General features: G+C 59.6%; 104 protein-coding genes and 1 riboswitch (2 of these 105 running past the window's edge). Of the genes, 40 read left to right on the forward strand and 64 right to left on the reverse strand.

The genetic code is table 11. The annotated features are described in order from the left end of the window. Together RTCIAT899_RS09620 and RTCIAT899_RS09625 are read right to left on the reverse strand one after the other, a co-directional pair. Positions 1-305 carry the 5' portion of an AAA family ATPase gene (locus RTCIAT899_RS09620; protein ID WP_015340030.1) on the reverse strand. 625 nt of this gene lie to the left of the window's left edge, so the window shows 305 of its 930 coding nt (coding positions 1-305); the start codon lies at positions 303-305; its stop codon lies beyond the left edge, outside the window. 19 nt (positions 306-324) lie between these two features. Beyond that, positions 325-819 (reverse strand): flavin reductase, encoded by a 495-nt coding sequence (locus RTCIAT899_RS09625; RefSeq protein WP_041677894.1) that lies wholly within the window; start codon positions 817-819, stop codon positions 325-327. A gap of 168 nt (positions 820-987) precedes the next feature. On the opposite strand from RTCIAT899_RS09625, the gene RTCIAT899_RS09630 reads away from it, so the two are divergent. The 4 genes from RTCIAT899_RS09630 (at position 988) to purB (ending at position 4,780) form a co-directional block, all read left to right on the forward strand. Then, entirely contained in the window at positions 988-2,067 is a 1,080-nt protein-coding gene (locus tag RTCIAT899_RS09630) for an ABC transporter substrate-binding protein (protein ID WP_015340032.1), read from the forward strand. 82 nt (positions 2,068-2,149) lie between these two features. Continuing rightward, entirely contained in the window at positions 2,150-2,836 is a 687-nt protein-coding gene (rpe, locus tag RTCIAT899_RS09635) for a ribulose-phosphate 3-epimerase (protein ID WP_015340033.1), read from the forward strand. Between the two features lie 94 nt (positions 2,837-2,930). After that, the gene (locus tag RTCIAT899_RS09640; RefSeq protein ID WP_312862796.1) at positions 2,931-3,344 is read left to right on the forward strand and encodes a hypothetical protein; all 414 of its coding nucleotides are present in this window, start codon (positions 2,931-2,933) and stop codon (positions 3,342-3,344) included. Between the two features lie 134 nt (positions 3,345-3,478). Continuing rightward, positions 3,479-4,780, forward strand: coding sequence for an adenylosuccinate lyase (gene purB, locus RTCIAT899_RS09645; protein ID WP_015340035.1), 1,302 nt, complete (start codon positions 3,479-3,481; stop codon positions 4,778-4,780). Here the strand turns inward: purB and RTCIAT899_RS09650 are convergent. Next, positions 4,761-5,276, reverse strand: a complete 516-nt coding sequence (locus tag RTCIAT899_RS09650; RefSeq protein WP_015340036.1) for a low affinity iron permease family protein — start codon at positions 5,274-5,276, stop codon at positions 4,761-4,763. The genes purB and RTCIAT899_RS09650 overlap by 20 nt on opposite strands. A 95-nt stretch (positions 5,277-5,371) precedes the next feature. Continuing rightward, positions 5,372-6,172: a DUF2189 domain-containing protein gene (locus tag RTCIAT899_RS09655; protein ID WP_015340037.1), complete on the reverse strand. Its 801-nt coding sequence runs from the start codon at positions 6,170-6,172 to the stop codon at positions 5,372-5,374. Between the two features lie 169 nt (positions 6,173-6,341). Here RTCIAT899_RS09655 and RTCIAT899_RS09660 point away from each other — a divergent pair, with 169 nt between their 5' ends. The 5 genes from RTCIAT899_RS09660 to RTCIAT899_RS09680 all read left to right on the forward strand — a co-directional run bounded on the left by RTCIAT899_RS09660 (position 6,342) and on the right by RTCIAT899_RS09680 (position 9,479). Next, positions 6,342-6,896 (forward strand): RBBP9/YdeN family alpha/beta hydrolase, encoded by a 555-nt coding sequence (locus RTCIAT899_RS09660; RefSeq protein WP_041677461.1) that lies wholly within the window; start codon positions 6,342-6,344, stop codon positions 6,894-6,896. Between the two features lie 266 nt (positions 6,897-7,162). Next, the gene (gene purC, locus RTCIAT899_RS09665; protein ID WP_015340039.1) at positions 7,163-7,927 is read left to right on the forward strand and encodes a phosphoribosylaminoimidazolesuccinocarboxamide synthase; all 765 of its coding nucleotides are present in this window, start codon (positions 7,163-7,165) and stop codon (positions 7,925-7,927) included. Positions 7,928-7,944: 17 nt separating this feature from the next. Next, positions 7,945-8,187 carry a phosphoribosylformylglycinamidine synthase subunit PurS gene (gene purS, locus RTCIAT899_RS09670; RefSeq protein ID WP_015340040.1) on the forward strand — a complete coding sequence of 81 codons (243 nt, stop codon included), beginning with the start codon at positions 7,945-7,947 and terminating at the stop codon, positions 8,185-8,187. A gap of 103 nt (positions 8,188-8,290) precedes the next feature. Next, complete coding sequence (purQ, locus tag RTCIAT899_RS09675) at positions 8,291-8,962, forward strand: phosphoribosylformylglycinamidine synthase subunit PurQ (protein WP_015340041.1); 672 nt, start codon at positions 8,291-8,293, stop codon at positions 8,960-8,962. Positions 8,963-9,071: 109 nt separating this feature from the next. Next, positions 9,072-9,479 (forward strand): hypothetical protein, encoded by a 408-nt coding sequence (locus tag RTCIAT899_RS09680; protein ID WP_015340042.1) that lies wholly within the window; start codon positions 9,072-9,074, stop codon positions 9,477-9,479. 65 nt (positions 9,480-9,544) lie between these two features. Here RTCIAT899_RS09680 and RTCIAT899_RS09685 read toward each other — a convergent pair whose 3' ends face one another. Both RTCIAT899_RS09685 and RTCIAT899_RS09690 read right to left on the reverse strand, forming a co-directional pair. Then, positions 9,545-10,504, reverse strand: a complete 960-nt coding sequence (locus tag RTCIAT899_RS09685) for a threonine ammonia-lyase (protein ID WP_015340043.1) — start codon at positions 10,502-10,504, stop codon at positions 9,545-9,547. Between the two features lie 21 nt (positions 10,505-10,525). Then, a riboswitch (ZMP/ZTP riboswitch) is annotated at positions 10,526-10,607 on the reverse strand. An 86-nt stretch (positions 10,608-10,693) separates the two neighbouring features. Next, the gene (locus RTCIAT899_RS09690) at positions 10,694-10,939 is read right to left on the reverse strand and encodes a DUF1127 domain-containing protein (RefSeq protein WP_081598400.1); all 246 of its coding nucleotides are present in this window, start codon (positions 10,937-10,939) and stop codon (positions 10,694-10,696) included. Between the two features lie 105 nt (positions 10,940-11,044). Between RTCIAT899_RS09690 and RTCIAT899_RS09695 the strand changes: the two genes are divergently transcribed. The 4 genes from RTCIAT899_RS09695 to RTCIAT899_RS09710 all read left to right on the forward strand — a co-directional run bounded on the left by RTCIAT899_RS09695 (position 11,045) and on the right by RTCIAT899_RS09710 (position 15,844). Continuing rightward, complete coding sequence (locus tag RTCIAT899_RS09695; protein ID WP_015340045.1) at positions 11,045-12,463, forward strand: aminotransferase-like domain-containing protein; 1,419 nt, start codon at positions 11,045-11,047, stop codon at positions 12,461-12,463. Positions 12,464-12,687: 224 nt separating this feature from the next. Continuing rightward, positions 12,688-13,194 carry an acyloxyacyl hydrolase gene (locus RTCIAT899_RS09700; RefSeq protein ID WP_015340046.1) on the forward strand — a complete coding sequence of 169 codons (507 nt, stop codon included), beginning with the start codon at positions 12,688-12,690 and terminating at the stop codon, positions 13,192-13,194. Between the two features lie 170 nt (positions 13,195-13,364). Next, the gene (purL, locus tag RTCIAT899_RS09705; protein ID WP_015340047.1) at positions 13,365-15,596 is read left to right on the forward strand and encodes a phosphoribosylformylglycinamidine synthase subunit PurL; all 2,232 of its coding nucleotides are present in this window, start codon (positions 13,365-13,367) and stop codon (positions 15,594-15,596) included. Between the two features lie 14 nt (positions 15,597-15,610). Continuing rightward, entirely contained in the window at positions 15,611-15,844 is a 234-nt protein-coding gene (locus RTCIAT899_RS09710; protein ID WP_004108912.1) for a BolA family protein, read from the forward strand. On the opposite strand, the gene RTCIAT899_RS09715 is transcribed toward RTCIAT899_RS09710, so the two are convergent. Both RTCIAT899_RS09715 and RTCIAT899_RS09720 read right to left on the reverse strand, forming a co-directional pair. After that, positions 15,830-17,029 carry a hypothetical protein gene (locus tag RTCIAT899_RS09715; protein WP_015340048.1) on the reverse strand — a complete coding sequence of 400 codons (1,200 nt, stop codon included), beginning with the start codon at positions 17,027-17,029 and terminating at the stop codon, positions 15,830-15,832. The two genes, RTCIAT899_RS09710 and RTCIAT899_RS09715, sit on opposite strands and share 15 nt — an antisense overlap. Before the next feature lie 213 nt (positions 17,030-17,242). Then, on the reverse strand, positions 17,243-17,545 hold the full coding sequence (locus RTCIAT899_RS09720) for a hypothetical protein (protein WP_015340049.1): 303 nt from the start codon (positions 17,543-17,545) through the stop codon (positions 17,243-17,245). Positions 17,546-17,925: 380 nt separating this feature from the next. On the opposite strand from RTCIAT899_RS09720, the gene grxD reads away from it, so the two are divergent. The 3 genes from grxD to RTCIAT899_RS09735 all read left to right on the forward strand — a co-directional run bounded on the left by grxD (position 17,926) and on the right by RTCIAT899_RS09735 (position 20,942). Further along, the gene (gene grxD / locus RTCIAT899_RS09725) at positions 17,926-18,261 is read left to right on the forward strand and encodes a Grx4 family monothiol glutaredoxin (RefSeq protein ID WP_015340050.1); all 336 of its coding nucleotides are present in this window, start codon (positions 17,926-17,928) and stop codon (positions 18,259-18,261) included. 139 nt (positions 18,262-18,400) lie between these two features. After that, on the forward strand, positions 18,401-19,633 hold the full coding sequence (locus tag RTCIAT899_RS09730) for a multidrug effflux MFS transporter (RefSeq protein WP_015340051.1): 1,233 nt from the start codon (positions 18,401-18,403) through the stop codon (positions 19,631-19,633). A gap of 13 nt (positions 19,634-19,646) precedes the next feature. Then, entirely contained in the window at positions 19,647-20,942 is a 1,296-nt protein-coding gene (locus tag RTCIAT899_RS09735; protein ID WP_051043212.1) for a multidrug effflux MFS transporter, read from the forward strand. Between the two features lie 13 nt (positions 20,943-20,955). Here the strand turns inward: RTCIAT899_RS09735 and RTCIAT899_RS09740 are convergent, their stop codons facing one another. From RTCIAT899_RS09740 to RTCIAT899_RS09805, 14 genes are all read right to left on the reverse strand, one after another. Next, entirely contained in the window at positions 20,956-21,888 is a 933-nt protein-coding gene (locus RTCIAT899_RS09740; RefSeq protein ID WP_015340053.1) for an adenylate/guanylate cyclase domain-containing protein, read from the reverse strand. A gap of 113 nt (positions 21,889-22,001) precedes the next feature. Beyond that, a complete protein-coding gene (locus tag RTCIAT899_RS09745; RefSeq protein ID WP_015340054.1) occupies positions 22,002-22,826 on the reverse strand; it encodes an inositol monophosphatase family protein in 825 nt (274 codons plus the stop codon). 16 nt (positions 22,827-22,842) lie between these two features. Next, positions 22,843-23,670, reverse strand: coding sequence for an inositol monophosphatase family protein (locus tag RTCIAT899_RS09750; RefSeq protein WP_015340055.1), 828 nt, complete (start codon positions 23,668-23,670; stop codon positions 22,843-22,845). A gap of 73 nt (positions 23,671-23,743) precedes the next feature. Further along, positions 23,744-24,631, reverse strand: coding sequence for a tRNA 2-thiocytidine(32) synthetase TtcA (gene ttcA, locus RTCIAT899_RS09755; protein WP_015340056.1), 888 nt, complete (start codon positions 24,629-24,631; stop codon positions 23,744-23,746). Between the two features lie 60 nt (positions 24,632-24,691). Next, positions 24,692-25,621, reverse strand: a complete 930-nt coding sequence (locus tag RTCIAT899_RS09760) for a glutaminase (RefSeq protein ID WP_015340057.1) — start codon at positions 25,619-25,621, stop codon at positions 24,692-24,694. 71 nt (positions 25,622-25,692) lie between these two features. After that, on the reverse strand, positions 25,693-26,310 hold the full coding sequence (gene rpsD / locus RTCIAT899_RS09765; RefSeq protein ID WP_015340058.1) for a 30S ribosomal protein S4: 618 nt from the start codon (positions 26,308-26,310) through the stop codon (positions 25,693-25,695). 224 nt (positions 26,311-26,534) lie between these two features. Next, the gene (locus RTCIAT899_RS09770) at positions 26,535-27,359 is read right to left on the reverse strand and encodes a nucleotidyl transferase AbiEii/AbiGii toxin family protein (RefSeq protein WP_041677462.1); all 825 of its coding nucleotides are present in this window, start codon (positions 27,357-27,359) and stop codon (positions 26,535-26,537) included. Between the two features lie 3 nt (positions 27,360-27,362). After that, the gene (locus RTCIAT899_RS09775) at positions 27,363-27,698 is read right to left on the reverse strand and encodes a hypothetical protein (RefSeq protein WP_041677896.1); all 336 of its coding nucleotides are present in this window, start codon (positions 27,696-27,698) and stop codon (positions 27,363-27,365) included. A gap of 68 nt (positions 27,699-27,766) precedes the next feature. Next, entirely contained in the window at positions 27,767-29,284 is a 1,518-nt protein-coding gene (locus RTCIAT899_RS09780; protein ID WP_015340060.1) for a helicase HerA domain-containing protein, read from the reverse strand. Between the two features lie 130 nt (positions 29,285-29,414). Next, positions 29,415-30,560, reverse strand: coding sequence for an alpha-hydroxy acid oxidase (locus RTCIAT899_RS09785; RefSeq protein ID WP_015340061.1), 1,146 nt, complete (start codon positions 30,558-30,560; stop codon positions 29,415-29,417). Between the two features lie 73 nt (positions 30,561-30,633). Beyond that, on the reverse strand, positions 30,634-31,098 hold the full coding sequence (locus RTCIAT899_RS09790; protein ID WP_015340062.1) for a GNAT family N-acetyltransferase: 465 nt from the start codon (positions 31,096-31,098) through the stop codon (positions 30,634-30,636). Positions 31,099-31,101: 3 nt separating this feature from the next. Continuing rightward, positions 31,102-31,902 (reverse strand): glutamate racemase, encoded by an 801-nt coding sequence (gene murI / locus RTCIAT899_RS09795; RefSeq protein ID WP_015340063.1) that lies wholly within the window; start codon positions 31,900-31,902, stop codon positions 31,102-31,104. Continuing rightward, positions 31,883-32,725 (reverse strand): RNA methyltransferase, encoded by an 843-nt coding sequence (locus tag RTCIAT899_RS09800; RefSeq protein WP_015340064.1) that lies wholly within the window; start codon positions 32,723-32,725, stop codon positions 31,883-31,885. The genes murI and RTCIAT899_RS09800 overlap by 20 nt, the downstream gene beginning before the upstream one ends. A 112-nt stretch (positions 32,726-32,837) precedes the next feature. Beyond that, the gene (locus RTCIAT899_RS09805) at positions 32,838-33,422 is read right to left on the reverse strand and encodes a hypothetical protein (protein ID WP_015340065.1); all 585 of its coding nucleotides are present in this window, start codon (positions 33,420-33,422) and stop codon (positions 32,838-32,840) included. 222 nt (positions 33,423-33,644) lie between these two features. Here RTCIAT899_RS09805 and RTCIAT899_RS09810 point away from each other — a divergent pair, with 222 nt between their 5' ends. After that, positions 33,645-34,859: an NADP-dependent isocitrate dehydrogenase gene (locus RTCIAT899_RS09810; protein ID WP_015340066.1), complete on the forward strand. Its 1,215-nt coding sequence runs from the start codon at positions 33,645-33,647 to the stop codon at positions 34,857-34,859. A gap of 119 nt (positions 34,860-34,978) precedes the next feature. Further along, on the forward strand, positions 34,979-35,605 hold the full coding sequence (locus RTCIAT899_RS09815; protein WP_015340067.1) for a glutathione S-transferase family protein: 627 nt from the start codon (positions 34,979-34,981) through the stop codon (positions 35,603-35,605). A 46-nt stretch (positions 35,606-35,651) separates the two neighbouring features. Here RTCIAT899_RS09815 and RTCIAT899_RS09820 read toward each other — a convergent pair whose 3' ends face one another. The 3 genes from RTCIAT899_RS09820 to recA form a co-directional block, all read right to left on the reverse strand. Beyond that, positions 35,652-36,503, reverse strand: a complete 852-nt coding sequence (locus tag RTCIAT899_RS09820) for an AraC family transcriptional regulator (protein ID WP_015340068.1) — start codon at positions 36,501-36,503, stop codon at positions 35,652-35,654. Positions 36,504-36,640: 137 nt separating this feature from the next. After that, complete coding sequence (alaS, locus tag RTCIAT899_RS09825) at positions 36,641-39,301, reverse strand: alanine--tRNA ligase (protein ID WP_015340069.1); 2,661 nt, start codon at positions 39,299-39,301, stop codon at positions 36,641-36,643. A 174-nt stretch (positions 39,302-39,475) separates the two neighbouring features. Beyond that, positions 39,476-40,561 (reverse strand): recombinase RecA, encoded by a 1,086-nt coding sequence (gene recA / locus RTCIAT899_RS09830; RefSeq protein WP_015340070.1) that lies wholly within the window; start codon positions 40,559-40,561, stop codon positions 39,476-39,478. 239 nt (positions 40,562-40,800) lie between these two features. On the opposite strand from recA, the gene RTCIAT899_RS09835 reads away from it, so the two are divergent. Together RTCIAT899_RS09835 and RTCIAT899_RS09840 are read left to right on the forward strand one after the other, a co-directional pair. Next, a complete protein-coding gene (locus tag RTCIAT899_RS09835) occupies positions 40,801-41,745 on the forward strand; it encodes a carbohydrate kinase family protein (protein WP_015340071.1) in 945 nt (314 codons plus the stop codon). A gap of 46 nt (positions 41,746-41,791) precedes the next feature. Then, positions 41,792-42,718 carry a pseudouridine-5'-phosphate glycosidase gene (locus tag RTCIAT899_RS09840; RefSeq protein ID WP_015340072.1) on the forward strand — a complete coding sequence of 309 codons (927 nt, stop codon included), beginning with the start codon at positions 41,792-41,794 and terminating at the stop codon, positions 42,716-42,718. A gap of 58 nt (positions 42,719-42,776) precedes the next feature. Here the strand turns inward: RTCIAT899_RS09840 and trpS are convergent, their stop codons facing one another. Both trpS and cckA read right to left on the reverse strand, forming a co-directional pair. Continuing rightward, positions 42,777-43,796, reverse strand: coding sequence for a tryptophan--tRNA ligase (gene trpS, locus RTCIAT899_RS09845; protein WP_015340073.1), 1,020 nt, complete (start codon positions 43,794-43,796; stop codon positions 42,777-42,779). A gap of 226 nt (positions 43,797-44,022) precedes the next feature. Further along, entirely contained in the window at positions 44,023-46,641 is a 2,619-nt protein-coding gene (gene cckA, locus RTCIAT899_RS09850; RefSeq protein WP_015340074.1) for a cell cycle histidine kinase CckA, read from the reverse strand. A 393-nt stretch (positions 46,642-47,034) separates the two neighbouring features. On the opposite strand from cckA, the gene RTCIAT899_RS09855 reads away from it, so the two are divergent. Continuing rightward, positions 47,035-47,958 (forward strand): flagellar biosynthetic protein FliO, encoded by a 924-nt coding sequence (locus RTCIAT899_RS09855; protein ID WP_015340075.1) that lies wholly within the window; start codon positions 47,035-47,037, stop codon positions 47,956-47,958. Between the two features lie 97 nt (positions 47,959-48,055). Here RTCIAT899_RS09855 and dksA read toward each other — a convergent pair whose 3' ends face one another. Continuing rightward, positions 48,056-48,475: an RNA polymerase-binding protein DksA gene (gene dksA, locus RTCIAT899_RS09860; RefSeq protein WP_015340076.1), complete on the reverse strand. Its 420-nt coding sequence runs from the start codon at positions 48,473-48,475 to the stop codon at positions 48,056-48,058. Positions 48,476-48,756: 281 nt separating this feature from the next. On the opposite strand from dksA, the gene RTCIAT899_RS09865 reads away from it, so the two are divergent. Beyond that, a complete protein-coding gene (locus RTCIAT899_RS09865) occupies positions 48,757-49,248 on the forward strand; it encodes a SixA phosphatase family protein (RefSeq protein WP_041677897.1) in 492 nt (163 codons plus the stop codon). Between the two features lie 116 nt (positions 49,249-49,364). Here RTCIAT899_RS09865 and RTCIAT899_RS09870 read toward each other — a convergent pair whose 3' ends face one another. Continuing rightward, a complete protein-coding gene (locus RTCIAT899_RS09870) occupies positions 49,365-50,279 on the reverse strand; it encodes an ABC transporter substrate-binding protein (protein WP_015340078.1) in 915 nt (304 codons plus the stop codon). Positions 50,280-50,623: 344 nt separating this feature from the next. On the opposite strand from RTCIAT899_RS09870, the gene RTCIAT899_RS09875 reads away from it, so the two are divergent. The 3 genes from RTCIAT899_RS09875 to RTCIAT899_RS09885 all read left to right on the forward strand — a co-directional run bounded on the left by RTCIAT899_RS09875 (position 50,624) and on the right by RTCIAT899_RS09885 (position 53,831). Further along, entirely contained in the window at positions 50,624-52,099 is a 1,476-nt protein-coding gene (locus RTCIAT899_RS09875) for a YcjX family GTP-binding protein (protein WP_015340079.1), read from the forward strand. Next, a complete protein-coding gene (locus tag RTCIAT899_RS09880) occupies positions 52,096-53,175 on the forward strand; it encodes a YcjF family protein (RefSeq protein WP_015340080.1) in 1,080 nt (359 codons plus the stop codon). The genes RTCIAT899_RS09875 and RTCIAT899_RS09880 overlap by 4 nt, the downstream gene beginning before the upstream one ends. Positions 53,176-53,279: 104 nt before the next feature. Next, the gene (locus RTCIAT899_RS09885) at positions 53,280-53,831 is read left to right on the forward strand and encodes a hypothetical protein (RefSeq protein WP_015340081.1); all 552 of its coding nucleotides are present in this window, start codon (positions 53,280-53,282) and stop codon (positions 53,829-53,831) included. A 74-nt stretch (positions 53,832-53,905) separates the two neighbouring features. Here RTCIAT899_RS09885 and folK read toward each other — a convergent pair whose 3' ends face one another. The 3 genes from folK to folP all read right to left on the reverse strand — a co-directional run bounded on the left by folK (position 53,906) and on the right by folP (position 55,707). Continuing rightward, positions 53,906-54,424 carry a 2-amino-4-hydroxy-6-hydroxymethyldihydropteridine diphosphokinase gene (gene folK / locus RTCIAT899_RS09890; protein WP_041677465.1) on the reverse strand — a complete coding sequence of 173 codons (519 nt, stop codon included), beginning with the start codon at positions 54,422-54,424 and terminating at the stop codon, positions 53,906-53,908. Next, positions 54,417-54,788 (reverse strand): dihydroneopterin aldolase, encoded by a 372-nt coding sequence (gene folB / locus RTCIAT899_RS09895; protein ID WP_015340083.1) that lies wholly within the window; start codon positions 54,786-54,788, stop codon positions 54,417-54,419. Before folB ends, folK begins: the two co-directional genes overlap by 8 nt. A gap of 61 nt (positions 54,789-54,849) precedes the next feature. After that, on the reverse strand, positions 54,850-55,707 hold the full coding sequence (gene folP, locus RTCIAT899_RS09900; RefSeq protein WP_015340084.1) for a dihydropteroate synthase: 858 nt from the start codon (positions 55,705-55,707) through the stop codon (positions 54,850-54,852). Positions 55,708-55,810: 103 nt separating this feature from the next. Here folP and RTCIAT899_RS09905 point away from each other — a divergent pair, with 103 nt between their 5' ends. Continuing rightward, positions 55,811-56,434: a DUF922 domain-containing Zn-dependent protease gene (locus RTCIAT899_RS09905; protein WP_041677467.1), complete on the forward strand. Its 624-nt coding sequence runs from the start codon at positions 55,811-55,813 to the stop codon at positions 56,432-56,434. 440 nt (positions 56,435-56,874) lie between these two features. On the opposite strand, the gene RTCIAT899_RS09910 is transcribed toward RTCIAT899_RS09905, so the two are convergent. Both RTCIAT899_RS09910 and RTCIAT899_RS09915 read right to left on the reverse strand, forming a co-directional pair. Next, positions 56,875-57,195, reverse strand: a complete 321-nt coding sequence (locus RTCIAT899_RS09910) for a 2Fe-2S iron-sulfur cluster-binding protein (protein WP_015340086.1) — start codon at positions 57,193-57,195, stop codon at positions 56,875-56,877. A 148-nt stretch (positions 57,196-57,343) separates the two neighbouring features. Continuing rightward, a complete protein-coding gene (locus RTCIAT899_RS09915) occupies positions 57,344-57,712 on the reverse strand; it encodes an Hpt domain-containing protein (RefSeq protein ID WP_015340087.1) in 369 nt (122 codons plus the stop codon). Positions 57,713-58,203: 491 nt separating this feature from the next. Here RTCIAT899_RS09915 and RTCIAT899_RS09920 point away from each other — a divergent pair, with 491 nt between their 5' ends. Beyond that, a complete protein-coding gene (locus RTCIAT899_RS09920; RefSeq protein WP_015340088.1) occupies positions 58,204-64,899 on the forward strand; it encodes an apolipoprotein A-IV repeat region-like domain-containing protein in 6,696 nt (2,231 codons plus the stop codon). Between the two features lie 139 nt (positions 64,900-65,038). Here RTCIAT899_RS09920 and RTCIAT899_RS09925 read toward each other — a convergent pair whose 3' ends face one another. The 10 genes from RTCIAT899_RS09925 to RTCIAT899_RS09970 form a co-directional block, all read right to left on the reverse strand. Beyond that, positions 65,039-65,365 carry an RcnB family protein gene (locus tag RTCIAT899_RS09925; RefSeq protein WP_015340089.1) on the reverse strand — a complete coding sequence of 109 codons (327 nt, stop codon included), beginning with the start codon at positions 65,363-65,365 and terminating at the stop codon, positions 65,039-65,041. A 139-nt stretch (positions 65,366-65,504) separates the two neighbouring features. Beyond that, positions 65,505-67,115, reverse strand: a complete 1,611-nt coding sequence (locus tag RTCIAT899_RS09930; RefSeq protein ID WP_015340090.1) for a glycoside hydrolase family 43 protein — start codon at positions 67,113-67,115, stop codon at positions 65,505-65,507. 91 nt (positions 67,116-67,206) lie between these two features. Further along, positions 67,207-68,238, reverse strand: coding sequence for an L-glyceraldehyde 3-phosphate reductase (gene mgrA, locus RTCIAT899_RS09935; RefSeq protein ID WP_015340091.1), 1,032 nt, complete (start codon positions 68,236-68,238; stop codon positions 67,207-67,209). A gap of 70 nt (positions 68,239-68,308) precedes the next feature. Then, complete coding sequence (locus tag RTCIAT899_RS09940; protein ID WP_015340092.1) at positions 68,309-69,442, reverse strand: Gfo/Idh/MocA family protein; 1,134 nt, start codon at positions 69,440-69,442, stop codon at positions 68,309-68,311. A gap of 11 nt (positions 69,443-69,453) precedes the next feature. Continuing rightward, entirely contained in the window at positions 69,454-70,215 is a 762-nt protein-coding gene (locus RTCIAT899_RS09945) for a sugar phosphate isomerase/epimerase family protein (RefSeq protein ID WP_015340093.1), read from the reverse strand. A 106-nt stretch (positions 70,216-70,321) separates the two neighbouring features. Then, positions 70,322-72,787 (reverse strand): beta-mannosidase, encoded by a 2,466-nt coding sequence (locus tag RTCIAT899_RS09950; RefSeq protein WP_015340094.1) that lies wholly within the window; start codon positions 72,785-72,787, stop codon positions 70,322-70,324. A gap of 58 nt (positions 72,788-72,845) precedes the next feature. Then, positions 72,846-73,937 carry an ABC transporter ATP-binding protein gene (locus RTCIAT899_RS09955; RefSeq protein ID WP_015340095.1) on the reverse strand — a complete coding sequence of 364 codons (1,092 nt, stop codon included), beginning with the start codon at positions 73,935-73,937 and terminating at the stop codon, positions 72,846-72,848. A gap of 3 nt (positions 73,938-73,940) precedes the next feature. Continuing rightward, positions 73,941-74,882: a carbohydrate ABC transporter permease gene (locus RTCIAT899_RS09960; protein WP_015340096.1), complete on the reverse strand. Its 942-nt coding sequence runs from the start codon at positions 74,880-74,882 to the stop codon at positions 73,941-73,943. Beyond that, positions 74,875-75,780, reverse strand: coding sequence for a carbohydrate ABC transporter permease (locus RTCIAT899_RS09965; protein WP_015340097.1), 906 nt, complete (start codon positions 75,778-75,780; stop codon positions 74,875-74,877). Before RTCIAT899_RS09965 ends, RTCIAT899_RS09960 begins: the two co-directional genes overlap by 8 nt. 220 nt (positions 75,781-76,000) lie before the next feature. Then, positions 76,001-77,236, reverse strand: coding sequence for an ABC transporter substrate-binding protein (locus tag RTCIAT899_RS09970; protein ID WP_015340098.1), 1,236 nt, complete (start codon positions 77,234-77,236; stop codon positions 76,001-76,003). A 446-nt stretch (positions 77,237-77,682) separates the two neighbouring features. Here RTCIAT899_RS09970 and RTCIAT899_RS09975 point away from each other — a divergent pair, with 446 nt between their 5' ends. Next, positions 77,683-78,717: a LacI family transcriptional regulator gene (locus RTCIAT899_RS09975; protein ID WP_041677470.1), complete on the forward strand. Its 1,035-nt coding sequence runs from the start codon at positions 77,683-77,685 to the stop codon at positions 78,715-78,717. A gap of 62 nt (positions 78,718-78,779) precedes the next feature. Here the strand turns inward: RTCIAT899_RS09975 and gndA are convergent, their stop codons facing one another. After that, positions 78,780-80,207 carry an NADP-dependent phosphogluconate dehydrogenase gene (gene gndA / locus RTCIAT899_RS09980; RefSeq protein WP_015340100.1) on the reverse strand — a complete coding sequence of 476 codons (1,428 nt, stop codon included), beginning with the start codon at positions 80,205-80,207 and terminating at the stop codon, positions 78,780-78,782. Positions 80,208-80,491: 284 nt separating this feature from the next. Between gndA and RTCIAT899_RS09985 the strand changes: the two genes are divergently transcribed. Then, positions 80,492-80,890, forward strand: a complete 399-nt coding sequence (locus RTCIAT899_RS09985) for an SRPBCC family protein (protein ID WP_015340101.1) — start codon at positions 80,492-80,494, stop codon at positions 80,888-80,890. Positions 80,891-80,896: 6 nt separating this feature from the next. On the opposite strand, the gene RTCIAT899_RS09990 is transcribed toward RTCIAT899_RS09985, so the two are convergent. The 6 genes from RTCIAT899_RS09990 to RTCIAT899_RS10015 all read right to left on the reverse strand — a co-directional run bounded on the left by RTCIAT899_RS09990 (position 80,897) and on the right by RTCIAT899_RS10015 (position 87,296). Beyond that, positions 80,897-81,511: an ABC-type transport auxiliary lipoprotein family protein gene (locus RTCIAT899_RS09990; protein WP_051043214.1), complete on the reverse strand. Its 615-nt coding sequence runs from the start codon at positions 81,509-81,511 to the stop codon at positions 80,897-80,899. Positions 81,512-81,549: 38 nt separating this feature from the next. Next, entirely contained in the window at positions 81,550-82,920 is a 1,371-nt protein-coding gene (locus RTCIAT899_RS09995; protein ID WP_015340103.1) for an MlaD family protein, read from the reverse strand. Positions 82,921-82,929: 9 nt separating this feature from the next. Then, a complete protein-coding gene (locus RTCIAT899_RS10000; RefSeq protein ID WP_041677900.1) occupies positions 82,930-83,793 on the reverse strand; it encodes an ABC transporter ATP-binding protein in 864 nt (287 codons plus the stop codon). 12 nt (positions 83,794-83,805) lie between these two features. After that, entirely contained in the window at positions 83,806-84,966 is a 1,161-nt protein-coding gene (locus RTCIAT899_RS10005) for an ABC transporter permease (RefSeq protein WP_015340105.1), read from the reverse strand. Between the two features lie 150 nt (positions 84,967-85,116). Continuing rightward, entirely contained in the window at positions 85,117-86,334 is a 1,218-nt protein-coding gene (locus tag RTCIAT899_RS10010; RefSeq protein ID WP_015340106.1) for an MFS transporter, read from the reverse strand. A 155-nt stretch (positions 86,335-86,489) separates the two neighbouring features. Beyond that, a complete protein-coding gene (locus tag RTCIAT899_RS10015; protein WP_015340107.1) occupies positions 86,490-87,296 on the reverse strand; it encodes a UDP-2,3-diacylglucosamine diphosphatase in 807 nt (268 codons plus the stop codon). A 282-nt stretch (positions 87,297-87,578) separates the two neighbouring features. On the opposite strand from RTCIAT899_RS10015, the gene RTCIAT899_RS10020 reads away from it, so the two are divergent. Together RTCIAT899_RS10020 and RTCIAT899_RS10025 are read left to right on the forward strand one after the other, a co-directional pair. Then, positions 87,579-89,891, forward strand: coding sequence for an NADP-dependent malic enzyme (locus tag RTCIAT899_RS10020; protein ID WP_015340108.1), 2,313 nt, complete (start codon positions 87,579-87,581; stop codon positions 89,889-89,891). A 195-nt stretch (positions 89,892-90,086) separates the two neighbouring features. Further along, complete coding sequence (locus RTCIAT899_RS10025; protein ID WP_015340109.1) at positions 90,087-90,839, forward strand: hypothetical protein; 753 nt, start codon at positions 90,087-90,089, stop codon at positions 90,837-90,839. Between the two features lie 38 nt (positions 90,840-90,877). Here RTCIAT899_RS10025 and RTCIAT899_RS10030 read toward each other — a convergent pair whose 3' ends face one another. The 3 genes from RTCIAT899_RS10030 to RTCIAT899_RS10040 all read right to left on the reverse strand — a co-directional run bounded on the left by RTCIAT899_RS10030 (position 90,878) and on the right by RTCIAT899_RS10040 (position 95,323). Then, complete coding sequence (locus tag RTCIAT899_RS10030; protein ID WP_015340110.1) at positions 90,878-92,623, reverse strand: ankyrin repeat domain-containing protein; 1,746 nt, start codon at positions 92,621-92,623, stop codon at positions 90,878-90,880. Positions 92,624-92,787: 164 nt separating this feature from the next. Continuing rightward, entirely contained in the window at positions 92,788-93,612 is an 825-nt protein-coding gene (locus RTCIAT899_RS10035; protein WP_015340111.1) for a TolB family protein, read from the reverse strand. A gap of 31 nt (positions 93,613-93,643) precedes the next feature. Continuing rightward, positions 93,644-95,323 (reverse strand): NAD+ synthase, encoded by a 1,680-nt coding sequence (locus RTCIAT899_RS10040; protein WP_041677901.1) that lies wholly within the window; start codon positions 95,321-95,323, stop codon positions 93,644-93,646. Positions 95,324-95,462: 139 nt separating this feature from the next. Between RTCIAT899_RS10040 and RTCIAT899_RS33690 the strand changes: the two genes are divergently transcribed. Beyond that, positions 95,463-95,618 carry a hypothetical protein gene (locus tag RTCIAT899_RS33690; protein ID WP_154660794.1) on the forward strand — a complete coding sequence of 52 codons (156 nt, stop codon included), beginning with the start codon at positions 95,463-95,465 and terminating at the stop codon, positions 95,616-95,618. 120 nt (positions 95,619-95,738) lie between these two features. Next, entirely contained in the window at positions 95,739-96,275 is a 537-nt protein-coding gene (locus RTCIAT899_RS10045; protein WP_015340114.1) for a DUF1003 domain-containing protein, read from the forward strand. A gap of 3 nt (positions 96,276-96,278) precedes the next feature. On the opposite strand, the gene RTCIAT899_RS10050 is transcribed toward RTCIAT899_RS10045, so the two are convergent. The 5 genes from RTCIAT899_RS10050 to rpiA all read right to left on the reverse strand — a co-directional run bounded on the left by RTCIAT899_RS10050 (position 96,279) and on the right by rpiA (position 101,226). Further along, positions 96,279-96,704 (reverse strand): GFA family protein, encoded by a 426-nt coding sequence (locus tag RTCIAT899_RS10050; RefSeq protein WP_041677902.1) that lies wholly within the window; start codon positions 96,702-96,704, stop codon positions 96,279-96,281. A gap of 157 nt (positions 96,705-96,861) precedes the next feature. Further along, on the reverse strand, positions 96,862-98,235 hold the full coding sequence (locus RTCIAT899_RS10055; RefSeq protein WP_015340116.1) for a class II 3-deoxy-7-phosphoheptulonate synthase: 1,374 nt from the start codon (positions 98,233-98,235) through the stop codon (positions 96,862-96,864). Positions 98,236-98,389: 154 nt separating this feature from the next. Continuing rightward, positions 98,390-99,775 carry a glutathione-disulfide reductase gene (gene gor, locus RTCIAT899_RS10060; RefSeq protein WP_015340117.1) on the reverse strand — a complete coding sequence of 462 codons (1,386 nt, stop codon included), beginning with the start codon at positions 99,773-99,775 and terminating at the stop codon, positions 98,390-98,392. Between the two features lie 181 nt (positions 99,776-99,956). Beyond that, entirely contained in the window at positions 99,957-100,511 is a 555-nt protein-coding gene (locus RTCIAT899_RS10065) for a DUF2059 domain-containing protein (RefSeq protein WP_015340118.1), read from the reverse strand. Between the two features lie 13 nt (positions 100,512-100,524). Beyond that, positions 100,525-101,226, reverse strand: a complete 702-nt coding sequence (rpiA, locus tag RTCIAT899_RS10070) for a ribose-5-phosphate isomerase RpiA (RefSeq protein WP_015340119.1) — start codon at positions 101,224-101,226, stop codon at positions 100,525-100,527. 195 nt (positions 101,227-101,421) lie between these two features. Here rpiA and RTCIAT899_RS10075 point away from each other — a divergent pair, with 195 nt between their 5' ends. After that, positions 101,422-102,096 carry an HAD family hydrolase gene (locus RTCIAT899_RS10075; RefSeq protein WP_015340120.1) on the forward strand — a complete coding sequence of 225 codons (675 nt, stop codon included), beginning with the start codon at positions 101,422-101,424 and terminating at the stop codon, positions 102,094-102,096. A 171-nt stretch (positions 102,097-102,267) separates the two neighbouring features. Next, positions 102,268-103,443, forward strand: a complete 1,176-nt coding sequence (locus RTCIAT899_RS10080; RefSeq protein ID WP_015340121.1) for a TIGR02281 family clan AA aspartic protease — start codon at positions 102,268-102,270, stop codon at positions 103,441-103,443. A 100-nt stretch (positions 103,444-103,543) separates the two neighbouring features. Here the strand turns inward: RTCIAT899_RS10080 and RTCIAT899_RS10085 are convergent, their stop codons facing one another. After that, positions 103,544-105,442: a L,D-transpeptidase family protein gene (locus RTCIAT899_RS10085; RefSeq protein WP_041677473.1), complete on the reverse strand. Its 1,899-nt coding sequence runs from the start codon at positions 105,440-105,442 to the stop codon at positions 103,544-103,546. A 402-nt stretch (positions 105,443-105,844) separates the two neighbouring features. Between RTCIAT899_RS10085 and fumC the strand changes: the two genes are divergently transcribed. The 3 genes from fumC to RTCIAT899_RS10100 all read left to right on the forward strand — a co-directional run bounded on the left by fumC (position 105,845) and on the right by RTCIAT899_RS10100 (position 110,460). Then, entirely contained in the window at positions 105,845-107,236 is a 1,392-nt protein-coding gene (gene fumC, locus RTCIAT899_RS10090; protein WP_041677475.1) for a class II fumarate hydratase, read from the forward strand. A 352-nt stretch (positions 107,237-107,588) separates the two neighbouring features. Next, positions 107,589-109,196 (forward strand): fumarate hydratase, encoded by a 1,608-nt coding sequence (locus tag RTCIAT899_RS10095; RefSeq protein ID WP_015340124.1) that lies wholly within the window; start codon positions 107,589-107,591, stop codon positions 109,194-109,196. A 196-nt stretch (positions 109,197-109,392) separates the two neighbouring features. Continuing rightward, positions 109,393-110,460 carry a GGDEF domain-containing protein gene (locus RTCIAT899_RS10100; RefSeq protein ID WP_015340125.1) on the forward strand — a complete coding sequence of 356 codons (1,068 nt, stop codon included), beginning with the start codon at positions 109,393-109,395 and terminating at the stop codon, positions 110,458-110,460. Positions 110,461-110,514: 54 nt separating this feature from the next. Here RTCIAT899_RS10100 and RTCIAT899_RS10105 read toward each other — a convergent pair whose 3' ends face one another. Together RTCIAT899_RS10105 and RTCIAT899_RS10110 are read right to left on the reverse strand one after the other, a co-directional pair. After that, positions 110,515-111,123 (reverse strand): pyridoxamine 5'-phosphate oxidase family protein, encoded by a 609-nt coding sequence (locus RTCIAT899_RS10105; RefSeq protein ID WP_015340126.1) that lies wholly within the window; start codon positions 111,121-111,123, stop codon positions 110,515-110,517. A gap of 56 nt (positions 111,124-111,179) precedes the next feature. Further along, positions 111,180-112,145 (reverse strand): alpha/beta hydrolase, encoded by a 966-nt coding sequence (locus tag RTCIAT899_RS10110; RefSeq protein WP_015340127.1) that lies wholly within the window; start codon positions 112,143-112,145, stop codon positions 111,180-111,182. Between the two features lie 45 nt (positions 112,146-112,190). Here RTCIAT899_RS10110 and RTCIAT899_RS10115 point away from each other — a divergent pair, with 45 nt between their 5' ends. After that, entirely contained in the window at positions 112,191-112,676 is a 486-nt protein-coding gene (locus RTCIAT899_RS10115) for a MarR family winged helix-turn-helix transcriptional regulator (protein WP_015340128.1), read from the forward strand. On the opposite strand, the gene RTCIAT899_RS10120 is transcribed toward RTCIAT899_RS10115, so the two are convergent. Both RTCIAT899_RS10120 and RTCIAT899_RS10125 read right to left on the reverse strand, forming a co-directional pair. Continuing rightward, complete coding sequence (locus tag RTCIAT899_RS10120; protein ID WP_015340129.1) at positions 112,670-113,869, reverse strand: low temperature requirement protein A; 1,200 nt, start codon at positions 113,867-113,869, stop codon at positions 112,670-112,672. The two genes, RTCIAT899_RS10115 and RTCIAT899_RS10120, sit on opposite strands and share 7 nt — an antisense overlap. A 31-nt stretch (positions 113,870-113,900) precedes the next feature. Further along, entirely contained in the window at positions 113,901-114,275 is a 375-nt protein-coding gene (locus RTCIAT899_RS10125; RefSeq protein ID WP_041677477.1) for a gamma-butyrobetaine hydroxylase family protein, read from the reverse strand. A gap of 133 nt (positions 114,276-114,408) precedes the next feature. Between RTCIAT899_RS10125 and moaA the strand changes: the two genes are divergently transcribed. After that, positions 114,409-115,343 carry the 5' portion of a GTP 3',8-cyclase MoaA gene (gene moaA / locus RTCIAT899_RS10130; protein WP_015340131.1) on the forward strand. 115 nt of this gene lie beyond the right edge of the window, so the window shows 935 of its 1,050 coding nt (coding positions 1-935); the start codon lies at positions 114,409-114,411; the stop codon falls past the right edge of the window.

Below are 115,343 nucleotides of genomic sequence, written 5' to 3' on the forward strand. Positions count from 1 at the left end.
GCTTCAGCGAGGCGGATTTCCAGCATTTGCGCCGGATAGTTCCATTCATAGACGGCCGAGGAAACATCCAGCCCCTCATAGCATTGCAGGCGGATGAGCGGCCGGTCGAGCGCCTTCGCCAGGACCTTGGCGATCTCGGTTTTGCCGACGCCGGCCTCGCCCTCCAGAAAGAGCGGCCGCTTCATCTTCAATGCAAGAAAAAGCACGGTGCCGAGCGCGCGTCCGGCCAGATAGTCATGAGCGCCGAGCAACGACATCGTCTCATCGATCGAACTCGGCAGCGAAGGTAATGTCTGATCCGCCATGATAACTCCCTTGCAGGGGTTATAGCGTGTGATAGCCCCGGTTCATATAGAGGAGTGCCGGCTTCGGTTCGCTGTAGCGTATGGCCATCACTTCGCCGAAGATGATGTTGTGCGTAGAGGCCTGCTTGATCTCGAGCACGCGGCAATCGAAGGCCGCGAGCGCATCGGCAAGCACCGGCGCACCCGTGGCCAGCGTCTCGAATCTGCCGGCAGCGAAACGTTCATCGACGGTCAGTTGTGTCTTCCCGGAAAAGGCGTCGGCCAGGGCTTGATGATCCGCGCCGAGCGTATTCATGGCGAAGATGCCGCTTTTGAAGAAGATCTCGTTCTTGGCATTGCTGTTGTTGAGACAGATCAGAACAGTGGCCGGGTTATCCGACACCGAACAGGCGGCGGTGATCGTGACACCACGTCGTTCCGAACCTAGCGCGGTCGTCACCAGCTGCACATGCCCCGCATAACGGCTCATGGCATCGCGATAAAGCGCCGGGTCCATACGTTGCCTGTCTAGCACCACCGTCTCCTTTGTTGAGTCGTGCTTGCCTGTCATTCAATATGACGGTCAGGTGTTAGCTTTTCTACAATAGCATTATTGAAAACAGAGCGATTTTGCTGCTTTTTCTTTGACGATGCCCTTGAGACGGATAAATAGGGCAGGAAAATTGTCCGGGATACTCCATCGATGAACGTTCTGCGTCGCCTTCCGCTCCTGTTTGCGCTGCTTTCGGCAGCCGGCAGCAGCTATGCCGCTGGAATCCACATCGGCGTCGTGGCACCGCAGGACGGTAATTTCGCGACGCTCGGGGCAGAGATAATAGCCGGCGCAAATTTCGAGATTCAGGCTCAAAAGGATATGGCCACCGTCGTCAACGAGCCTTGTACGGAGGATGGCGGCCGAGCCGCCGCTGAAGCGCTAGTGGCTGCCAAAGCGCAAGTCGCAATCGGCTTTCTCTGCACGGAGACCCTGGAGGGCGCGCTGCCGCGCCTCAAGGATGCCGGCATTCCTGTCATCACCGTTTCCGTTCGCTCGCGCATTCTCATGGAAGACGCGTTGAAAAATGGTTGGCCGCTCTTTCGTCTCGCGCCGGTTGATAGTGCCGAGGCGGCCGTGGCAATCGATACCATTTTGAAGAACTGGGCGGCAGAGCCGATGGCGCTGATCGATGACGGCACGATACACGGCCGCGAACTGGTTGGCGCGATCCGCAACGCGCTTGAGGAAAAAGGTCTGAAGCCTGTTTTCACCGATACCTATCGTCCCGGACAGGACCAACAGATCGCCCTCGTGCGACGACTGAAGAAGGCAGGCGCAACACGCGTCTTCGTCGGCGGCGACCGCAGCGATGTCGCCGTGATCGCCCGCGACGCGAAGAGCGAGAACGTCCCGCTGGTCCTGATGGGTGGCGATGCCATGCGTGCCGCAGATCAGCCCATTCCCTTGCTTGAGGGTGTGCAGGCAATCGCGCTGCCCGACTATGCCAGCCTGCCGGCAGCCCAGCCCACGGTTCAGGCGATGCGCGCAGGCGGCATCGAACCTGACGGATATACCCTACCGGCAGCAGCAGCGGCTCAGATTTCCAGCCAGGCAGCCGATGGCGCCAAGGCGGACAGTAAACCCATTGCCGAAAAGCTCGTGGGGACAGTTTTCCAGACGGTGATCGGCCAAATCTCATTCGGACAGAACCACGAATTGACCGAAAACCCCTATCGCCTGCTGGAATGGCGTGGCAACGCCTTCGTGCCGGTGACGCCATCGAACTGATGGCAAGCCGTTCTGGCGGTTGTTTGCCCGTTGCAGCGGTGCTAATCCAGGCGCGAAATAATCAGTTGGAGCTCAGCCACCCATGACCTTGCCGATCCGTATTGCCCCTTCCATTCTCGCCGCCGACTTCGCCAAGCTCGGGCAGGAAGTCAAGGATGTGACCGAAGCCGGCGCCGACTGGATCCATCTCGATGTCATGGACGGCCATTTCGTGCCGAACATCTCCTTCGGCGCCGATGTCATCAAGGCATTGCGTCCGTACACGACCGCTACCTTCGACTGCCATCTGATGATCTCGCCGGCCGATCCCTATCTGGAAGCCTTCGCCAAGGCTGGTTGCGACCGCATCACGGTCCATGCCGAAGCCGGCGTGCATCTGCACCGCTCGCTGCAGACGATCCGCCATCTCGGCAAAAAGGTCGGTGTCACCCTCAATCCGGCAACGCCGCTTTCCGTGCTGGAAAACGTCCTCGACGATATCGACCTGATCCTGATCATGTCGGTCAATCCGGGCTTCGGCGGCCAGAAGTTCATCCCTGCCATGGCTGATAAAATCCGCAGCGCCAAGTCCCTGATCGGTGATCGTCCGATCGAACTCGAAGTCGACGGCGGCGTCTCGGTTGAAACAGCCCCTCTGATCACCGCTTCCGGTGCCAACGTCCTTGTTGCTGGCTCGGCGATCTTCAAGGGCGAATCGGTCGAGGCTTACCGTCAGACGGTAGGCGATCTCAGGGCGGCCGCCGAACGAGGCCGCGTTGGATCAAACTAATCCAACCAACGTTCTAATAGCGACGGGCCGGGCACGGACCGTCGCCTCGCATTGCTTGGAAGTCTTCGCTGGCGCGATCGGCTGGGGCGCGGCCATGGCCGCCTCGGCACTTGTCACCCTCTATTTTCGCAATGGCCTTCTGACCAGCCACATCACCGCCCTCACACTCATCTACTTCTTTGGCGGTGCCCTCGCCTGGCCCATCCTTGTGCCGTTCACCCGGCGTTTTGCCCTTCAGCAGCCGACCAGCGCGCGTTTTGCCGCCTTCTTTCTGGCCCTCTCCATCGGCACCGCGGCGATGACGGCCTTCCTTTTCGCCATGGACTATCGCTGGTTCTATTCGCGCTGGCATGCACCATTCGGCTCGCTCATCTGGATCTTCCAGTTCCTGTTCACCGGCGCCAGCGCCGTCTACCAGTTCGCCGTCCTCGGCCTCGCCCTGTTTTTGCCGCTCGGCCTGCTATGCCTGATCGTTGTTTCGGCCTATCTTGCGCGGCAGAGAGATTGAGGCCCCGAAACATTGCGCCCATGAAACATTGCGCCCATGAAACATTGTGCCCATGAAACATTGTGATTGCCGCCCGTCTTTGTTATGGGGGCGCCGAGTTCTCCCTTTCCGTCAGCCAAGAAAGCTTTGAGCCTATGATCCCGCGCTACTCCCGACCGGAAATGGTCGCCATCTGGTCTCCCGAAACCAAATTCCGTATCTGGTTCGAGATCGAGGCCCATGCCTGCGACGCGCTGGCCGCTCTCGGCGTCATTCCGAAATCCGCAGCCGACACCATCTGGGAAAAGGGCGGCAAGGCGACCTTCGACGTCGCACGTATCGACGAGATCGAGGCCGTCACCAAGCACGACGTCATCGCCTTCCTGACGCATCTGGCCGAAATCGTCGGACCGGACGCCCGTTTCGTGCACCAGGGCATGACCTCCTCCGACGTTCTCGATACCTGCTTCAACGTCCAGCTCGTGCGCGCCAGCGACCTGCTGCTCGCCGATATCGACAAGCTGCTGGAAGCCCTGAAGCGTCGTGCCTTCGAGCATAAGGACACCGTCACCATCGGCCGCTCGCACGGCATTCATGCCGAACCCACGACCTTCGGCGTCAAGCTGGCGCTCGCCTATGCCGAATTCGAGCGCTGCAAGCAGCGCCTGATCGCCGCCCGCGAGGAAGTCGCGACCTGCGCGATCTCCGGTGCCGTCGGCACCTTCGCCAACATCGACCCGCGCGTCGAGGAGCATGTCGCCGCCGCACTCGGCCTGAAGCCGGAGCCGGTTTCGACCCAGGTCATTCCCCGCGACCGGCATGCGATGTTCTTCGCAACACTCGGCGTCGTCGCCTCTTCGATCGAGCGTCTCGCCACCGAAATCCGCCACCTGCAGCGCACCGAAGTTCTGGAAGCCGAAGAATATTTCTCGCCGGGCCAGAAGGGCTCGTCGGCCATGCCGCACAAGCGCAATCCGGTCCTGACGGAAAACCTGACGGGCCTCGCCCGCATGGTCCGCTCCTATTCGATCCCGGCGATGGAAAATGTCGCTCTCTGGCATGAGCGCGATATCTCGCACTCCTCCGTCGAACGCATGATCGGCCCTGACGCGACCGTCACGCTCGATTTCGCGCTCGCCCGGATGACAAGCGTCATCGACAAGCTTCTCGTCTACCCGGACAATATGATGAAGAATCTGAACAAGTTCCGCGGGCTTGTTCATTCGCAGCGCGTGCTGCTGGCGCTGACCCAGGCCGGCGTCTCCCGCGAGGATTCCTATCGGCTCGTCCAGCGCAACGCCATGAAGGTTTGGGAGGAAGGCAAGGACTTCCTCGAGGAATTGCTGGCCGACCAGGAAGTGCGTGCGGCTCTCTCGGAAGCAGATATCCGCGAAAAATTCGACCTTGGCTATCACACCAAGCATGTCGATACGATCTTCAAGCGGGTTTTCGGCTAGAGTTTTCCGTTTCCGATTTTGCTTTGCTTGAGGCGGTGCGGCTGACGCGCCGCCTTTCTCTGTTGTTGGCGGATGTGGCCGCGATAGCGCGATCATGCTCGATGCTCTCGCCAGCCTTGCCCTGATGTTGTTCGGGTTCGCGCTTTGCCGCCTTTTCGACCAGCCGGTCGAGGTGCTTCAGATCCTCTTCGTCAAGATTCTCGATCCCGACAAAGCGGTTCTCGGCCGCGCTCGTCAGGATAAGTTCGTTGAGCTTGGCCTGGATGGCCCGCGTATCGCGCGTCTGCGCATTCTGGAGCAGGAAAACCATCAGGAAGGTGACGATCGTCGTGCTGGTGTTGATGACCAGCTGCCATGTGTCGGAGTAACCGAAGATTGGCCCGGTGGCTCCCCAAAGAACCACCGAAGCCAGCGCCAGCACGAAAATGACCGGCTTGCCAGTCCATTCCGAAACCACGACTGCGAAACGGGTGAAAATATGGGTAAGTCGCGCCATGATCCGCATCTCCTTATGATGCGGATCAACGTAGGAAGCCGCGCCGCGGTTCCAACAATGGCGGCGCGTCGCCCGTGTGGGGTTGCACCTAGCACTTAGCCTTCAACCGCAACCAGCTTGCGATAGAGATGCCAGGACGCATGGCCAAGGACCGGCATGACGACGGCCAGCCCGGCAAAGATCGGGATAGTACCGATCACGAGCAGCGCCGTCACGATCAGGCCCCATACCGCAACAGGAACCGGATTGGTGAGCGTTGCCCGGATGCTGGCATCGATCGCGGCAACGACGCCGACATCACGGTCCAGCAGCAGCTGGAAGGTAATGACCGTTGTCGCCAGCGAAACGAGAGCGAAAATGAAGCCAATCAGATCGCCCCAGAACATCATCACCATGCCCTCGCGCGTCGTCAGCACGCTCGAGATGAAGGAGGACAGCGTCGGCGGAACACCATCGCCGAAGTAGATGTAGTAGATATTCTGTGCCACGACGAGCCAGACGATGAAGAGCCCGAACAGCATGAGGCCGGCGACAATGATCGACGGCAAGGCCGACGAGAAGCGCACGTCGAATGCATGGCTCCACGACGTATCCAGCCCCTTTTCCCGCCGCCTGCTGATCTCGTAGAGACCGATCGCGGCCAAGGGGCCGAGCAGGGCAAAACCGGACATCAGCGGAAACAGCAATGGCAGCAGATTTTGGTCGGTGCTCCATATCGCCAGGGCAATGCCGGCAATCGGATACATCAGGCATAAGAAGACATAATGCGATGGTTTTTCGCTGAAATCGTCCAGTCCCATTTTCAGGGCATCGACGAGATCGGCGATAGCGATCTTACGGATGGCGGGACGCTTAAAAGTGTGGTCTGCTCCAGCCATGACGTGAAAGGCCGTCATAATGCTCTCCTCCTCAACCGTGGCGCTCGGTTGGCGGTGCAAGATGGCGGCAAAACGGGTCACCGACATCGTCATTCGCTACCGGCAGCAGTAATCATAGCAAATTTTGCCGCAATTGTCGCCTTTTTCACTTGACAGTTGGGCTCCCCTTTTCCACATCGGCGAAATCATGAAAGCCTCCGACGCAAACATCCTCATCATCCCCGGCTATACGAATTCCGGCCCCGACCACTGGCAGACCCGCTGGGAGCAGAAGCTCTCGACCGCGCGGCGCGTGGAACAGGCGGAGTGGTCGAAGCCCGTGCGCGACGATTGGGTGGCCCGCATTGCGGAAGAAGTGAATGCCTCGGACAAGCCGGTCGTGCTGGTCGCGCATTCCCTCGGCGTTCCCTCGGTGATCCATGCGATCCCGCATTTCCGCAACAAGGTCGCAGGCGCCTTTTTTGTCGCGCCGCCGGATGTCGCCAATCCCGGCATCCGGCCAAAGCATCTGATGACCTTCGGTCCCTACCCGCGCGATCCCCTGCCGTTCCCATCGATCACCATCGCCAGCCGCAACGATCCATTCGGCACCTATGAGCATGCCGACGATATTGCCAACAGCTGGGGCTCGCTACTGATCGATGCAGGCGAATCCGGCCATATCAATACCGAATCCGGTCACGGCCCCTGGCCGGAGGGCACAATGGTCTTTTCGAAGTTTCTCAGCCAGCTGAAGCCGTAGTATTATCGCTGAATGACGATGAATAGAGGCATACCTCGCCTCACTAGCCTGTGAAGTACCCGGCACCTTCATTCCATCGTCAGATAAAAACCTGTAAAACAGGTCATGACTGGACCCCGAATCTGGCATTGGCACCCCACCGAGGCCGGAATTCCGAGGAAGGAGGCGCAGGCGGATTGTGAATTCGCTTCTTATCCGTTATGGGGACGCCCACATACGATCCACTTGCGCTGTCCCATGAGCGCCAAAGACAGAGAAGAATACCAATGAACCGTCGCCGCCGTATTTACGAGGGCAAGGCCAAGATCCTTTACGAGGGGCCTGAGCCGGGCACGCTGATCCAGTTCTTCAAGGACGACGCCACCGCCTTCAACAAGAAGAAGCACGAAGTCATCGATGGCAAGGGTGTTCTGAACAATCGCATCTGCGAGTATATTTTCAGCCATCTGAACAAGATCGGCATTCCCACCCACTTCATCCGCCGCCTCAACATGCGCGAGCAGCTGATCAAGGAAGTGGAGATGATTCCGCTCGAGATTGTCGTGCGCAACGTCGCCGCCGGCTCGCTCGCCAAGCGCCTCGGCATCGAGGAAGGCGTGGTCCTGCCGCGCTCGATCATCGAATTCTACTATAAGTCCGACGCGCTCGAAGATCCGATGGTCTCCGAAGAGCACATCACCGCCTTCGGCTGGGCCAATCCGGCCGAGCTCGATGATATCATGGCGCTCGCCATCCGCGTGAACGACTTCATGACCGGCCTTTTCCTCGGCGTCGGCATCCAGCTCGTCGATTTCAAGATCGAATGCGGCCGCCTGTTCGAAGGCGACATGATGCGCATCATCCTCGCCGACGAAATCTCGCCGGACTCTTGCCGTCTCTGGGACATCGAAACCCACGAGAAGATGGACAAGGACCGCTTCCGTCGCGACATGGGCGGCCTGCTCGAAGCCTATTCGGAAGTGGCTCGCCGCCTCGGCATCATCAATGAAAACGAACCCGTGCGCGGCACGGGCCCGGTTCTCGTCAAGTAAGTTCAGAAAGGACAATCGTGATCAAGGCTCGTGTAACCGTCACGCTGAAGAACGGCGTTCTCGATCCGCAGGGCAAGGCAATCGAAGGTGCGCTCGGCGCACTCGGCTTTGACGGCGTCCATCAGGTCCGCCAGGGCAAGGTCTTCGATCTCGAGCTTGAAGGCACCGACAAGAACAAGGCCGAAGCCGATCTGAAGGCCATGTGCGAGAGGCTTCTCGCCAATACGGTCATCGAGAACTTCAGCATTTCGATCGACTGATTGTCTTCTTTCGCGAGCCATCCTTCCTTTGTTTAAGACAATGAAGTATGGCTCACGAAGCACATTCCAGCGATTATTCGTCGCCTATTGCGGGAACAGCATCATGAAATCAGCAGTCGTCCAACTCCCCGGCCTCAATCGCGACCGCGACATGATCGCGGCACTGACCAAGATTTCCGGCCATGCGCCCGTGACGGTCTGGCAGACGGAGACCGAGATTCCGGATGTCGACCTGATCGTCATTCCCGGCGGCTTCTCCTACGGCGATTATCTTCGTTGCGGCGCGATCGCCGCCCGCATGCCGATCATGCAGGCAATCAAGGACAAGGCCGGCAAGGGCGTCAAGGTTTTGGGCGTCTGCAACGGTTTCCAGATCCTGCTCGAAGCCGGCATGCTTCCCGGCGCGCTGATGCGCAACGCCTCGCTGAAATTCGTCTGCCGCGAAGTGAAGCTGGAAGTCGTCAATGCCGAAACGGACTTCACGGCCGCCTATGCCAAGGGCCAGGTCATCCGCAGCCCGGTCGCACATCACGACGGCAACTATTTCGCCGATGCCGAAACGCTGAAGGCGATCGAGGATAATGGCCAGGTGGTCTTCCGCTATGCCGAAGGCACCAACCCGAACGGCTCGGTCAACGACATCGCCGGGGTCATGAACGCCAAGGGCAATGTGCTTGGCATGATGCCGCATCCGGAAAATCTGATCGAGGCGGCCCATGGCGGCAGCGACGGTCGCGGTCTGTTTGCGTCCGCGCTTGGCGTGATCGCGGCCTGATAGGCGAGCCCGCTATCAGAACCATAAAATCGGCGTTTTTGGATCGAACAGCAGGGCGCCGGAATGCGACCCGGCAGACCAGCTCCACCGCCTTATTGGAAAGAGATTGATGCGCCCTCGCCTCCTGACAGGACTTTACTCCGCCGCCGCTATCGCGATGCTTGGGCTGTTGGTCACCTCTTGCGGCCCGCGCCCGCCGAGCATCATTGCGACCGATCACAGCGCCCTGTCGACGATGGAACGCATCATGCTCAACGCCAATGCATGCTGGTTCAAGTCTTCGGACCCGGCGTTTGCCAGCTATCAGCTCGCTCCCGAGCTCAATTCCTTTACCGGTCGCCCGCGCATCCTCGTGGTCGACAAGAAGCATCCGACCGGCCGGCCTTCGCTCGTTGTGCAAGCGGAAGGCAATCCCGCACAGCTGCAGGCCTTCGGTCCGATGATGTCAGGCGCCTCCGGCGGCCGCATCACCGGCGACGTCAATCGCTGGGCTGGGGGATCGAAGGGCTGCCAATAAAGGTCTGCCACCGCCGCTATGTTGCCAGCGACGAGGCTGTTGCTCAGCTTGAAACAAGCTCACCTTTAGGATTTCCCAATCCACGCTTCGAACGCCTTGGGTTCGACGTTGCCGCCGCAGAGAACGGTTGCCACCGTCTTACCGGCGAAACGCTGTGGATTCTCAAGAATGGCGGCGACGCCAAGGGCGGCGGCGGGCTCCACGACAAGTCCCGAATGAAAGTATAGAAGTCGCATCCCCTCCTTGATGCTGTCCTCGCTGACCAAAAGGGCGTCATCAGCGACGACCAATAGATCATCGAGAATTTCCGGGATCACATAGCGTCCGGCCACACCATCGGCGATGGTGTTCGGGGCGCCCGCGTCCACGATCCGCTTCGCCTTGAAGGAAAGGGTCATAGCCGGTGCATTTCGGGGCTGGACCGTGATTATCTCCACATTCGGCCGCCGGCACTTCAGGGCATAGCCGATGCCCGTCGCCATTGCCCCGGCCCCCAGAGAAACCAAGACGGCATCCAGCGCTTGAGGAAGTTCGGAAAGCTCGAGCCCGATTGTCGCGGCGCCTTCACAAGTGTCGAGGTTCTTGCTGTCCTCCACGAGGAAGGCACCCGTTTCTTCGGCATGATCAGAGGCTGCCTGGAGCGCGGCTTCGATCTCCCCTTCGACCAACACGACATTTGCTCCAAGTAGCCGCATCTTTTCCACCTTGAAGGCATTTGCGGCGACGGACGCCGTTACCGTGACATCAAAGTTTCTCAGTCGACCGCCATAAGCGAGTGCCTGGCCCAGATTACCCGCACTGGCGCAGACGACCGACTTCTTGTCACCTTGTAACTGGAGCCTCGCCAAAACCATCTCGGTGCCACGCCCCTTGAAGCAGCGCGCAGGATTCATCGTTTCGACTTTGAGAACGACCCGGCAGCCCAGCGCCCGGCTCAAACTTTCACAGATGTATTGCGGTGTATGCCGAAAGACCTTGTGTATGGTCGTGGCAGCGGCTTCGATCCGATCGATATCCAAGCGCATATGAGCCTCCATTGCATTTCTCAGCGAGGCCCAGGCGGGTCGGCATATGAGGCTGCGTTCCACAATGGTTTTCCATTATAATCCGCCAGTCGCGCAGCCAGTACAAACTCGTTCACAGGCCACGGGATGTCAAGGATGTGAAATAGCCTGAATAGGAGGCGCGTTAGCTTGATATGCGGCGCAGCCCGCTCAACCCCAGAAAAACGACTTCTTTGCTTCCGTTGCCGCTTCGCGCCGGGTCAGGCCGACGTCGTTCAACTGGTCATCCGTTAGGCCTCGCAGAACCCAGCGGCTCTCACGCTTCTCCAGCCAATGCAGATAAACGGCCCAAAGCCGACGCATCGGGCGCAGCTTTGGTGCCGCCGCCCTGACCTTTGCGCTTGCCAAGGACGCAGTTTGCGCCTCAGCCGGGCAGATTGTATCTATTGCGCTCATCTTCATTCTCGCATGAGGGTAACAATTTTCGAGTATCGAGCAAGACGATACAAATTGACTCATACTCTTGACTCAATGACAGGGACAATCTAGGAAATTGTCATTATGACAAATTGGCTCCCTGACATTTCAAGCGGAACCGGCCCGGTCTACATCCGCGTCGCCGACGCCATCGAAAACGCGATCACGCATGGCGTGTTGCCGCCGGGCACGAAGCTGCCGCCGCAACGCAATCTCGCCTACGATATCGGCGTTACCATCGGCACGGTCAGCCGGGCCTATGCCCTTGTGCATGAACGCGGCCTCGTCGCTGGCGAAGTCGGCCGCGGCACCTATGTTCTCGAGCGTTCGAACGGCAAGCAGATCGAGCTTGTCGATCCGATCACCCAGGCGCTTGCCGGCACCCGCGGTCTGAATACGCCCGACGCCAAGATCCGCTTCGACACGACCGCCGCCCCCGACATCGGCCAGGGTGCGATCATCGGCAAGCTCTTCGCCGACATCAGCAGCGAGCACCAGACAGAGATCTCCTCCTATTCCAGGAACTTCCCGGCAAGTTGGTTTGAGGCCGGGCAGATCTGGCTTGCCCGCAACGGCTGGCAGCCGGCAATCGAGACGATCGTGCCGACGCTCGGCGCGCACGCAGCCGCCATAGCAGTCATTTCCGCCGTCACTTCGCCGGGCGACAAGATTGTCTTCGAGAACCTCACCTATACGCAGATCAGCCGCGCCGCGCGCCTGCTCGGAAGGCGCTCGATCCTCGTGGATTCGGACGAGCATGGGATGATCCCGGAGGATTTCGAACGTCTCTGCCAGCAGCAGCATCCGCGCCTCGCCTTCCTGATGCCGACGGCCCATAATCCCACGCTGGTGACAATGCCGGAGGCAAGACGCCGGGCGATTGCCGCCATTGCGCGCCGCCACAGCGTATGGCTGATCGAGGACGACCTCTATGGCGGCATGACCGGCGACCAGAACCCGCTGATGGCGGCCATTGCGCCCGAGCGGACTTTCGTCGTCAGCAGCTTGTCTAAATCGGTGACAGCCGGCGTGCGCGGCGGCTGGGTCGCTTGCCCGCCGCATTTCGCCCAGCGCATCAAGGTCACGCACAAGATGACGACAGGCGGCTTGCCTTTCATATTGGCCGAAACCTGCGCCCGGCTCGTACTCGGCGGTCATGCCCTGGAACTGCGCCGCAAATCCGTCGAAGAGATCAAGGCACGTGAGCAATTGGCACGTGAGGCATTATCGGGCTTCGAGTTCAACTCGCATCCGCATCTGCCATTCCTGTGGCTGAAGCTGCCGGAACCCTGGCTTTCGGGTACCTTCAAGAATGCAGCCCTCTCCGAAGGCGTGCTCATCGATGACGAGGATGAATTCAAGGCAGCCCGAATCGATAGAGTCTATCATCGCGTCCGTGTCGCCTTTTCGTCGCCGCCACAGCGAAAAGATGTTGCCGCCGGGTTCATGACATTACGCAGGTTGTTGGAAAACGGCTCATCCGGTTACGATAGTCACATTTAAGCAAGCCTTATCAATTTATCGACAGACATCTTGCTTAAATGCGCATTCGTCGCCTCGACACTTAGCACACTACCGTTCTATCAATAAAAGTGAGGATTCGCCCGCTATACCAGGGGGAGCGCATGGCTATTGCAAGCTTTTTCAGCAAGCGTTTAGTTTCTAGTTTTCTGGTAATCAGTTCGGTATTTGTTGCAGGTCAATCGGCCGCAACCGCTGCGGATACGGTGGCGGCTACTCCCGCCGCTCCAGTCAAGATCTTCGACGAACTGCGTTTCGGCGCAAGCGGCTCCATCCAGAGCGGCAACGAGCACGAAAGCGGCGTCTTCCCGGATGTCCAGGTCCTCTTCAATCCGTTCGGCTACAATCCGACCGCCGACTGGAAGGATCAGCTGACCCATCCTCGTATCCATGTAGGCACGTCGATCGGTACGTCGGGCTCCGCGACGCAGGTCTATGGCGGCCTTTCCTGGACGCTCACGAATAGCAACGGCATCTTCACCGAACTCGGCTTCGGCGGCACGGTGCACACCGGCAACCTGGACGACTGGCGAGAGCATGGTCCGATGCTCGGCTGCCGCCTGCTCTTCCACGAATATGCCGGCCTCGGCTACAATTTCGATAATCATTGGAACGTAATGGCGCAGATCGCGCACTCGTCGCATGCCGATCTTTGCGATGGGCCTAACGGCGGCATGACGCGTGCCGGCATCATGGTCGGCTACAAATTCTGACCCTGCGAAGCGACCGCCCATGGCCGCGCGCTCGATTTTCGCTACATCTATGCCGGCGTGTTGTGAACGCCGGTGATTTTCCTGTCGCACGACAGGGAGAGTTGCGCTAAAGAGACCCCGATCCCTGACCGGTCTTCCAATCCTTTACAGGCAAGGACACTCGAGCGCCCATGACCATTTCCAATTCGATCCAGATCACCCCCGAACTGATTGCCGCCCACGGCCTCAAGCCGGATGAATATCAGCGCATTCTGGATCTGATCGGCCGCGAGCCCACGTTCACCGAGCTCGGCATCTTTTCGGCCATGTGGAACGAGCACTGCTCGTACAAGTCTTCCAAGAAGTGGCTCCGCACCCTGCCGACCAAGGGACCGCGCGTCATTCAGGGGCCGGGCGAGAACGCTGGCGTTGTCGATATCGATGACGGCGACTGCGTCGTCTTCAAGATGGAAAGCCACAACCATCCGTCCTACATCGAGCCGTATCAGGGTGCTGCCACAGGCGTCGGCGGCATCCTGCGCGACGTATTCACCATGGGCGCTCGCCCGGTCGCCGCCATGAACGCCTTGCGCTTCGGCGAACCGGATCATCCGAAGACCCGCCACCTCGTCTCCGGCGTCGTTGCCGGCGTTGGCGGCTATGGCAATTCCTTCGGCGTTCCGACTGTTGGCGGCGAAGTCGAGTTCGATGCGCGCTACAATGGCAATATCCTGGTCAACGCCTTTGCGGCGGGCCTTGCGAAATCCAACGCCATCTTCCTGTCCGAAGCCAAGGGCGTCGGCCTGCCGGTCGTCTATCTTGGCGCCAAGACCGGCCGTGACGGCGTCGGCGGCGCGACCATGGCGTCTGCCGAATTCGACGAATCGATCGAGGAAAAGCGCCCGACCGTTCAAGTTGGCGACCCCTTCACCGAAAAGTGCCTGCTGGAAGCCTGCCTGGAACTGATGCAGACGGGCGCCGTCATCGCCATCCAGGACATGGGTGCGGCTGGCCTTACCTGCTCCGCCGTCGAAATGGGCGCCAAGGGCGACCTCGGCATCGAGCTCGATCTCGACAAGGTGCCGGTGCGCGAAGAGCGGATGACCGCCTATGAAATGATGCTGTCGGAAAGCCAGGAGCGCATGCTCATGGTGCTGCAGCCGGAAAAGGAAGCCGTCGCCAAGGCGATCTTTGTCAAATGGGGTCTGGATTTCGCCATCGTTGGCAAGACGACCGACGACCTGCGTTTCCGGGTCATCCATCAGGGCGAGGAAGTTGCAAATCTGCCGATCAAGGATCTCGGTGACCAGGCTCCGGAATATGACCGTCCGTGGCGCGAATCCGACAAGCGCGCCGCCCTGCCCGCGGATCTCGTCGCTGCGCCGGAAGATTATGGTCAGACTCTGCTGAAGCTGGTCGGCTCCGCCAACCAGTCCAGCCGCCGCTGGGTCTACGAACAGTACGATACTTTGATCCAAGGCAATTCGCTGCAGCTTCCCGGCGGCGACGCCGGCGTCGTCCGCGTCGAGGGCCATGCGACCAAGGCTCTCGCCTTCTCCTCCGACGTCACGCCGCGCTATGTCGAAGCCGATCCCTTCGAAGGTGGCAAGCAGGCCGTCGCCGAATGCTGGCGCAACATCACCGCAACCGGCGCCGAGCCGCTGGCCGCGACCGACAATCTGAACTTCGGCAATCCGGAAAAGCCCGAGATCATGGGCCAGTTCGTCGGCGCCGTTAAGGGCATCGGCGAAGCCTGCCGCGCGCTGGATTTCCCGATCGTCTCCGGCAATGTCTCGCTCTACAACGAGACCAATGGCGTTGCCATCCTGCCGACCCCAACGATCGCAGGCGTCGGCCTGCTGCCGGATTGGAAGGCGATGGCCCGTATCGGCTCCGCTTCCGAAGGCGACCGTGTGCTGATGATCGGTGTCGACGGCAGCCACCTCGGCTCCTCGATCTATCTGCGCGATATCGTTGGCTCGACCGATGGCCCGGCTCCGGAAGTCGATCTCTTTGCCGAGCGCCGCAACGGCGATTTCGTCCGCTCCGCCATCCGCAACGGTCAGGTCTCGGCCTGCCACGATATATCGTCCGGCGGACTGGCGTTGGCGCTCGCTGAAATGGCGATGGAGTCCCGCAAGGGCCTGAACATTGATCTCTCCGAACACAAGACCCTGCCGCATGCAGCACTTTTCGGTGAGGATCAGGCCCGCTACGTCATCGCCGTTCCGGCCGATGTCGCCGATTTCGTCTGTATCAATGCTGAAAGCGCCGGCGTGCCCTTCCGCCGTCTGGGAACGGTCGGGGGCGATGCACTCGTTGTCGATGGCCTGTTAACGCTTCCGGTTGAACAGTTGCGCGAGGCGTATGAATCGTGGTTTCCTGCCTTCATGGATGGCAGCGCGCTCGCCGCTGCTGAATAATCGAGGTACCACCTATGCCCATGAACCCCGGCGATATCGAAGACATGATCAAGGCCGGCATTCCCGGCGCCAAGGTGACGATTCGCGACCTGGCCGGGGATGGCGATCACTATGCAGCCGAAGTTGTCGCGGAAGCCTTCCGCGGCAAGAGCCGCGTGCAGCAGCACCAGATGGTCTATGATGCCTTGAAGGGTAATATGGGCGGCGTGCTGCACGCCCTCGCGCTGCAGACGTCAGCGCCCGACTGAGAGCGCCTGCGCCGCTTCGCCGGAGTGGAAGCTCAGCTCCGGCAATCTCTTCGCTGAGAATTCAGCGAAATCCGCAGCCGGCAGCGGACCGGCTGTCATCAGCGTGAAATCGAAGAAGGCCCTGAGATCGGGACCGAGCACATATTGCCGGTGAACTCGCAGGAAATCCCGCTTGATCTTCTTGTAATGCTTTTCCGACAGCATCTGCTTGAAGCGCACGAAGAGGATCGAAGCCTGCTGGACATCCTCATGGCCGCAAACAGCCGCGACCTTCGCCTTATAAAAATGGATTGCATCGGTCAGACAGTGGACGTCGAGCCAGAAGATGTCCTGGCAGCGCGCGATCAATCCGACGCGTGAGCGCAACACCTTTGCCGACCGCATGAGAGCACATTGCAGGATGGCACTGCCAAGGGTCGTAAACACCACGCGCTTGCCTTGCAGCAGGTCCGGCTCGCGCTCCAGCAACAAGCCGACCACGTGAGCCGCCACGGACGAGCCCATGCTATGCGAGGAGATGACGAACTCTTCGACGTCGGGCTCATCCAAGACTTGCCGGACGCTGACGGCGCTGGCTTCCAGCCACTGTTCAGCGCCTATTCCGTTCAAACCCGCCATCGCCACCGCCATCTCCCAATCGGAAAAGAGATGCAAGGTATGCAGCTTTTCGGCTTGTGGCAGGAAGACATAGACGAAAAAGGCGACTGCGAGCGCGATGCTGCCGATATGGCTCCAGGCCGGCAGCCCGAAAAGGATTGGCGCAAACGCGATCGACAGGCTGAGAATCAACCCCGCAAGCATCAGCAGAAAGGGAAAGATAAAGAACAGGCCGAAGCGCCATGCATGACGGAAATAGCCGGTCATGCCGCCCGAAGCGGCAACTTTTGCCGCGGCAAGATAGCCCTGCATCAACCGCGTGAAGAATGGCCTGCCATTCAGCGTGGCAACCAGATCGTTATGATCGACGATGTGAATGCGGCTTTGCGTATGCCAGTCCGCAGCCGTCGCCGTGACATCGAAATACGGCGCACGGCCGAAATTCTTCATCTCGTCCACTGACACGGTGAAATCCCAGGCGGCGGCGCTCTGCCGCGCAGAACGCTCGTAACGAGCCCGATGTGCGGCAGCGTCCAGCGGCTCGAAGCCAGGGAAGTGGAGAACCACCCTCTTCTTGATAGGATTCATATTGCAGTCTGTCCCCGGGGGCGCCAATAGCACTGATAAAACTGAAGATGGCCATGACCACGAACTGCCGGCTTTTTCATGGCGGAGCAATATAGTCCGCTGAAAATAAAAAGTCTGGAATCAACCGTTCACGATCGCTGCGGCGGGCAGAAAGGGGCCTGTTCCCAAGAATCCCGCTCGCTAACGTGCCATAGTGTGGCAGCACGGCATGTCTCAGCATTCATGGCGAGGATATGGAGAAGCCTCGGCACACGAGTCTACCGGTGGAGCAATCATGATTTTTTCGGCGATAGGAGACGCCATCCGCTGCGGCGTCGGGGCGGTCGCGGCACGATAGCCGAAAGCGATGCTCAATATAAGGACGATGGCACTGACAGTCACTGCGCTATTCAGGATCGATGCTCTTGGCGTGCGCACGTGCTCGAAATATTCCCGCTCGCCTTCGCTGGTGTCCTCAGAGCTATAAAATTCGCGCTCTTCACCAACCTGCCCGTCTGAATAATGGTGGTGGCTCATGGTGTCCGCTCCCTCAAAATGCGACTGCGATGCTCACAAGGGACCGATACGCGCCAAATCGCATCAATCGAAACACTTTTACAAACATACCGATCGTTTGTAAATTAGATAGCAGACTACTATTAACCGTCCCTTGCTTCACATTTATGTGTGTTGTTCAGGCACGGAGTTGAAGGGTCGTTTTCAAAACGCACTATTCAGAAAATCAGCTCAATGCGCCATTTTCGCTGCGGTCCCAGGCCGTCAATTCGTGGGTCCATTCATGCGATGAAAAAAACGATGCGTATGTTTTGCGGCTGGAAATCTTGTCGGCTGCTTGCTATTTAAGGGACAGATGTAACGCTGCGGACCTTGACCCCGCATGTGAAAGGAACTGGACAATGAGCGGCATTCACGAATTCATCGATAATGAAGTTAAGAACAACGACGTCGTTCTTTTCATGAAAGGCACGCCCCAGTTCCCGCAGTGTGGCTTCTCCGGCCAGGTGGTCCAGATTCTCGATTATATCGGCGTCGACTACAAGGGCATCAATGTCCTTGCCGATGCCGAGATTCGCCAGGGCATCAAGGACTATTCCAACTGGCCGACCATCCCGCAGCTTTACGTGAAGGGCGAATTCATCGGCGGCTGCGATATCGTGCGCGAGATGTTCCAGGCGGGCGAGTTGCAGCAACACCTTCAGGAACACGGCATCAGCGTTCGCGGCGCCGCCTGACCGGGCACCGGGCTCCTCGTCCGGTTTCCATAGTTAAATTTGATCAATTGGGCGCTGCCGCCGGGCGGCGCCTTGACATGTTTATGGGAATAAAACCGTGACGACTTCATCCCAGGCCATGTCCCAGGGGCAGCTGCCCATGGGCAAACGCGAGTTCATCGTACTCGCGGCCTTTCTGATGGCGATCAATTCGCTTGCCATCGACATCATGCTCCCTGCATTGCAGCAGATCGGCTCCAGCCTCGGCGTGATGAACGAGAATCATCGGCAATATGTGGTAACGGCCTATCTGATCGGCTTCGGCTCGGCGCAGCTCATCTACGGCCCCCTGTCGGATCGCTTCGGCCGCCGCCTGCCCCTGCTGATCGGCCTGACCGTCTACGTCATCTCCGCTTTCGGCATTGCCCTTATTCCGTCTTTTGCCGGCCTCCTCGCGCTCCGCTTCATCCAGGGCCTGGGATCGGCGGCAACGCGCGTCATCACCATTTCCATCGTCCGTGACGTCTTCGGCGGCCGCCTGATGGCCGAAGTGATGTCACTCATCATGATGGTGTTCATGATCGTGCCTGTCATCGCGCCAGGAAGCGGTCAGATCATCATGCTCGTCAGCACCTGGCACATGATCTTCGTCTTCATCGGCACCATGGCGACGCTCGTCGGTCTCTGGATGTATTTCCGGCTTCCGGAGACATTGAAGCCGGAAAATATCCGTCCGCTGACCATCAGATCGGTAGCCTCCGCCTTCAGGATGGTTCTGACAAACCGCGTAGCACTCTGTTACACCTTGGCCAGCACGTTCCTGTTCGGGGCGCTGTTCGGCTTCATCAATTCGGCGCAGCAGATCTATAGCGGCATTTACGGGCTGGGCGTGTACACGCCAGTTGCCTTTGGCGGCGTGGCGCTTTTCATGGCGCTGTCCTCCTTCATAAACTCACAGCTCGTCGGCCGCTTCGGCATGCGGCGGCTTTCCCATGCGGCATTGCTCGGCTTCTCCTTCATCACCTTCATTTGGATGCTGGTGCAGCTCTATGGCCCGGCACCGATGTCCTTCCCACTGTTCATGCTGTTTTTCGCGCTGGCAATGTTCCAGTTCGGCTGGATCGGCTCGAATTTCAATTCTCTCGCCATGGAGCCGCTCGGCCATGTCGCCGGCACCGCCTCCTCCGTGCTCGGCTTCATGAGCACGGTCGGCGGCGCCTCGATTGGCGCCGGTATCGGCCAGTATTTCAACGGTACGGCAACGCCGATGGTCATCGGCTACTTCACCGTTTCGCTGATCGGTCTGGTCTTCGTAGTGATCGCCGAAAGGGGACGCCTCTTCCGCCCGCACAATGCGCCTCCTCCGGCCGATCAGTCTCTCGCTTTACATTGACAGGCATATTCGAATGACAACCCCGCCTCAATCCCAGTCGCCGGCTCAGCCGCCGGTGCAGTCCGGCTCCAGCCGCATCGGTCTTGGCATCGTGGAATTCATCCTCACGATCGCCTTGATGACTGCCAGCATTTCCATGGGCATCGACAGCATGCTGCCGGCGCTGCCGAATATCGGCCAGTCGCTTAATGTCGCCAATCCGAACGACATCCAGCTCGTCATAGGCGTCTATTTCCTCGGATTCGGCATTTGTCAGCTTTTCTTCGGTAGCCTGTCGGACACCTATGGCCGACGATACATCCTGCTTGGCGGTCTTGCCTTCTATACGGTGACCCTGTTTGCCGCGGCCTGGAGCGGCAGCCTGTTTGCCTTGCTTGCCATGCGCTTTGCCCAGGGCGTCGGCGCTGCGGCCGTGCGCATCACGACGCTCGCCATCGTCCGCGATTGCTTCGGCGGTCGCGAAATGGCCCGCGTCATGTCCTATGTCATGATCGTATTCATGATCATGCCGATGGTCGCGCCCTTCGTCGGCCAGATGATCGTTGCCTATTCGAACTGGCAATGGATCTTCATCCTGCTCGGCATCGTCAGCGCCGCCCTCTTCCTGGTCGCTTTCTTCCGCATGAAGGAAACGCTGCCCGCTGAAGAGCGCCTGCCGCTCTCGGTCGCTTCCGTGCTGTCCGGCTTTAAGACCGTACTGACCAACCGCATCACCTGCGGCTACATGATCGGCCTGACGCTCTATACTGGCGTCATCTGCGCCTACATCGTCTCCGTGCAGCAGGTTTTCGGCGAGGTCTACGGCCTCGGGGACACGTTCCCGATCGCCTTTGCGGCAACGGCAGCCGGCACCGCCGTCGCGCAGTTTGCCAATGGCTATTTCGTCCGCAGCTTCGGCATGCGCCGCATTTCCCACGCCGCGATGATTGTTTTCACCGTCCTTGGAGCCGTCGGCTACGTCGTCGGAATGTTCGGCCAGCCGAGCTTCATCTTCATTTATGTACTGATCTCGGTCATGCTGATGATGTTCGCCGTCATTACCACCAACTGCATGGCCATCAGCCTGGAGCCGATGGGACACCTGGCGGGAACGGCAGCCGCCATCACCAGCTCGATTTCCACGACAGTCGGCGTCCTGCTCGGCGGCGTCGTCGGCCAGATGTTCGATGGCACTGCACAGCCGCTACTTGCCGGCTTCACCATATTTGGCGCGCTGTCGATCGTCGCAACGCTGTGGGCGGAACGCGGCAAGCTCTTCACCCATCCTGGCGATACGCCGGCCCTGGAACCAGGCATGGGTCACGTCTGAGCGACGCGACTCCTTAAACGCCGCTGCGCGGCCGGCTGACCCAGCGTAGCGCCGCGGCGATCGCAAGGCCGAACAAGGGCCACATCGCCCAGGGCGTGCCGTGCCAGGTGAAAAGATTGATCATAACGATGCCAACGCCGGTGATGACAAGACTGGCGATCGCCATATCGATCTGCCTGTTGCTGCGCACGTAGCGAAATGCCGTAACCCATAAAATGGCGAGTATCGGCCATTTTGCCCAGAACTCTCCGTGCCAGGTAAGGCCGTTGAGTATGGCAAGCCCGATGCAGACGATGAGCGGCGCAGCATAGCTGCGGCGCCAGTCCTGCAGCGCAGGCTCCTGCGCCACCGGCTCGGGCGCCCGCGCAGGGGCTCGCTCCGGACGAGGCGAGCGATAATCGGACGTCGTGTCGACAACCTGCACGCTGCCGATCCGCACCGCATAGCTCGGCACGCCGCCGTCGATGTTCTTGACCTCGAGCTGCCCGAGAAAATCGAAACCTACGGCAACCTTGTTGCGCACCTGGTCATAGACGGTGTTGGAAATGACGATGCCGCCTGGAGCAGCGCGCGACTGCAGCCGAGCTGCAATATTGACGCCGTCTCCATAGAGATCGTCGCCATCGGCGATCACATCACCGAGATTGAGGCCGATGCGAAAGAGCATCTGCTTGTCGGGATTGATTACGGCATTGTAGCCGGCAAGCTCGTTCTGCGTGTCGATCGCAGCGCGCACGGCTTCGACGACGCTTGGAAACTCGGCGAACACGCCATCGCCCCAGGTATTGATGACCCGGCCGCCATGGGCTTCGATCAGCCGTTTCATCGCATCGCGGTAACGACGAAGGGTTGAAAGCGTCCCCTCCTCGTCCTTCCCCATGAGGCGCGTGTAGTCCTGCACATCGGCGCAGAAGATGGTGGTCAGCTTGCGGCTCGTCTCGGACATTTGTCTCATCCTCGCGGCAAGCGCCGACCAAGGCTCTTGCCTGTTGGAGCAAAGATAGCCCTCCGGCTGTCACTTTCCAAGAGGCCGCGCCGGCTATCGTGGCGTGGATCCCCTCAAAGAGTGAAGACTTCGCGCCGCAACAGCTCCCATGTGTCCTTGTCCACCGCGACAAGGAGCCCGCCATCGAGGTGATGCGGCAAATAGGGCGAACCGTCGAAACGGCGGACATAGGCTCCGGATTCGGCCGAGATCAGCGATCCCGCCAGGTGATCCCAAGGCATCAGCTTGTTGTACATGAGATAATGCACATAGCCGCCCGCGAGCGTGCGATACTCATGCGCCGCGCAGCGATAGCAGGTCGTGTAGCGCACCTTGGCGAGATTACCCATGATCTCGGCGCGCTTTTCCTTGGGCAGAAAGCCGGTAGCCGCCATACCGACCAATTCGTCAAGGGGGACGGATGGAGCAACCTTGAGACGCAGCGTCTCGCCATCGGGCCGGCGCAGCCATGCGCCGCTGCCGCGTTCCGCCAGCACCCAATCGTCGCCCATCGGATCGAAGATGATGCCGGCAACGGTTTCTCCCTTCGAAACCACCGAAGCCATGACGCCGAAGGCCGGAATGCCGGCGGCGAAATTGAATGTGCCGTCGACGGGATCGACGATGATCGCGAGATCGACATCCACGAGCTTCGTCAATAGCGATGGGTCGGCGGCAACCGATTCCTCGCCGATGAACAAAGCTTCGGGCCAGAGCCGTGCGACCTCCGCCTTTATCATATGTTCGGCACGCTCATCGGCTTCCGTTACCAGATCCGTCGCCTCACTCTTGGCGCGGATATCGTCGCTGCCCAGCCTGCGAAAACGCGGCAGGATCTCCGTCTGTGCCGCACGGCGCAGCACATGAGCAAGCGTGGTAACGTCAACGAGCGATGTCATGCTTTTTCCTTTCGCGTCAGGCGCCGATGATCTCGCGGCGAATCATCCGCCAGCTTTCCTCATCCGGCGCAGAAATAATGCCGCCCGTCGTCTCGCCGGGTCTGTAGGGCGTGCCATCGAATTTGGCGGTATAACCGCCTGCTTCCTGATGCGCCAGCACTCCGGCAAGATGATCCCATGGCATCAGCTTTGAATGGCCGATGAAGTGCCACTTGCCCGACGCCACCATCCAATATTCGTAGGCCGAGCAATTGAGAGAGAAAGCCATACGGGTCTTCGATAGATTGCCGCAGATGCGTGACCGCTCAGGCTCATCCATATGCCCCCAGGATATGGCGCCCGTCATCGCCTTCAAAGACGCCGGCGCGGCGACGGCAAGCCGCCTCGCCTGCCCGGTTTGCCGGCGCAGGAAAGTGCCGCCGCCTTTCATGGCGGTCAGGGTGTCGCCAAGCACGGGATCGTGGATGATGCTCGCGATCGTCTCGCCATTGGCGATGACGGCGACGATCGTCCCGAAGACCGGCAATCCCGCCGCGAAATTGAATGTGCCGTCCACCGGGTCGATGGTGAAAGCCAATTCCGCATGCGCCAGCGCCGGCACGACGGACTTGTCGGCCTCATAGGCTTCTTCGCCCACGATGACGGCCTTTGGAAACCGTGTCTTCAATGCCGCGGTGATGTGCCGCTCAGCCCGAAGGTCGGCCTCGGTCACAAGGTCGATGGCCGAGGTCTTTTCCGATATGTCGCCAGCGTCCAGGTTGCGGAAACGCAGCATGATTTCCTTTGACGCCGCTTCGGCAACGATCGTCATCACATAGTCGAAATCAGCATCGGAGAAAGTCATAGGAAGCCTCTGTTTTGAAAGGGCTTCCTCTTATGCCCGATTCGATGACATCGGTGTGGCAAAAGCGCTGAATTTACGTTGGATCGCTGGAAGACCCCTGTGTCATCAACCCAGCGAAATCGAACAGTTTCAGGTCGAGCAGGTGTGACGGGTTCACATGCGCCAGTGCACGCAGCATCGTATCCTTACGGCCAGGCATGCGCCGTTCGATATCGGCGAGCATGTCCTTCATGGCATTACGCTGCAACCCATCCTGCGAGCCGCAGAGATCGCACGGGATGATTGGAAACTGCATGGCGGCAGCAAATTTGGCAAGATCGTCCTCGGCGGCATAGGCTAACGGACGCAGAAGCATCAAGTCGCCTTCGTCATTGACCAGCTTCGCCGGCATCGAGGCCAGCCGGCCGCCATGGAAGAAGTTCATAAAGAAGGTCTCGAGAATATCCTCGCGATGATGGCCCAGCACCAGCGCATCGCAGCCCTCCTCGCGGGCGATGCGATAAAGATTACCGCGGCGCAGGCGCGAACAGAGCGAGCAATAGGTTGCTCCCTCCGGCACCTTCTCCTTCACGATCGAATAAGTGTCGCGATACTGGATGCGATGGGCAACGCCGATCTTCGTGAGGTATTCGGGCAGAACATGCTTCGGGAAATTCGGCTGACCCTGATCGAGATTGCAGGCGATGATTTCCACCGGCAGCAAACCGCGCCATTTCAGGTCAAGCAAGAGCGCCAGCAGACCGTAGGAATCCTTGCCTCCGGAAAGGCCAACCAGCCAGCGCTTCTGGCCCTTCAGCATCTGGAAGTCTTCCATGGCCTGGCGTACCTGCCGCAACAGGCGCTTGCGCAGCTTGTTGAAGGAAACGGAGCGCGGCGCATCAGAAAACATCGGATGCGCGGCAGAACCACCATCTTCAGCCTCGATATCGATGTCGTCTTTCACCGTCGTCGTGATATTCATTCCGTCGTTCCTTGGATCTCGCCACGCTGATAGCAGAAAGCGGGACGAGAAGACACCGTATCAATCACCGAATACGGACCAGCCGGTGCGGGCCGCCAGCATTTCCAATGCCACGGCACCGAGCTGCGAATTGCCGACCTTGTTCAGGCCCGGCGACCAGACTGCGATCGAGCCGATGCCGGGCGCTACGGCCAGGATGCCGCCGCCGACGCCGCTCTTGCCCGGCAGACCGACGTGATAGGCGAAATCCCCTGAGCCATCATAATGCCCGCAGGTCAGCATCAGCGCATTGATGCGCCGCGCCCGCTTCGGCGAGACGACGGAGTGCCCGGTGATCGGATTGCTGCCGCGCGCAGCGAGATAGAGCCCCGCCTTGGCAAGCTGCCGGCAGCTCATGGAAAGCGCACATTGATGGAAATAGACACCGAGCACATGCTCGACCGGATGGTGGATATTGCCATACGCGCGCATAAAATTGGCGAGCGCGAAATTGCGGAAACCCGTCTGCGTCTCCGAACGCGCCACCCTGTCATCGATGCTGATCGTCTCGTCGTCGGCCACATAACGGACGAAGCGCAGCAGCTCGCCGATCGCCTCGCGCGGCTCGTGTCCAGCGAGTACGACATCGCTGACAGCGATGGCACCTGCATTGACGAAGGGATTGCGGGGAATACCCTCTTCCCGTTCCAGCTGGACGATGGAATTGAAAGCCGTGCCGGATGGCTCGCGCCCAACACGATTCCACAAGCTCTCGCCGACCTTGCCGAGCGCCAAGGTCAGCATGAAGACCTTGGAGATACTCTGGATGGAGAAAGGAACGCCGGCATCACCGATGCTGTAGACTTTGCCGTCGACAGTTGCGATTGCCATTCCGAACTGCTTCGGATCGACCTTTGCCAGCTCCGGAATGTAATCGGCAACCTTGCCCTCGCCGATGCGCGGCGAAAGCTCCGCATGTATGCCGTCGAGAATGGCCTGCAAATCCGTCATGAGGCGCTCCAAAGACAAAAAAGCCGCTCGAACCGAGCGGCTTTTCATTCATCAAGAAAGTTATCCGCCTATTAACGCGAATAGAATTCGACGACCAGATGCGGTTCCATGACGACGGCGTACGGTACATCGCCGAGAGCCGGAACACGAGCGAAGGTCGCAACCATCTTGTTGTGATCGACTTCGATGTAGTCCGGAACGTCGCGCTCAGCGAGAGCAACCGATTCGAGAACGGTTACGAGCTGCTTGGACTTTTCGCGAACTTCAATAACGTCGCCAGCCTTGCAGCGGTACGAACCGATGTTGACGCGAACGCCGTTAACGGTGACGTGGCCGTGGTTGACGAACTGACGGGCAGCGAAAACGGTCGGAACGAACTTGGCGCGGTAGACGATCGCGTCGAGGCGCGATTCGAGCAGGCCGATCAGGTTTTCCGAGGTGTCGCCCTTGCGACGGTCAGCTTCAGCGAAGATCGCGCGGAACTGCTTCTCGCGCAGGTCGCCGTAGTAGCCCTTCAGCTTCTGCTTGGCGCGCAGCTGCACACCGAAGTCCGAAAGCTTGCCCTTGCGGCGCTGACCGTGCTGGCCCGGGCCGTATTCGCGACGGTTAACCGGGGACTTCGGACGACCCCAGATGTTCTCGCCCATACGGCGGTCAATTTTGTACTTGGACGATTCGCGCTTGCTCATCGCATTTCCTTTCAAGTGTTATGGCGGCCCGTTGCCGAACCGCGAAGGAAACACGCCCTCCTCTGAACTCCGTTTTCGAGCTCTGACAGGCTTCTCACGTTAGCGAACGGACGAAGCCACGGGACATGTCAAATGAAACACCGGACATTTCTGCCCGGCGTTGGCGCGGTCTGTAAGGGGTTGTCATGGAATTGTCAACAGCAGGATCGGCGAGAAGCGCGGTTTCATTCCGCACGTCCGAGGCCGCGCCAGTCCTCGGGCACATCCGGTAACGACGGCATTAGATCCGGCTCTGATGTCGCCTTTCGAAACTGCACGCCATCGTCGGTCAAAGCCGATATCTGAATTGGGATGCCGCTAGGATTGACTGCAAGCAGACCGACTATATCCGGTGGCGCCGATCGAATATAGCGCTCCGCTCCATTCAGCACCTCCACAAGCCTGTCGCGAATAACGCTGGCCGTAAGATCGACTGGAAGACCTCTCACGGAATCATAATCCTCGGTCGAAACCGATAGCCCTCTTCGCCGAATTTCATCAATTATCCTGATTGGGGAATAATGCGGTGGCTTTCCCGAGGCTGCGACGACAACCGCACCAAGCGGAGACAACCTTTCGTCGATCATTAACAAATCGACGAAATCCCGAGGCTTTGTCCGGGTTGATGCCGCGAGAACCTTATTCACGGCAAGGTCCGCTGGATGAAGTCTTGCGCCCCACTCCTTGTCTCGAATAAGCGGGAAAAACCGGGTTCGAGATTCGCTCATCCATTGAATGAGCGTATTCTCCCGCGCCTTGGAGACTTCCGCCTCGACACAGCCATAGACATTGACCTCGACATAAACACGGAAACCGTCATTTTTGAGCGTTTCCATGTCCCGCTCGGCGACAGGGCCGATTTCCTCGTCGGTATCCTGGAAGATATCGATATCGTCGGACAAACGAGGCCAATTCATATTAAGGACAAGCCCACCTGCGACATAGCTGGTTTCCGAGCGATTTTTTGCGATGGACGCCATAATCTCTTTTTGCAGTTTGGTCAGCGCCATCGCCTATCGTCCGACCTCGTCAAGCATGCGACGCCCTATTGCAAAGGCGCGTGCATCGCCGCGCTCCATCAAGGCGCTGGCTACCACCCTTACCTTCTGTGCCAAATCGGGCAGCCGATCCAGATCGATATTGTCAAGAAGGCGGGTGCCGTAGCGGTCAAGCGCTTCCTCGACATTCTCTCGAAGACGCTCTTTCCTTTGTCGATGTTCTGCGCGCATTTCCGCCGCTTGCGACAGGATATCATTGCGGCACGCTGCAGGAACTAGAACCTCCACCCTCACTAGGTCGGACGCTCCACCACTTTCCCTATATCGCTGGATCCTGTCACGCGCGGCCATGAATTCATCTCCTGCAACGATGAATATAAGCGTATCCCGGATACGGATCAAGAGTGCCCGTTCTCAGGCTATTCCGCTGCCGCCTGCTCGCCACCATCCGGATCGGGCGCATTGGCATCGCCGGGCGCGGTCTGTGAGCCCATATCCGGGAAAGCGACGATCCGCTTGCCCGAGAAATCCGTGTGAACGACGACGCTGCCTTGCTCTTCGAAATAGCTCAGCAGTCGCCGCGCGCGTCTGGCCGAATGTGTGCCGTAGGCACGGGCGATGCGGGCGTCGGACGGGCACGGTTCACCGCTGATGGCGGCCTTGGCCAACATCAAAAAGACGCCCTGCAGGTCATCGGTGACGCTGGTAGACAGTGAAAGCGCCGTTGCCCATTGATCCGTTGCCATGACCTCTTCGTCGGCACCGGAGCGCGCAATCGCCACGCGGCGACGGAATTCCGAGAGGCTCATGGGCGCACCGGGAACCCGGCGCATACGCAACCGAACGAGAAACTCCTGATAGAGCACCGAATCCGTGCGGAAGCCCGAGGCCGGGTCGTCGAGGATTTCGGAAAGCACGGCGCTCACCCTCGCCTCGCGATCCTCGCTGGATAATTCCGGCTGGCTGACCTTGGGCTCGGAAGGCGCCTGGCTTGCCGCCGGCACGGAGCGGGATAGCTCAGCCAGAATATCGGTCGTTGGGCGCGGCGCTGGCGTGGTGCGGCGGACAACGGCTCTCGCAAACTCTTCCGGGTCCGGCGTGAAGATCAGATCTTCAACATCCTGCGGCGCATCCGGCAGCGGCATCAGCTTCGGGCTGGAAGAGCGCGCCGAGGTCTCCACCGCGCCGATGGCGATCGGCAGCGGACGGCGCGAAAGTGCCGGCCCGAGGGCTACGAAATTGCCGCGCTTCAGGTCGCGGAACATTTCCGCCTGCCGGCGATCCATGCCGAGAAGGTCGGCGGCACGAGCCATGTCGATATCGAGGAAGGTGCGGCCCATCAGGAAATTGGAAGCTTCGGCAGCAACGTTCTTGGCGAGCTTTGCGAGGCGCTGCGTGGCGATGACGCCGGCAAGCCCGCGCTTACGGCCGCGGCACATCAGATTGGTCATGGCGCCGAGCGACATCTTGCGCGCATCTTCCGAAACGTCGCCGCCGACCGAGGGCGCAAACATCTGCGCCTCGTCGACCACGACGAGAACCGGATACCAGAATTCGCGATCGGCATCGAACATGCCATTCAGGAAGGCGGCGGCAGCGCGCATTTGCTGCTCGATATCGAGCCCCTCGAGCGTCAGCACGCAGGAGACGCGGTGCTGGCGGATGCGATTGGCGATGCCGGCAAGTTCTGCTTCCGTACGCTCGCCATCGACGACCACATGACCGAACTTATCGGCCAGGGTGACGAAATCGCCTTCCGGATCGATGATGACCTGCTGCACCCACTGCGCCGACTGCTCCAGCAGCCGCCGCAGGAGGTGCGATTTTCCGGAACCGGAATTGCCCTGCACCAGAAGACGGGTAGCCAACAGCTCCTCGATATCGAGCTGGGCGCTGGTCCCGCCGGACGCCGTTCCCATGTCGATGCCGACCTGCAATGCACTTCCCCTATGAGCAAGAATCAAATGTGAATACGCCCCATCTTTCTGAAAGGACGCGCCCTCGTCTAGCAAAGATTTCCAAGCTTCGCGCCCGTGGATTGAAAAAACCCACAGGCGATTGCGAGACCTATCTGAAGCGCAAATTGGCCCGCGACAGCTCACTGACCGAGGTGCAGCCCATCAGCTTCATGTCGCGCTCGACTTCCGTGCGCAGATGCCTGAGCGCCCGCTCCACACCAGCCTGACCGGCAGCCGCGAGCGGATAGAGATAGAAACGGCCGAGGCCAACGGCCTTGGCGCCGAGCGACAGAGCCTTCAACACATGTGTGCCGCGCTGGATACCGCCATCCATCATCACATCGATGCGATGGCCGACGGCATCGACGATCTCGGCCAGCTGATCGAATGCCGAGCGTGAGCCGTCCAGCTGCCGGCCGCCATGGTTTGAGAGCACTATGCCGGTGCATCCGATGTCGACAGCGCGCTTGGCGTCCTCGACCGACATGATGCCCTTCAGGCAGAACTGTCCGTTCCAGTGCTTCACCATCTCGGCGACGTCGTTCCAGTTCATCGATGGATCGAGCATCTCGGTGAAATACTTGCCGATCGACATCGCGCCGCCGCTCATGTCGACATGCTCGTCGAGCTGCGGCAGGCGGAATTTCTCGTGAGTGACGTAGTTCAGCGCCCAAGCGGGCTTGATGGCAAACTGGGTGACCCCCGCCAGATTGAGCTTGAACGGAATGGAAAACCCGGTGCGAAGGTCGCGTTCGCGATTGCCGCCGGTGATGCTGTCCACCGTCAGCATCATCACATTGACACCGGCTTCCTTTGCCCGCTCCATCATTGCACGGTTCAAGCCACGGTCTTTGTGGAAATAGAACTGGTAGACCTGCGGCCCGGAATGCTTCTTGCGAATTTCCTCAAGGCTGACAGTACCGAGCGAAGAAACACCGAACATCGTGCCGAGGGAGGAGGCCGCAGCAGCCACCGCGTTCTCGCCCTGATGATGGAAGAGACGCTGCAACGCCGTCGGCGAGCAATAGAAGGGCGTCGCAAGCTTTTGTCCCATAACGGTGACAGACATGTCGATCTCGCTGACCCCACGCAGAACGTTGGGCACGAGATCGCAGCTTTCAAAGCTGGTTGTGTTTCGCCTCAGCGTCACCTCGTCGTCGGCTGCGCCGTCGATATAGTTGAAGATCGGGCCGGGGAGACGCTTTTTCGCAAGAAGACGAAAATCATGGAAATTATGGCATTCACGCAGACGCATGGCTGACCTCGGCATTCTCAAAAGACATCAATGACATACCTCCCAATATCCCGCCGCTCAGTCCAATCCTGCATTACAACCGGTGCAAGCGTGCTTCCCACTTGTAAAGCACATCCGGCTCCTTTTCCTCATTGCCTGCCCCGTCCGACTCGTCAACCACGAAGAAGCCGTGTTTTTCGTAAAAGCGGCGCGCTGGCTCGTTTCTCTGGAATGTCCAGAGCGACAGCGCCGGATAGGTCGACTTGGCGACATCGAGCAAGCGGCTGCCGATGCCACGCCCCTGCGCCTCGGGCAGGACATAAAGTTGGTCGATCCAATCCTCGAGGAAGGCAATGACGCCGACCAGGCGACCGCCCTCTTCCGCGCCCCAGACCTGACAGTCTTTGAAGACCACAGCGCTCCAGAAACCGACATCCTCTTCCGGCGTATGAAGCCCGGCAAGCGTCGGCAGCCGCTCGTTGAAGGACGCGCGATGAACGGCGGCAGCGGCCGGCATGTCCGCGAGATCGAGTTTACGCAACGAAATCTTGTCAGTCATCTCTCAAGCCTTGAGTCCAAAACCCTGCATCAGCCGGCGGGTGGGAAAATCCGGCGCACCGGAGGTAAACACCGCAAAATCGAAATTGTCGGGATGGACGGCATCGGCCACCTGCGGCACGAGACTGCGGGCACGCCTTGCGATGGCTTCAGCCGGATCGAGCCAGTCGACCGGCCATGGCGCGAGCCTGCGGAAGATATTCGCCATGAAAGGATAATGCGTGCAGGCAAGTACGACGATATCGGTCTTGCGGCCATCCATCTCGACGAAGCACTGCTCGATCTCGGTCATGACTGCCTCATCGCTGACGACATCGCCGCGAATATAAGCTTCCGCCAGACGTGCCAGGTCCTGCGATCCGACGAGCCGCACATGGCACTGCGTGGCAAAAGACTGGATCAGGTCGCGCGTATAGGCGCGCTTGACGGTGCCCGGTGTCGCAAGCACCGAGACAAGGCCGGAGCGGGTCCGCTCGGCGGCCGGCTTGATCGCCGGTACCGTGCCCACGAACGTCATTTGCGGAAAGGCGGCACGAAGAGCGGCGCCGGCCAGCGTGAACGCCGTATTGCAGGCGATGATGCAGACTTCCGGGTCATATTGCACGAGCAGCTTTGCGAAGAGATCGACGATGCGCTCCTTCAGCGCCGCTTCTTCCCAACTACCATAGGGAAAACCGGCATCGTCGGCGATATAGATGAAACCGCGCTCGGGCATCAGCACGCGCGCCTCGCGAAGCACGGTCAAACCTCCGATCCCTGAATCGAAGACGAGGACCGGTTTCAGCTCATTCGCCGCTGCTGTCATCGCTTGGGGCTTCCTTCGGTGCTTTCGAGGATCTGGGATGCGAGCCGCTGCCGCGCGGGGATTGCCGCGTGAAACGGTCGAGAGACGAGATCACCCCGCGCAAGACGCTGATTTCCTGCTCGGTGAACGCCCGGCGCGAGAGGACCGCCCGAAGATTGTCGACCATTTTCGGCTTTTTCCCGGCAGGATGGAAATAATTGCGCGCATCCAGCGCCTCTTCGAGCTGATCGAACAGGCCGAAAAGCTGATCCTTCGTCGATGGCCGCTGCTCGATCGCCTGGAACGGCACGTCGCCCAGATCCTCCATGCCCGACTTCATCCACTCATAGGACATCAACAGCACGGCCTGGGCTATGTTCAGCGAGGCGAAAGCAGGATTGACGGGAAAGGTGACGATCTCGTCGGCCAGCGCCACTTCCTCATTCGTCAGACCCCAGCGCTCGCGCCCGAAGAGAATGCCGGTGCCCTCACCTGCCTTGAACTTTGCGCGAAGGGTCTCCGCCGCAACGACAGGCGAACGCACCGGCTTGTAGCCATCCCGCTCGCGCGCTGTCGTCGCATAGACGAAATTGAGATCAGCGATCGCTTGTTCCAGCGTTTCATAGACCTTCGTCGCCTCGATGATGTGATCCGCCTTCGAAGCGGTCGCCTGCGCCCTCTCGTTCGGCCAGCCATCTCGCGGGTTGACGAGACGCAACTCGGCGAGGCCGAAATTCGCCATGGCGCGCGCCACCATGCCGATATTCTCGCCCATTTGTGGCTCGACCAGAATGATGGCCGGCCCTTCGGCCAGAAGTTGACGCTCGCTGTTCGTGCCTGCCATGATACCTAAATCTCCGCGCGCGAACTCAATTGCGCAAATCACGGTCGCAATAACGAGACACCGGCCGCTCGGCAAGGTTTTTGAGCGTCAGCGCCGCGACGAGCCCTCCCCACTATTGCGGATTGGCCGACTTCTGCTGATCGGAAGGCTGTTGTTGCTGCTGTTTGACAAGATCCACCATCACGCTCTTGAGCGAGCTCGGATTGCCGTTGTCGTCGTTGGTGACGATATCATCCACCACGGGCCGTCCGCCCTCCTCGATGACCTCGAAGCGAACCGTCGTCACCTTCTGATAATCGGCGTCGGAACCCATGCAGGTTAATTTCTTGAAGGTTGCCAGCACTTCCGTCACATTGTTCTTGGGCGGCTGTGCGGCAATCTTCACATCCTCCAGCGGACACGCGTCCTGCGCGTTGACGATGACATCGTAGTCGAAAGGCGAGATACCATCCTCGTCGGCGGCGGGAAATTGCGCCGCCGCCTCGTATTTCGCTCCAAAATCCTTGCTGTAGATATCCTTGAGCTTGTCCTCGCCGAAAATATCCTGCCAGTCGCTGTCGCCGCCCGCCCAGTTCGAGACCGTCGCATCCATGATGGCCTTGACCGGCGTCGTCGCATCGGCAGCAAGCGCCATATGCGCACCAAACGAAAACTGGAAAAGCGTAAAGGCAATCGCGGAGGCGGCAAATTTCTGCATGATATGATTCCGTTGCAACAGGCAAAACATGCGCGACATTAGACCCATCGACCGCTTTGGCAATGGCCGGATCGCAAAATGCGGGCGATGTCACGAATGATCAAAAACGCGACGCGGAAGGCTCTATCGGCTTTGCGTTCCGCGCTTGCGGTGCTATAGCCCTCGGGACTTCACATTACCCACAGGACCATCCGGTCCCATTAGCTTAAACGAGGCAGAAGTATGAAGAAGATCAAGGTCGCAAATCCCGTTGCCGATCTCGATGGCGATGAAATGACTCGCATCATCTGGCAGTTTATCAAAGATAAACTGATCTACCCCTACCTCGACATCGATATCGACTACTACGACCTCTCGGTCGAAAACCGCGACGCGACCAACGACCAGGTCACGATCGACGCCGCCAACGCCATCAAGAAGCATGGTGTCGGCATCAAGTGCGCGACGATCACGCCGGATGAAGATCGCGTCAAGGAATTCAACCTGAAGCAGATGTGGAAGAGCCCGAACGGCACCATCCGCAACATCCTCGGCGGCGTCATCTTCCGCGAGCCGATCATCTGCAAGAACGTTCCGCGCCTCGTTCCCGGCTGGACCAAGCCGATCGTCGTCGGCCGCCATGCCTTCGGAGATCAGTATCGCGCGACCGACTTCAAATTCCCGGGCAAGGGCAAGCTGACCATCAAGTTCGTCGGCGAAGATGGCGAAGTCATCGAAAAGGAAGTCTTCAACGCTCCGGGCGCCGGCGTTGCCATGGCCATGTACAACCTCGACGAGTCGATCCGCGAATTCGCCCGCGCCTCGATGATGTACGGCCTGATGCGCAAGTGGCCGGTCTACCTCTCCACAAAGAATACCATTCTCAAGGCCTATGATGGCCGCTTCAAGGACATCTTCGAAGAAGTCTACCAGAACGAGTTCAAGGCTCAGTTCGACGAAGCCGGCATCACCTACGAGCACCGCCTGATCGACGACATGGTCGCCTCGGCCCTCAAGTGGTCCGGCGGCTACGTCTGGGCCTGCAAGAACTACGACGGCGACGTCCAGTCCGATACCGTTGCCCAGGGCTTCGGCTCACTCGGCCTGATGACCTCGGTTCTCCTGACGCCGGACGGCAAGACGGTGGAAGCCGAAGCCGCACACGGCACGGTGACGCGCCACTACCGTCAGCACCAGAAGGGCCAGGAAACCTCAACGAACTCGATCGCTTCGATCTTCGCCTGGACCCGTGGTCTCGCTCACCGCGCCAAGCTGGACGACAATGCGGAACTCGCAAAGTTCGCCTCGACGCTGGAAAAAGTCTGCGTCGATACCGTCGAAGCCGGCTACATGACCAAGGACCTGGCGCTGCTGATCGGCCCCGACCAGCCGTGGCTCTCGACCACCGCCTTCCTCGACAAGATCGACGAGAACCTCAAGAAGGCCATGGCTGCCTAAGCCTTGCCGCCATCTGGATATGCGAAAACCCGGCCTTAGTGCCGGGTTTTCTTTTGCCCGGAATCTTGCCGCCGGGGCGAACCAATGGCAAAAATGCGCGCAACAAAAGGGAGAGGCAGATGGCAGAAGAACTCGTATTCTATACCAACCCGATGTCGCGCGGACGCATCGCCCGCTGGATGCTGGAGGAGACCGGCCAGCCCTACCGCACCGAATATCTCGATTACGGCACGACGATGAAATCGCCGGAGTATCTTGCGGTCAACCCCATGGGCAAGGTGCCGGCCATCAAGCATGGCGATACCGTCGTCACCGAAGGTGCCGCCATCTGCGCCTATCTGGCCGAAACCTTCCCGCAGGCTGGCCTCGCCCCGACGGCGGCCGAGCGCGGCCGCTATTTCCGCTGGATGTTTTTTGCTGCCGGCCCGTTGGACGCTGCAGTTACCATCCGCGCGCTTGGCTTCGAAATTCCACCGGAACGTCAGCGCATGGCCGGCTGCGGCAGCATCCAAGGCGTGCTCGATACGATCGAATATGCAGTCTCAAGCTCGCCATTCATCGCCGGCGACCGCTTCACGGCCGCCGACGTCTATGTCGGTTCGCATATCGGCTGGGGTCTCAATTTCGGCACGATCGAGAAGCGGCAGGCCTTCGTCGATTATTGGGCCCGGGTCAGCGACCGCGATGCTTATCGCCGCGGCAACGAGATTGACAATGCAGCCATGCCGAAGCCAGCAAATGCCTGACAATACAAGGCATTAAAAAGAAATCTTCGAGCGCACCCATATGCCGCTATTGCAGCGGCATATAGATATCGGTCAAAAGCTCCGTCGGCGGCACGTCGCGCGGATTGTTGATATATTCCTCGAACATGACGGTATCGCGCAATTGCCGACCGGAAGCCGGCAGCCATTGCGCATAGAGCCAGTGATAGGCCTTATGCATGTTTGCGTAGGGGCCTTTGTGGCGCAGCACGGCATAGTCGCCGCCATCGAGCGAACGCCGCTCCAGCGGAGCATTGGCAACGACGGCCTCGCCAGCCGTGACGCAGGCATAGGAGCGCAGTTTGTCCGCTTCCACCACATCCGGATCATCGAGATAGACTCCGATCATGCGCATGTCCGGCCCGGCAAGGCCGCGGGCAAAGATGGTACCGAAAAGTGTTTCGAAAGCTTGGCCGATCTGCATATAGGAGCCGCGATGGGCGACACCGATCAGTGACATCGGGGAAATAGTGCGAAGCGTAACGTCGAACATGACCGTGATCCTTCCTTGGGTACTCGGTTCGAAGATCGTGTGGCTTCCCTCATTCCGATGTCGCGCCGGCGGCATGCCGTAGACGGATCTGAAGATACGGTTGAACGACTGGAGGTTGGGATAGCCTGACCGCTTTGCAATGTCGCTGACGGATAGACGGGTGTTGACGAGATCGCCGGCGGCACGATGCAGCCGAAGCCGCTTGACGGTCGCCGCCGCCGTCTCGCCGTAGATCGCCCGATAGATCCTGTGCCAGTGATAGCTGGACATGCAGGCGATTTCGGCGAGCCTTTCCATATCGAGCTCATCGTCCAGATGCTCATGGATATAGGCCGAAACCCGCCGCAACCGGGTCTCGTAAAGTGTCCACGCCGTTCCACCACTCATGTCAAACCCCTTGCAAATCGATCGACCCGACAAGAGCATAACCCGATTTGACAAATCCTGCGGAGTTGCCTGCACAAAGACAAATGGCGGACACCGAAGCATCCGCCATCTTTAATTATCAATCGGAAATCAGTGCCTTAGCCAGCAAGCGCCGCAGCAATCGCCTCGATCGCCTCGTCGGCCTTGGCGCCATCAGGGCCACCGGCCTGCGCCATGTCGGGACGGCCGCCGCCACCCTTGCCGCCGAGGGCAGCTGAAGCGACGCGCACGAGATCGACGGCGCTGAAGCGGCCAACCAGATCCTCCGTGACGGCAACGACTGCGCTGGCCTTGCCATCATCCGAAACGCCGATCAGCGTCACGACGCCGGAGCCGAGGCTCGCCTTAGCTTCATCCGCCATGCCCTTGAGATCCTTGGGATCGACGCCGGATATCGGCTTGCCGAGGAACTTGACGCCGTTGACTTCACGGACTGCATCGGCGGTGCCGCCTTGGCTGCCGCCCATGGCGAGCTTGCGCTTGGCATCGGCCAATTCGCGCTCCAGCTTGCGGCGCTCATCCATTAAGGATTCGACACGCGAAACCACGTCTGCCGGCTGTACCTTCAGCGTCGAGGCGAGGTTCTTCACGCGCTCGTCCTGCTCGGCAAGATAGCTGAGCGCGGATTCGCCGGTCACAGCTTCAATACGGCGCACGCCGGCACCGACGGCGCTTTCGCCGAGAATGCGCACGAGACCGATCTGGCCGGTAGCGGAGACATGCGTACCACCGCAAAGCTCGACCGAGTAAGGCTTACCGGACTTTGCACCGCGCACGCCCTGCCCCATCGACACGACGCGGACTTCATCGCCATACTTCTCACCGAACAGCGCCATTGCACCTTCTGCGATCGCATCGTCAACGCTCATCAGGCGCGTCGTGACCGGCGAATTCTGCAGGATGATTTCGTTGGCCATCTCCTCGACGACCTTCAGCTCCTCAGCCGACATCGGCTTCGGATGCGAGACGTCGAAACGCAGCCGCTCCGGCGCGACCAGCGAGCCCTTCTGCGCTACGTGGGTGCCGAGCACTTCGCGAAGTGCCTCGTGCAGCAGATGGGTCGCGGAATGGTTGGCGCGCAGGCGCGAGCGCCTGTTGTGATCGACCGTCAGGACGACGGCATCGCCTACCTTGATCTTGCCTTCCGAAACTTCGGAGCTGTGAACGAAGAGGCCCTCGCCCTTCTTCTGCGTATCGCCGACTACAAGCTTGCCATGGTCGCTGGAGATCACGCCGGTATCGCCCATTTGACCACCGGATTCGCCGTAGAACGGCGTCTGGTTGACCACGATCTGCACCTTGTCGCCGGCAGAGGCGCTGTCAACGGCAACGCCATCCCTAACGATCGCCTGGATGACGCCTTCGGCAGATTCCGTATCGTAACCCAGGAACTCGGTCGCGCCGTTCTTTTCCTTGAGCTCGAACCAGATGGTTTCGGTCGCCTTGTCGCCGGAGCCGGTCCAATGCGAGCGCGCCTCGGCCTTCTGGCGCTCCATGGCATCGGTAAAGCTTGAGATATCGACGCCGATGCCGCGGGCGCGCAGCGCGTCCTGCGTCAGATCGAGCGGGAAACCATAGGTGTCGTAGAGCTTGAAGGCGGTCTCGCCGTCCAGGCTGTCGCCCTTGTGCAGGTCCGAAGTCGCATCGTTGAGCAGCGAGAGACCGCGTTCCAGCGTTTTGCGGAAACGGGTTTCTTCGAGCTTCAGCGTCTCGGAGGTCAGCGCTTCGGCGCGCACCAGCTCCGGATAGGCACGGCCCATCTGCTGGATAAGCGCCGGCAGCAGCTTCCACATCAGCGGTTCCTTGGCGCCGAGCAGCTGCGCGTGGCGCATCGCGCGGCGCATGATGCGGCGAAGCACGTAACCACGGCCTTCGTTCGACGGCAGCACGCCATCGGCGATCAGGAAGGCAGAGGAACGCAGGTGATCGGCGATGACGCGATGGCTGGCGCGATGCTCGCCTTCCGCCTTGACACCGGTCGCCTCTTCCGAGGCTTCGATCAGCGCGCGGAACAGGTCGATATCGTAGTTGTCATGCTTGCCTTGCAGGACCGCAGCAACGCGCTCGAGACCCATGCCTGTGTCGATCGACGGACGCGGCAGGTCGACGCGCTGCTCCTTGGTGATCTGCTCGAACTGCATGAAGACGAGATTCCAGATCTCGATGAAACGGTCGCCGTCTTCCTCCGGGGAGCCGGGAGGGCCACCCCAGATGTGATCGCCGTGATCGTAGAAGATCTCCGAACAGGGACCGCAAGGACCGGTATCGCCCATCGCCCAGAAATTGTCGCTGGTGGCGATGCGGATGATCTTGTCGTCGGAAAGGCCGGCGATCTTCTTCCACAGGTTAAAGGCGTCGTCGTCGGTATGATAGACCGTGACCAGCAGGCGCTTGGCATCGAGGCCGAATTCCTTGGTGATCAGGTTCCAGGCAAGCTCGATGGCGCGCTCCTTGAAATAGTCACCAAAGGAGAAATTGCCGAGCATCTCGAAGAAGGTGTGATGGCGGGCGGTATAGCCGACATTGTCGAGGTCGTTATGCTTGCCGCCGGCGCGCACGCATTTCTGCGCGGTCGAAGCCGTCGTATAGGGACGCTGCTCCAGGCCGGTGAAGACGTTCTTGAACTGCACCATGCCGGCATTGGTGAACATCAATGTCGGATCGTTGCGCGGCACCAGCGGGCTCGACGGCACGATCTCGTGGCCGTTTTTCTTAAAATAGTCGAGGAAGGTCGACCGGATTTCATTCACACCGCTCATATGGGGCCCTTCAGTCCTGCGCTCAGCAACTTGCATCAAAGTCAGTGGCTTTTATCGTCCGCTCCCGGCGCTGTCCAGCCGCACGAACAAAACCGGCCGCACATCCCTTGGACAATACGGCCGGTTTCGACTTTTGGGTCTCGATCTTAGGTCGGGAACTGCTTCCCGAAGCCTTTATTCGCCAGAGGCATCGCCATCATCGGCATCGGGGCCGCCATTCTGCAGGAAGCGATCGGCGATCAGGCCGGCATTCTGGCGCAGCGACAATTCGATTTCGCGCGAGAGATCCGGATTGTCGCGGAGGAAGATTTTCGCGTTCTCGCGGCCCTGGCCGAGACGCTGGCTGTTATAGGAGAACCAGGCGCCGGACTTTTCGACGATGCCGGCCTTGACGCCGAGATCGACCAGCTCGCCGGTCTTCGAAACGCCTTCGCCATACATGATGTCGAACTCGACCTGCTTGAAGGGAGGCGCCATCTTGTTCTTGACGACCTTGACGCGCGTCTGGTTGCCGATCACCTCTTCGCGCTCCTTAACGGCGCCAATGCGGCGGATATCGAGGCGAACCGAGGCGTAGAACTTCAGCGCGTTACCGCCCGTCGTCGTTTCCGGCGAGCCGAACATGACACCGATCTTCATGCGGATCTGGTTGATGAAGATCACCATGGTGTTGGACTTCGAGATGGAAGCCGTGAGCTTGCGCAGCGCCTGGCTCATCAGGCGGGCCTGCAGGCCCGGCAGGCTGTCGCCCATTTCGCCTTCGATTTCGGCGCGCGGCGTCAGAGCCGCAACGGAGTCGACCACGAGGACGTCGATCGCTCCGGAGCGCACCAGTGTATCGGTGATTTCAAGCGCCTGTTCGCCGGTATCAGGCTGCGAGATCAACAGGTTCTGCAGGTCGACGCCGAGCTTGCGGGCATAGACCGGATCGAGCGCATGTTCCGCGTCCACGAAGGCGCAGATCCCACCCTTCTTCTGAGCCTCTGCAATGGTCTGCAGGGCCAGCGTCGTCTTACCCGAGCTTTCCGGCCCGTAGATTTCGATGATCCGCCCCTTCGGCAAGCCGCCAATGCCGAGAGCGATATCGAGGCTCAGAGAGCCGGTGGAAACCGTTTCGATTTCGACCACGTTCTCGTTGGAGCCGAGCTTCATGATCGAGCCCTTGCCGAACGACCGCTCAATTTGAGAGAGTGCCGCTTCAAGTGCCTTGCTTTTATCCACCGATTTGTCCTCTACAAGCCGCAAAGAATTCTGAGACATTCGATCCACCTTTAGGTTATTGAAGCCGCTCTAGCAATGTCGCCGCCGATGAGAATTCTGTACTCTATTTGTTCTCCTATCGCAAGAGCACAACAAGCAATTGAAAGAAAAAGATAAAATGATTTCCGTTCTACTTTTGTTTTCTTCTTTCTTCCCAGATACTTACGGTTATGGGGCGGCCAATTCACGCATGTCGCCGCCCCGCTCGATTCGTCTTTTCGACTGCTGAGGATAACCCTATGGCGAAAAAGATTCTCGTTCTCGGCGGCGCCCATATAGACCGGCGTGGCCGCATCTTCGGCGAGACGGCGCCCGGCGCCAGCAACCCCGGCGCATGGTTCGAGGAGCCCGGCGGCGGCGGCTTCAATGCGGCGCGAAATCTCGCCCGCCTGGGCTTCGATGTAAAGCTGATCTCGCCGCGCGGCGGCGACCCCTCCGGCGAAATGGTGGCCGAGGCTGCAAGCCACGCCGGCATCGACGACAAGCCCTTCGTCTTCCTCGATCGCAAGACGCCGAGCTATACCGCGATCCTCGAGAATGACGGCAATCTGGTCATCGCGCTTGCCGATATGGAGCTCTACAAGCTCTTCGTTCCGCGACGCCTGGCGATTCGCGCCGTTCGCGATGCCTTCGATGAAACCGACCTCATTCTCTGCGACGCCAATCTGCCTGCCGAAACCTTAGGCGCAATTGCGGCAAGAGCTGCTCTATGCGGTAAACCGGTCGCCGCTATCGCTATCTCGCCGGCAAAAGTGGTGCGGCTGAAGCCAAGCCTTGCCGGCATCGACCACCTGTTCCTCAACGAAGCCGAAGCCGCGGCGTTGACTGAAATCCGCCCGGAAGACCCACGCGAATGGGTGAGCGCTTTGCGCGCGCTCCATCTGCGCAACGGCGTGATCACGCGCGGGAAACGGCCCCTGATCGCGTTCTCGCGTGATATCGTGGTCAGCTTGCAGCCGCCCATCGTCGAGGATATCGCCGATGTCACCGGTGCGGGAGATTCGCTTGCTTCCGGCGTTCTGTCGGCGCTGATGGCCGGCCACGATCTCGCGGAAGCCATACGACATGGCGTGGCGGCGGCGGCAATCACCGTCCAGTCTCCCTATGCAACCGCAGAAAATCTCTCTCCCGAGCTGCTAAACGCGGCCCTGGCCCTTGTTCCCAAGGCCGAAATTCTGTCATGAAGCCTGTTCAAAACGCGTATACTGTTTCAGTGAATTGGAAACGACAATGACCCAGCCTATCTCGCCCCTGCTTCCGATCTCCTATTCGAAGGAAGTCGCTGCCGCAAAGCTCCGCGGTGCGCCGATCGTTGCTCTGGAATCGACGATCATCACCCACGGCATGCCCTATCCAGGCAATATCGAGATGGCCCGCAGCGTCGAAGCGATCATCCGGCAGGAAGGCGCGGTACCCGCGACCATCGCCGTCATCCACGGTACCCTGCATATCGGCCTCGAGCCGGAAGAGCTGGAGGCCCTTGCCAAGACAGAAGGTGCGTTGAAGGTCTCGCGCGCAGACATCGCCTTTGCGATCGCCGAGCGCCGCACCGGCGCAACCACCGTTGCCGCTACGATGATCGCCGCAGCCCGCGCCGGCATCAAGGTTTTTGCCACAGGCGGCATCGGCGGCGTCCATCGCGGCGCGGAAGAGAGCTTCGATATTTCGGCCGACCTTGAAGAGCTGTCCCGCACCGGCGTCATCGTCGTCTGCGCTGGAGCCAAGGCGATCCTCGATATTCCGAAGACGCTGGAAGTGCTGGAAACCCGCGGCGTTCCGGTCGTCACCTACGACAGCACCGAGTTCCCTGCCTTCTGGTCGCGCTCGTCAGGACTTACGAGCCCGCTGACGCTGAACAGCCCGGCGGCCATCGCCAACTTCCAGACGACGCGCGAGCAGCTCGGCATCGATGGCGGTATGCTGATCGCCAATCCGGTTCCGGAAGCAGATGAGATCCCGCGCGAGGAGATGGAAATCTATATTGAGCGGGCCCTCGACAGCGCCGAGCGCGACGAGATCACCGGCAAGGCGGTTACGCCTTATCTGCTGAGCACGATCTTCGACATCACCGAAGGCCGCAGCCTCAAGACCAATATCGCGCTTGTCGAAAACAATGCGCGCCTGGCCGCGGAAATCGCCGTCGCTCTGGCGGACTAATCAAGGCCCTAGTCACAGGAACGGCCGGGTGTGCGATCGCCCGGCCGTTCTCTTTCTTTCAAGTGAGAGAGAACAGACCCAGAGCAGACCTTAATTCGGCAAACGTCGCCTCTGTCCGCTCCCTCGCCTTTCGCGTCCCCTCCCGCAAGACTTCCATCACATAGTCCGGTTCAGCGGCATAACGCGCGCGACGCTCGCGGATCGGCGCGAGCAGCGCTTGCAGGACATTCTCGAGATGTCTCTTCAAGGTGACGTCGCCAAGGCCGCCGCGGCGATAATGCTCTTTCATCTCTTCGACGAATTGCCGATCCTCACAAAAAGCATCGAGATAGGTGAAGACGACATTTCCCTCGACCTTGCCGGGATCGCTGACGCGCAGATGATCCGGATCGGTATACATGCGCCGCACCGCATCCCTGATCTCATCGGACGATGCCGAAAGCGGGATCGCATTACCCTGCGATTTGCTCATCTTCGCCTTGCCGTCGACGCCGGGCAGACGCCCGACAGCCGGCACCATCGCTGTAGCCTCCACGAGAACATCTCGCCCGATCTGCTGGTTGAGACGGCGAACGATCTTATTGGTCTGCTCGATCAACGGCGCCTGATCCTCCCCGACGGGAACGACGGTCGCCTTGAAGGCGGTGATATCGGCGGCTTGCGCGACCGGGTAGCAGAGAAAGCCGGCCGGTACATCGCGTTCGAAACCGCGCAGCTGGATCTCCGTCTTGATCGTCGGATTGCGCTCCAGGCGACTGACAGTCACGAAATTCAGGTAGAGTAGTGTCAATTCCGCCAGCGCGGGTAAAGCGGATTGAACGCAGGTCGTTGTCAGCGCCGGATCGATGCCGACTGCAAGATAGTCCGTGGCGACTTCAAGGACGTTGCGCTGCACTTTCTGGGGATCATGCGCATTGTCCGTCAGTGCCTGCGTATCCGCCAAGAGCAGGAATTGCTCATGGCTATGCTGAAGCGCAACGCGGCTTTTCAGCGACCCGGCATAGTGGCCGAGATGGAGTGGACCCGTGGTCCGGTCGCCCGTCAGGATGACGGGACGATTATCGGTAGGGGAAAACATTTCATTGCTCCGCAAAAGGAGCCGCCGCAATCGGGAAGGGAAAAACGGAAATGGACCATGCCCGCCGGATTACGGCGGCAGGGTCGATTTCAAGACATGACGACTGCCGCTCCTAGAAGGAGCGCCACCACATTTGGAAAACGGGCTCGGCAAGGTCGATCATGGGCGGTTGATTACACCGTTGCGCCGCAATCGGCAACATGGAGAGGCGCGAAACGCCTCCTTCTTAATTCTTGTCCAGGGTCTCGCGTACGACGACGGCAAGCTGCTTCAGCGAGAACGGTTTCGGCAGGAAGCCGAATTGGGCGTCCGCTGGCAGGTTGCGGGCAAAGGCATCCTCGGCATACCCCGAAACGAAGATGAACTTCAGATCCGGATATTTCTTGCGCAATTCGCGCAGCAGCGACGGCCCGTCCATCTCGGGCATGACGACGTCGGAGACGACGACATCGACCTGTCCGTCGAGCTCCTCCATGATGTCGAGCGCCTCAACGCCGGAGCCGGCCTCGTGGACAGTATAGCCCCGCGTCTCAAGCATGCGCTTACCACCGCGACGTACCGCCTCTTCGTCCTCGACAAGCAGCACGACAGCGGACTTGCCTGTAAGATCGGCCGGTTCTTCAGGAGAAGCGGCGACACCCGCACCCTGGTCCATGGCCGTAACATCGCGGCTTTCCGACACTTTCGCTTCCGTTACCGACGGCATTTCCACGATATGCCGCGGCAGGAAAATGCGGAAGGTCGTTCCCTTGCCCACTTCCGATTCCGGCTGGATGTAGCCACCGGACTGCTTGATGATGCCGTAAACCATGGCAAGGCCGAGGCCGGTGCCCTTGCCCACTTCCTTGGTCGTGAAGAAGGGCTCGAAGATCTTGTCCATGATCTCAGGCGCGATACCGGTTCCGGTATCGCTGACCTCGACGAGCACCATGTCCTCATGCGGAAGGTAGGGATAGTTGAAGGCGCTGACATCGGCCGCACGCAGATTGCGGGTCCGCAGCGTCAGCGTACCGCCGCCCGGCATAGCATCGCGGGCATTGACGCAGAGGTTGATCAGCACCTGCTCGAACTGCGAGAGATCGGTTTTCACGGGCCAGAGGTCGCGCCCGTAATCGACGTCGAGTTTGACATGCGTACCCGATAGCAGCCGGTCAACCAGCATGCGCAGATCGCCGATCACGTCCGTCAGGTTCAGGATCGTCGGCCGCATCGTCTGCTTGCGCGAGAAGGCGAGCAACTGCCGCACCAGCACGGCTGCACGATTGGCATTGCGCTTGATTTCCATCAGGTCGGCGAAGCTGGCGTCTGACGGCCGCGCCTGCAACAGGAGATGGTCGGAAGACAGAAGGATTGCGGTCAGAACGTTGTTGAAGTCATGCGCGATGCCGCCGGCAAGCGTACCGACGGCATTGAGCTTCTGTGTCTGCGCCATCTGTGTCTCGAGCGCCTTCTGCTCGGTCACCTCGACCGCATAGACGATGGCAGCCTCTTCCGGCGCCTCGTCGGTCTGGTCGATGACGGCATTGACGTAAAAGCGGAAATGCCGCGTTTCGTCTTTCGGATTGCGGGAATCGATCGGCGGAATATCGCCCTGCCGGTCCTTGGCGGCCGCCAGCGCCTGCTGCAGCTGCGGCCGATCGCTTTCGTTGACGACGCTCTCCAGGGCCGCTCCGCGCTCGATATCATCACGCGAGACTAAATCCGAGAAGAGCTTGAGGAAAGGCGCATTCGTCCTCAGAATACGGCCATTGCCATCGACGGATGCGATCGCCATCGGCGTATTATTGAAGAAGCGGCTGAAGCGCATCGCGGCGGCGGAGGCCGATTGCTCGGTATCCGCACCGTTCTGGCGGGTCAGGACGATGGTGCGGCTCTCGCCGGGTGCGCCGTCGCGCATCGAGGTGACACTATGAACGATCTGCACGGGCAGGCTCTGGCCGTTTGAACGGCGCAGATCGAGATCGAGCGTCACCGTCTTCTTCAAGCCCGGCTCGGCCTGGACGGACTGAATGAGCGCCAGCCCCTCGCCTGCCACAAGATCGCCGATCGTCATCGAACCCGGCACGAATTTCGTCAGATCGAAGCCCAGCCATTCGGCGAGCGTCGCGTTGAGATAGAAGATCTCGCCCTTGCGCCCGGCAGAGAAAAAGCCGGCCGGCGCATGGTCGAGATAATCGATCGCGTTCTGCAATTCCTTGAAGAAACGTTCCTGGTCGTCACGCTCGGAGGTGATGTCGGTAATCTGCCAGATATGCAGCGCCTTGTTGGCGCCTTGTTCAGCCGGCAGCACGCGCGCCTTCAGCCGGTACCAATGCGCCCCATTGCCGCTTCCATCCACAGGCCCGAGCGGCTTCAGCAGGCGGAACTCCTCGGATCCTTCCTTGCCATCGCGCAGGCCATTGGCGAGACGATAGAGAGCCTCGTTGGATTCGCGATTTCGCGACAGCAGCATCTCCAACGACTGCACTTCCGTCGCCTTCGTTGCCCCGGTCAGCCGGCCATAGGCGGCATTCGCATAGACGATGCGCCCCTTCTCATCCGTGATCAGCGTTCCGTCCGGATGGCTGTTGAGGAAGGACCGGGCCAGACTGTCGGACTGAGGCTGCGGCATGACCTCGACAAAGCCGATGATCGAGGAAACCAGGAAGAAAATGCCCACCATGGCGAGAATGCCCAGGCCACCGAGAACCGCTTCGTTGTCCAGCTGGTTCTTGAAGACCACGAAAGCCGCCGCGGCAGCCACGAGAACGAGCGCAAGCAAAATGATGCGCAGCACCGTTCCAGAACGAACTCCGCGATCCACCAGCGGCACGCTATACTCGTCGGACGGACGCTGCTTCGTCATGAACCCCTCGTATCGGCCGTTCTCCTCGCGACATGTCATACACGTTTAGGGGTCGCCGGAGTCGGACCTTTCGAATCTTCTTTATCAAGTTGCGTCATCGGCAAAAAGCTTTGCTGGGCCAGAAAGGCTTGAATTCACAGGCAATAGAAGACAACAGCCTGCAATCACATCTTGTCTCCGGCGCAATCCTGTTCATATGATCGCCGTAGATAAGGGTCACGGTCAAAGCATTACCCGCGGCAGTTGCACCTACTGCATAATTCCTTCAATAGGATCCAATTTAAGGATAAAATTATGCAGTGGATTTAAAGTACTACAACGACCTTTGCGCGTCACATGTGACGCGCGGCGCTGTAAACCGCAACATCGGGGACAATTACGGAGTATCTCGACATGTTGGACGATATCGCCGGAGCCTATGGCAGCCGTTTCTTTCTCGCAGCCGGTGGAGTTGGCATTGCCCTGCTCGTGCTCATCGGCATTCTGTGGATCATGCGCAACCGAGCGCCTTCTCCCTTCGTGCGCGGTGGCAAGAACCGTCAGCCTCGCCTGCAGGTGCTGGATGCCGCCGCCGTCGATGCTCGCCGCCGTCTCGTGCTCGTGCGACGCGATGGGATCGAGCACCTGATCATGATTGGCGGCCCCACGGACATCGTCATCGAATCGGGCATTTCCGATGCCACCCGGGCTGGAAGCGCCGCGACGCCGGTCGAGATCCCCTTGGTATTTGAAGAGAGGCAGCAGCAGAAGGCGGCTGCGGTGGAAGCTCCTCCCGCAACGCTTCCGCAGCGCCAGCAAACCGCTGAGGACAAGATCGAAGCCTATCTGCGCAACGAGCCGCGCCCCGAGCCTGCGGCGCCGCCGGCTCCAGTGCCGCAGGTGGCCGAACACCCGCAACCCGTTGCCGTCAAGCCGCAGCAGCCAGCGCCCCAGCCGGTGCCGACCATCAGCGAGACGGAAGCCGCCGACATACTGGACGCTGCCCGACATGTCGTCCTGCCACAGCAACAACCGGCTCCCGCGCGCCCGGCAACAGCCGAGCCTACTCCCGCACCGACGCCATCGGTCGAACCCGGCAGTGATTTCCAGTATATTCTGGAAGCGGAAATGTCGAAGAACCTGACTGCCGAACGGATCATTCCGAACGCGCCGGCACCACGACAGGTGCAGCAGCAACCAAATACTGAACCATCCACGATCCCAAGCCCGGCAAAACGCGTCGAACCGGAGCTCGCTCCGCTGACCGGAGCGGACAGCGCTCTTCAGAAGGAAGTCGCTCGCATCTTTGGGGAAATGAGCGTCAGCCGCGACAAATAAGGTGCAGCCTCTCAGAAACGCAGGAATCGAAAAAGGCACGACGGAGATTTCCATCGTGCCTTTGTTTTATTTAAGCCGGTCGAAACCGATGCTGTCATTACTCGTCGCGGTAAACCTTTTCGCGGCGCTCGTGACGCTCCTGCGCCTCGATGGACAAGGTTGCGATCGGGCGAGCGTCCAGACGCTTCAGGCCGATCGGCTCGCCGGTTTCTTCACAATAGCCGTACGTGCCATCTTCAATACGCTGCAATGCGGCATCGATCTTGGAAATGAGTTTACGTTGGCGGTCGCGAGCCCGAAGTTCGATAGCTCTGTCGGTTTCGGACGAAGCCCGATCGGCGAGATCGGGGTGATTTGCACTTTCTTCCGCCAGATGATCCAGGGTTTCGCGCGCTTCTCTAAGGATGTCGTTTTTCCATGCCACCAGCTTCGCTCGAAAATAAGCTCGCTGATTCAGATTCATGAACTCCTCGTCTTCCGAGGGCACATAATTGCTAAGATCGATCTTCTCACTCAACGCGATTCTCCTGAAGAACATCTCATATGGCTGGGCTGTATATCCCAACCAATAGTGCCGATTCAAGCCAAATAGATGCTGTCAACTGATTTTTAAATTTGTCATAAAATTCGGCTAAGGGTCTATTTTTTCATCATTTCTTCTCATCGGGCCGGATTCGCGTCTCTCGTAACCTTCCCGTGATGATGGAGCATTTCGTCTTCTGACAGATCGCGCAGCAGTTGACGGCGCCAATGAAGAGACGTTACCTCATGAGTGAAATCGAGCCTCGGGATCTTGCCATGATCAGCATTTCACCGCCGCCCTCCCGGATCTATCTTCTACGTCACGCCGAGGCCCTGCAGGCTGCGCCCGGCCAAAAAGATTTCGACCGTCCCTTGAGCGACAACGGCTACGCCGCCGCCGAGATTGTCGCCGACGAGGCAGCCGATAAAGGCTACAAGCCCGACCTCGTCATTTCCTCCACCGCCCTGCGCTGCCGCCAGACCGCCGAGGCTATACGCCGCGTCGTCACGCCGTCGACGGAATTCCGCTTTGTCGACGAACTCTATAACGGCTCACCGGATGTCTATCTGTCACTCATCGCTGCGCAGACCGATCAGGAGTCGGTCATGCTGGTCGCGCATAACCCAGTCATCGAACTGACGCTTGCGGCCTTGATTGGACGCGATGCTCTGGCCAGCGCTCTTCCGCGCGGCTTTCCGACGGCCGGTCTTGCTGTTGTCGACTCGACGCCATCGGGCTGGGTACTGCTCGACTTTGTCACCGAATAGGGATATTCACCGAGAAGCTTGTCTCGCTTCCCCGAAAAATGCGGGACTTGGTAGCAAAGACCGCCGGGCGTGAATTAAGGACCGATTTGAAAGGGTTTCGTCGTTTCTGTTGAAACTTATCCGATGACCTCATCCGCAAGCGCAAGCACTTTCGGTGGAATGGTGATACCGATCCGCCTAGCGACCGTCAGATTCGCGATCAACTCGGGCTGGGTGACGCACTCGATGGGAATATCGCCCGGCTTCGCCCCCTTGAGGATGCGATCGACCATTCCGGCCATTTGCCGGGCCGCAGCCGCAAGGCTCGTGCCATAGGCCAACAGCGGCTCATAGCGGGCCAAGTCTCGTCCGAACATCGTCGGCAGCCGCGCGGACACCGCCAGTTCGGTGATCTTCCGGCCGTGAGTGCTGGTGCGTGGCACCTCCAGAGACAGCAAGGCATGGGCGCCTTCGCCCCTGAAAGCCTCAAAAGCCCCCTCAATGTCTTCTACTCCCCTTAACAGCACTACTTGGGGATGCAATCCTGCGGCCTCGGCCTCAGCTGTATAAAGGTTCGGCAGCGTGTCTGGCACACCCGCATCCCCTAGGATCGCGAGCCGTGCAAGATTGGGGAGGGTTTGCTTGAGGATTTTGATCTGGGTCATCGCCTGCGCAGGGTCGAAGTTCGTCACGCCTGTGACGTTTCCGCCTGGCTGTTGCACGTCGCTGACCAGGCCGGCGGAAACGGGGTCGAGCACGACCGTAAAGACAATAGGGATATCGGAGGTCGCGCGACGTACGGCCTGGAGTGTTACCGCGCCGATCACGGCGATGACGTCAACTTCGGTGGCCACCAACTCCTCCGCAAGGACCGGGAGCCGATCAAGCTGGCCCGCCGAGAAGCGCGCCTCCATTGCGAAGGTTTGGCCCTCGGCGTAGCCAAGCGCGCCGAGGCCCTCGCAGAAAGCGGCGAAGCTCGGATATGACCTATCTCCGGCGAGCAGCATGCCAATCCGTGGGAGCTTCGCACCGGTCGGATGTTCCTTGGTCATAGCGACCCTCATCTGGACAGCTCGAAGCTAGGTAACTGCCTGCAATCGGAGCATTTTTTCGATCGACTCTGGCCCCCACCATTCCATAGCATAGACGTGGCCATGTAAAGGCTCATATAACAGCACCTACCCGCAACGCCGCAATCTTAAACTGGTCTCCAAGCGTTCCGCTCCAGAAATGGAGTCGGAAGCTACCGGACAAGCTCAATCAAGTCTGATGGTTTTTGCTACCGAATGCCGGAAAAACATCCGCTCCGCTGATTGCAGACACATATCCGCTCATCTTTTCGGCGCAAGTTTCCATCCCTATATTCACGGTCACGCTGTCATCCAGGGATCCCGCCTTGCCCCCAAGCCTGACCTCTTTTACCGACGACGCCCTCATCGCCTTCGATAATCTGGCCGATCGAGCCGCCGGCCTCGTCAATCCGACAATTCGTCTGGGCGTCACGGGCCTCTCCCGTTCAGGCAAGACCGTCTTCATCTCCTCGCTGGTACATAATCTGCTGAATGGCGGACGCCTGCCGTTGTTCGAGCCGGTGCAATCCGGCCGTGTCTCCGCCGTTCGTCTCGAACCGCAGCCCGATGACGCCGTGCCGCGCTTTCAGTATGAGGATCATATCCGCGCGCTCGTGAAAGACCGCGTCTGGCCGGATTCGACAAGGGCGATTTCCGAGCTGCGCCTCACGCTGGATTACCAAAGCGCCAGCGGCTGGAACCGCCTGTTCTCGCCCGGCCGCCTCTCGATCGATATCGTCGATTATCCGGGTGAATGGCTGCTGGACCTGCCATTGCTCGCCAAGGATTTCCGTACCTTCAGCGAGGAGACGCTGGCGCTGGCGGAGACCGGCATTCGTGCCGAATTGTCAGGTCATTGGCTTGGCATGACGGAAGCGGCAGATATCGTCGAACCCGCCGACGAAATGAAGGCGCGCGATCTGGCCACGGCTTTCGCCGACTACCTGAAAGCCTGCAAATCCGACGAACGTTCGCTTTCCACATTGCCCCCCGGCCGCTTCCTTCTGCCAGGCGATCTCGACGGTTCGCCTGCCCTCACCTTCGCGCCACTGAAGTTGCCTTCCGAGGGCAATGCGCCGAAAGGGTCGCTATGGGCGATGATGGAGAGGCGCTACGAGTCCTACAAGGCCGTTGTCGTCAAACCCTTCTTCCGCGAACATTTCGCCCGGCTTGACCGCCAAATCGTTCTGGTCGATGCCCTGCAGGCCATCAATCGTGGCCCGGAAGCGGTGCAGGATCTCGAACGAGCGCTGACGGATGTGCTGGCCTGCTTCCGCCCGGGCACCAACTCCCTCCTCTCCTCGTTGCTCGGCCGGCGCATCGATCGCGTGCTGGTCGCCGCAACCAAGGCCGACCATCTCCATCATGAAAGTCATGATCGGTTGGAAGCGTTGACGCGCCGCCTCGTCGACCGCGCCATTGAGCGCATCGGCATGGCCGGAGCCGGCATCGATGTGATGGCCATCGCTTCGGTGCGCGCAACCCGCGAGGCAACCGTGACCCGCGACGGCCAGACGCTTCCCGTCATCGTCGGCACGCCGATGGACGGGGAAACCATCGCCGGCGAGACCTTCGACGGCAATCGCAAGACGGCGGTCTTTCCAGGTGATCTCCCGGAAAATCCCCGCTGGTTGTTCGAAGCCCTTGAATCCAATGGGGCAAACGTCCATCTGCCGGAAGTGAATGTCGTGCGGTTCCGCCCGCCGGAGCTGGAAAAAACCGGGGAAGGCATCAAGCTTTCGGTGCCGCATATCCGCCTCGACCGCGCCATGCAGTTCCTGTTCGGAGACCGTCTCGCATGACGAAATCGACCGAAAACGAGCCGAACGGTAATCGTCGTCCCGGCGCCTTCGCGGTGGAACCGGAAACCTCCCAAAAAGAGGCAACTGCGCCGGCGGTTCGCAAGCCGCAGAGCTTCGATACCGATATCGTGCTGACGCCCGACACGGACGATCCGTTCATCAACCCCGCCCTCGGCGCCGATTCGGATGCGGCCGCCATCGCCAAGCCGCGCCGCAAGGGATTCTCCTTCGGCAAGGTAGCACTCAGCGCGCTCGGCATTCTGGTATCGCTCGCTTTCGGCCTCTGGACGGATCAGCTCATCCGCGACCTGTTCAGCCGGGCCGATTGGCTTGGCTATACCGCCCTTGCGGTCGTTGCCGTCGGCATTCTGGCCGTGCTTGGCATCGTCATTCGCGAGACGGCCGGAATGATGCGGCTCGCCGCTGTGCAGGCCATCAAGGCAGAGGCGGACGCCGCCGCCGTCGAAATCCGGCCGGCGCGCGCCAAGGCATTGGTAAAGCGACTCTGCGCCATTTTGGAAGCCAATCCGGACACGGCAAGAGGCCGCGCGACCCTGAAGGCGGCAGAAGACGATATCATCGATGCACCGCAACTAATCGACCTCGCCGAACGCGAACTGCTCGGCCCGCTCGACCGCCGCGCCCGCGCGCTGATTCTCGGTGCCTCGAAACGGGTATCGGTGGTAACTGCCGTCAGTCCCCGTGCCCTCGTCGATATTCTCTACGTTCTCTACGAAGCGGCGAGACTCGTCCGCGCCATGGCCGAGCTTTATGGCGGCAGACCCGGAACGCTCGGCATGGTCAGGCTAATGCGCGATGTGATCGCCCACCTGGCCGTCACCGGCTCCATCGCAGTCGGCGACAGTATCGTCCAGCAACTGATCGGCCACGGCCTGGCGTCGAAACTGTCGGCGCGTCTTGGCGAAGGCGTCGTCAACGGCATGATGACCGCAAGAATCGGCATCGCCGCCATGGACCTCTGCCGGCCGCTCCCCTTCAAGGCGCTCAAGCGTCCCGGCATTGCCGATTTTGCCAGCGACCTCACGCCGAGCGTAGGCGGCCGCAATCCTGCATGAGGACCTGAAAATCAGGCGCTTTGGCATTCAGGAAACCAAGCATTAACCATTCTGCGGCAAAAGTGACAATCAGTTTCACGGTTCCGCCTCGCTAGGGAATGTCCATGTTTTCGCGTCGATTTCTTCTTGTAAGCAGCCTTGCAGCCGCAGCCATCTCCACCGGCGCCTGGGTGCAGTCGGCCGACGCGGCGCCCCGCGACAAGGCCTTCTTCCAGTCAATCTCCGGTACCTGGAGCGGCCCCGGCGAAATCGTCGCCGGCAAGTACAAGGGCACCAAGTTCACCTGCAATCTCACGGGCAAGCCATCCGACGGCGGCAGCGCCGGCGTCAAGCTCGACGGCACCTGCCGCGTCGGCGTATTCCAGCAACCGATGTCGGCCGAGATCACACAGAATGGCAGTTCCTACAGTGGAAAGTTCCTGGATGGCGCAGCCGGCAAGGGTCTCGACGTGACCTCAGGCGCGGTCAACGATAACACCGTCGTTCTCGGATTGATCCGCCAGAAGCTCAACGGCGCTATGATCGCCCGCGTTGCGGACAACAAGTCGATGAATGTCACAATCTCGGTGAAGGTCGGCGATCAGATGGTCCCGGTTATCGGCGTCACGCTGAAGCGCGCCGACGTCGACCAGATGGCGGTCGGGTCGATCCAATAGCATTGAACGAGAATTCATAAAGACAAAGGCCGGCAATTTGCCGGCCTTTGTCTTTATATATCATGGGGCCTAGTTCAGGCTGTCCGCCACCAATCACGGCTTTCGTCCGCAACCTCGATACCTTCGATATCAACATCCTGCAGCCAGTCGGTGATCGTGCGGCCCTTCACCGTGAGATCGGCGGCAAAATCAGCAAGCGGCATCAGCACGAAACCACGCTCGACCATTCGCGGATGTGGAATGGTGAGCAACGGCTCGGCCTTTTCCAAACCTCCATAGGTCAGCACGTCGATATCGATCGTGCGTGGCCCCCAGCGCTCGATCCGCACCCGCTTCATCTGCCGCTCTATGTCGAGGCAGACGTCAAGCAGGGCTTCCGGCGAAAGTGTCGTATCGACGGCAGCACAGGAATTGTAGAAAAAAGATTGGTCCGTCTTGCCCCAGGGCGGCGTGCGGTAAAGCCGCGACACCGAAACCACCCGGCAATCGGCACGCGCGTCCAACGTACGCAGGGCGAGCGCCATGGCGTGGACCGGGTTATCCAGATTGCCGCCCAAACCGAGCGTCGTCCGCACGGCTGCACCCTCAGGCAAAATGCTCAATGCTCACCTGTACATAATCGAGAACGCCCGGAACCGGGGCATTGGGCTTGCGTACCGTGATTTTGGCCCGGCGGATACTCGGAAAACGACGGCATAGCTCCTTCGCCACATCGAGCGCCAGCGCCTCGATCAGATAACGCCGGCGACCTGTCACGATTTCCTCGATGACGCTGAAGGCGACGCCGTAATTGACGGTGTCGTCGATCGAATCGCGCTCCAGCGCATCGCCGGCTTCGACATCGAGTTCGGCATCGACGAAGAAGCGCTGGCCGAGGAATTCCTCCTCGTCATGGACGCCGTGCCGGGCAAAGAAGGCGCAATTCTGCAAAGTAATGGTGTATGTAACAGCGTTCATGGCGTATCTCCGTTTCGAACAGGCGCGATCGCGTCCGAAAGCCGCTCCCTGGATCCGAGCATCATATTTTAAGTCTCGCCCGCGTCGCGAGAATAGCATCCGCAATGGCCAACGCGTCCCTATTGATTGCGACATTGTGTACGCGGAATATCGCAGCTCCCTGCAATCGCAGGATCGCGCTGGTTGCAGCGGTGCCGACATCGCGATCAGCGGCTTCGCGACCCGTTATCGTGCCGACGAACCGCTTTCGCGAAGTGCCGACCAATAGCGGCAGGTCGAAGCGCAGCAGAGCGTTGAAACGCGCCATGAGCTCCAGATTTTCCTCGGCATTTTCCTTGGCGAAACCGAAACCAGGATCGAGCACGATCGTCCGCCTGTCCACGCCTGCGGCGGCTGCGATCTCCAGCGAGCGATTGAGAAAGAAAAGCTGGTCATCGATGACATCAGGCAGCTTCTGCCGGTTGCGGCCCGTGTGCATGATGCAGAGACCGGCGCCCGTTTGTGCAGCCACAGCGGCGATGTCAGGCTCGCGCTGCAGGCCGAAGACATCATTGACGATATGGGCACCCGCTCCGATCGCCAGCCGCGCCGTATCGGCGCGATAGGTATCGACCGAAATCAGGGCATCGGTCCTCCCGCGCAGGGCTTCGATAACAGGCAGTACCCGTCCCTGCTCCTCGGTAGCATTGACGGCGACAGCACCTGGCTTGGTCGATTCGCCACCGATATCGATGATGGCGGCCCCCTCCTCGACGCAATCAAGCGCATGGGCAACGGCCGCATCGACGGCCTCATAATGACCGCCGTCGGAAAAGGAATCCGGCGTTACATTGACGATAGCCATGATGACGCTCTGCCCGCCGACATCGATGCTGCGGCCATGCGCGACATGCCAGCTTTGGCTGTGAAGCTCCGTCACGAACTGTCCATCCCATTGAAAAAGAAAAAACCTTGCGCTTGATATTGCGCTCACAGTGGCTATGCCGCAAGGTTTACAGAAGTTCAACATGGTAGCGACACGAATGCCGCTTGCGTCCCATAAGTTCAGTCTTTCGTGTGCATTGCTGCTCGCGGTCTGCATACCCGGTGTGGCCGGTGCGGAAGTTATCGCCCGCAAGTCAATTTCCTATTTCGACATCAAGGGAAGCACCGCCGACGAGCTCGATGCAGCCTTGAATCAGCGCGGGCCATTGGCGATAGGCTCAAGCAGCCACCATCCCGGCGCAACGAAGATCCGCTTCGGTGGTAGTGCGACCTACAGCGAATCAAACGGCCGCTGCCATATCTCCAGCGTCAAGGTAACGGTCAATACGGAAATCATCCTGCCGCGCTGGCGAGACCGGCGGGGCGCCAGCAAGCAGCTTTCCGTGATCTGGGATACCTTGGCCGGCGATATTCGGCGCCACGAAGATCGGCATGTCGAAATCGCCCGCCAGCATGCGCGGCAAATGGAAAAGCAGATCCTGGCTCTGCCATCCGCCAGCAATTGCGATACGCTGCAGGAACGGGCAAACGCGGTGACATCGCGCGAAACCGAACGGCACGACGCCGATCAGGCGCGCTTCGACCGCATAGAAGCGCTCAATTTTTCGAGCCGCATGCAGAGGCTGCTCTACTATCGCAGCCGACAAGGCAATTCGCAGTAGTCCGAAGAGCTGCTCTCAGCGCAAAAAGCGATCGAGTGACGACGGCTGTGGGAAATAGGTCACTATATCCTGTGAATCGTGCGATCTCGCTGCTCTTTGAACTTTACGAAAATCTGAAATAGGTTTTTCCTATCAATTACAGAGACAAACGCACTGGTTGATTCGAAAAAGGCCGGGCGATTGCCTCATAAGGATCGATTTCGAGTGCCTGCGTCGGCGGGTCTATTCGCTCTTCGGCGCAGTCGGGGTTTGTTTTTCAAAGCATGCGCTAAGTGTTCTCCTGGCGCGTCCTGAAGCCGCAGGTGTTTCCTCCCTTGCCTGTGGTGATGCGCCCGCCTTGCCTCGCTCGCTGAACCAGCTGAGCGGGGCATCTTTTTGCGTGATGAGCGTCTACAGGAGATCTGGCCGAGGAATCGCGCAAGGCGCGTTGGAGCGCTGCCTCAGGCCTGGCGCTCCGGCACATGCACCACAAGCCCGTCAAGCGCGCTCTTCATCTTGATCTGACACGAAAGCCGCGAGTTCGGGCGGACGTCGAATGCAAAATCGAGCATGTCTTCTTCCATGGCTTCCGGGCCGCCGACCTTTTCGGTCCATTCCTCATCGACATAGACATGACAGGTGGCACAGGCACAGGCGCCGCCGCATTCCGCTTCAATACCCGGAACGGAGTTGCGCACTGCATTTTCCATCACGGTGGAGCCCTCGTCGACATTGAGGTCAAAGCGCGTGCCGTCGAAGGCGACGATGGTCAATTTGGTCATGTGGGTGAATTCCGAATTGCTTGAATGAAGGACGATCGGAATTTTACTTCCAACAATTCGCTGGAGCAGTCAACATTTGCGCCGCCGAAACGGATTATCCCGTCTGGCGGCGCAAAAATGCATGAGATTTGCCGTTCGAACGTTCGGCCTAGCGCGAGAGCTTCAAAATGAAGTTCTCGGCCTCGATAACGCTGGCTGTAACCACCGCCATACGAGCGGCGTCACCGACGTTGCTTTCGAGCGCTCCGGCAGCATCCGCCACGCGAAAGGCGCCAATGGAGCTGGCAGCCCCCTTCAGCTTATGCGATGCAGCTTCCATGCGTTTCAAATCGCCGCTGCCAATCTCCTGCAGGCAGGAACGAGCCTGCCTTGCGAACATCTGCAGCACCTCGACTTCCAGTGCCTTGTCACCCATCGTCTGCTTTCCGAGATGGACAAGATCGATCGCCCGCTCCCGCGACGGAGCCGCGCCCCGCGAATTATCAGGAGATTCAAATGCGATGTTCAAAGCTGCCATGTGCCAATGCTCCCGTCATTTATCTATGACTGTTTTATAGACCTGCCGCATAGTTGCGGCCCGGACATGGCCATCGAGTTAAATTTTGGCACATTGAGGGCTGAAAACTCGGGACATGGTTAACGTGCGTTAAACATGCTCAAAATCTTGGGTTTTCATCGCATTGAACAGCCAAACAGGGTTAATGGCCCCTTAATGATCCACTGGCTTTAAGGTGGAATTAATTGTCATGACTGGGGGAATGTGTCACTACGATACTGGTAAATTGGGTGGATGGCACATGCCTTTGCCCCGGAAGTGGATGATGGTAATGTTTTCATAACATCCGTTTGAAAAACCAGTTATCCACTCTGAATGTAATGGGAAATCCAAGCTCGGTGTTGATCGAAGGCGGAAGACCTACGGGAGGCAAGGTTCGTCTTTTCCGGACGCGGCGGAATTACCGGAAAAGGCACGGCAAGCCCGAGTGAGTTGTAACGAGGCGTAACCGCATGGCGAACAAAAAGTACATCGAGTCGGTCGAGGACAAGGCCTTTCAGGCATTGGACGAAGCTTTGCAGATCGATTTCAGTGACGAGAGCTTGGAGTCTCGCAGCGGAACTACGCCCGATATCCCGGAGCAAAATGTGTCTGAGCCGCCGAAACAGCCGATAAAGCAGACCAGGGATGATGCCGCCCGCAAGAACGGCGGAGCGCGCAGCACCGCAGCCCCTGCCACTTCGCCCCGCCCTGCCGAGGCGCCGAAGAATCCGAACCTCGCTGCCGCCAATGACGGCAACAGGGCAAGTTCCGCAAGCATATTGAGAGCGCTCGACGGAGCCTCGCAGAGCCGTGCGGTGCGAAACGCCACGATCTTCTCGCTGCTCTGGATCATCGGCGGCGCAGGCCTCGCGTTCATGCTCTATGGCACCCAGATCCGGAACATTCATTCCATCGCGGATCTTGCCGCCCTTCCGGGCGTCATCGCCTGCATCGTCGGCATTATCGTTCCGGTGCTGCTCTTCTATGCTTTCGGCACGATGATCTCGCGTGCGCACGACATGCGCAATGCAGCGCGCTCCATGGCAGAGGTCGCGCTACGTCTCGTCGAGCCGGAAACCATCGCTTCCGAGCGCATCATGACGGTCGGTCAGGCCGTTCGCCGTGAAGTCTCGGCGATGAACGAAGGCATCGAGCGCACCATTGCACGCGCGACGGAACTCGAAACCCTCGTCCATTCCGAGGTCAATGCACTGGAGCGCAGCTACGCAGACAACGAATTGCGCGTCCGCGGCTTGGTCCACGAACTCGGCGCAGAACGTGACGCCATCGTCAATCACGCCGAGCGTATCCGCTCCTCGATCTCAGGCGTGCACGATCAGATCAAGGAAGACCTGTCGCTGGCGACCGAAGAAATCGCCGTGCGCCTCTCTACCTCTGGCGAAGCTTTCGCATCGATGATCGATACGCGAGCAGCCGCCCTGATGGAGAAGTCGGATTCCGCGGTCCAGGCCCTCGGCACCCTGCTTTCCGCCAAGACCGACAGCCTGCTGCAGAACCTCAACGCCTCGGGCCTCGCGCTCAGCCATGAATTCGATACCCGCCTGGAATCTCTGTCGTCGACTCTTGCCGACCGCGGCAAGGACCTGCTTGGCCAGTTCGAAACGCGCGCCTCGACGCTCGATGCAAACACCGAAAAACTGAATTCCGCATTGAACGAACGTGCACGCCAGCTCAATGAAACGCTGGTTGCCCGCACGAAGGAGATCAGCGAAAGCCTCAGCGGCGGCGAGCGGTCCATCACGAGCACGCTGGACAATGTTCTGTCCCGCCTCAACACGGCACTCGACGAAAAAGGCGCGAGCTTCCGTCAAAGCCTGCAGTCGACAGCCGATGACACCATCATGGATCTCGACCTGCGCTCTGGCTTCTTCGAAGAACGCTTCCAGTCGACGATCGCGCAGCTTTCGACGACCTTCGATGACCGCGTGTCGGAGTTCACCTCCGCCTTCGACAAGCGCGCCGGCTCCCTGGACACCAAGCTCTCGGAAAGCCTTACCCGCATCAATCAGTCGCTCGGCAGCAATTCGGACGCGCTGGAGGGCATCCTGACCTCCAGCATCGAGCGCCTGGGTTCGCATCTTACCGACCAGTCCTTCGCTCTCGCAACGACGCTGGCAACGGGCCAGGAAGTATTGGAAAGCGCGATCGGCTCCAAGGCGAACGAGATCACCTCGGCGCTGCAGAACGCCACGACAGGCATTTCTTCCGCCCTGACCTCGGGCACGAGCGAACTCAACACCACGCTCGCCTCGCATGCCGGTGCCTTCACATCCGCCGTGCAGGGTATCACGCGCGATGTCTCCGCCGCGCTGCAAAGCGGCACGGAAGAACTCACCTCGGCCTTCACCGGCCGTGCCAACGACATCAACAACACCCTCTCTGCTCGCACCAACGAGATCACGCAGGCTTTGAGCTCTGCCCATGAACGGGTCGATGCCGTCATGGCGGCCCGTAGCAACGCCTTGTTCGGCGCGCTGGCCGATAACCAGTCCCGTTTCGAGCAGACGCTTGCCGAGCGTTCGGAAGCAATTGCCAGCGCCGTCAGCGGCTCTCACGAACATCTGACCGCCGCCCTGGATGAGCGTACCTCGATGCTGACCATTTCGCTGGCCGAAAGCCAGCTGCGCCTCGAAAACACGCTTGCGAGCCGTACCGACGCGATCACTGGCGTCTTGGCCGATACCCACAGCAAGCTGGCTGACACGCTCGACGACAAGACGATGGCACTTGCTATCGCGCTTTCCGAAAGCCAATCCCGCCTGGAAGACACGGTTTCCGGCCATGCGGAACACGTTGCCGGCACGCTGGACGCCAAGACGACGGAACTTGCGCGCGCGCTGGCCGAGGGGCAGGCTCGTCTCGAAAGCACGGTCTCGGGTCACGCCGAAAGCGTCACCAATGCCCTCGACGACAGGACGATGGCGCTCGCCATCGCACTTTCCGAGAACCAGGCTCGGCTGGAGGAAACCGTCTCCGGTCACGCAGACCGTGTCGCTGACACGTTCGAAGGCAAGGCCAGCGCCCTCGCCGCCGCGCTGACCTCCGGACAGACTCGTCTTGAAGAAACTCTCGCGAACCGCGCCGAGGCCATCATCAAGGCATTTGCAGGCAATCATAATGCCTTGGCCGAAGCACTGGACGACAGAGCTATGGCGCTCGCCATCGCATTGTCGGAAGCCCAGGCCCGCCTCGAAGATACCGTCTCCGGCCATGCCGATCGCGTTGCCGACACGCTCGACGGCAAGACACGGGCGCTTTCCGATGCGCTGACCTCCGGCCAGTCACGTCTCGAAGCGACGCTTGCCAATCGCGCCGAGGCGATCACGAATGCATTCACCAGCAACCACAATGCGCTGGCCGATGCACTGGACGACAAGGCGATGGCTCTCGCCATTTCGCTCTCAGACACCCAGTCACGCCTCGAGGATGCGGTATCCAGCCGTCTCGACGCCCTCTCCGATACTGTCGCCGGCACCCACGACAAGATCGTCAACAGCCTGGACGACAGGACGATGGCGCTTGCCATCGCCCTTTCGGAGGGCCATGCGAAGCTGGAAGACACTCTTTCCCACAGCGCCAAGGCCATTGCCCATACCGTCACCAGCGGTCACGAGGCGCTGACCAACACGCTCGACGACAAGAGCATGGCCTTCGCAATCTCGCTTGCAGAAAACCAGAACCGCTTCGAAAGCGCCCTGGAGGAACGCGCCAACGCACTTCTCGACAGCGTCTCCGGTGCAGAGGCCCGCGTTGCCGGAGCCTTTGGCGACAAGGCGGAAGCCATCCGTGCTGCCTATAGCGAAAACCAGGAACGCCTCGACCGCTCGCTCACCGCCCATACGGACACTCTCTCCGAAATGCTCGGCGCCAACAGCGATCGCGTCGAGACCGTTCTCGGAACGACGACCCGCCAGCTGGAGAACACGCTCGGTGCCGGTCTGTCGCAGATGGATCAGAACCTCGCCTCGGCCTATGAGCGTATGCGTTCCACGCTGGAAGACCGCAGCAATGCGATCAACCTTGCCCTGCGCGACGCGCATGAGCAGATCGACAACACGCTGATGGAACAGACGACCGCCATCGGCACCTCGATTGCCACCAGCGCCAGCATGCTGGAAATGTCACTCGAGGACCGTGAGGCTTCGCTGCGCCAGACCATCGACGCCAGCGCGAGGACACTGGAAGAGCGCCTGAACAGCGGTGCGGGCGACATTGCCGGCCGTATCCAGCAGGCCGCCGGCGACATCGCACGCTCGGCCGAAACCTTCTCGTCCAACCTCAACCAGTCGATCGACGGCATGACGAACCGCTTTGCCGAGACCGGCTCGCGGGTCGAAGCTAGCCTGTCGGCGCTCGAAAATCGCATCAACGAAGGCGTCACCGGCGTTTCCGCCCAGGTCGATGCCGCCGGCAACCGCCTCTCCGATACACTGGCGAGTGGCGCGGCAAAGATCGACGACAGCGGCAGCCAGGCAGCTGCTCGCATCGAAGAGCGCCTTTCGACCATGGATCGCGCGCTCAATCTCGGCCTCGAAGCGGTCAACCGCACGATCGAAGGCAAGGCTGCCAATCTTGCAACGACGCTGCGCACGGCCGTTGCCGACGCCGCGCAGGGCATGGACACGGAAGCAACCCGCACGGCCGAATTGCTCGCCAATACCGGCCGGCAATTCGCCGAGAACCTCGGCAGCCATAGCGATGCCTTTACGCGTGCCATGAGCGAGCGCTCCGACGAGCTCGTCAACCGCGTCTCGGAAACGCAGAACCGGCTGGCAAGCCAGGCTGCGGCCGTCGCCCAGACCTTCTCGGAAGCAGGCAACGCGATCGTCAACAAGGTTGCCGAAGCCGAAGGCCTCGTCAGCAACCAGGTCAATACGATCTCGCAGGCGCTCTCTTCGGCCGAACAGTCGCTGGAGGCCCGCGGCGCGGCCATCCGCAACACGCTTACCGGCGGCAGCGAGCAAATCGCCTCCACCATGGCGCAAGTCGAGCGTGCGCTCGACGAGCGCAGCACGGCGATCCGCAGCTCTCTGGAGGAACGCGCCCGCGAAATCGACACCACGCTTGCCGATGTCGACAAGGCCCTGGAAGCCCGTGGCTCCTCCATCCGCACCTCGCTCGACGAACGCACGCGCGAGCTGAATTCGATGCTGGCTGGGCGCTCTACCGAACTCTCGCGCCTCATCGACGAAAAGGCTCGCCCGATCGTCGATCGCTACGCGGCAACGGGTCAGGAGGCGGCCGCTCTTATCACGGCGGCAGCTCAGGAAAGCACGGAACGCCTGCGCGCTGAAAATGCCGCGCTCATCAATGCGATCTCGTCTCGCACTGAGCACGCGGTCAACACGGTCAGCACACTCGAAAACAACCTGCTTGCGAGCGTCAATGGCATCATCGCCCGCCTGGCGGACAACAACTCGGCGATCGCCGGACTGCTGTCCAATGCCGCAAGCGAATTCGCAAACGTCGATGACCGTCTCATGGCAACCTCGTCACGCTTCGCTGAATCCGCCGCGAAGGCCGGCGAGATGGTCTCGGCCTCCAGCCGTCTTCTCGAAGGCAAGGTCGACAAGCTGTCTGAGATCACCGGCCAGACCTTGTCGCAGGTCGGCAGCATCGTCGGTCGTTTCGACGATCACTCCAAGGTGCTGACGCAAGCATCCCAGCTTCTGGGCGCCGCCCAGTCGAACCTCGTATCGACGCTGGAAGAGCGCGAGACGGCACTGCAGAACCTGGCCGTCGGCCTCGTTCAGCGCTCAGAAGAGATCGAGAACACCATGCGCGCCCTCGGCTCGATGGTAGAAACGGCCTTCGATCGGGCGGAACAGCGGTCGAACCAGGTGACCGGCAATCTCCGCCAGAGCGTGCAATCTTCCTTCGGCGATATTGGCCGTGTTCTCTCCGACGCCGAGAAGCGCGCCGAAGATGCGGCGGAAAACATGCGCACCGCATTGCAGAAGGCCGGCGAAGAAGCCAACCAGGCTGTCGAGAACACATTCGCCAACGCCGAGCGCCGCTCCGGCGATCTCACCAATCGCCTGCGCGGTGGCCTCACGGCCTCGCTGTCCGAGGTTGAGCAGATGCTCGCCGACGCCGGCAAGACCTCGGATACGGCTGCCCAACAGCTGCGGGAGACCCTGCGCGTCGCGGTCGATGACGCGATCGGCCGCTTCGCCGGTGCGACGGACGAAATCCGCCGCTCGGCCGGCGATATCCGCCGCGAGCTTGACCTCACCCGCAACGAACTGAAGCGCGGTGCCTTCGATCTTCCGGAAGAAGCAAAGGAGAGCGCTGCAGCTATGCGTCGCGCCGTTGCCGAACAGATCAAGGCCCTGCAGGACATCTCGCAGATCGTCGGCCGCTCGACGCAGCAACTGGAGATTTCCGAGCCGACCGCTCGCGCGCTGGCCGAAGCACAGCCTGCTCCACGGCCTCAGCCCGCCGCATCTGCCCCGGCAGCTGTAGCCCCGCGGCCTCAACAACCTGCTCCGCAGCAACCGGCGCAACAGCCCCCGGTCGCCCAGCAGCCCGTACAGCGCCCTGCACCGCAGCCGCAGCAGCCTTCGATCGAGTCCCTTGGCTTGCGTGGATCACTCCCTGCCGAGCGACCGGCAGCACAGCCGCAACGTCCGGCGGAAACAGCAGCCCCTGCTCGCCAGGAAGCGGCCGGTGGCGGCTGGATCAGCGATCTGCTGCGAGGCGCGTCGCGCGATGAGAATGCCGGTCTGCAGCCGGCCCGCCAACCGGCGGCGAAAGCGCCTCCGGAACAGGCTCCTGCTCCCGCTGCACGCAACCCGCGCCATGTCGTGGAATCGCTGAACTCGCTTTCGGTCGATATCGCTCGCGCCATCGATCATGACGCCTCGGTCGATCTCTGGCGCCGTTACCAGCGCGGCGAACGCGACGTGTTCACCCGCCGGCTCTATACGCTCAAGGGTCAGCAGACCTTCGACGAGATCAAGCGCAAGTACGACCGTGAGCCGGAATTCCGCACCGCAGTCGATCGCTACATCGCCGATTTCGAAAAACTGCTCGCCGATGTCGCGCGTACCGATCGCGATCGCACCGTCACGCAATCCTATCTCACGTCCGATACCGGCAAGGTCTACACGATGCTGGCCCACGCAGCCGGCCGCCTGAACTGAGATTGATAGATAAGAGACGAACGCTCGATCCCCGGCAGAGATGCCGGGGATTTTTGATTCAAGCTGCTCCATAAGTTTTGGGCACGAAAAGGGCGGCTCTCGGCCGCCCTTGATTTGCTTGGTGATAGCTCCATCCGGCCTACCTGGCTTCATGTACCTTCGAAATCAAACCGCTGGTAATGCCGACGAGGAGGAAATTGTTCTTGAGGCGAACCCAGTGATAGCCGCGCGGGGGCGTGGACAGCTGGAAGGCGCGATAGTCGATTTCCGTGGCGCGGCGGCGGTCGGAGGCCGACAGGCGGCGCCCCTTGACCCATCCGCCCTTGCGGATAACGACCTTCTTCCTCACCACCTCTTTCTGAACAACGGCCTGCTTGCCGGCAGGAGCCGGCTTGACCTGCGCTGTCGCAGCCAGCGGCATCCCGAGGACTGACGCTGCAAGAAGTGCAGCGAAGATTTTTCTCATTGGTTGTTTCCTCATTTCAGAATCTGCACGCGAACTTACCGTGACAGACATGAAACGCATCTGACAGTCGAATTACAATTCCGTAATAGAGTGAGAACAGCGGCAGGCTTTACAGCGCGCTGCCGGAAGTCATCACCCCTCACAATTCATCGTAGTTGAACCAGTCGAAATCCGCTGCATTTGCCCGGCCTGAGAGGTCGAAGGCAAACATGCCCACGAAGGCACCGGTGAATGAGCCGTGCTCGCCGCGCCCACCCTCATCCGAGATGACGCCGGCATCGAGTACTGGCCCGATCGCCTGCCATGCGCCCATGCCTTCAGCTTGCCAGAAGAACTGCAGATCGTTGTTCCGCACTTCCATGGCAAGCTGTATGCGCCCATCCGGCACGGCGACACCGCCCTCGATCGGAAAGCTCAAGCGGCCATTCGGATAATCGCCCGGGCAGGTCATGATGGTGACGCAGCGGCCGAGCTTCTCGTGCAGGGTCACGGCAATGGCATGCAGCTTGAAGCGATTGTAGTAGTGCGTCAGGCCCGCAACCTGCTGATAGGTGTCGGGCTCGAAATCGACGACCGTTTCAGCGCGGAAACTGTGATGTTCCTGACGGCGGGCGACAAGCGATTGCTCGAACCAGGAACCGATGCTCTCGCGGGCGATAAGCCGCAAATGGCCGGGCCGCTGCGTCACGCTGAAGATGCGTTCCGGTTGCGGCGTGCGCAGCCACTGAAAATCCATCGGAAGAGTGCGCTCATCGAAATTATAGCCGCTGCGACGCGGCTTATCCACCGGCACGGCACCGTTCAAGCCGACGACATTGACATCGGGAACACTGGTACCGTTTTCGAGATAGAGCCAGCCATCCTCTTTCCAAACACATTTCTGCAGAGCCGTTTCCCGACCGAGCGTACAGCGACGATGCGGAGGCAAAGGCCGCCCGCAAAGATGCGTATGGTAGAACTGCCCGTCATGGGTCTCGACATACTGGCCATGGCCGGCACGTTGCAGCGCCGCCTCCGGGTGATCCTTCGAGGTGATCAGATGCTTGTTCGGATGTAGTTCGTATGGCCCGGCAATGTCGCGGGATCGGGCCATGGTCACGGCATGATCGTAGCCGGTGCCGCCTTCAGCCGTAGTCAGATAGTACCAACCGTTCCGCTTGAAGAGGTGCGGCCCTTCGACCAGCCCCAGTTCGGTGCCGGCAAAGATGTTCCTGATCGGCCCCTTCAACGATTTCGTCGCCGGATCCCATTCCTGCAGCAAGATACCGTCGAAAGCCGGCGTCTTCGGCGAGCCGCCATAGCTCTCGGTGCGATGATTCCATTGCATGTTGACGAACCACTTGCGGCCGTCATCGTCGTGGAACAGGGATGGATCGAAACCGGAGGAATTGACATAGGCGGGCTCGGACCATTCGCCTTCGATGGTTGGCGAGGTCACGATGTAGTTATGAGCGTCCTTGAAGTTGCCATCATAGCGCTTGACGTCGGTATAGACGAGCCAGAACAGCCCATCCGCATAGGAGAGGCAAGGCGCCCAGATGCCACAGCTGTCGGGCTCGCCGCGCATGTCGAGCTGCGAAGCTCGCTCCAGCGGTCGCCTCACGAGCGTCCAGTTCACCAGATCACGCGAATGATGGATCTGCACGCCCGGATACCATTCGAATGTCGAGGTGGCGATATAGTAGTCCTCGCCCACGCGGCAGATGGATGGATCGGGATTGAAGCCCGGCAGGATCGGATTGCGGATCATGAAACTCTCTCCTCCAGAGACCACGACATCAGGCGATGTGTGGTCATACAAATGAGACGCCCGGAACCAGGTCCCGGGCGTCTTATGATGATCAGTCGCGTTCAGCCGACTTGGCCCAGAGATTGATATCAGCCTCCTTGGCATAGACATCGATCTGCTTCAGCTCCTCGGCCGTGAAGTCGAGATTATCAAGCGCCTTGACGCAATCGACGATCTGCGACGAACGGCTGGCGCCGATCAGAGCCGACGTGATGCGGCCGCCGCGCAGAACCCAGGCGATCGCCATTTGCGCCAGCGTCTGGCCGCGCTTTTCAGCGATCTCGTTCAGCTTTCTGATGTTGTCGATGATCGACGGGCGGATGAAGTCGCGCTTCAGGAAGTGGTTCTGCGCCGCGCGGCTGTCTTCCGGAATACCGCCGAGATACTTGGTCGAGAGCATGCCCTGAGCGAGCGGCGAGAAGACGATTGATCCGATGCCGAGGTCTTCCAGCGTATCGACCAGACCGTCATCCTCGACCCAGCGGTTGAGCATGGAATAGCTCGGCTGATGGATCAGGCAAGGCGTGCCGAGGTCCTTGAGGATAGCGGCAGCCTCGCGCGTGCGCTGCGAGTTGTAGGAGGAAATGCCGACATAAAGCGCCCTGCCCGAGCGGACGATATGATCGAGCGCGCCACAGGTCTCCTCGAGCGGCGTATCCGGATCGAAGCGGTGAGAATAGAAGATATCGACATAGTCGAGGCCCATGCGCTTCAGGCTCTGATCGCAGGAGGCGATCAGATATTTGCGGCTGCCCCATTCGCCATAGGGACCCGGCCACATATCGTAGCCGGCCTTGGAGGAGATGATGAGCTCGTCGCGCAAGCCGGCAAAATCGGTGCGCAGGATCTCGCCGAACGCGGTCTCGGCGCTGCCGGGAGGCGGTCCATAGTTGTTGGCGAGGTCGAAATGGGTGATGCCGAGATCGAAGGCCGTGCGGCACATGTCGACCTTGCGGTCATGCGGCGTGTCGCCGCCGAAATTGTGCCAGAGCCCCAGCGAGACCGCCGGCAGCTTCAGACCGGAACGGCCGGTCCTGTTGTATTTCATTTTTGAATAGCGATCGGATGCCGGTTGCCAGGCCATGATGGAATTCCTTCGAGATGAAAAAGCGCGCGGGATTGGTCACCCGCGCGCAAACTAGCTCTTCCCGCGCTTACTTCAAGAGCGCCTGAGCCTCTTCGATGCCGAGTGCCGCCGGCTGCGTGCAGGTGGTGCTGAGATCGATGAAACGCCCTTCCTCGCCAGACTTCAGGATGGAGGTCATGACGTCGACGCCATGCAGGGTGCGGTCGAGCGAGCAACGGGCATCGCGTCCGTCGATCAGCGAGGCTGCCATGTCCGCAAGACCGGCCGTGCGGTAGTTGGCGCGCGAGCCGTTCGGGCTTTCCTGGTTGACGATGCCGAAAGGATGCGCCCAGTTTTCCAGCGGCTTGATGTCCTTGTCGCGGCCGCTCGCCTCGACCGTGCCGCCGAAGAAGTTCGGATCGGGCACGTAGAGCGAGCCATCGGTGCCGTAGAGCTCCATGTTGGCATGGCGGTGCGACCACACATCCCAGCTCGCCGTCAGCGTGATCCGGGCGCCGCTGACGAATTCCAGCAGCGCCTGGATCGTCGTTGGGGTCTTCACCGGAATGATGTCGCCATTGCGCGGCTGGCTGGTGATGGTGCGGGTCGGCGATGCCATGGAGGTCATCGCGCCCACGCGCTTCACCGGTCCGATCAGGTTGATGAGGTTGGCGACGTAGTAAGGGCCGAGATCGAGGATCGGGCCGCCGCCAGGCAGGAAGAAGAAATCCGGATTCGGATGCCACATTTCCATGCCCGGGCTCATCACATAGCATGCGCCCGAAGTGACGCGCCCGATACCGCCGTCATCGATGAATTTGCGGGCGAGCTGATGCGCACCACCGAGGAAGGTGTCCGGAGCGCAGCCAACCGCAAGCCCCTTTTCCTTGGCGATGCGACGGAGCTCCTCACCCTGCTCCAGCGTCAGCACGAGCGGCTTTTCGGAGTAGACGTGCTTGCCGGCTTCGAGGATGCGCTTGGAAACCGGGAAATGCGCGTCCGGGATGGTCAGGTTGACGATGACATCGAGCTCGTCATTGGCGAGCAGTTCGTCGATCGTCTGGGCCCTGACCTTGTATTCTTCGGCGCGCGCACGCGCCGCTTCCATGTTGATATCCGCGCAGGCCAGCACCTTCAGGCCTTTGAAGAGCGGTGCGAGCGAGAAATAGGTGGTTGAAATGTTGCCGCATCCGATGATGCCGACGCCAAGTTCCTTAGCCATGTGGAAATGCCTCAAAAGCTCTTGAAGGATGCGATGGAGCGCGTGATCAGGCGATCGACATCGCTCGGATTGTCATGTTCGACGACGAAGTGCTTGACCTTGGTACCGGCGAGCGCCTTGAGCAGCTTTGCCCATGGAACGGTGCCGTGACCGACATCGGCCCAGCCGTCTTCATTCTTGTTCTCGCCAGCCGGCGCAATGTCCTTGACGTGAACGGCGGTGATGCGCGGACCAAGCTTTTCGATCCAGGCAAAGGGATCGCCGCCGCCGCGGATGACCCAGGCGATATCGGCTTCCCAGGAAATATCCGGAGCCCCTTCGAAGATCTGCTCGATCGGCAGCGAGCCATCAGCCTGCTTGACGAATTCGAAATCGTGGTTGTGCCAGCCGAATTCGAAGCCCGCATCCTTGTAAGGCTTGCTCATTTCATGCAGGCGCTTGCCGAAGGCGAGCCAGCCGGCGGCATCCTTCGGGCGCTGATCGGCGCCGATATGGGGCGCATAGATCGAATCCATGCCCAGGGTCTTGGCGATGGTGAGCGACTTCTGCACTTCGCCATCAAGGAAATCCGGGCTGAAATGACCGCTTGCCATCCGCAGGCCATTCTTGTCGAGTTCGGCGCGCAGGTTCTTGAGGCCGGTCTCATCAAGATCGACATAGATACCGCCGAAGCCTTCGACTTCGGCATAGCCGGCCTTGCCGAGCTTTACGAAGATTTCCGAATAGGGCTGGAAATTGCGGGCGCTGTAGAGCTGAAATCCAAGTTTCGTCATCAATAGTCCTCCAATGGCCTTCGGGCCGCCTGTCTTGGGGCTTGGGGCCCCGAAAGCGCCGCCACTGCGGCGCAATAGTTCAATCCACCGGTTGGCTGTTCGTCGCTTAGCTGTCCACCGACTGGCTGGATTGCAGATCGTAGATACGGAATTCGGGCACGCCGCTTGCGAGCGGCTTGGTGGGCGTGAACACGACGCGGCGGCTTTCGCCGGCGGCAAGATCGAAGGCGTTGTCGGAGTAACGCCCTTCCGCCTCGCTCTCGATCATCACGAACAGCGCAAGTCCCCTTGCGGTGACGGTGAGTTCCACGGTCCCGTTTTCCTCTTTCTCCTCCCGCAGCACCGTCAGGCCGGCAGGCTGAAGCTCAAGCGCCTTGTAGGTGCCGTGAACATAATGCCCCTCGCCGCCCATGCCGTTCGATGCGGTGAAGCGCCACGCCAGCAGGCAATCGGTGGGAACCTGATCCGCATCGATCGACAATGCCGTGACGGCCGCATCCGGCGTGCAAACGGCATGCGCCGTCGTCAGCGGCACGCGCTCGCCATCAAGCCTGAGCAGCGATACGGAAATATCGACCACCACATCAGCGTTGGTGTCGTTGACCAGAGAGAAGCGGATCGTCTTATTGTCGTCCGAAGGAATTGCCGCAACGGATACAGGCTGGAAGAAGCGTCGCACCAGATAGTGCATCACCTTCCAACGACCGCCGTAATCCAGGCTGGACCAGGAAGCGACAGGCCAGGTGTCGTTGAGTTGCCAGTAAATTGTGCCCATGCAATGCGGCTTCAGCGACCGCCAACATTCCACCGCCGTCTTGATGGCGAGGCCCTGCTGGACCTGGCTCAGATAGACGAAATTCGGGAAATCCTTGGGAAAGCGGAAATAGCGGAACATCGTGCCGGCAATGCGCTCGTTGCCGCCGGCATTCTTCTGGTGCAGTTCCATGACCGGAGAGGCGATATTCATATCCTTCGCCTCTGCATAGGTCTTGATGACGGGCAGCGAGGTATAGGACTGGAAGCCGAATTCCGAGCAGAAGCGGGGACGGACGGAGCGATAATTGTCGAAGGACTTGTTCTCGTGCCAGACGGACCAGTAATGCATGTCGCCGGAGCCATCGGCATGCCAGGCGTCGCCGAAATTGAGATAGCCCGAAGCCGGGCTCGATGGCCACCAGATCGCATCCGGCAGCGCCTTCTTCATCGCCGTCTCGATCGTCCGGTTCAGGCGATCGTAAGAGACGAGATAGCGATCCCGATCTTTGCGGGACTCCTCGAACCAGGTGAGCGCACCCACCAGCTCATTGTCGCCGCACCAGAGAACGATGGAGGGATGCGTCGCAAGCCGGCGCACCTGATAGCCCACCTCCTCCTCGACATTCTCGAGGAAATCACCAGTCGAGGGATAGAGATTGCAGGCAAACATGAAGTCCTGCCACACCATCAGACCCAGGCGATCGCAGGTGTCGTAGAACCAGTCATGCTCATAGAATCCGCCACCCCAGACGCGGATCGCATTCATATTGGCATCGACGGCCGATTGCAGCAGATCCCCGGTCGCGGCCGGATTGGAGCGAGAGAACAGGGCATCGGCTGGGATCCAATTGGCCCCGCGGGCAAAAATCTCGCGACCGTTGACCTTCAACGCGAAACGGCTGCCAGCCTCGTCCTCAGTGGTGATCAGCTCGACCGTACGCAGGCCGATCTGCCGCGTGACGGTTTCGAAATTGGTTTCCACCGACAAAGCATAGAGTGCCTGCTCGCCATTGCCTGCCGGCCACCAAAGCTTAGGCTTGTCGATATGGAAGAAATGGGTGATCGACGTCTCGCCGGCGTTGACGCCGACATCGAGGCGAACCCGCTCGTCATCGAGCGAGAAATAAAGCTGCGCGATCCCCGTTCCCTTGGCAAATAGCGCCACCGTCACCTTGAGATCGACCGAGCCGTCATCATTATGAATCTGCTGGGTGACGACATTTTCGATGCGGGCTATTTCGAGCTTCTTCAGCGCGATCGTGCCATAGAGGCCAAGCGGCGCGATCGCGATGTTCCAGTCCCAGCCGAAATGGCATTGCGGCTTGCGCAGCATGTTACCGTTCGGGATCGGCGAATTGCCGGTGCTGTAGGGAATGTAGAAAGGCTGCTTGGCCTGCAGGGCAGCACCAGCCGAAATGCTCGAATGCAGGACGATGCGAATGGTGTTCGTACCCGTCTTCAGCACCTTCGAGACGTCAGGGCGATAACGCTGAAAACAGTTATTCCCCTCCAGCACCAACGCATCGTTGACGTAGACGCTGGCGACTGTGTCGAGATAATCGATATCGAGATACCAGTCTCCGCCGGCATCATCGAGTACGAAGCTGCGCTTCAGCTCCCAGTCCTGCTTGGCGACCCACTGCACGACCTCTTCGTTCCGCGCAAAATAAGGATCGGGAATAAGCCCCTCAGCATGGAGCGCGGAATGAACGTCACCGGGCAGAGATATGGATAGCGAGTGATCACTGTCGGGAGACGTCAGGCTCCACGATCCGGCCAGATCGACGGTGAGGCTATCATTGATGGAAGAAGACATCGGACCTCCTCGGACCGCTGCAAAGAAGGAGGCGGCCGGGCCGCCTCCGGTCATGGGATCATATTCTGAGTTCTGTCTGCGCATCGAAGAGCGATGCGAGAGACATGTCGAAGCCAAGCTTTACGGCCGAACCGGGACCAAAGCGCCTCGCGCCGTTGACGCGAACCGACATGGTATGCCCGGCATGCTTCAACCAGAGCAGATTATCGGCGCCCATCGGCTCTTCGATATCGACCGTGGCATTGTGAATTTCGGCACCTAACGCGGCCGCTTCATTGACCTTGATATGCTCGGGACGGACGCCCAGCACCACCTTGCGGCCCGCCTGCAGAGCCTCGCCGGCCTTGTAGCCGTCGAGAGAAAACAGCACGTCGTTGGTCGCGAACACGACCTTGCCTTCGCGGTTTACCAGTTCGCCCTTGAGGAAATTCATCGACGGCGAGCCGATGAAGCCCGCGACGAAGAGATTGCGCGGCTCGTTGTAGATCGTCGTGGGATCGTCGAGCTGCATGATGACGCCGTTCTTCATGATCGCGATGCGATCGGCGAGCGTCAGCGCCTCGATCTGATCATGGGTCACGTAAATCATGGTATTCTTCAGCGACTGATGCAGCCGCTTGATTTCGACGCGCAGTTCCGAACGCAGCTTGGCATCGAGGTTCGAAAGCGGCTCGTCGAACAAGAACACATCGACGTCGCGCACCAGGGCGCGGCCGATCGCGACGCGCTGGCGTTGGCCGCCCGAAAGCTCGGCCGGCTTGCGCTTCAACAGCGGCTGAATCTGCAGGATCTCGGCAGCCCGCGCGATGCGCTTGCTGATCTCGTCCTGCGGCACCTTGGCAACGCGCAGACCGAAGGACAGGTTCTTCTCGACCGTCATCTGCGGATAGAGGGCATAGGACTGGAACACCATGCCGATGCCGCGATCCTTGGGCTCTTCCCAGGTGACGTTCTTGTTCTTGATGAAGATCTGCCCCTCGGTGATATCGAGCAGGCCGGCAATGCAATTCAACAAAGTCGATTTGCCACAGCCCGACGAACCGAGAAGCACAAGGAATTCACCGTCATTGATCTCGAGGTTGAGGTTCTTCAGAACGGTGACCGCGCCGAAATCGAGCGAGAGGTCTTTGATGGAAACGCTACTGTTCATGGATCACCCCTTCACTGCGCCGGCGGCGATGCCGCGGACGAAGAGCCGCCCGGACACGAAATAGACGATAAGTGGAACAAGACCGGTGAGGATCGTTGCCGCCATGTTGACGTTGTATTCCTTCACGCCCTGGACGGAATTGACGATATTGTTGAGCTGGACGGTCATCGGATAATATTCCGGCCGGGTGAAGACGACGCCGAACAGGAAGTCGTTCCAGATGCCTGTGACCTGCAGGATCATGGCGACGACGAAGATCGGCAGCGACATGGGCAGCATGATGCGCAGGAAAATCTGCCAGAAGCCGGCGCCATCGATACGCGCGGCCTTGAAAAGCTCCACCGGCAGCGATGCGAAATAATTCCGGAACAACAGCGTCAGGATCGGCATGCCGAAGATGCTGTGCACCAGGATAAGTCCGGTCAGCGTACCGTAGATGCCGATTTCGCGTAGCACGATGACGATCGGATAAATCATCACCTGATACGGAATGAATGCCCCGATCACCAGGATCGAAAAGAACAGATCGGCTCCCTTGAAGCGCCAATTGGCAAGCGCATAGCCGTTGACCGAGGCAATCGCGATCGACAGGATCGTCGACGGCACGGTGATGCGCACGGAATTCCAGAAACCGCGGGAAAGGCCGTCACAATTGAGGCCCGTACAAGCGGTTGCCCAGGCTTTCACCCATGGTTCGAAAGTGATCTCGAGCGGCGGCGAGAAGATGTTGCCGAGCCGGATTTCAGGCATTCCCTTCAGCGACGTGACGATCATCACATACAGCGGCAACAGGTAATAGGCCGCGGCGACGAAAAGCGTACCGTAGAGCATGATATTGCGGCCGGAAATCACCCGGCGCGGCTTGCGACCACTCGGGCCGGAGAGCGTCTTCTCCGTCAAGGCAGCACCGCCGTTTACATTCTTGAGAGTAACAGGATTAGACATGTTTGCGCCCTCCGCCGAATTCCAGATAGGCCCAGGGAATGACGATGATTGCGACGGTCACCAGCATCATGGTGGAAGCAGCAAACCCCTGTCCAAGATTCTGCGCCTGGAACATGTAGTCGTAGACGTATTTCGCCGGAACTTCCGAAGCGATGCCAGGTCCGCCGCTCGTTTGCGCGACGACGAGGTCGTACACCTTGACGATACCGCTGGCGATGATGACCAGTGTAGTGATGAAGACGGGGCGCATCATCGGAATGACGATGAAAAGATAGGTCCGCCACATCGGAATCCCGTCCACGCGCGCCGCTTTCCAGATATCTTCGTCAATGCCGCGCAGGCCCGCGAGCATCAGGCACATCACGAGCCCCGTACCCTGCCAAAGCGCTGCAATCAGCACGCCGTAAATAACGATGCTCGGCGTATAGAGCGGATCGAAGGTGAAACTTGTCCATCCGAGCGAACGCACAACGGACTGGATGCCGAATTCGGGGTTAAGCAGCCACTGCCAGACGAGGCCGGTGACGATGAAGGAGAGAGCGAAAGGATAAAGAAAAATCGTGCGGAAGGTGTTTTCGAACCGGATCTTCTGGTCCATCAGCGCAGCCAGCACGAAGCCGATGACGAGACTGAAGATCATGGAAAGAATGCCGTAAACGGCAAGGTTCTCAATGGACACGACCCAGCGCGGCGCCGCCCATAGACGGTGGTATTGGTCCAGCCCGACAAAGCTGAGACGTGGCAGCAGCTTTGAATTGGTGAAGGAATAAACCACTGTCCAGATCGTGCCGCCGAGGAAGATGACGATGGCCGTCAGGATCATTGGAATGGATGCAATCTTCGAATTCAGATTGCGCAGAAATTGATTTGGCCGGCCGGCTTTCGCATGACCCGTCATTGTAGCTCCTTCTAACGCGCGATTGCTTCGACGATCAGGAACTCTGGGCCATGCCCCGGTCTCAGTCCCTGTCGCTTCCTCCTCATCCACGGCCGAACGCCACATCTATGGGAGTCCGCCGCCGAAGGGGCGCCGTAGCCAGCCGGATCACAGGACGTGTCCCGGCCGTGATACCGACCCGCAACGCGAGGCCGGTATCACTACAGCGAGAAGATAGAGATCAATCAGCAGCAGCGATGATCTCGACGAAGCGCTTCTGAGCCGCTTCCGGCGTCATCGAAGGATTGGCGAAGAACTCGGAGAACAGATCTTCTTTCTGCTTCTGGCTGTCGGCAGAAAGAAGCTGGTCCGTGCCCTGGATCACATTACCCTTCTTCAGAATTTCCAGGCCCTTCTTCATGCAGTCGTTGGCTGCCGTGAGGTCCACGTCGCCGCGCACCGGCAGCGAACCCTTCTTCAGGTTGAAGGCAACCTGGGTCTTCGGATCGAGAAGCGTTTTCGCGAGCGCATCCTGAGCCTTCGACTTGGCCTCATCCTTCAGCAGCGGGAAGTAGAATGCGTCGCCGCCTGTGGAAATGACTTCATTGACACCGAGGCCGGGAAGGCAGGTATAGTCCGTGCCGGCCTTCTGGCCTGCTAAGGCGAACTCACCCTGTGCCCAATCTCCCATGATCTGGCCGCCGGCCTTGCCGGTGATGACCAAGTTCGTGGCCTGGTTCCAATCCTGAACGTTGGAGCCCTTGGACATCTTGCGGGCGTCATCGGCAGCCTTGAAGACCTTGGCAATCTCCGGTCCGGCAGCGACTTTCGCATCCTTGTCCTTGAACACTTTCTCGAAGTTGTCCTTGCCGGCGATGGCGACCATCAAAACGTCAAAGGCACCCGCAGCCTGCCATGGCTGGCCACCGACAGCGAGCGGAACGATGCCTGCCTTTTCCAGCGCAGGAGCGGCGGCAACGAATTCATCCCAATTCTTCGGAACCGGAACGCCGGCCTTCTTGAAAGCGGCATTCGAAAGCCAGAGCCACTGCCAGGAGTGAATATTAACCGGCGCGCAATAGATCTTGCCGTTGATCGTGCAGGAATCGAGCAGGCTCGACGGACGGATGATGTCCTTCCAATGCTCTTGCGTGGCGACATCGGTCAGATCGCGCATCAGGCCAGCCTGCACCAGCTCCTCGGCCTGACGACCGTGGTTGAACTGGGTGGCACCCATGGGATCGCCGCCGGTGATGCGGCTGATCATGATCGGACGAGCAGTGCCGCCCGAGCCGGCGATCGCACCATCGACCCAATGATTACCGGTCGCGTCGAACGCCTTTGCCAATTCCGCCACGGCGGCAGCTTCACCACCGGAAGTCCACCAATGCGTTACCTCAAGATCAGTTGCCTTTGCCGCACCAAGCGGCAATGCAACTGAAGCGGCCAGCACAGCGGCCATCAAACGAATATTCATGAGTTCTCCTCCCTCACTGAAACGTTGCCGGAAAAACGTAGTCGAATCATTTTGAACGCGCAACCGCTCGCTCACAAAATTTTTCAGCAGGCTAAAATATAGCGCCTCAAATTATATACCTTCTTTCGAATAAGCCAAAACGCCTACCATTCATCCCACCATTCGTCAGCGTCGGGAAAATTTAAGTTACTGATTATGTTTAACTATTTTTGACATCGTCAACCGGACACCTGAAACCTTCTCGTGCATCTGCAAATTTTGGAAAAAGGATGCGGATTGAACCGTCGCATATATTAGTTTTCTCGACATGAGAAAAAGTACTCGACTTTTCCACTGTATCGTTACAGATTTTCGACATGAGGACGGAGTGACCACATCACAAATATGCTTGCAGCGCTGCTGCGGGCACTATAAGCGGTCGGTCGCGGGAGGCAGCATTGCAGGATATGGACAGTAAGAAGATTTCCGGCAGCAGCACAGCGCAGTCTACACATGAACGGCCGACGCTCAAGACGATCGCCTTTATGACCGGGCTTGGGATAACCACTGTCTCTCGCGCCTTGAAAGATGCTCCTGATATCGGCGCCGAAACCAAGCAGCGGGTGCGCATGGTCGCGCGGCAACTGGGATATCATCCCAATCGCGCCGGCGTACGTCTCAGGACCGGAAAGACCAATGTCATCGCCCTGGTCCTAAGCATGCACGAAGACATCATGGGCTTTACCAGCCAGATCGTCTTCGGCATTTCCGAGGTTCTGGCCGGTACTCAGTATCATCTGGTCATCACGCCGCATTCGCTTAGCAAGGACTCACTGGTTCCGGTCCGCTACATCCTGGATACCGGCTCGGCTGACGGCGTCATCATATCGCGCACCGAACCCAACGATCCGCGCGTCGCGCTCATGCACGATCGTGGCATGCCTTTTTCCACGCATGGACGGACGGATATGGGCATCGTGCACCCCTTCCATGATTTCGACAACGAAGCCTTCACGCACGAAGCCGTGCAGGCGCTGGTCAACAAAGGACGGCGCCGCCTGGCGCTTCTGCAGCCCTCCAGCAAGCTGACCTACTATTCGCATACCCGCATCGGCTTCCAGGCGGGTTTGCGTCAATATGGTGCGGAAGAGATCCCGCTCGGGATCACCACGGACAACACCCTTGCCGATATCAAGGACACGGTCGAAGCACTGATGCGCTCTCCGCATGCACCCGATGGTTTCATCTGCTCCAGCAGCGGCGGCGCCATTGCCGTCAATGCCGGAATCGAGGCCGCTGGTTTTCGTCTCGGGCGTGACATCGACATGGTCGCCAAGCAATCGACCGATGTCTTGAGCTGGATCAGGCCCGATATCATTGCGGCGTCGGAAGACTTTCGTCATGCCGGCCGGGAACTCGCCAAGGCGGTCATCGCGCGCATCGACGGCGTAGAGCCGGAGCTTCTGCAAAGCATCAGCCCGCCCGTCTGGTCAAACGGCTGATAAGGAAAAGGCCTGCACGGTTTCACCGGCAGGCCTTTTGATCATCGTATCCGACTGCTCTATCAGGCTGAAGCACCACTGCCCCATGGGCCGTGGTGAATATCCTTGCCGTCGACACGGTCGAAGCCGTGAGCGCCGAAGAAGTCGCGCTGAGCCTGGATCAGATTGGCGGTGCCGCGCGCCTGGCGATACGCGTCGAAATAGGTCAGCGCAGAAGCAAGCGCAGGAACCGGCAGGCCGGCAGCAGTCGCAGCCGAAACGATGCGGCGCAGCGACGGGATCGATTCCTTGACCATCTCTGCAAAGGCCGGAGTAACGATCAGGTTCGCCGCATCCGGCGTCTTCGTGAAGGCGCTGGTGATCTCGTCGAGGAACTGCGAGCGGATGATGCAGCCGGCGCGCCAGATCTTGGCGATGACAGGCATCGGCAGCGACCAGTTGAACTCCTTCGAGGCCTCGGCCATGACGGCAAAGCCCTGCGCGTAAGCGCCGATCTTGGCCGCGAACAGCGCAAGCTCGAGATCCTTCAGCAGATCGGGACCGAAAGCGATCGGGAACTTGTAGTCCGGCGTGCCGAAGATCGTCTCGGCGGCCTCGCGCTGGCTCTTGATGGCCGAGAGGCTGCGGGCGGCAACGGCGGCTTCGATGGCGGTTGCAGGAATGCCCATGTTCTGGGCTTCGATAACCGACCACTTGCCTGTGCCCTTCTGGCCGGCTTTGTCGAGAATGACATCAGGCATGGCATTGCCGGTTGCGGGATCCTTCGCGGCAAGAACCTTCTCGGTGATCTCGATGAGATAGGAGTTGAGGCGACCCTTGTTCCATTCGCCGAAGATCGAGCTGATATCGGCGGCGCTCTTGCCGAGGCCGTCGCGCAGGATGCCGTAGATTTCGGCGATCATCTGCATATCGGCATATTCGATGCCGTTGTGGATCGTCTTGACGAAGTGACCGGCGCCGTCATTGCCGAGCCAGGCAACGCATGGATCGTCGTTGTATTTCGCAGCGATCGAGGTCAGCACCTTCTCGACGCGCTTGTAGGACTCTTCCGTGCCGCCGACCATGATGGAGGGGCCGTGACGCGCACCTTCCTCGCCGCCGGACACGCCCATGCCGATGAAGGTCAGGCCGGTATCCTTGAGGCGGTCGAAGCGGGCGATCGTGTCGCGGAAATTAGCGTTGCCGGCGTCGATCATGATGTCGCCCTTGTCCAGATAGGGCTGCAGCGCCGCCATCTGCTGGTCGACCGGCTCGCCGGCCTTGATCATGATGATGATCGGCCGTGGCGGACGGATTGCCTCGACGAACTCCTCGATCGTCTTGCAGGGAATGATCTTGTCTTTGAGTGCGCCCGCATTCGCGTAGAATTCATCCGTTACCTGAGGAGTACGGTTGAACACTGCAATCTTGTTGCCTTTTTCAGCGATGTTGAGCGCCAGATTCGATCCCATTACCGCGAGACCGATCAGCCCGATTTCTGCCTTTTCCACGACAATCCTCCAATGAACCGTTCACTGCGCTCAGCCCACCCTGAAGACGCAGCAACATCCGATGTGACGCAATGCCGCCGGCGCTCGGCGCGACAGGCGGCAGCCCTGCGTTGGGGCTGTTGTTGCACTCCGGGCGGAAAACGGCAAGCCTCCGAAAGCCGTGAATCGTTCCCTTTGCAGGACTGTGCAACAATGTTGCCGAATTGGCGATTCATTCGCATGCGAACCCTGGCCTGTTCAGCCGGTCTCAGTCCCTTGGCGGTGATATAGAGGAGGAAAACACCATGTCGACCATGAATGCGAGGATCGTGCACATCTCCATCGATCGCGACTGGAGGGAGGTCTACGACTACGCCAGCCGTCCGGAAAACATGCCTTTCTGGGCCTCGGGCCTGGCGTCCGGGCTGACGCAGGATGGCAATGATTGGATCGCCGAAGGCACGCTCGGCACTGCACGTGTACGCTTCTCGCCTCGCAATGACTTCGGTGTCATCGACCATTGGGTCACGCTGGAATCCGATCTGCAAGTCTATAATGCCTTACGCGTCGCACCGAACGGCGATGGTTGCGAGGTCATGTTCACCGTGCTCCAGCTACCGGGCATGGAGGCAGAGCAATTCGCAGCCGATGCCGCGCATGTCATGCGGGATCTGAAGACGCTGAAGGAGTTGATGGAGCGCTGACCGCCCTTACAGCGAGCGCAACGTCCAGTCGACGAGTTCGCCTGTCACACCGGCAAATGCGGCATCGAGCGCCCGGACGAAATCGGGATTGCTGCCGCCGCTGACCGGCACGACCTTCCGGAACACGTTCTGCGCCTTCACCGTGCCGGTGCGATCGTTCAGGATCTTTTCGGAGATTTCGACGACTGCCGTCTTGTGGCCGCCGGACGCATTGATCTCGAAGGAGCGGATATCGGTGACGATCTGATAGTCGATCGCAAGCCCCTGCCCCGGCACGCCGACGCCACCGAGCTTACCGGTATTCTCGAAAGCCTCGACAAGTTTCGATTGCACCATTCTGCTCAGCTTGTCGCTCCATTGCGATTTGCCGAGATATTGAATTTCCGAGCCCGAGACGCGAATGACGATCTGATTGCTGTCCAGAGCCTGCAGCGCGGTCGGCGGCGGGATGAGGATCTGGCGGCTTTTGACCGAAGGTCCATTCGTCTTCGCCGACGCGGAAAGATCGTAGGTATCATTGTTGGAGGAGGTTCCACAGCCTCCCAGCAAGGCCGCGAGCAACGGCAACGCGATCACAGCTTTCCACACCTGATGACGCTCACTCGACACGCAACCGACCATATTTCGCTTATCCCCTGGAGACCAGATGTCGCTCTTCATCAATGCCGCGCGCGGCCGTCGTAAGTCTTGACCGTATCCCCGCCGAAAATCAGTCGTTGCGGATTGCGGTCGAAGTTAGTGATTGTACTATTCAGATTGTCAACCGTGCCCCGCATGTCGTTGATGAGGGTCTGGGCATCGCGCAAGCCGCTGCTGGAAAACTTCTGCAGATTGTCGGCGATCGGTCCGATGCGGGAATTGAGATTGTCCGCCATCTTCTTGAAAGATTCGAGCGTGTCCTTGGCTTCTGCAAACAGCGATTTGGTGCTGTCGTCGCCGAGCAATGAATTGACCTTGGTCAGGATGCCGTCGACCTTGCCGGACGCCGCATTGAGCTTGGTCGAAATCTCGCGGGCATTGGCAATCGTCTGATCGATATCCTGCTGATGCGAGGCAACCGAGTTGGCGACGTCCCGAATCGATGCGACCGCGGTACGAGCCTGTTTCGTCACATCGGCAATATCGTCAACCGATCCCTTGATCTTGGCCGGATCGATCTGCGCGACGATCGCATCGACCCGATCCAGGGTCTTTTGAGCGTTCTGACCGAACGTCGTATAAGTGTCGGCCGTCTGCTTGAAACTTGCAATCGTCGCCTTCAGGTCGGTCGTCGCATCGGCGACATTGGCCGTAATCTTGTCGGCATTGGCGATGACGTCGTTGACCTTCTGGGCATCGACCGCGCGGACCAGCTTTTCGATCGCATCCAACGTCGAATCGACGCGGACCGAGACCGTCTTGAAGGTATCGGAAAGCTGGCCGACGCTTGCCAGGAACTTGTCGATATTGTCGGAATTGTCGGCGATGGCCTTCGAGAATTTCTGCGCATTGCGCACGGTATCCGTCAGCGGCCCGCGCGAATCCGAGACGAAGCCCTGGATGTCGCCGATCGTGTCGTTGGCGCGGTTCAGGATCTTGTCGGCCGTCGTCAACAGGTTGGTCACGCTCGACTGGTCTGCGAGCAATACCGCCCGCTTGCCCGTGTCGATCGAGCGCTTGAGGATATTTTCGTCGCTGTTGCGACCGCCGGAAAGCTCGATATAGGCAGCACCCGTCAGGCCCTGGATCTCAAGAATGGCCTTGGTCGAGGTGTAGACCGGCGCATCGGCGCGCACCTGCGTGAAGGCGAGAGAATAGTTCGGGTCGTCGGCATCGATCGAAAGGCCCTGTACCGAACCGACCTGAATACCGTTGAAACGGACCGGCGAGCCGACGCTCAACCCATTTGCCGAACCGGGAATGCGCACGACGAGCTCAACCATCGGACCGCCGCGGCCATATTCCGCCATCCAGTAGACGAAGCCGAAGGCGGCCGCGATGACAACCAGCGTGAAGAACCCGACGATCGTGTAATTGGCTTTGGTTTCCATTGTCTCCAGTCACTTCTCGCGGCTGTGGGCGCCTGCGCCTTTGTCGTCGTTGTGCCCTCTGATGTCCTCGCGCGGCACGATCGAGCGTGCGCGCTTGCCCCTGAAGTAGGATTGCACCCAGGGATCATCACAGGCGAGCATGTCCTCAACCGTGCCTTCCACCAATACCCGCTTCTGTCCGAGGACAGCAATACGGTCACAGACGGAAAACAGGCTGTCGAGGTCGTGAGTCACCATATAAACGGTCAGGCCGAGCGTGTCGCGCAGCTTGGCGATCAATTCGTCGAACTCCGACGCACCGATCGGATCGAGGCCCGAGGTCGGCTCATCGAGGAAAACGAGATCGGGGTCGAGCGCCAGGGCTCTCGCCAGCGCCGCGCGCTTGATCATGCCGCCCGAAAGCTCGGAAGGATATTTGTCGGCGGCGTCAGCGGCGAGACCCACCATGCGGATCTTCATCAGCGCAAGCTCGTCCATCATCTCTTTCGGCAGGTCCAGATATTCCCGCATCGGCACCTGGATGTTTTCCTTGACCGTTAGCGAGGAAAACAGTGCACCTTGCTGGAAGAGAACGCCGAGCCGCATGTCGAGCCGGTTGCGATCCTCTTCGTCGAGCTTGTCGTAATCTTCGCCGAGGATCTCGATCTTGCCCGATCGGCGCGGTAACAGCCGCAGCACAGTGCGCAGCAGCACGGACTTACCCGCGCCGGAAGCGCCGACGAAACCGAGGATTTCACCGCGATAGATATTGAGGTTGAGCTTATCGAGAACCACTTTCGAGCCGAAAGCCACAGTGACATCCCGTGCCGACAGCACGATGTCCCTGCCCTGCTCATCTTTTTCCAACGGGATCTCCGAGTGAAGCGCGCTCATCGTCATCGTCCCTCAGAAATCGATTGCCGCATAGAACATGGCGAAAAGCCCGTCCATGAGGATAACGACGAAGATCGACTTCACCACCGATGACGTCACGTGCTGCCCGAGAGATTCGGCACTGCCTCCCACCTTCAATCCTTCGACCGCAGCGACGATGCCGATGACCAGCGCCATGAACGGCGCCTTGATCATGCCTGAAATAATCGTCGAAAGGCTGACGGCCTCATGCAGGCGCGATATGAAGGTCGCAAACGTGATGCCGGAATAGGCCCAGGACACTACCGCAGCGCCAAAGAGCGCGGCAAAGTTGGCAATAACCGTCAGCAGCGGCAAGGCCACCGTCAGCGCGACCAGCCGGGGAAAGATGAGCACGCCGACGGGGTTGAGGCCCATGACCTTCAGCGCGTCCACTTCCTCGCGCATCTTCATGGAACCGATTTCGGCGGTAATCGCGCTGCCGGAACGGCCGGCGATCATGATCGCGGTCAGAAGCACGCCGATTTCGCGCAATTGCAGGATGCCGACCAGATCGACCACGAAGATTTCCGCGCCGAAATAACGCAGCTGGAAAGCGCCTTGCTGGGCGATGATCGCGCCGATCAGCGACGACATCAGCAGGATGATCGGAACGGCACGCACCGCCATATGATCGATCTGATTGATGATCGAGGCTGGCGAAACGCCGCTGCCGCGGCCAAACTTGAGCTGACCGCCGCGCACGGCCGAACCCAGTATATACATCGCGGCAATGAGATTGCCCCAGATATCGTAGACGCTTTCGCCGATAGGCGCGAAGAAACGCTCCGCCCATGATTTCCTCGGCTTCGCCGCTGCCGCCTCATCGTCCGGATGCGCGTCGAAAGTCGTCAGCAATTCGTCGATATGCGGATTGGAACCCTCGATCGTAACGTGAGCCTTGTGCGCTTCCTGGCTTTCCTTCAGCCGGCGGATCAGCAGCGCACCCGCCGTATCCACATCCGAAAGACCGGAAAGATCGATCACGACGTCGCCGCCGGAGCTTCGCTTGGACAGCTGCTCGATCTGTCGCAGCACGCCATGCACATTGGCGCTGCGCCAATTGCCTTGCAGCCGATAGCGATGGCCTGCGCCCTCGGGCGCATCATCGATCTTCGGTGCGTCGGACCTTTGCTCGGCTGCTTTCAAACTCATGCGTCTTTCAAATCTGGCACAACATACGCCGACTCGGTGAGCCCGCTTGGTCAATGCTTAATACACCGACTACGCGTGGAATTTCCATCTCGCGCCGACGCCAACTTATGTCACGGCTTTTTGATATCCAAATGAATTTGTTGCACCGCATCAGGATACGCCGTGAGCGCCGCCGCCGATTGCCGGCGTCCTCGCCTGCAGCCCGTAGGCGAAAATGACCATGACCAGCCCGAAGGCTGCAATGCCGGCCATGACATAATAGCTGGCGAGGTCAAGCCAGGCATAGAGATAGCCGGATGCAAGGGTCATCAACCCCAAGAACATGCCGTTGTAAAAATAATACGCCCCCTGGGCCGATGATTCCTGCGTTTCGTGCACCGAGGCCACGATGCGACGCTGAATGCCTGTGTGGACGCAGGCATAGGTGCAGGAATGGAAACACTGCAGGACGAAATAGCCGAAGAAGCCGAAATTGATCGGAAACAGGATCCAGCGCACAATGCACATGCTCGCGCCGAAAAAGATCAATGTCCAGGCGCTGAACCGCCGACTGAGCTTCTTCGACAGGAAGAAAACCATCACCTCAGCCGCAACGCCGATGCTCCATAGGACGGCAATTTGCGCGCCGGAAAAGCCAAGCTTATGCCAGTAGATCGATGCAAACGTATAGAGCATCGCATGGCTCGATTGCTGGATCGACACGCCGATCATGGTGATGAGCAAGTGCGGCGAGCGCAGGCTTCCGGTCGGAGATTGCAGATTGATCGGCAGGTTACGCCGGCGCGTCGGCCCGATGCGCGGGGCGAAAAAACCCATCAGCGTCGTCAGAATGAATCCGGCCACCATTACGGGCAAGACAGTGGAGCCGCCCCACATGCCGATCAGCTGGCCGCCGAGAAGGGTCGACAGGATGAATGTGATCGATCCCCAGACCCGCATGGAGCCGTAGTCGAAGCCCCAGCGGCGCACGCCCGACATGGCGATCGACTCAACCACCGGCACGTAAGGCGCGTAGGTGGCGCCCTGAATGCCGTAGACCAGAAGCACCGGCCAGAAGTCGCTCGCCCAGTAGAGCGCGACAGCCGTCAGCAGCGACAGCGCACCCGACCATATCAGCACATCCGCCCGCTCCGTCATATGGTCGGCGAGCACCGCGATGATGGGTGTCACGAGCACCCGAACGACCATGGGAATGGCGAGCACCAGGCCGATCTCATGATCATTGAAATTCAGCCCCGCCAGCCAGACGGGGAAAAACGGCAGGGCAATTCCGTTGACGAACAACGGAGCGCAGTAGGACAAGGCAGTGCGCAAGCGGAAATATGGAGGCGCACCCTCGCCCTGGAAGGACTTGATCGCGGGAATCATGACAGACCTGAAGGGAACTCATTTGTCCCTATCACGCTATCGAGAATACGACTATGGCGAGAAATGGCCCAAACAGTACCGTTTCGGAAAAACCAAAGCCGTAGGCGTTCAATAATTATGACAAACTATTAGCAAGCTTGTGAACAGGCGCAGAATTATGCCGCTTGTGCCCCGAGTGCCTGCGGCATTTCCTCGACGGGCGAGCCAACGGGTTGTGTCTCGAGAATATTCTGCCAGGTAATGAGCTCGAACGTGCCGTCTTCGTGTTCGGCAATCGCCGTGCAGCTTTCCACCCAGTCGCCTGTGTTGATGTAACGGATGCCATCGAGATCCTCGATCACCGCATGGTGGATATGGCCGCAGATGACGCCATCGGCATCGTTGCGCTTGGCCTCTTCGGCGACGACACGCTGAAATTCGCCGATGAAATTGACGGCATGCTTCACCTGCAGCTTCGCCCAGGCCGAGAACGACCAGTAAGGCATGTTCAGGCGGCGGCGTACCGCTGCAAGGCCGATATTGATCAGAATGGCCATGTCATAGGCCCAATCACCAAGATAGGCGAGCAGGCGGGCATTGCGGACGACGACATCGAATTCATCGCCATGCAGCACGAGATATTTCTTGCCGTCGGCCGTTTCATGCATGGCGCGCTGCGCCACCTCGATGCCGCCGAAATGCATGCCGGGGAAGTCACGCAGGAATTCGTCATGATTGCCCGGGATATAGACGATACGCGTGCCCTTGCGCGCCTTGCGCAGGAGCTTCTGGATCACGTCGTTGCAATGCTGCGGCCAGTACCAGTTTCGCTTCAGTCTCCAGCCATCCACGATGTCCCCGACCAGAAAGATGGTATCGGCTTCGTGATGACGGAGAAAGTCGAGCAGGTAGTCCGCCTTGGCGGCCTTCGAGCCGAGATGCACGTCAGAAATGAATAGCGTTCGGAAATGCCGGGGGTCCATGTTTTCATTCACGAACTATATGTCCGTGCCCTATCCTACGTTGGCTATTCCAAAACCAGACTCGTGTTTCAGGAAGATGACAATCCCTGTGCTTGACGGCTCAGCCGCGAGCATAGCGTTCGATCCAAGAGACGCCGGCAGCTTAATTCTTGCAAAAAAAGGCAATTCAGTTTTGTCACGACAAAAACGCTTTGTGACCTCAATTCCATACTGTGAAGGCGAAGCGATTGATGTATGCAGAAGACTCAAAGCGCAGGCAGGAATAGGAATGGAGACCGCGAGATGGATACGCACGATACTTCGAAAAAAGCCGAAAACTTGGCGAGTGGCGATTTCGACGAACAGGCGCTCTATTTCCATCGCTATCCCCGCCCCGGCAAGCTTGAAATCCAGGCCACCAAGCCGCTCGGCAACCAGCGCGATCTGGCGCTTGCCTATTCGCCCGGCGTTGCCGCGCCCTGTCTTGCCATTCGCGACAATCCGGAAGCGGCCGCTTATTACACGTCCCGCGCCAATCTCGTAGCGGTGATTTCCAACGGTTCGGCGGTGCTCGGCCTCGGCAATATCGGCCCGCTCGCTTCCAAGCCGGTCATGGAAGGCAAGGCCGTTCTTTTCAAGAAATTCGCCGGCATCGATGTCTTCGACATCGAAATCGCAGCCCCGACGGTCGATGAGATGGTCAACACCGTCTCGGCGCTCGAACCGACCTTCGGCGGTATCAATCTCGAAGACATCAAGGCGCCGGAATGCTTCGACGTCGAGCGCCGCTTGCGCGAGAAAATGGAAATTCCGGTCTTCCACGACGATCAGCACGGTACCGCCATCATCGTCGCCGCCGCCATCCTCAACGGACTGGAACTCGCCGGCAAGAAGATCGAAGAGGTCAAGATCGTCGCCTCCGGCGCGGGCGCAGCCGCGCTCGCCTGCCTCAACCTGCTCGTCATTCTCGGCGCCAAGCGCGAAAACATCTGGGTTCATGATATCGAAGGCTTGGTCTACAAGGACCGCAACGTCCTGATGGACGAGTGGAAATCGGTCTACGCTCAGGATAGCGACAAGCGCGTGCTTGCCGAATCCATTCCGGGCGCCGACGTCTTCCTCGGCCTGTCCGCCGCCGGCGTGCTGAAGCCAGAGCTGCTGGCGCAGATGGCCGAAAAGCCTCTGATCATGGCGCTCGCCAACCCGACGCCGGAAATCATGCCGGACCTCGCCCGCGCCGCCCGCCCCGACGCGATGATCTGCACCGGTCGCTCGGATTTCCCGAACCAGGTCAACAACGTCCTCTGCTTCCCCTATATCTTCCGCGGTGCGCTCGATTGCGGCGCCAAGACGATCAACGAAGAGATGAAGATGGCCGCCGTGCGCGCCATCGCAGCACTTGCCCGCGAGGAGCCTTCCGATGTCGCGGCGCGGGCCTATACCGGTGAAACTCCGGTCTTCGGGCCGAATTACCTGATCCCCTCACCCTTTGACCCGCGCCTGATCCTGCGCATTGCGCCGGCCGTGGCAAAGGCAGCCGCAGACAGCGGCGTCGCCCTGCGTCCGATCACCGATTTCGACGCCTATATGGACGAGCTCAACCGCTTCGTCTTCCGTTCGGGCTTTGTCATGAAGCCTATCTTTGCCGCCGCGAAGATTGCCGAGCGCAAGCGCGTCGTCTTTTCCGAAGGCGAGGACGAACGCGTTCTGCGCGCCGCCCAGGTTCTTCTTGAAGAAGGCACGGCCGTCCCGATCCTGATTGGCCGTCCTTCCGTTATCGAGACGCGCCTGAAGCGCTACGGCCTGAAGATCCGTCCGAATACGGATTTTGCCGTCATCAATCCGGAAGACGATCCCCGCTTCCGCGAATATGTCGAGCTTTATTTCTCGCTGGTCGGCCGCGCAGGCGTTATCCCCGAAGCAGCGCGCACCATCGTTCGCACCAACACGACCGTCATCGGCGCGCTTGCCCTGAAGCGCGGCGAAGCCGATGCGCTCATCTGCGGTCTCGAAGGTCGTTATGAGCGTCATTTGCGCATCGTCCGCCAGGTCATCGGCAAGCGGCCGGACGTTCGCGATTTCTCCGCATTGAGCCTGCTTATTTCGCAGCGCGGCGCGACCTTCTACACCGATACCTATGTGACCTTTAATCCGACCGCCGAGGAAATCGCGGAATCCACCTGGCTGGCTGCCGAGGAAATCAAGCGCTTCGGCATCGAGCCGCGCGCTGCCCTCGTCTCGCATTCCAACTTCGGCTCCCGAGAGTCGGAAAGCGCCACGAAGATGCGCGAAGCGCTGGCTCTCGTCCGCAAGGCAGCACCGGATCTGGAGGTCGATGGCGAAATGCATGGCGACAGCGCCATTTCCGAAAGCCTGCGCCGCCACGTGATGCCGGACAGCGCGCTTTCCGGCGAAGCCAATCTACTGGTCTTCCCCAATCTCGATGCGGCCAATATCACGCTCGGCGTGGTCAAGACCATGACCGATGGTCTGCACGTCGGTCCCATCCTGCTCGGGACGGCGCTTCCGGCCCATATTCTCTCGCCGTCGGTCACTTCCCGTGGCGTGGTCAATATGGCGGCGCTCGCCGTCGTCGAGGCCTCGCAGATCGCCTGATGCTGCGCCTCGCAGCCGCCGTCAGAACGGCACCGCGCTTCATGCAATCGCGGTGCCGCCCATCTCCTGGCTATTGTCGGCTGCGAGCTGCAATTTCAGGAAAATCCTCTCGAAATCCGTGCTTTTTCATGGATACGTTGTTAAGCTGCAGCGTGTAATCTTCAGCGAGTTAAAACCGCTTTCGAGAGCAGCACCGTGAACCGCGGCATAAAACAAGCTTCCATTGCCCTCTTTTCCCTGCTGGCGGCCACGCCGGCCCTCGCACAGGCCGATCTCTGCGACGAACTGCGCGGCCGCTATGTCGACATCAACGAGGTGATCGGCGCCAGCCAGGAGACACGCCAGCTCTCGCGCACCATCGTGCAGCAGAACCTGATGATCCGCCGGACGATGAGCGACCTGCGCAACCAGGGCTGCGCCGAAGGCGACGACGGCGTATTTGGCGACCAGGACAATCAGGGTGTCTGCGATGACATCAGGCAATCGATCGATCAGATGCGGCAGGATCTCTCCCTGCTGATGGATCAGCGTGAGGAAAGCGTCGGCCGCGTCGATGCCGTAGCCATGCAGCGCCGGCAGTTGCTGGATACGATGCAGCGTAACGGCTGCAGTCTGCCGGCTTCGGCCACCCCGGATATCGTGATCGATACCCACACGAAGATGGACGCCTATGCACCGCAGGAGCAGTCGCTGGCCAAGCCTGAAAGCTCCATTACCGTCATCGAAACGCCACGGCTCCAGAAGAATTCCAGCCTGGAACAGAAACAGGCACCGCCGACGCCGGCGCCCAAGATAACACAGGCGCAGCCACAGCAATTTCCGCCGGATCGGCCATACGATCCCTTAGCCCATAAGGTGCGCCAGGTCGGCCCGCAATTCCTCGCGACCGACCAAGGCAGCATCGACCTCAAGCATCCCAAAGAGGCCGGGCCGCAGCCGACGCAATAATGCGTCGGCGGATGCTCCCAATCTCCGCCTGCAGGCTTTCACGCTGTTCCTGACTTGCGCAACAGGGAAATGATGGCCTCATCGCCTGCCTCGCGCGCAAGATCGCGATAGGACCGTCCTGAGGCGTCCCTGACCGAACGATCCGCCCCCTGCGCCAGCAGGAAGCTTGCCGCGTCGCCGCGCCGATTGGCGATGGCAAAGCCGAGCGGCGTCATCCAATCGCGATCGGTGGGCTCTCCATGCGAACGGAATTTACCGAAGCGCATATTCACCTGCGCCGGATGCTTGTCGAGAATAGCCGCAAGCTGATCGATCTGGCCGAAAGCTGCCGCCGCGAAAATATCGAGCGGATAGGCTTTCAAAAACTCGACCATCTCATGCTTGCCATTATATTCGGCCCAACCGATTGGCGGCGCATGAAAAATCGGATCGCGAACAGTGGTATCGGCTCCATGCTCGATCAGCAGTTTCGCCATCTCCATATGGCCATGCAGTGCCGCCTCATGCAGCGGCGTTCGGCTCGTCATCGCGTTAGCGTCGAGACCCAGGGCCAGCATTCGGCGGACGGCTCCAAGGTCGTTTTCCCCGGCAGCGTCGTGGAGCATGGCCGGATGAGCCTTACGCATCGCCGCTGCGATATCAAGGTCGCGCCCACCTGGCATTTGCTGGAAAACTTTCTTGATTTGTTCGGCATCGATGTCGCCGGCCTTCACTTGAATATAGGCCCAATCCTCTGGCTTCAGGCGAACCGCGACAGCACCCTTTTGAATAAGGTATGCCGCCAGCTTGCTATCGCCACTTAGGCGAGCCCATTCGTAGGGCGTTCTACCATTGACAGGCTCGTGAACATCAGCGCCATGATCCACCAGCAGGCGCACCCGCTCGCCCATACGATGTTCCAGCGCCCAGGCAAGCTGATAGTCGAAAACGGTCTGCGAATTCTCGACGAACTTGCCATCCTCGCGCACGAGCCAATTGTTCTTATCCCTAGCCGACAAGCCATATTCGATCAGCAATTTCAGGCACGTATTGTCGGGTTCGAACATGCGGTTGTAGAGCGCCTGGCTGTCATTCGCCTCGGCGCCCGCATCGAGCAGCAGCCGCGCGAATGCCTCGCATTCCGAATGCTGAGGCTGACGCTCCTTCCCCGCCTCGCCTTCGCCGAAGACGCCGGTCAAGACAGTGAATCGATATTGGCCGGCATCGAGGAAGAAGGCGTTGACGTCGGCACCGCGCCGGACCAGCTCACCGGCTGCCGGCAGGCTGGAACGACCTGGCACGCGAGCATAGGCCGCGTACATCAGCGGAGTGAGATCATGCGGCCCGCCCTTGCGATCGAGAAGCTGCGGCTGGCGATCGAGCCAGCGAGCTATACGATCGGCATCGCCGAGTGCAGCAGCGACCTGAATGCTTTCGTCGGCAATCTCCGGATTGTCTTCAAGCAGTCGCAGCGCCTCATCGAAGCGTGCGGGATCGGCGGGAATATTGGCAAAATACGAGACCGTCGCCAGCGACAGGAAGCGATTGGCGAGCTGATCTGGCGGAACATGCCTGCGATCGCCGCTTTCCAGATGCGCCTTCAGCTTCGTCCAGCTGGAGAAACCGAATTCACGGGCAAGAACAAGCTGAATGTCCTGCAGCCCCACATTGGCGATATCGGCAAAATAGGGCGCAACGCGGCTGCGCGCCGAAGCATCGCCGGCTTGAAGGGCCTTGAGGAAAGACTTGGCCTGCTTTTTCAGGGAATCGAGAGTGGCGTCGACAGCCAAAGAGCGCGTGGTCACGATAGACCTCCTTCCATTTACGTCCGGTATCCGCGCCCACAGACTGAAAAGAGGTGTGGCAGTCTCACTTCATATGCATCAGGTGGGCCTAGCCCTTCCCGCGGATCGGATGCGCCCTGAGAACGCATCCAGATCTATCGCGCCGGTTGCGGTCTGTCCAGAGCTCAGGCCGGCTCATAGCGGACATAGGCGAACTCGTCCCCATCCGGTGACCAGTTCGGCACATTGATCGACCCCTGCCCGCCGAAGAGCTCGAACAGCGTCGTGATATTGCCGCCATCCATATCCATCAGCCGCATCCGCACATTGAGATCGCGCGGATGATCGAAGACGTCGGGATCGTAGGAGATCAGGACGACCTTGTCGTTTTTTGGCGACGGATGCGCGAACCAATTGCCGTAATTGTCGTCGGTCAGTTGCTGCAAGCCGGTGCCGTCGGGATGGATGCGCCAGATCTGCATGAGGCCGGTGCGGCTCGAATTGAAATAGATCCATTGCCCGTCGGCCGAATAGTCAGGTCCGTCATTGCGGCCCTCGCCATGCGTCAGTCGGGTCTCTTCGCCGCCATCGATCGAGATCGTATAGATATCGAAAACGTCGTTGCGGATGCCGCAATAGGAGAAGCGCTTCCCGTCCGGCGACCAGCCGTGCCAATAGGACGGCAGATTGGTGGTCACCTGCCTTGGCGTGCCGCCTTCTGCGGGCAGAACATAGATGCAGGATTTACCATGCTGCGTCTTGTCGGAAATCGCGATCAGCGAACCATCCGGAGAAATGCCGTGATCGTTGTTGCACTGCGTCGCAAAGCCGGTATCGACCTGGGCGATGCCGCTGCCATCCAGCGGCAGTCGGTAAAGTAGGCCGTCGCCATTCAGCAGCAGATCTCGGCCGTCAGGCGAATAGTTCGGCGCTTCGATCAGCTGGTCCGTTTGCCAGACGATCCGGTTTGCACCCGTACGGATATTATAGATCTCGACCGAGCTGCGCATGCTTCCTCTCCCTTGCCGCTGGATACCGCGATCAGCGATCGCGGAACCGGTTGGTGATCGGATAGCGACGGTCGCGACCGAAATTCTTCTTGGTGATCTTCACACCCGGTGCCGACTGGCGGCGCTTGTATTCTGCGAGATAAAGCAGGTGTTCGATACGATGTACGGTCGCGACATCATGGCCCCGGGCCACGATCTCCTCCACCGACATCTCCTTCTCCACCAGGCATTCGAGGATATCGTCAAGCACCGGATAGGGCGGCAGCGAATCCTGGTCCGTCTGGTTCGGCCTCAATTCCGCCGAAGGCGCCTTGTCGATGATGTTATGGGGAATGACCTCACCCGAGGGGCCGAGCGCACCGGGGGGCACATGCAGGTTGCGCCAGCGCGACAGCGCATAGACCTGCATCTTGTAGAGATCCTTGATCGGGTTGAAGCCGCCGTTCATATCGCCATAAAGCGTGGCGTAGCCGACCGACATTTCCGACTTGTTGCCCGTCGTCACCACCATCGAGCCGAACTTGTTGGAGATCGCCATCAGAATGGTGCCGCGAGCACGGCTCTGCAGGTTTTCCTCGGTAATGCCGCTTTCCGTGCCTTCGAAGAGATCGGACAAGGCCGAAGTGAAGCCTGTCACCGGATCTTCGATCGGCACGATATCGTAGCGGCAGCCGAGCGCCTTGGCGCAATCGGCCGCATCCTTCAATGAATCCTGCGAGGTATAGCGATAAGGCAGCATGACCGTGCGCACGCGCTCTTCGCCTAGCGCATCGACGGCAATCGCGGCGCAGATCGCCGAGTCGATACCGCCGGAAAGGCCGAGCACGACCGACTTGAAGCCGTTCTTGTTGACATAGTCGCGGAAGCCCAGCAGGCAGGCGCGATAGTCAGCCTCCTCGCCTTCCGGAATATGCGCCATTGGGCCTTCGGCGCAGTGCCAGCCATCGCCGTTCTTCTTCCAGGTCGTCACCGCAAGCGCGGTCTCGAACTGACTCATCTGGAAGGCCAGCGTCTTGTCTGCGTTGAAGCCGAAGCTCGCGCCGTCGAAAACCAACTCGTCCTGGCCGCCGAGCTGAGCGGCATAGATCATCGGTAGGCCGGTCTCGAGAACCTGCTTCAGCACGACCTGATGGCGGATATCCACCTTGCCGCGATAATAGGGCGACCCATTCGGCGACAGCAGGATTTCAGCGCCACTTTCAGCCAGCGTTTCGCAAACGCCGAGTTCACCCCAGATGTCCTCGCAGATCGGAATACCCAGCCTAACGCCGCGGAAATTGACCGGACCGGGCATGGCGCCCTGATCGAACACGCGCTTCTCGTCGAACTCGCCGTAGTTCGGCAGGTCTACCTTGTCACGGACGGCAATCACCTTCCCATCATCGAGCACGGCAATCGAATTATAGCGCCCAGTTTCATCCTGTCGGGGAAAGCCGATGATGACGCCAGGGCCGCCATCGGCCGTATCCGCGGCCAGAGCCTCGACCGCCTTCCAGCAGGCGCGGATGAAGGCCGGCTTCAGCACGAGATCTTCCGGCGGATAGCCGGAAATGAACAATTCCGTCAGCAATACGAGCTGCGCGCCTTCGCGCGCGGCTTCGGCGCGGGCGTCACGCGCCTTGGCGAGATTGCCGGAGACATCGCCGACCGTCGGATTGAGCTGCGCGACAGCGATGCGAATGGTGTTGGTAATCTGGCTTTGCTCTGTCATGCCATACATTTAGCGATGCCATCTTCCTTCCGCAACCGCCTTCCTTCCCGCACACGCATCAAAGATCACGCCACCCGCATAGGCGGTATTTTTGCTCGGAAAATACCAAGCCAGCCTTGCAAAGAAGACTTTGATCGCATTGATCATTGAATTCGCGCTGGCAGACACTCCCTTCATCGATGCCATGAATGCCGATGCCTATTACGACATAAAGGACCCGATCTTCGACATTATCATGGATGGCGCGAATGCCTGGGTGCGGCAGGTCGGATGCTCAGAACCTCGGAGCGGCTAGCATGCGCTCTGGCCGCAGCGGCAAACCGCCTCGTGATGTTTGATACCCTTCCCTCGTTGCATTTTTGCCCGTTGGTCGAATAGTTGCATTCAACGCCACTTGGACCTCGGAGCCCTCCCAATGCATAATCCTCCCAACTTCGTTCATCTCCATTTTGACAAGACAGCCGATCAGCTCGGCGATATCGAAAAGCGCGTTCTTAAAAAGGCGCACGAGCGAAAAGTCATCTCCACCGATATCAATGCAGCTATCTCGGCGGGATCGTCCAGAGGAGAGCGTCTGGCTGATGGCATTGCCCGCGTCGGCGGCTCCTGGTCCTTCATCATCGCCTTCCTGCTGTTTCTGGTCTTCTGGTGCGTCGTTAATACCATCCTCCTCACCACCAACGCCTTCGACCCCTACCCCTTCATCTTTTTGAACCTCGTCCTATCCATGCTCGCCGCGATCCAGGCGCCGATCATCATGATGTCCCAGAACCGGCAGGCAGAAAGGGACCGCTTCGAGGCGGCCAAGGATTACGAGGTCAATCTCAAATCCGAGCTGGAAGTGCTATCGCTGCACCAGAAGATTGATATGCAGGTGTTGACCGAGCTCGCGGTGGTGCGGGAGGAGCTCGCCAAGCTCAGCAAGCTCGTTATCGAAAAAGGCAGTATCTGAGGGTCAATCGGATGGGCCGGCCGTCAGCAATCCCGGTCGCCCCTGCCGATATTGCGGCAGTCCGTCGCGGACCTCATAATAGTCGCCCTTGTCGGCGCAATAGATATGATAGGCTATCTTGAGTCCGCTCGGCTGGTCGAACAGACCGGCCATGATCGATATTTCATCGGCGCTGTCGGCCACCCAGAAGAGAGCCGAGCCGCAAATCTTGCAAAAACCGCGGCGCGCGAATGTGCTGGCTCGATACCAGGTAATCGCCTCTTCTCCCTCGATGACGAGATTTTCGCGCGCGACGTTGGTTGCTGCGTAATAGAGACCAGTCTGCTTGCGGCACTGCGAACAATGGCAGGCGACGACCTCACGCAGTTTGCCGCGTGTCTTGAAACGTACGCTGCCGCAAAGGCAGGCTCCCGTGTGTTCGTCGCTCATCATTGCTCCCTCTATTTCAAGGCAGCCTTCCCGAGAACCGCATTCGGGTCAATTTCAAAGAAATGAAGCATCTTTCAACCGCGCTGATCGCTCCGGCCAAAAAGCAAACGGGCCGGTTTTCGCCGGCCCGTTCGATAGGTCATGGACGCGGCTTCACTCAGCCATGTGCGCGCATACGCTTCTCGTCACGGCCACCCTTCATCCGCTCGGCGAGCAGGAAGGCAAGCTCGAGCGCCTGGTCGGCATTGAGGCGCGGATCGCAATGCGTGTGATAGCGATCCTGAAGATCCTCGGCGCCGACGGCGCGGGCACCGCCCGTGCATTCGGTCACATCCTTGCCGGTCATCTCGATGTGGATACCGCCCGGATGCGTGCCTTCGGCACGGTGGATCTGGAAGAAGCTCTCGACTTCCGACAGGATGCGCTCGAACGGACGCGTCTTGTAGTTGTTAAGCGTGATCGTGTTGCCATGCATCGGGTCGCAAGACCAGACGACCTTGCGGCCTTCCTTCTCGACAGCGCGGATAAGGCGCGGCAGGTTGTCGGCAACCTTGTCGTGCCCAAAACGGCAGATCAGCGTCAGGCGACCGGCTTCGTTCTGCGGGTTCAGAATATCGATCAGGTTAAGCAGATCGTCCGCCTGCAGCGAAGGCCCGCACTTCAGGCCGATCGGGTTCTTGATGCCGCGGAAATACTCGACATGGGCATGATCGGCCTGGCGCGTGCGGTCACCGATCCAGAGCATGTGGCCCGAGGTCGCGTACCAGTCGCCGGTCGTGGAGTCGACGCGGGTGAAGGCTTCTTCATAGCCAAGCAGCAGCGCTTCGTGGCTGGTGAAGAAATCGGTTTCGCGCAGGCTCGCATTGCTCTCGGCGGTAATGCCGATCGCGCGCATGAAATCCATCGTCTCGCCGATGCGGTCGGCAAGCTTGCGGTAGCGTTCGCCCTGCGGGCTATCCTTGACGAAGCCGAGCATCCACTTCTGCACGTTTTCAAGGTTGGCGTAGCCGCCCATGGCAAAGGCGCGCAGCAGATTGAGCGTCGCAGCGGACTGGCGGTAAGCCATCAGCTGACGTTCCGGATTGGGGATGCGTGCGTCTTCGGTGAAATCGATACCGTTGATGATGTCGCCGCGATAGCTCGGCAGCGAGACGCCGTTCTGCGTTTCGATGTTCGAAGAGCGCGGCTTGGCGAACTGACCGGCAATACGACCAACCTTGACGACCGGCAGCTGCGCACCGAAGGTCAGCACGACGGCCATCTGCAGGAAGGCGCGGAAGAAGTCGCGGATCGTATCGGCACCATGCTCGGCGAAGCTTTCGGCGCAATCGCCGCCCTGAAGCAGGAAGCCATTGCCTTCGGCGACATTGGCAAGATGCGCCTTCAGGCGACGGGCCTCACCGGCGAAAACAAGCGGCGGATAGCTTGCAAGCTGGGCTTCGGTCTCTGCCAGCGCTGCCTTGTCCGGAAAATCCGGCACCTGCTGGATCGGTTTCTGCCGCCAACTGTTCGGTGTCCAATTCTGTGCCATCTCACTCACCTGCTTGTGCGCCCGATCTTTCTCGGGCGGCCCATCGTCGTAAATAACGCGCGCTTATAAACCTTTGCCGCCCGCTTGCAAAGGCAGGCAAACTGCTGTGCGAATCTTTTATGGTGCAGCCGATATTTGCGTGAAAACGGGGGCGTTACACGCGCTCGCCATTGCGGATGCGGTAGCTTGGCGAATACATCGTCACCAATTCTTCCGCCGCCGTCGGATGTACCGCCATGGTGCGGTCGAAATCGTCCTTGGTGCAGCCCGCCTTCAGCGTAATGCCGAGAAGCTGCGCCATCTCGCCAGCATCGTGGCCGAGAATATGGGCGCCGATCACTTTGCGGTCCGCGGCATTGACGATCAGCTTCATGATCATCTTCTCGGCTCGGCCCGAAAGCGTCGCCTTCATCGGCCGGAACTGGGCGCGATAGACTTCGAGTTCAGGATAGCGCTTGGCAGCATCCTCCTCGGTCAGGCCGACGGTACCGATCTCCGGCTGCGAGAAGACGGCCGTCGGGATGAGTTCGTGGTCCGGCCGGGTCGGATTGTCCTTGTAGACGGTCTCGATGAAGCACATGGCCTCGTGGATCGCCACAGGCGTCAGCTGCACCCGGTCGGTGACGTCGCCGAGAGCGAAGATATTCGGAACGGAAGTCCGCGAATATTCGTCGACGATAACAGCGCCCTGCTCGTCGATCGCGACGCCGGCAGCCTGAAGCCCGAGATTTTCTGTATTCGGCGTACGGCCGAGCGCCAGCATGACGGTATCGACCGTCAGGGACTTATCGCTCTTCGTCCGAACGCTGAGCCGGCCCTCTGCCTTCTCGACGTGCTCGATGATGTCATGGCAGAGAATACGGATGCCCTTCTCCTCCATGGCCTCATGCAGGCCTTTGCGCAGGTCGTGATCGAAGCGTGACAGGATCTCGGCACCACGATAGATCAGCGTCGTCTCGACTCCGAGCCCGTGGAAGATATTGGCGAACTCGACGGCAATATATCCGCCGCCGGCGATCAGGATCGATTTCGGCAGTTCCTTCAGGTGGAAGGCCTCGTTCGAGGAGATGCAAAGCTCGTGACCCGGCAGCGCCGTATGCAGGTTCGGCCGGCCGCCGGTCGCAATCACGATGGTTTCGGCCGTGATGGTCTGACCGGTCTTCAGCAGCTTGATCGTGTGAGCATCCACCAGCTCTGCGCGTGTATCGAAGATCTCCGCCTTGGCATTGTCGAGCCCCTTGCGATAGAGGCCTTCCAGGCGGGCGATTTCCTTATCCTTCGCCTCGATCAGCTTCTTCCAGTCGAAGCTGCTTTCGCCGACCGTCCAGCCGAAACCGGCCGCGTCCTCGAAGTGCTCGCTATATTGCGAGGCATAGACGAAGAGCTTCTTCGGCACGCAACCGCGAATGACGCAGGTGCCGCCATAGCGATATTCCTCGGCGATGCCGACCTTCTTGCCGAGCGATGCGGCCACGCGCGCACTGCGCACGCCGCCGGAGCCGCCGCCAATCACGAAAAGGTCGAAATCAAACGAAGGCATGGATCGCTCCTGTAGACGTCAGATGCGCGCGAAGCGCCAATGGGGGTCGCCCTCATATAGGGAGCCGGGACATAAAAAGAAAAGCCCGGAAACGATCCGGGCTTCGAATTTCAACTGCCTGCCGTACGCACCCAAAAGACAAAACGTCTCTTTCGGAGCGAATGCAGCAAAGACGCGTCGCTTACTGCTTTGGCGCCGGCTGAGCGGCCGCACCGGCATCCGGCGTAACTACCGGCTGCTTGACGACCTTCTGCAGGGCACTGTTGCTCTGCTTTGCGAGATCGCGCGAAATGCCCTGGCTCCAGATATCGGCGGCCTTGTAGAGTTCGCGGGTCGCGAGCGGACCATCCTTGAGAAGCTTCTTGCCTGCCGGCGAACCGTAGAAATCGGCGATCGCCTTCAGTTCGTCGGCCGAGAAAGCCTTGGCATAGGTGATGGCAGCTTCACGCTCCAGATCGGCACGACGTGGAGCGAGCGCGATCGCGGTGGCATCGACGGTCGAATTGATCGCATCGCCGAAATTCGGGTTTGCCTGGATCATCGTGCTCTTCAGCTGCTCGGCGAGATTAGGCAGAATATTGTCGAACTGGTTGGTAATGCCGAGAGCATTGATCGCGGCGCGGGCAGCCTTGATCTGATCCTCGGAAACTTCCTGAGCGTTGACCGAACCGAAGGCAATGCCGGAAAGAAGAATGGTTGCAACGGCAAGACGGCCAAGACCCGCAAATTTGATCATGAGATGAGTGCTCCTATGTATTGTTGGCCTGCAACGTGCGCGCACCGGCAGGGCCGGCAATGATCGCTAATGTCGCCATATGGATAAAGAGCCCGTGTTCGACAACGCCGGGAATCGAATAGAGCTCGTTCGACAGCGCCTCTGCATCAGGAATGCGGCCGAAAGATGCATCGACGATGTAATGCCCCCCGTCGGTGACAAAGAGGCTGTCACCGGAGCGGCGCATGTCGAGCGCGCCCGAGAGCCCAAGACGCGAGGCCGCCTTCTCGATGAGGATGCGGGTGGAAACGAGCCCGAACGGATTGACCTCGATAGGCAATGGATATGCGCCGAGCGTCTCGACGACCTTGCTTTCATCCGCAATGACGATCATGCGGGCTGACGATGCCGCAACGATCTTCTCGCGCAACAGCGCACCGCCGCCGCCCTTGATCAGCGTCAGCGCGCCATCCAGCTCATCGGCGCCATCGATGGTAAGGTCAAGTTCGGGAAGCTCGTCCAGGGATTTCAACGGGACGCCGAGCTCATTGCAAAGCTTGGCCGTCCTTTCGGACGTCGGAACGCCTTGGATCGAGAGGCCGGCAGCAACCTTTTCGGCGAGCAGGCGAACGAATTCCTCCGCCGTGGTGCCGGTACCGATCCCGAGCCGCATGCCGCTCTCGACATGAGCGAGCGCGGCTCTCGCAGCCTCAATCTTCATCTGGCGGGCGTCCATGCGCCACCTGCTCCCATTGTTACGTTGGTCTGCTGTTTACACGGCTCTCCAGCCAAACGAAAGCCAAAATAACGGCGTGATATAGAAATCCCCGGCCCCTTCCCGCCAAGGCATTCCGGCACTTCAGTTGCAATTGCCTACGCGATCTTTTAACTCCAAAAGACGCACTCTTTTCTCTGCAAAGGCCGATTCCTAGTGAAATCCCCCCTTGTCGTATTCGATCTCGACGGCACGCTGCTGGACACGCATGCGGACCTGATCGTCAGCCTGAACCACACGATCGCGGCGCTCGAGCTTCCCCCGGTCAGCTACGACGACGTGACACATCTCGTCGGCAACGGCGCGCAGGTCATGATCGAGCGAGCCTGCAAGCTGCACGGCTATATGCTGACATCGGAAGAATTGCCCGCCCTTCTGCAGCGCTTCATCACTCATTATTCCGAAACCATGCCAGGCGTGACACAGCCTTATCCGGGGCTGCTTGCAGCTCTCGATACGCTGAAGGGCCAAGGCTATAAGCTCGCCGTCTGCACCAACAAGATGGAATCGCTGGCGCGCACCTTGCTCGACCGGCTGAAGCTGACGCATTACTTCGAGGCCATCACCGGCGGCGACACCTTCACCGTCCGCAAGCCGAATGCCGAGCACCTGATCGGCACGGTCGAACGCGCGGGCGGCGACATCGCCCGTACGATCATGATCGGCGACAGCATCAACGACATCCTCGTCGCCCGCAATGCCGGCGTCCCCTCGATCGCCGTGCCATTCGGCTACTCCGATGTTGGCATCGAAACGCTCGGGCCGAACCGCATCATCTACCACTACGACGAACTGACGCCCGAGCTGGTCGAGGGATTGCTGGCCGCTTGACATAGCTAAGATCTCTGTTGGTTCAGCGACCTAGGTTGTGGTGGGCCTTGCGCGATTCACGCGCTTCAGCCACAACTTATCGAGGTTCTACCTTCAGTATCCGGATCGCTAGAGGGAAAGGTGCTCCGCGCGACCGAGGTGGGACGATCACTCGATAGCGGAGCGCCCCCCTTGCTCGTAGCAGATCCCGAAGACCGTAATGCCGGTAGATTGCCAAGCCGCAGAGGATGGTTTGCTCCCATTGTCCGAACGCTGATCATCTGCGGTGCACTATGCGGAGGTATATGGTTCTACATCTACGGCGACCGCATTATCGGTTACGTCGAGACGGAAACCGGAGTTGGTGCCAAACCCGATCCCGCTCTGACCGCGGTCTATGAGCATTTTGACATCGCACCTTTGCCGAACATTGTTGCAGGCAGACCTGCGATGGCAGCCGATCTCGATATGTTACGGCGAGAGCATTGTGATTGGAATGCAGTCTACAAATTCGCAGATGAGCTGACGAAGCAAGGCTATCGCCGCGAAGCGGCCAAAGTCTTCATTGCCTTCTCCGACAAGTGCAAACCGTCGAATATCGCCTTGAGCTCAGCCGCCCAAATTCTGGACGATCTCAGCGACTTCGACGAAGCGCTGAAAGTCTCGAACCAAGTGATAGCAATGTCACCGGGAATGCCTGATTTCTATTTCCAGCGTGCGCGAATTCGCCAAAATGCCAAGAAATATCGGGACGCCATCGATGACTACTATTCGGTCATCGGCCTTACCGACAATATCGCGATACTGAACAGCGCGGTATTTGAGGGAATCTCCGCCAGCTACCGCGAGCTTGGTGAATATTGCGAGGCGATCGGGCCGCTTCAGCTTTGGGTTTCTACCAATCCCGACCGCAACGACACAGCGATCGTGCGTGGGATCATTAAACTCTATGAAACCATGGGCAAATGCGCCTCAACCTACGCGACCGGCAGCGACCGATTTCCGACGCAGGGCAAGAACGTCATCCTTGCTAAGGTCTCGGTCAATGGCACAGAGGGCGTTTTCATCGTCGACACCGGAGCAAGCTTCGTGGCGGTGAGCAAAGCCTTCGCCGCGCGAGCCAAGCTGCCGGTCGACGGCAACAATGGAATATCTCTTCAAACGGCAAACGGCGTTTCTCAAGCCACACGCACAACGGCGACTACCGTGAAGGTCGGGCACGTCCAGGCTAGCGATATCACGGCCGTGGTTCTCGACGACAACGCAGCACTTGGCACGGAGGTCGACGGGCTGCTCGGTCGCTCCTTCCTCTCGCGCTTCGACGTTACCTTCGGCGGCCGGGAGTGGCGAATCGAGGCGAAGAATTGAACTGAATCGCCCGCTAGAGCCGCGTGACATTCCCGTACGACAGGCAACAAAAAGGGCGACCAATGGGCCGCCCTTTTCGTTTTTCTCCGCTGAACAGACTTTAGATCTGGGCAGTGCGTGCCTTTGAGGTCGCATCGAGCGCCTTCTGCGTGGCGGCGTCACGATCGTAGACGTCGTTGAAGTACTGGATAACGCCGTCCTTGTTCGGCCACGCGGTGAAATAGGCGATGTAGATCGGGAATTTCTGCGGCACGGCCACTGCCTTGTTCTGGCCGGTGGCGATCTGCTTGGCGATATCGTCGACCGTCGTGTTCAGCACGGCGGCGGCCATCGCGCGCGGATCGGCAAGGCGGACGCAGCCGTGGCTGAGTGCGCGCATATCCTTCTTGAAGAAGCTCTTCTGCGGCGTGTCGTGCATGTAGATCGCATGCGAGTTCGGGAAGAGGATCTTCAATTCACCGAGTGCGTTGTCGCTGCTCGGCGGCTGGCGAACCGAGATGCTCTTCGTCGAGCCGTACCAGTCGACGCTGGACGATGCGACGGCGCGGCCGCCGACTTCGACCTGATAGCCCATCCGGTCGAGATAGTTCGGATCGGAACGCAGCTTCGGCAGCATCTCGTTGATGATGATCGACTGCGGAACGCCCCAGAACGGATTGAATTCGACCGTCTGCACCTGATTTTCGAAGAAGAAGGTCTGGTGCTGCTTGCTGCCGACGACGACGCGCATCGACAGCTGCTCCTGGTTGTTATTGTAGTAATAGACCATGAAAGCCGGCTGGTTGATGAAGACATAGCGCGGGCCAAGCTCAGGCGGCAGCCAGCGCAGCTGCTCCATGGCGATGACCAGCTTCTGGATCTTCACGTCATTGTTCTCGCCGACCATGGCGCGAACGGAGGACGAGCCGATCACGCCGTCAGCCGTCAGACCCTTCTCGCGCTGGAAGTCTTCAACCAGCGACACGAGTTCGGGCGTATAGTCCGGCGTACCCAGATAGGCATCGAAAAGATCGGCATGGGCAGCCTTCAGCGCATCCGATCCGCGATGCTGGATCGCCTTGACGATGTTGACCATTTCCGGCGAGCTGCCACCTGGCTTCAGAATTCCGGTCAGCGAAATGCTGATATGGCTGCCGTCCGACCCGGATTCCGCACGCAGCTTGGCGAGTTCCGCCTTTAAGGCTTGGAATTGCTGATTGGACGGGTTGCGGCTGTTGAGATAAGCCGGAACATCCGGGCTGGCGCGCAATACATCAAGCATCGCCGTCAGATTGACATCCTTGCGCTTGAAGTCGTGATAGCCGGAAATCTTGTTCGGATCGAGACGACCGCGAACCGTATCCTGGACGAACATCAATATCTTGCTCGACAGCGCGAGCTCGAATTGCATGAGCGCGCGATCGCGCATGACCGGATCGGCGTTTTCCGCATCGGCACTAGGCAAAGTTACTGCATAATCGGCGGGATCGAGGCCGACGGAACCCGCATCGGCAAGAGCCGCCATAGCAGCCTTCGCCTTGTCGCTGACGGCATGATCGGCAACCCAGAGAAGCGGCTTGCTCTGATCGGCGTAATAGGCTTCGATCGCCTTGGCGATGTCATTGGTCGCCATGACGCGCGCATCTGCCAGATAGCGGCGCTGCGAAATCCCGGCATCGACCGCGACCGGCGAGGGAGAAGCATCTGCAACGGCACCGGTCACGACCGGGTCGGCGAAATGCGCCGTCGACACCAGGCGCATCTGGTCGGCCTTATAGGTATAATATTTCGGCGCATCGACGGTCGGGAGCGGCTGTTTCGCCCGCGGAGGCTGATCAGGATCCAGCGTCTGCACCGGATTGACAGGAACGGGAGCCGAAACCTGCGTGCTCTGCTGACGGCCCTGGCCGCCACGGATGAAATCCATGAGGGTCATGGCACTTGCAGAGGTTGCGCCTATCGAAGAAAGGCAACAGGAGAGAGCCAGGACGGATGCGGTGGCTTTGGAAGCAAGTTTCATTCTGTAATCAGTCCCTGTATCGTGCGATGACTTCGAGCTTGACGGTGCTGTTTTCAACTCGGCCGCGATGTCTTCGACATCGTATACTCACACTATGAAAACGGCGAGACCCGCCTTTCGTTCAATGCCTCAACTTCATGTGACGAAGCGATGGCGTCTTTCGCGGCTCACTCCACACAAAAATATGAAATTATTGGTTAATGCTTTATTGAATTTTCGGAGACTTTTTAAGCGGCCGAAAATGCGTGTCCGTTAATATATGCGCAGCGTGTTAAAAAGAGCACGCCGCACCGAGCAAAACATGACTAGAATAGTCATCAAATAGCGCTTTGATATTTTCATAGGGCTCTTTCGGACCTATATGAGCTGCTATCCGTCTCAATGGAAAGCAGGACCAGGAAGATGACCCCCATCCGCACCGAAACCGATACATTTGGCCCGATCGAGGTCGCCAGCGACCGTTACTGGGGCGCGCAGGCGCAACGCTCGCTCGGCAATTTCAAGATCGGCTGGGAAAAGCAGCCGCTATCGGTCGTGCGCGCCCTCGGCATCGTCAAGCAGGCGGCCGCGCGCGCCAACATGGAGCTCGGCCAGCTCGACCCGGCGCTTGGCAAGGCGATCGTCGAGGCGGCGCAGGAAGTCATCGACGGCAAGCTCAATGAGCATTTTCCGCTTGTGGTCTGGCAGACCGGCTCGGGCACGCAGTCGAACATGAACGCCAATGAGGTGATTTCGAACCGTGCGATCGAAATGCTCGGCGGCGTCATCGGCTCGAAGAAGCCGGTGCATCCGAACGACCATGTGAACATGAGCCAATCGTCGAACGACACCTATCCCACGGCCATGCACATCGCCTGCGCCGAGCAGATCGCCCATCACCTGCTGCCGGCTCTGCGGCATTTGCATGCTGCTTTGGAAAAGAAGGTCGCCGACTTCGCCCATATCATCAAGATCGGGCGCACTCATACGCAGGATGCAACGCCGCTGACGCTCGGCCAGGAATTCTCCGGCTATGCCGCGCAGGTCGCCTCCTCGATCAAGCGCATCGAGCTGACGCTGCCTGGCCTTTGCGAACTCGCCCAGGGCGGCACCGCGGTCGGAACCGGGCTCAACGCGCCGATCGGCTTTGCCGAAAAGGTCGCCGACGAGATCGCCAAAATCACTGGCCTGTCCTTCGTGACTGCCCCGAACAAGTTCGAAGCGCTGGCCGCGCATGACTCGATGGTCTTCAGCCACGGCGCCATCAATGCCGCAGCGGCAGCCCTCTTCAAAATTGCCAACGATATCCGCTTACTCGGTTCCGGCCCGCGCGCCGGTCTCGGCGAACTGGCGCTGCCGGAAAACGAACCGGGCTCGTCGATCATGCCGGGCAAGGTCAACCCGACCCAGTGCGAGGCGCTGACGCAGGTCTGCATTCAAGTCTTCGGCAACAATGCCGCGCTGACCTTTGCCGGCAGCCAGGGCCATTTCGAGCTCAACGTCTACAATCCGATGATGGCCTACAATTTCCTGCAGTCGGTGCAGTTGCTCGGCGATGCCGCCGTCTCCTTCACGGATAATTGCGTCGTCGGCATCGAAGCGCGCGAGGACAACCTCAAGGCTGGCCTGGAGCGCTCCCTGATGCTGGTCACCGCACTGGCTCCGAAGATCGGCTACGACAACGCCGCCAAGATCGCCAAGACGGCGCACAAGAATGGCACGACCCTGAAGGAAGAAGCGCTGGCAAGCGGATTGGTGTCTTCGGAAGAATATGACGCCATCGTCCGCCCGGAAACGATGATCGGCCCGAAGTAGATCCCGGTTTGAGATGATCAGGCACATTCGCGTCTGACGTAACGGTCTCCCTGGCCCCTCACCCTAGCCCTCTCCCCGCAGGCGGGGAGAGGGAGTTTACCGCGTTAAACAGTGAATCCCCCTTGGCGGAACAGCATTGTCTTTGCACGGTCATCCCCTCTCCCCGCATGAGCGGGGAGAGGGCTAGGGTGAGGGGCCGGGCACAAGATCTCAACGTCAAAAGATCCACCCGACCTGCGCATCTCCCATTTTTGAGATTTCAACTTATCAGCCAAACAATTGCTTTTGCCTCAAGCCGGATTTAGATCGTTTCCAAACATCTTCCCCGCCATCCGGCTTGAAAGGTTTCCACATGGCTGACGATCTATTTCCCCTCGGCGACGACACGACCCCTTACCGCAAGATTTCGGGCGACTATGTTTCCGTCGACACCTTCAAGGGCCAGGAAATCCTGACCGTCGATCCAGAGGGCATCCGTCTTCTTGCCGAAACGGCTTTTGCCGACATCAACCATCTGCTGCGCCCCGGCCACCTGAAGCAGCTGGCATCGATCCTGGAAGACCCTGAAGCGACCGATAACGACCGCTTCGTCGCCTACGATCTGCTGAAGAATGCCAATATTGCCGCCGGCGGCGTGCTGCCCATGTGCCAGGATACCGGCACCGCCATCATCATGGGCAAGAAAGGCCGCCGCGTCTGGACCGAAGGCGGCGACAGCGCAGCGCTCGCCAAGGGCGTGCTCGACGCCTACGAGAAGAAGAATCTGCGCTACTCGCAACTCGCACCGATCAAGATGTTCGAAGAAAAGAATACCAAGAACAATTTGCCCGCACAGATCGATATCTATGAGGAAGGCACCGACGCCTACGAGTTCCTCTTCGTCGCGAAGGGCGGCGGCTCGGCCAACAAGACGTTCCTCTATCAGGGTACGCCGTCGCTGCTGACCCACGACCGCATGCTGGACTTCCTGAAAGAGAAGATCCTGACGCTCGGCACGGCGGCCTGTCCGCCCTACCATCTCGCGATCGTCATCGGCGGCACCTCGGCCGAGATGAACCTGAAGACGGTCAAGCTCGCCTCGACGCGGTATCTCGACTGTCTTCCCACGGAAGGTTCCGAAAGCGGACATGCCTTCCGGGATATCGAAATGGAGAAGGAAATCCATAAGCTCACGCAGAGCCTCGGCGTCGGCGCCCAGTTCGGCGGCAAGTATTTCTGCCATGATGTCCGCGTCATCCGCCTGCCCCGTCATGGTGCATCGCTGCCGATCGGCCTCGGCGTCTCCTGTTCCGCCGACCGCCAGGCGAAAGGCAAGATCACGCGCGACGGCATCTTTATCGAGCAGCTCGAGACCGACCCGTCCAAGTACATGCCGGAGATCGATGAAGCCAAGCTCTCGGAATCCATGATCCGCGTCGACCTCAACCGGCCGATGGCGGACATCCTGGCAGAACTGTCCGCACATCCCGTCAAGACGCGCCTGTCGCTTACCGGCACCATCATCGTCGCGCGCGACCTTGCCCATGCCAAGATCCGCGAACGCCTGGAAAAAGGCGAAGGCATGCCGGAATACCTGAAGAACCATCCGGTCTATTATGCCGGCCCGGCAAAGACGCCGGCCGGCTATGCCTCCGGTTCGTTCGGCCCGACGACCGCGGGCCGCATGGACAGTTACGTCGACCAGTTCCAATCCTTCGGCGGCTCCATGGTCATGCTCGCCAAGGGCAACCGCTCGCGTACCGTGCGGGAAGCCTGCAAGACATATGGTGGCTTCTACCTCGGTTCGATCGGCGGGCCGGCTGCCCGCCTTGCCCAGGATTGCATCAAGAAGGTGGAGGTACTCGAATATCCGGAACTTGGCATGGAAGCGGTCTGGAAGATCGAGGTCGAAGATTTTCCCGCCTTCATTGTCATTGACGACAAGGGCAATGATTTCTTCCAGGAACTTAACCTTGGATAGAATAGCTGTTTTGAATTGAGCATATCAAAAGGGGCGCATCGGCGCCCCTTTCTGTAAAACCCTCTTCAATTGTATTATTTTTGAATAAAACCATAGTGACCGAGGATTATTCATAATCACATTCTTAATATTTTCTCAAAGAATCTTTGCATAGATAAAGAAGAGATTTAACAAATACATGTTACGGAGCTCATCGATGAGTACCGCGATTGCGCCGAAGGCGCAGATTCCCGACGTGGCAGGGCAAATTACCTACGCCATGCGATCCATGGGGGTCGCACCTATTCCGCGCAATTACGAACTTTTCTACGAAGCTTATATCGGCTCCAATCCCACTCTTACGCGTGAACTGGCAGCTCTGGGCAAAAACGCCACCCAGGAGGAGCTGGACGCGATCGGCGCCAAGTATTTTCCGCATCATGCGGCTCGTGTCTTCGATGAAGCGCATACCCGCCTCGCCTCCGAACTCGATGCCGTCCTGCGCGCCCTGCGTCAGGAACAGACAACACTCGAAAGCTATAACCGCCTGCTCGGCGAAACCAGTGAAAGCATAAGCTCCAGAAGCCACAACAGCGCCGAACTGCTGCGTAGCGCCATTGACATGCTCGCCACAGCAACAGGCGATACGATGGCTCACGGTGAAAAGACCGTCGAGCATGTCGTGGAGCGCAGCCAGGAAATGGATCTGGTCCGCAAGGAGCTGGACGAATACAAGCGCATCGCCAACACCGATTCGCTAACCCGGCTTTCCAACCGCCGCGCCTTCGAGGACCGGCTGATCTGCATCTTCGACAACCAGCTTACCCGGCCGACGACCGCTCTGGTTCTTGCCGATATCGATCACTTCAAGCGAGTCAACGACACGTTCGGCCACCCGGTCGGCGACAAGATTCTCGCCACCGTCGCCTCCATCATCCGCGCCAATGTACGTCGCGACGTTTTCGTCGCCCGCGTCGGAGGCGAGGAATTCGCTCTCATTCTGGAAGCCACCAGCATCGAGGAAGTCACGACGGTTTGCGAGCGGATCCGTCGCACCCTGGAGGCGACGCCGTTCAAGAATTCGCGCACGAGAGTTGACTATGGTCCGATCACCCTCTCCCTCGGCATCTGTATGGCTTCGGAAGCAGCCGATTCCGGGGAACTATATAACAAGGCCGATCTGGCGCTTTACTGCGCCAAGAATGCCGGCCGCAATTGCAGCAGCGTCTATCAAGATGGCATGCAGAAGGATTTCACCAAAAGTTGGCTCATCTACAAGAATTAGAAGCGAAGCCAACCAACCTCCGGCGCTGCTTTCCCGGGCATGCCGGCGGCTTGCTCACCAGAGTGTCTTGGCTGCCCGTACGGGCGCCTCGCGATCATAAGTCTCCTGATCGAAATCGGCCTTCGCCGCCTTCAGCATCATACCCGGCGATGGCAGGCTTGCCGGATCGACGAACCGTTCCGCATTCCACAGCTCGGCCCGCATAATCGCGCGCGCACACTGGAAATAGACTTCCCCGATCGTAATCACGACAACGCAGCGCGGATGCTTGCCATCCATCTCGAAACTGTCGAGCAAGGCGGGGTCGATCGAGACGGCTGCCCGACCATTGAGCCGCATCGTCGTATTCGATCCCGGGATGAGAAATATCAGCGCTATGCGCGGGTCGCGCACGATATTCGCAAGAGAGTCGACGCGGTTGTTGCCGCGCCAATCCGGCAGATGCAGGGTCTTCTCATCCTCCACGCGAACGACTCCACCCAAGTCGCCACGCGGTGAGCAATCAAGCCCCTCAGGCCCGACCGTTGCCAGCGCCATGAAGGGCGATGCTTCGATCATTTGGCGATAGAGCGGTGTCAGGGCGCTCGTGACCTTGGTGATCGACGCCTCGCCGGCGTCGCCATAGAGCTGCTTCAGTTCCTCGACGGATGTGACGATGTGCATGCGGCCTCACGCTTCTCTGTGGCGTTCCACTCGGATCCGGGGCGGCGCAGGCATTATTATGACGAGCGACGCAGCGGAGTTCGGTAGAACGATAACACTGTCCCGTCATGATTTTCGAGCGGATTTTCCTTCTGGATATCTTCGGTAAGAAAGTCCTGGATGGCGTCGAACACGGGTGCGGCGCTGACGATTCGCCGATGCCCGAAGCCGTTGGCCCAGAAGAGACGGACATGCGGACCCTCGGCCGCATAGCCGCGCGCATGATCGGCGCTCACCTCCTTGTCATCCTCGGCATGGATGACGAGAACAGGCCGGCTCGGGTCCAGCCGGCCATGCTTCTGGTCATAGGAAACAAGCGTCCTGCCCGTTATCAGGCGAACCTCGTCTTCCAGGGCCGCCTGGGTCGCAGGTCCGAGCCGCATCAGTCGGCCGAAATCCTTGAACAGCCAGCCCATGGCGCTCGGCGCACCGATCAACACAAGCTTGCCCGGACGAAGCGGCTCGATATCGGGCAGAAAGCCCGCGGATGCCAGTGCCAGGGCTGCCCCACCAAAGGAGTGTCCGATCGCGGCATCGAAGGCTCCGAAGCGCGCCGACGCCGCCGCGATAGCGCAAACGGCCAAACGCACATTCAGGAACCGACCGGCCGATCGCCCATGGCCAGGCAGATCGAGCGAGATCACTTCTGCCCCACTATCGGCAACGAATGCAGCGAGTTCGGACATGTATTCACTGCTGGAGCCCCAGCCATGTACGACGAGATAGCGCCTGCGCGGTCCCTTGGCGCCGCCATTGAAACGGTAAGCCATGGCGCGGCCGCCGGAAAACGGCAGCATCACCTGCTCTGCCGCGAGAAGACGCTGCCTGCCTTCCATATGCGCCGCCTTGGCCCTCGAGGCGCGCGGACGACGCGATGGCGTCAGACAGAAAAGCCGGAAAGCCGCCTTGCCGGCGAGCCGTGGAGACAGCCTTTCGAGACCGGCGAGACCCGACCGGGTGACCTTGAGCGCAAAGGATGGCATAGTGGGAATCCGATAATGTTCAACTATGAACAATAAAGTACAACGATGAACAAAAATCAATCCCTTCCCTGGGACCATCCGCGTTTTCGAAGCTGGATCGCCGTGGCGCGCGCCTGTCAGCTGATGCAACAATCGCTCGGACGGGCATTGGCGCATCTCGACATCAAGCCGCCGCACCTCGACATTCTCGTCAACCTGTTTCGCTTTGAAGGCATTTCCCAGCAGGAACTTGCCCGCAAGCTATTGGTCGGCCGCTCCAACATGAGCATGTTGTTGCCGCAGATGGAAAAGCGGGGGCTGATCGAACGCCGTGGCGATCGTCTCGACAAGCGAGTGCTCCGCCTCTACCTGACCGAGGAAGGGCGGCGCGTGACGGAAGAGGCCATGACCATCCAGACCACGCTCATCGACCGGATGCTCTCGGATGCGCCAATCGAAGAGTGCGAAGCGATCACCGTGCATATGGAGCGCGTCGTCAGCCTCCTGATGCAGGAAGAGCGTGAACCACTGGAGCCTGTCGGCGATCAGTGATCGCCGGCTGAGCGTGCCGAAGGAACGACTCGGTTCAACGAGGCGAATTCCCAGATCGCAACGACGACGAGCACGGCCGTCGCCAGAATGCCGAGCTGATAGACCACGACCATTGGCAGGGTGAGGAGCAGTAACGCCAGCCCGACGAGCCCCGCCATATGCGATAGCGGCGGCCGGCCGCTGGTTACCCCTTTGAACCAGAGATTTCCAAGCAGGAAGACCGCCGGTCCGCCCAGAATGGCGGCCGCGGCATGCATATCCGCAGCATCATGCGGATGAGCAAAGAGAAATTCATCTCCGACGACGCTCAGGATGATACTGGCCAAGATCGGGATATGCGCATAGGTGAACGCCTGCCGCGCGAGGCTGCCGGGTGTGTCGTCATGCTCGATACGATGGGCCGCCCTTTCATGACCAAACTGAAAGTAAATCCACCACAGAGCAACCGTGCCGATGAAGGCGGTGATGAACACCGCTACGATCAAGGGCGTCACCGGCTGTTCGGCAAAGGTCTTGCCGGCCTGCAGGACCGCTTCGCCGAGGCAGATGATGATGAAGAGTGCGCAGCGTTCGGCCAGATGCGCGCCTGACACATTCCAGTCAGCCGTCGTCGACTTGCCGAGCCCGGGTACCCGGAAGCCAAGCGCTGGAGCTGCATATTCGATGATGAGCGCGATCAGCCAGAATATGATGCGCATTTCGCTTTCCATCAGGGCGCCTGATATCCAGAAGATGCCGGACAGGATCAGCCAGCTGGTGATGCGCAGGAAATTTCGATGATTGGCAGCGCTGGCATTCTTGAGGGCGTAGACGGTGAACAGCGAACGGCCCACCTGCATGAAGACGTAGGCGCCGGCAAAGAAAATCGCCTTCTCGCCGAAGGCCTCGGGGATAGCAGCCGAAAGGATAAGTCCCGCAAACATCAGCGTAAACAGCATGATGCGCACAGGCATGCGGTCCGGATCGAGCCAGTTCGTCACCCAGGCGGTGAAAACCCAGACCCACCATACCGCGAAGATCAGCATGATGGCTTCGAGCGCCCCCAATGGGGTGAAATGCTCGGCCAGCGCATGCGCAAGCTGCGAGATCGAGAAAACGAAGACCAGGTCGAAAAACAGCTCGACGAAGGAAACCTTGCTCTCGTTCTTGCTGCCCTTGGCGCGAAGCCAGTTTTCCCTACCACCAAGGATCATGCCTACGTCCCTTATCCGTCACTGGAATTTGCTAGTGCGGCTTTCCAACCGGGTCGCGGCTCAGACCCTTTTCCTTCAGCTCAGCCTCATAGGCCGCGAAAAGCTCCTGGCCCTTTTCTCCGAGCTCGCGCAGATAGGACCATGTGAAAATGCCGGTATCGTGCATGTCGTCGAAGCCGATGCGAACGGCATAGTTGCCGGTCGGCGTCATCGACATGATGCCGACGTTGCGCTTGCCCGGCATGGTAACCTTCTGTCCCGGTCCATGTCCCTGGACCTCCGCGGAGGGAGACAGCACCCGCAGCATCTCCGCCGGCAAGTCGAAGCTCGCGCCGTTGTCGAACGTCACCAACAGGTGACGGCGATCCTTCGAGACCCGCAATTCGGTCGGCCAAACGTCACTCATCGATTTTCCCATGCCTTTCAGTGTGTTTTCGAGAATTATGCCGCCACAGCTCCACACGCAAGTATATTTGAAAGTCATTTTCCTTGACGCAACAATCGCCTATGCACACATTAGCAGTGTGATGGAGATTTGAGTGAATAGCATTGTCGGTACGATAGGCGGCGCCTCGCCGCTGGCAGCGGATAAAAGCCCGATGATTGACCCTTTCGGGCGCGCGGTGACCTATTTGCGCGTTTCCGTCACCGACCGTTGCGATTTCCGCTGTACCTACTGCATGGCCGAGCACATGACCTTCCTGCCGAAGAAGGATCTGCTGACGCTCGAAGAGCTCGACCGGCTCTGTTCCGCCTTCATCGCCAAGGGCGTGCGCAAGATCAGGCTCACCGGCGGCGAACCTCTGGTGCGCAAGAACATCATGTTTCTGGTCCGCAAGCTCGGTGAGAGCGTGAAAAATGGCGCGCTCGACGAATTGACCCTGACGACAAACGGCTCACAGCTCGCCCGGCATGCCGAAGAGCTTTACGATAGCGGCGTCCGGCGCATCAACGTGTCGCTCGATACACTGGATCCCGATAAATTCCGTACGATCACCCGCTGGGGAGATTTCTCCAAGGTGATGGAAGGCATCGACGCGGCGCAGAAGGCCGGCTTGAAGATCAAGCTCAATGCCGTCGCGCTCAAAGGCTTCAACGATACCGAAATTCCCGACCTGCTACGGCTCGCGCATGGCCGCCGCATGGACCTGACCGTCATCGAGACCATGCCCATGGGCGAGATCGACGAGGATCGCACCGACCAGTATCTCCCGCTCTCCCAGTTGCGCGCCGATCTCGAGCGTGAGTTCACGCTGACGGACATTCCCTACCAGACGGGCGGCCCTGCCCGTTACGTCCAAGTCGCCGAAACCGGCGGGCGCCTCGGCTTCATCACGCCCATGACCCATAATTTCTGCGAGAGCTGCAATCGCGTAAGGCTCACCTGCACGGGCACGCTCTATATGTGCCTCGGGCAAAACGACGCGGCCGACCTGCGCACGGCGTTGCGCGCAAGCGAGGATGACGCCCTGCT

Source organism: Rhizobium tropici CIAT 899 (assembly GCF_000330885.1).
Lineage (GTDB): Bacteria > Pseudomonadota > Alphaproteobacteria > Rhizobiales > Rhizobiaceae > Rhizobium > Rhizobium tropici.

Bases quoted from the DNA above. Each gene is read 5' to 3' on its own strand.
- RTCIAT899_RS10120 (WP_015340129.1), bottom strand. From the start codon at position 113,869: ATGATCCTTGGTGGTAGGGAAAACTGGCTTCGCGCCAAGGGCAGCAAG.
- RTCIAT899_RS09745 (WP_015340054.1), bottom strand. From the start codon at position 22,826: ATGACATCGCTCGTTGACGTTACCACGCTTGCTCATGTGCTGCGCCGT.
- RTCIAT899_RS10095 (WP_015340124.1), top strand. From the start codon at position 107,589: ATGGCTGACGATCTATTTCCCCTCGGCGACGACACGACCCCTTACCGC.
- RTCIAT899_RS10105 (WP_015340126.1), bottom strand. From the start codon at position 111,123: ATGCACATCGTCACATCCGTCGAGGAACTGAAGCAGCTCTATGGCGAC.
- RTCIAT899_RS10040 (WP_041677901.1), bottom strand. From the start codon at position 95,323: ATGACAGAGCAAAGCCAGATTACCAACACCATTCGCATCGCTGTCGCG.
- RTCIAT899_RS09680 (WP_015340042.1), top strand. From the start codon at position 9,072: ATGCGCCCTCGCCTCCTGACAGGACTTTACTCCGCCGCCGCTATCGCG.
- RTCIAT899_RS09995 (WP_015340103.1), bottom strand. From the start codon at position 82,920: ATGGAAACCAAAGCCAATTACACGATCGTCGGGTTCTTCACGCTGGTT.
- RTCIAT899_RS10125 (WP_041677477.1), bottom strand. From the start codon at position 114,275: ATGAGTGACGTTTGGCCGACCGAATTGCGGGTCTCGAAGGATCGCCGT.
- RTCIAT899_RS09960 (WP_015340096.1), bottom strand. From the start codon at position 74,882: ATGTCTAATCCTGTTACTCTCAAGAATGTAAACGGCGGTGCTGCCTTG.
- RTCIAT899_RS09985 (WP_015340101.1), top strand. From the start codon at position 80,492: ATGTCGACCATGAATGCGAGGATCGTGCACATCTCCATCGATCGCGAC.
- recA (WP_015340070.1), bottom strand. From the start codon at position 40,561: ATGTCTCAGAATTCTTTGCGGCTTGTAGAGGACAAATCGGTGGATAAA.
- RTCIAT899_RS09880 (WP_015340080.1), top strand. From the start codon at position 52,096: ATGACGAAATCGACCGAAAACGAGCCGAACGGTAATCGTCGTCCCGGC.
- alaS (WP_015340069.1), bottom strand. From the start codon at position 39,301: ATGAGCGGTGTGAATGAAATCCGGTCGACCTTCCTCGACTATTTTAAG.
- RTCIAT899_RS10085 (WP_041677473.1), bottom strand. From the start codon at position 105,442: ATGAAACTTGCTTCCAAAGCCACCGCATCCGTCCTGGCTCTCTCCTGT.
- murI (WP_015340063.1), bottom strand. From the start codon at position 31,902: ATGACAGCAGCGGCGAATGAGCTGAAACCGGTCCTCGTCTTCGATTCA.
- folB (WP_015340083.1), bottom strand. From the start codon at position 54,788: ATGAACGCTGTTACATACACCATTACTTTGCAGAATTGCGCCTTCTTT.
- RTCIAT899_RS09750 (WP_015340055.1), bottom strand. From the start codon at position 23,670: ATGACTTTCTCCGATGCTGATTTCGACTATGTGATGACGATCGTTGCC.
- RTCIAT899_RS10045 (WP_015340114.1), top strand. From the start codon at position 95,739: ATGCATAATCCTCCCAACTTCGTTCATCTCCATTTTGACAAGACAGCC.
- trpS (WP_015340073.1), bottom strand. From the start codon at position 43,796: ATGTTTTCCCCTACCGATAATCGTCCCGTCATCCTGACGGGCGACCGG.
- RTCIAT899_RS09940 (WP_015340092.1), bottom strand. From the start codon at position 69,442: ATGGCTAAGGAACTTGGCGTCGGCATCATCGGATGCGGCAACATTTCA.
- RTCIAT899_RS10100 (WP_015340125.1), top strand. From the start codon at position 109,393: ATGAGTACCGCGATTGCGCCGAAGGCGCAGATTCCCGACGTGGCAGGG.
- RTCIAT899_RS10115 (WP_015340128.1), top strand. From the start codon at position 112,191: ATGAACAAAAATCAATCCCTTCCCTGGGACCATCCGCGTTTTCGAAGC.
- RTCIAT899_RS09950 (WP_015340094.1), bottom strand. From the start codon at position 72,787: ATGTCTTCTTCCATCAATGATAGCCTCACCGTCGATCTGGCCGGATCG.
- ttcA (WP_015340056.1), bottom strand. From the start codon at position 24,631: ATGAATATCACGACGACGGTGAAAGACGACATCGATATCGAGGCTGAA.
- rpiA (WP_015340119.1), bottom strand. From the start codon at position 101,226: ATGGACGCCCGCCAGATGAAGATTGAGGCTGCGAGAGCCGCGCTCGCT.
- RTCIAT899_RS09805 (WP_015340065.1), bottom strand. From the start codon at position 33,422: ATGCAGAAATTTGCCGCCTCCGCGATTGCCTTTACGCTTTTCCAGTTT.
- RTCIAT899_RS09965 (WP_015340097.1), bottom strand. From the start codon at position 75,780: ATGACGGGTCATGCGAAAGCCGGCCGGCCAAATCAATTTCTGCGCAAT.
- RTCIAT899_RS09695 (WP_015340045.1), top strand. From the start codon at position 11,045: ATGACAAATTGGCTCCCTGACATTTCAAGCGGAACCGGCCCGGTCTAC.
- RTCIAT899_RS09690 (WP_081598400.1), bottom strand. From the start codon at position 10,939: ATGAGCGCAATAGATACAATCTGCCCGGCTGAGGCGCAAACTGCGTCC.
- RTCIAT899_RS09885 (WP_015340081.1), top strand. From the start codon at position 53,280: ATGTTTTCGCGTCGATTTCTTCTTGTAAGCAGCCTTGCAGCCGCAGCC.
- RTCIAT899_RS09920 (WP_015340088.1), top strand. From the start codon at position 58,204: ATGGCGAACAAAAAGTACATCGAGTCGGTCGAGGACAAGGCCTTTCAG.
- fumC (WP_041677475.1), top strand. From the start codon at position 105,845: ATGACCCCCATCCGCACCGAAACCGATACATTTGGCCCGATCGAGGTC.
- RTCIAT899_RS09955 (WP_015340095.1), bottom strand. From the start codon at position 73,937: ATGAACAGTAGCGTTTCCATCAAAGACCTCTCGCTCGATTTCGGCGCG.
- RTCIAT899_RS10020 (WP_015340108.1), top strand. From the start codon at position 87,579: ATGGATACGCACGATACTTCGAAAAAAGCCGAAAACTTGGCGAGTGGC.
- purQ (WP_015340041.1), top strand. From the start codon at position 8,291: ATGAAATCAGCAGTCGTCCAACTCCCCGGCCTCAATCGCGACCGCGAC.
- RTCIAT899_RS09915 (WP_015340087.1), bottom strand. From the start codon at position 57,712: ATGGCAGCTTTGAACATCGCATTTGAATCTCCTGATAATTCGCGGGGC.
- mgrA (WP_015340091.1), bottom strand. From the start codon at position 68,238: ATGGCCTGGCAACCGGCATCCGATCGCTATTCAAAAATGAAATACAAC.
- RTCIAT899_RS10110 (WP_015340127.1), bottom strand. From the start codon at position 112,145: ATGCCATCCTTTGCGCTCAAGGTCACCCGGTCGGGTCTCGCCGGTCTC.
- RTCIAT899_RS10010 (WP_015340106.1), bottom strand. From the start codon at position 86,334: ATGATTCCCGCGATCAAGTCCTTCCAGGGCGAGGGTGCGCCTCCATAT.
- RTCIAT899_RS09710 (WP_004108912.1), top strand. From the start codon at position 15,611: ATGCCCATGAACCCCGGCGATATCGAAGACATGATCAAGGCCGGCATT.
- RTCIAT899_RS09925 (WP_015340089.1), bottom strand. From the start codon at position 65,365: ATGAGAAAAATCTTCGCTGCACTTCTTGCAGCGTCAGTCCTCGGGATG.
- cckA (WP_015340074.1), bottom strand. From the start codon at position 46,641: ATGACGAAGCAGCGTCCGTCCGACGAGTATAGCGTGCCGCTGGTGGAT.
- RTCIAT899_RS09905 (WP_041677467.1), top strand. From the start codon at position 55,811: ATGCCGCTTGCGTCCCATAAGTTCAGTCTTTCGTGTGCATTGCTGCTC.
- RTCIAT899_RS10015 (WP_015340107.1), bottom strand. From the start codon at position 87,296: ATGGACCCCCGGCATTTCCGAACGCTATTCATTTCTGACGTGCATCTC.
- RTCIAT899_RS09775 (WP_041677896.1), bottom strand. From the start codon at position 27,698: ATGGCCGCGCGTGACAGGATCCAGCGATATAGGGAAAGTGGTGGAGCG.
- gor (WP_015340117.1), bottom strand. From the start codon at position 99,775: ATGCCTTCGTTTGATTTCGACCTTTTCGTGATTGGCGGCGGCTCCGGC.
- RTCIAT899_RS09720 (WP_015340049.1), bottom strand. From the start codon at position 17,545: ATGAGCCACCACCATTATTCAGACGGGCAGGTTGGTGAAGAGCGCGAA.
- purL (WP_015340047.1), top strand. From the start codon at position 13,365: ATGACCATTTCCAATTCGATCCAGATCACCCCCGAACTGATTGCCGCC.
- RTCIAT899_RS09660 (WP_041677461.1), top strand. From the start codon at position 6,342: ATGAAAGCCTCCGACGCAAACATCCTCATCATCCCCGGCTATACGAAT.
- RTCIAT899_RS09785 (WP_015340061.1), bottom strand. From the start codon at position 30,560: ATGCGTCTGCGTGAATGCCATAATTTCCATGATTTTCGTCTTCTTGCG.
- RTCIAT899_RS09640 (WP_312862796.1), top strand. From the start codon at position 2,931: ATGGCCGCCTCGGCACTTGTCACCCTCTATTTTCGCAATGGCCTTCTG.
- RTCIAT899_RS09855 (WP_015340075.1), top strand. From the start codon at position 47,035: ATGTTGGACGATATCGCCGGAGCCTATGGCAGCCGTTTCTTTCTCGCA.
- RTCIAT899_RS09865 (WP_041677897.1), top strand. From the start codon at position 48,757: ATGATCAGCATTTCACCGCCGCCCTCCCGGATCTATCTTCTACGTCAC.
- grxD (WP_015340050.1), top strand. From the start codon at position 17,926: ATGAGCGGCATTCACGAATTCATCGATAATGAAGTTAAGAACAACGAC.
- RTCIAT899_RS09770 (WP_041677462.1), bottom strand. From the start codon at position 27,359: ATGGCGCTGACCAAACTGCAAAAAGAGATTATGGCGTCCATCGCAAAA.
- purB (WP_015340035.1), top strand. From the start codon at position 3,479: ATGATCCCGCGCTACTCCCGACCGGAAATGGTCGCCATCTGGTCTCCC.
- RTCIAT899_RS09990 (WP_051043214.1), bottom strand. From the start codon at position 81,511: ATGGTCGGTTGCGTGTCGAGTGAGCGTCATCAGGTGTGGAAAGCTGTG.
- RTCIAT899_RS09810 (WP_015340066.1), top strand. From the start codon at position 33,645: ATGAAGAAGATCAAGGTCGCAAATCCCGTTGCCGATCTCGATGGCGAT.
- RTCIAT899_RS09740 (WP_015340053.1), bottom strand. From the start codon at position 21,888: ATGTCCGAGACGAGCCGCAAGCTGACCACCATCTTCTGCGCCGATGTG.
- RTCIAT899_RS09730 (WP_015340051.1), top strand. From the start codon at position 18,401: ATGGGCAAACGCGAGTTCATCGTACTCGCGGCCTTTCTGATGGCGATC.
- RTCIAT899_RS09735 (WP_051043212.1), top strand. From the start codon at position 19,647: ATGACAACCCCGCCTCAATCCCAGTCGCCGGCTCAGCCGCCGGTGCAG.
- RTCIAT899_RS09970 (WP_015340098.1), bottom strand. From the start codon at position 77,236: ATGAATATTCGTTTGATGGCCGCTGTGCTGGCCGCTTCAGTTGCATTG.
- RTCIAT899_RS09800 (WP_015340064.1), bottom strand. From the start codon at position 32,725: ATGGCAGGCACGAACAGCGAGCGTCAACTTCTGGCCGAAGGGCCGGCC.
- RTCIAT899_RS10050 (WP_041677902.1), bottom strand. From the start codon at position 96,704: ATGAGCGACGAACACACGGGAGCCTGCCTTTGCGGCAGCGTACGTTTC.
- RTCIAT899_RS10000 (WP_041677900.1), bottom strand. From the start codon at position 83,793: ATGAGCGCGCTTCACTCGGAGATCCCGTTGGAAAAAGATGAGCAGGGC.
- RTCIAT899_RS09790 (WP_015340062.1), bottom strand. From the start codon at position 31,098: ATGACTGACAAGATTTCGTTGCGTAAACTCGATCTCGCGGACATGCCG.
- RTCIAT899_RS10055 (WP_015340116.1), bottom strand. From the start codon at position 98,235: ATGGCACAGAATTGGACACCGAACAGTTGGCGGCAGAAACCGATCCAG.
- RTCIAT899_RS09715 (WP_015340048.1), bottom strand. From the start codon at position 17,029: ATGAATCCTATCAAGAAGAGGGTGGTTCTCCACTTCCCTGGCTTCGAG.
- RTCIAT899_RS09930 (WP_015340090.1), bottom strand. From the start codon at position 67,115: ATGATCCGCAATCCGATCCTGCCGGGCTTCAATCCCGATCCATCCATC.
- RTCIAT899_RS09840 (WP_015340072.1), top strand. From the start codon at position 41,792: ATGACCCAGCCTATCTCGCCCCTGCTTCCGATCTCCTATTCGAAGGAA.
- RTCIAT899_RS09655 (WP_015340037.1), bottom strand. From the start codon at position 6,172: ATGACGGCCTTTCACGTCATGGCTGGAGCAGACCACACTTTTAAGCGT.
- purC (WP_015340039.1), top strand. From the start codon at position 7,163: ATGAACCGTCGCCGCCGTATTTACGAGGGCAAGGCCAAGATCCTTTAC.
- RTCIAT899_RS09975 (WP_041677470.1), top strand. From the start codon at position 77,683: ATGGACAGTAAGAAGATTTCCGGCAGCAGCACAGCGCAGTCTACACAT.
- RTCIAT899_RS10005 (WP_015340105.1), bottom strand. From the start codon at position 84,966: ATGAGTTTGAAAGCAGCCGAGCAAAGGTCCGACGCACCGAAGATCGAT.
- RTCIAT899_RS09910 (WP_015340086.1), bottom strand. From the start codon at position 57,195: ATGACCAAATTGACCATCGTCGCCTTCGACGGCACGCGCTTTGACCTC.
- RTCIAT899_RS09685 (WP_015340043.1), bottom strand. From the start codon at position 10,504: ATGCGCTTGGATATCGATCGGATCGAAGCCGCTGCCACGACCATACAC.
- RTCIAT899_RS10035 (WP_015340111.1), bottom strand. From the start codon at position 93,612: ATGCGCAGCTCGGTCGAGATCTATAATATCCGTACGGGTGCAAACCGG.
- RTCIAT899_RS09630 (WP_015340032.1), top strand. From the start codon at position 988: ATGAACGTTCTGCGTCGCCTTCCGCTCCTGTTTGCGCTGCTTTCGGCA.
- RTCIAT899_RS09760 (WP_015340057.1), bottom strand. From the start codon at position 25,621: ATGACGGATTTGCAGGCCATTCTCGACGGCATACATGCGGAGCTTTCG.
- RTCIAT899_RS09945 (WP_015340093.1), bottom strand. From the start codon at position 70,215: ATGACGAAACTTGGATTTCAGCTCTACAGCGCCCGCAATTTCCAGCCC.
- rpe (WP_015340033.1), top strand. From the start codon at position 2,150: ATGACCTTGCCGATCCGTATTGCCCCTTCCATTCTCGCCGCCGACTTC.
- RTCIAT899_RS10065 (WP_015340118.1), bottom strand. From the start codon at position 100,511: ATGATCAAATTTGCGGGTCTTGGCCGTCTTGCCGTTGCAACCATTCTT.
- RTCIAT899_RS09870 (WP_015340078.1), bottom strand. From the start codon at position 50,279: ATGACCAAGGAACATCCGACCGGTGCGAAGCTCCCACGGATTGGCATG.
- rpsD (WP_015340058.1), bottom strand. From the start codon at position 26,310: ATGAGCAAGCGCGAATCGTCCAAGTACAAAATTGACCGCCGTATGGGC.
- RTCIAT899_RS09650 (WP_015340036.1), bottom strand. From the start codon at position 5,276: ATGGCGCGACTTACCCATATTTTCACCCGTTTCGCAGTCGTGGTTTCG.
- RTCIAT899_RS09820 (WP_015340068.1), bottom strand. From the start codon at position 36,503: ATGAGTGGTGGAACGGCGTGGACACTTTACGAGACCCGGTTGCGGCGG.
- RTCIAT899_RS09815 (WP_015340067.1), top strand. From the start codon at position 34,979: ATGGCAGAAGAACTCGTATTCTATACCAACCCGATGTCGCGCGGACGC.
- RTCIAT899_RS09835 (WP_015340071.1), top strand. From the start codon at position 40,801: ATGGCGAAAAAGATTCTCGTTCTCGGCGGCGCCCATATAGACCGGCGT.